General features: G+C 51.4%; 92 protein-coding genes and 2 pseudogenes (1 of these 94 cut by a window edge). 16 read left to right on the plus strand and 78 right to left on the minus strand.

Going from position 1 to position 92577, the window contains the following annotated elements; genetic code table 11:
- From ACFPOF_RS26850 to ACFPOF_RS26870, 5 genes are all read right to left on the minus strand, one after another.
- Positions 1–37 carry the beginning of a carbohydrate ABC transporter permease gene (locus ACFPOF_RS26850; protein ID WP_378138555.1) on the minus strand. The gene continues 845 nt to the left of window position 1, outside the view, so 37 of the gene's 882 nt are visible here — the first part of the coding sequence; the start codon lies at positions 35–37; its stop codon lies beyond the left edge, outside the window.
- Positions 38–65: 28 nt separating this feature from the next.
- Entirely contained in the window at positions 66–956 is an 891-nt protein-coding gene (locus ACFPOF_RS26855) for an ABC transporter permease (RefSeq protein ID WP_378138444.1), read from the minus strand.
- Between the two features lie 73 nt (positions 957–1029).
- A complete protein-coding gene (locus tag ACFPOF_RS26860) occupies positions 1030–2691 on the minus strand; it encodes an extracellular solute-binding protein (RefSeq protein ID WP_378138445.1) in 1662 nt (553 codons plus the stop codon).
- A 167-nt stretch (positions 2692–2858) separates the two neighbouring features.
- Complete coding sequence (locus ACFPOF_RS26865) at positions 2859–4277, minus strand: helix-turn-helix domain-containing protein (protein WP_378138446.1); 1419 nt, start codon at positions 4275–4277, stop codon at positions 2859–2861.
- A 4-nt stretch (positions 4278–4281) separates the two neighbouring features.
- Positions 4282–6039: a sensor histidine kinase gene (locus tag ACFPOF_RS26870; protein WP_378138447.1), complete on the minus strand. Its 1758-nt coding sequence runs from the start codon at positions 6037–6039 to the stop codon at positions 4282–4284.
- A 328-nt stretch (positions 6040–6367) separates the two neighbouring features.
- Between ACFPOF_RS26870 and ACFPOF_RS26875 the strand changes: the two are divergent.
- Positions 6368–7311 (plus strand): annotated as a pseudogene (locus ACFPOF_RS26875) (cation diffusion facilitator family transporter).
- Positions 7312–7442: 131 nt separating this feature from the next.
- On the opposite strand, the gene ACFPOF_RS26880 reads toward ACFPOF_RS26875, so the two are convergent.
- From ACFPOF_RS26880 to ACFPOF_RS26945, 14 genes are all read right to left on the minus strand, one after another.
- Positions 7443–8621 carry a M20 metallopeptidase family protein gene (locus ACFPOF_RS26880; protein WP_378138448.1) on the minus strand — a complete coding sequence of 393 codons (1179 nt, stop codon included), beginning with the start codon at positions 8619–8621 and terminating at the stop codon, positions 7443–7445.
- Positions 8618–9511 (minus strand): L-serine ammonia-lyase, iron-sulfur-dependent, subunit alpha, encoded by an 894-nt coding sequence (gene sdaAA, locus ACFPOF_RS26885; RefSeq protein ID WP_378138449.1) that lies wholly within the window; start codon positions 9509–9511, stop codon positions 8618–8620. The genes ACFPOF_RS26880 and sdaAA overlap by 4 nt, the downstream gene beginning before the upstream one ends.
- Positions 9508–10239, minus strand: coding sequence for an L-serine ammonia-lyase, iron-sulfur-dependent subunit beta (sdaAB, locus tag ACFPOF_RS26890; RefSeq protein ID WP_378138450.1), 732 nt, complete (start codon positions 10237–10239; stop codon positions 9508–9510). Before sdaAB ends, sdaAA begins: the two co-directional genes overlap by 4 nt.
- A 1-nt stretch (position 10240) precedes the next feature.
- Positions 10241–11317: a dihydrodipicolinate synthase family protein gene (locus tag ACFPOF_RS26895; protein WP_378138451.1), complete on the minus strand. Its 1077-nt coding sequence runs from the start codon at positions 11315–11317 to the stop codon at positions 10241–10243.
- Positions 11318–12334, minus strand: coding sequence for an NAD-dependent epimerase/dehydratase family protein (locus ACFPOF_RS26900; RefSeq protein WP_378138452.1), 1017 nt, complete (start codon positions 12332–12334; stop codon positions 11318–11320).
- Positions 12335–12432: 98 nt separating this feature from the next.
- Positions 12433–13749 (minus strand): GGDEF domain-containing protein, encoded by a 1317-nt coding sequence (locus ACFPOF_RS26905; protein ID WP_378138453.1) that lies wholly within the window; start codon positions 13747–13749, stop codon positions 12433–12435.
- Positions 13750–13778: 29 nt separating this feature from the next.
- On the minus strand, positions 13779–14096 hold the full coding sequence (locus ACFPOF_RS26910) for an MTH1187 family thiamine-binding protein (protein ID WP_378138454.1): 318 nt from the start codon (positions 14094–14096) through the stop codon (positions 13779–13781).
- A 16-nt stretch (positions 14097–14112) separates the two neighbouring features.
- Complete coding sequence (locus ACFPOF_RS26915) at positions 14113–15225, minus strand: nitric oxide synthase oxygenase (RefSeq protein WP_378138455.1); 1113 nt, start codon at positions 15223–15225, stop codon at positions 14113–14115.
- 188 nt (positions 15226–15413) lie between these two features.
- Positions 15414–16778: a purine/pyrimidine permease gene (locus tag ACFPOF_RS26920; protein WP_378138456.1), complete on the minus strand. Its 1365-nt coding sequence runs from the start codon at positions 16776–16778 to the stop codon at positions 15414–15416.
- An 80-nt stretch (positions 16779–16858) separates the two neighbouring features.
- Entirely contained in the window at positions 16859–17686 is an 828-nt protein-coding gene (locus ACFPOF_RS26925; RefSeq protein WP_378138457.1) for a PIG-L deacetylase family protein, read from the minus strand.
- Between the two features lie 20 nt (positions 17687–17706).
- Complete coding sequence (locus ACFPOF_RS26930; protein WP_378138458.1) at positions 17707–18576, minus strand: carbohydrate ABC transporter permease; 870 nt, start codon at positions 18574–18576, stop codon at positions 17707–17709.
- A gap of 15 nt (positions 18577–18591) precedes the next feature.
- Complete coding sequence (locus tag ACFPOF_RS26935) at positions 18592–19461, minus strand: carbohydrate ABC transporter permease (protein ID WP_378138459.1); 870 nt, start codon at positions 19459–19461, stop codon at positions 18592–18594.
- 97 nt (positions 19462–19558) lie between these two features.
- Positions 19559–20884, minus strand: coding sequence for an ABC transporter substrate-binding protein (locus ACFPOF_RS26940; protein ID WP_378138460.1), 1326 nt, complete (start codon positions 20882–20884; stop codon positions 19559–19561).
- A gap of 533 nt (positions 20885–21417) precedes the next feature.
- On the minus strand, positions 21418–22626 hold the full coding sequence (locus ACFPOF_RS26945) for an ROK family transcriptional regulator (RefSeq protein ID WP_378138461.1): 1209 nt from the start codon (positions 22624–22626) through the stop codon (positions 21418–21420).
- Between the two features lie 224 nt (positions 22627–22850).
- Here ACFPOF_RS26945 and xerS point away from each other — a divergent pair, with 224 nt between their 5' ends.
- Together xerS and fumC are read left to right on the plus strand one after the other, a co-directional pair.
- The gene (xerS, locus tag ACFPOF_RS26950; RefSeq protein ID WP_378138462.1) at positions 22851–23936 is read left to right on the plus strand and encodes a tyrosine recombinase XerS; all 1086 of its coding nucleotides are present in this window, start codon (positions 22851–22853) and stop codon (positions 23934–23936) included.
- A 166-nt stretch (positions 23937–24102) separates the two neighbouring features.
- Positions 24103–25491 carry a class II fumarate hydratase gene (gene fumC, locus ACFPOF_RS26955; protein WP_378138463.1) on the plus strand — a complete coding sequence of 463 codons (1389 nt, stop codon included), beginning with the start codon at positions 24103–24105 and terminating at the stop codon, positions 25489–25491.
- Between the two features lie 34 nt (positions 25492–25525).
- On the opposite strand, the gene ACFPOF_RS26960 is transcribed toward fumC, so the two are convergent.
- Positions 25526–25891, minus strand: a complete 366-nt coding sequence (locus ACFPOF_RS26960) for an ArsR/SmtB family transcription factor (RefSeq protein ID WP_378138464.1) — start codon at positions 25889–25891, stop codon at positions 25526–25528.
- A 106-nt stretch (positions 25892–25997) separates the two neighbouring features.
- Between ACFPOF_RS26960 and ACFPOF_RS26965 the strand changes: the two genes are divergently transcribed.
- Positions 25998–27380 carry an MFS transporter gene (locus tag ACFPOF_RS26965; RefSeq protein ID WP_378138465.1) on the plus strand — a complete coding sequence of 461 codons (1383 nt, stop codon included), beginning with the start codon at positions 25998–26000 and terminating at the stop codon, positions 27378–27380.
- 190 nt (positions 27381–27570) lie between these two features.
- On the opposite strand, the gene ACFPOF_RS26970 is transcribed toward ACFPOF_RS26965, so the two are convergent.
- Positions 27571–28746: an MFS transporter gene (locus tag ACFPOF_RS26970; RefSeq protein WP_378138466.1), complete on the minus strand. Its 1176-nt coding sequence runs from the start codon at positions 28744–28746 to the stop codon at positions 27571–27573.
- Between the two features lie 163 nt (positions 28747–28909).
- On the opposite strand from ACFPOF_RS26970, the gene ACFPOF_RS26975 reads away from it, so the two are divergent.
- Positions 28910–29281 carry a winged helix-turn-helix transcriptional regulator gene (locus tag ACFPOF_RS26975; protein WP_378138467.1) on the plus strand — a complete coding sequence of 124 codons (372 nt, stop codon included), beginning with the start codon at positions 28910–28912 and terminating at the stop codon, positions 29279–29281.
- Positions 29282–29343: 62 nt separating this feature from the next.
- Here ACFPOF_RS26975 and ACFPOF_RS26980 read toward each other — a convergent pair whose 3' ends face one another.
- From ACFPOF_RS26980 to ACFPOF_RS27010, 7 genes are all read right to left on the minus strand, one after another.
- Entirely contained in the window at positions 29344–29775 is a 432-nt protein-coding gene (locus ACFPOF_RS26980) for a GNAT family N-acetyltransferase (protein ID WP_378138468.1), read from the minus strand.
- Between the two features lie 157 nt (positions 29776–29932).
- A complete protein-coding gene (locus ACFPOF_RS26985) occupies positions 29933–31063 on the minus strand; it encodes an NADH:flavin oxidoreductase (protein ID WP_378138469.1) in 1131 nt (376 codons plus the stop codon).
- Between the two features lie 83 nt (positions 31064–31146).
- Positions 31147–31443, minus strand: a complete 297-nt coding sequence (locus tag ACFPOF_RS26990; RefSeq protein WP_378138470.1) for an ArsR/SmtB family transcription factor — start codon at positions 31441–31443, stop codon at positions 31147–31149.
- 74 nt (positions 31444–31517) lie between these two features.
- Positions 31518–32546, minus strand: coding sequence for a phosphotransferase (locus ACFPOF_RS26995; protein WP_378138471.1), 1029 nt, complete (start codon positions 32544–32546; stop codon positions 31518–31520).
- A gap of 4 nt (positions 32547–32550) precedes the next feature.
- The gene (locus ACFPOF_RS27000; protein WP_378138472.1) at positions 32551–33831 is read right to left on the minus strand and encodes a stalk domain-containing protein; all 1281 of its coding nucleotides are present in this window, start codon (positions 33829–33831) and stop codon (positions 32551–32553) included.
- 725 nt (positions 33832–34556) lie between these two features.
- On the minus strand, positions 34557–35108 hold the full coding sequence (locus ACFPOF_RS27005; protein ID WP_378138473.1) for a GNAT family N-acetyltransferase: 552 nt from the start codon (positions 35106–35108) through the stop codon (positions 34557–34559).
- 14 nt (positions 35109–35122) lie between these two features.
- Positions 35123–35767 carry an HD domain-containing protein gene (locus ACFPOF_RS27010; protein ID WP_378138556.1) on the minus strand — a complete coding sequence of 215 codons (645 nt, stop codon included), beginning with the start codon at positions 35765–35767 and terminating at the stop codon, positions 35123–35125.
- Between the two features lie 342 nt (positions 35768–36109).
- Between ACFPOF_RS27010 and ACFPOF_RS27015 the strand changes: the two genes are divergently transcribed.
- Positions 36110–36784 carry a response regulator transcription factor gene (locus ACFPOF_RS27015; RefSeq protein WP_378138474.1) on the plus strand — a complete coding sequence of 225 codons (675 nt, stop codon included), beginning with the start codon at positions 36110–36112 and terminating at the stop codon, positions 36782–36784.
- Entirely contained in the window at positions 36781–37950 is a 1170-nt protein-coding gene (locus ACFPOF_RS27020) for an ATP-binding protein (protein ID WP_378138475.1), read from the plus strand. Before ACFPOF_RS27015 ends, ACFPOF_RS27020 begins: the two co-directional genes overlap by 4 nt.
- Positions 37951–37964: 14 nt before the next feature.
- On the opposite strand, the gene ACFPOF_RS27025 is transcribed toward ACFPOF_RS27020, so the two are convergent.
- Positions 37965–38273 (minus strand): helix-turn-helix transcriptional regulator, encoded by a 309-nt coding sequence (locus ACFPOF_RS27025; RefSeq protein WP_378138476.1) that lies wholly within the window; start codon positions 38271–38273, stop codon positions 37965–37967.
- Positions 38274–38427: 154 nt separating this feature from the next.
- On the opposite strand from ACFPOF_RS27025, the gene ACFPOF_RS27030 reads away from it, so the two are divergent.
- The 3 genes from ACFPOF_RS27030 (at position 38428) to ACFPOF_RS27040 (ending at position 44233) form a co-directional block, all read left to right on the plus strand.
- On the plus strand, positions 38428–42270 hold the full coding sequence (locus ACFPOF_RS27030) for a response regulator (protein WP_378138477.1): 3843 nt from the start codon (positions 38428–38430) through the stop codon (positions 42268–42270).
- Between the two features lie 96 nt (positions 42271–42366).
- Positions 42367–43083 carry a response regulator transcription factor gene (locus tag ACFPOF_RS27035; protein WP_378138478.1) on the plus strand — a complete coding sequence of 239 codons (717 nt, stop codon included), beginning with the start codon at positions 42367–42369 and terminating at the stop codon, positions 43081–43083.
- Positions 43084–43243: 160 nt separating this feature from the next.
- Positions 43244–44233, plus strand: a complete 990-nt coding sequence (locus ACFPOF_RS27040) for an EAL domain-containing protein (protein ID WP_378138479.1) — start codon at positions 43244–43246, stop codon at positions 44231–44233.
- Here ACFPOF_RS27040 and ACFPOF_RS27045 read toward each other — a convergent pair.
- The 3 genes and pseudogenes from ACFPOF_RS27045 to hisC all read right to left on the minus strand — a co-directional run bounded on the left by ACFPOF_RS27045 (position 44222) and on the right by hisC (position 46435).
- Positions 44222–44767: a YfiT family bacillithiol transferase gene (locus tag ACFPOF_RS27045; RefSeq protein WP_378138557.1), complete on the minus strand. Its 546-nt coding sequence runs from the start codon at positions 44765–44767 to the stop codon at positions 44222–44224. The two genes, ACFPOF_RS27040 and ACFPOF_RS27045, sit on opposite strands and share 12 nt — an antisense overlap.
- Before the next feature lie 39 nt (positions 44768–44806).
- Positions 44807–45334: pseudogene (locus tag ACFPOF_RS27050) on the minus strand (GrpB family protein); the annotation flags it as partial.
- A 21-nt stretch (positions 45335–45355) separates the two neighbouring features.
- On the minus strand, positions 45356–46435 hold the full coding sequence (gene hisC, locus ACFPOF_RS27055) for a histidinol-phosphate transaminase (RefSeq protein WP_378138480.1): 1080 nt from the start codon (positions 46433–46435) through the stop codon (positions 45356–45358).
- Positions 46436–46605: 170 nt separating this feature from the next.
- Between hisC and ACFPOF_RS27060 the strand changes: the two genes are divergently transcribed.
- Entirely contained in the window at positions 46606–48162 is a 1557-nt protein-coding gene (locus ACFPOF_RS27060) for an ABC-F family ATP-binding cassette domain-containing protein (RefSeq protein WP_378138481.1), read from the plus strand.
- Positions 48163–48459: 297 nt separating this feature from the next.
- Here the strand turns inward: ACFPOF_RS27060 and ACFPOF_RS27065 are convergent, their stop codons facing one another.
- From ACFPOF_RS27065 to ACFPOF_RS27105, 9 genes are all read right to left on the minus strand, one after another.
- Positions 48460–48957, minus strand: a complete 498-nt coding sequence (locus tag ACFPOF_RS27065) for a GNAT family N-acetyltransferase (RefSeq protein ID WP_378138482.1) — start codon at positions 48955–48957, stop codon at positions 48460–48462.
- A gap of 61 nt (positions 48958–49018) precedes the next feature.
- The gene (locus ACFPOF_RS27070) at positions 49019–50035 is read right to left on the minus strand and encodes an NAD-dependent epimerase/dehydratase family protein (RefSeq protein ID WP_378138483.1); all 1017 of its coding nucleotides are present in this window, start codon (positions 50033–50035) and stop codon (positions 49019–49021) included.
- Positions 50036–50111: 76 nt separating this feature from the next.
- Complete coding sequence (locus ACFPOF_RS27075) at positions 50112–50375, minus strand: hypothetical protein (RefSeq protein ID WP_378138484.1); 264 nt, start codon at positions 50373–50375, stop codon at positions 50112–50114.
- Positions 50376–50385: 10 nt separating this feature from the next.
- Positions 50386–51147: an SDR family NAD(P)-dependent oxidoreductase gene (locus ACFPOF_RS27080; protein ID WP_378138485.1), complete on the minus strand. Its 762-nt coding sequence runs from the start codon at positions 51145–51147 to the stop codon at positions 50386–50388.
- A 142-nt stretch (positions 51148–51289) separates the two neighbouring features.
- Positions 51290–51601 carry a thioredoxin family protein gene (locus tag ACFPOF_RS27085; RefSeq protein WP_378138486.1) on the minus strand — a complete coding sequence of 104 codons (312 nt, stop codon included), beginning with the start codon at positions 51599–51601 and terminating at the stop codon, positions 51290–51292.
- Between the two features lie 22 nt (positions 51602–51623).
- Positions 51624–51974 (minus strand): MerR family transcriptional regulator, encoded by a 351-nt coding sequence (locus tag ACFPOF_RS27090; RefSeq protein WP_378138487.1) that lies wholly within the window; start codon positions 51972–51974, stop codon positions 51624–51626.
- A gap of 104 nt (positions 51975–52078) precedes the next feature.
- The gene (locus ACFPOF_RS27095) at positions 52079–53395 is read right to left on the minus strand and encodes a deoxyguanosinetriphosphate triphosphohydrolase family protein (RefSeq protein ID WP_378138488.1); all 1317 of its coding nucleotides are present in this window, start codon (positions 53393–53395) and stop codon (positions 52079–52081) included.
- Positions 53396–53443: 48 nt separating this feature from the next.
- A complete protein-coding gene (gene secA2 / locus ACFPOF_RS27100; RefSeq protein WP_378138489.1) occupies positions 53444–55675 on the minus strand; it encodes an accessory Sec system translocase SecA2 in 2232 nt (743 codons plus the stop codon).
- A gap of 166 nt (positions 55676–55841) precedes the next feature.
- Entirely contained in the window at positions 55842–56105 is a 264-nt protein-coding gene (locus ACFPOF_RS27105) for a hypothetical protein (RefSeq protein WP_378138490.1), read from the minus strand.
- A 352-nt stretch (positions 56106–56457) separates the two neighbouring features.
- Between ACFPOF_RS27105 and ACFPOF_RS27110 the strand changes: the two genes are divergently transcribed.
- Positions 56458–56616: a helix-turn-helix transcriptional regulator gene (locus ACFPOF_RS27110; protein WP_378138491.1), complete on the plus strand. Its 159-nt coding sequence runs from the start codon at positions 56458–56460 to the stop codon at positions 56614–56616.
- 306 nt (positions 56617–56922) lie between these two features.
- Here ACFPOF_RS27110 and ACFPOF_RS27115 read toward each other — a convergent pair whose 3' ends face one another.
- Positions 56923–57180, minus strand: coding sequence for a CpXC domain-containing protein (locus tag ACFPOF_RS27115; protein ID WP_378138492.1), 258 nt, complete (start codon positions 57178–57180; stop codon positions 56923–56925).
- 296 nt (positions 57181–57476) lie between these two features.
- Complete coding sequence (locus ACFPOF_RS27120) at positions 57477–59309, minus strand: ABC transporter substrate-binding protein (protein WP_378138493.1); 1833 nt, start codon at positions 59307–59309, stop codon at positions 57477–57479.
- A 112-nt stretch (positions 59310–59421) separates the two neighbouring features.
- Here ACFPOF_RS27120 and ACFPOF_RS27125 point away from each other — a divergent pair, with 112 nt between their 5' ends.
- Complete coding sequence (locus ACFPOF_RS27125) at positions 59422–59622, plus strand: hypothetical protein (RefSeq protein WP_378138494.1); 201 nt, start codon at positions 59422–59424, stop codon at positions 59620–59622.
- Positions 59623–59673: 51 nt separating this feature from the next.
- Here the strand turns inward: ACFPOF_RS27125 and ACFPOF_RS27130 are convergent, their stop codons facing one another.
- The 15 genes from ACFPOF_RS27130 to ACFPOF_RS27200 form a co-directional block, all read right to left on the minus strand.
- Positions 59674–60387 (minus strand): FadR/GntR family transcriptional regulator, encoded by a 714-nt coding sequence (locus ACFPOF_RS27130; RefSeq protein WP_378138495.1) that lies wholly within the window; start codon positions 60385–60387, stop codon positions 59674–59676.
- 50 nt (positions 60388–60437) lie between these two features.
- Positions 60438–61175: a LutC/YkgG family protein gene (locus ACFPOF_RS27135; RefSeq protein WP_378138496.1), complete on the minus strand. Its 738-nt coding sequence runs from the start codon at positions 61173–61175 to the stop codon at positions 60438–60440.
- Positions 61165–62700 carry a LutB/LldF family L-lactate oxidation iron-sulfur protein gene (locus ACFPOF_RS27140; protein WP_378138497.1) on the minus strand — a complete coding sequence of 512 codons (1536 nt, stop codon included), beginning with the start codon at positions 62698–62700 and terminating at the stop codon, positions 61165–61167. The genes ACFPOF_RS27135 and ACFPOF_RS27140 overlap by 11 nt, the downstream gene beginning before the upstream one ends.
- Positions 62697–63422, minus strand: coding sequence for a (Fe-S)-binding protein (locus ACFPOF_RS27145; RefSeq protein ID WP_378138498.1), 726 nt, complete (start codon positions 63420–63422; stop codon positions 62697–62699). Before ACFPOF_RS27145 ends, ACFPOF_RS27140 begins: the two co-directional genes overlap by 4 nt.
- A gap of 112 nt (positions 63423–63534) precedes the next feature.
- Positions 63535–64302, minus strand: a complete 768-nt coding sequence (locus tag ACFPOF_RS27150; RefSeq protein ID WP_378138499.1) for a DeoR/GlpR family DNA-binding transcription regulator — start codon at positions 64300–64302, stop codon at positions 63535–63537.
- 35 nt (positions 64303–64337) lie between these two features.
- Positions 64338–65861 (minus strand): rhamnulokinase, encoded by a 1524-nt coding sequence (locus ACFPOF_RS27155; RefSeq protein WP_378138500.1) that lies wholly within the window; start codon positions 65859–65861, stop codon positions 64338–64340.
- A gap of 27 nt (positions 65862–65888) precedes the next feature.
- On the minus strand, positions 65889–67151 hold the full coding sequence (gene rhaA, locus ACFPOF_RS27160) for an L-rhamnose isomerase (RefSeq protein WP_378138501.1): 1263 nt from the start codon (positions 67149–67151) through the stop codon (positions 65889–65891).
- A gap of 24 nt (positions 67152–67175) precedes the next feature.
- Positions 67176–67547: a sensory rhodopsin transducer gene (locus tag ACFPOF_RS27165; RefSeq protein WP_378138502.1), complete on the minus strand. Its 372-nt coding sequence runs from the start codon at positions 67545–67547 to the stop codon at positions 67176–67178.
- A gap of 18 nt (positions 67548–67565) precedes the next feature.
- Positions 67566–69635: a bifunctional aldolase/short-chain dehydrogenase gene (locus tag ACFPOF_RS27170; protein WP_378138503.1), complete on the minus strand. Its 2070-nt coding sequence runs from the start codon at positions 69633–69635 to the stop codon at positions 67566–67568.
- Between the two features lie 303 nt (positions 69636–69938).
- On the minus strand, positions 69939–70898 hold the full coding sequence (glpX, locus tag ACFPOF_RS27175; RefSeq protein ID WP_378138504.1) for a class II fructose-bisphosphatase: 960 nt from the start codon (positions 70896–70898) through the stop codon (positions 69939–69941).
- Positions 70899–71072: 174 nt separating this feature from the next.
- Entirely contained in the window at positions 71073–72230 is a 1158-nt protein-coding gene (locus ACFPOF_RS27180; protein ID WP_378138505.1) for a metallophosphoesterase, read from the minus strand.
- Between the two features lie 97 nt (positions 72231–72327).
- Positions 72328–72894, minus strand: coding sequence for an RNA polymerase sigma factor (locus ACFPOF_RS27185; RefSeq protein WP_378138506.1), 567 nt, complete (start codon positions 72892–72894; stop codon positions 72328–72330).
- A gap of 10 nt (positions 72895–72904) precedes the next feature.
- Entirely contained in the window at positions 72905–74080 is a 1176-nt protein-coding gene (locus ACFPOF_RS27190) for an ABC transporter permease (RefSeq protein WP_378138507.1), read from the minus strand.
- On the minus strand, positions 74058–74774 hold the full coding sequence (locus ACFPOF_RS27195; protein WP_378138508.1) for an ABC transporter ATP-binding protein: 717 nt from the start codon (positions 74772–74774) through the stop codon (positions 74058–74060). Before ACFPOF_RS27195 ends, ACFPOF_RS27190 begins: the two co-directional genes overlap by 23 nt.
- Complete coding sequence (locus ACFPOF_RS27200; protein ID WP_378138509.1) at positions 74774–76297, minus strand: efflux RND transporter periplasmic adaptor subunit; 1524 nt, start codon at positions 76295–76297, stop codon at positions 74774–74776. Before ACFPOF_RS27200 ends, ACFPOF_RS27195 begins: the two co-directional genes overlap by 1 nt.
- A 281-nt stretch (positions 76298–76578) precedes the next feature.
- On the opposite strand from ACFPOF_RS27200, the gene ACFPOF_RS27205 reads away from it, so the two are divergent.
- Positions 76579–77280 carry a response regulator transcription factor gene (locus ACFPOF_RS27205; protein ID WP_378138510.1) on the plus strand — a complete coding sequence of 234 codons (702 nt, stop codon included), beginning with the start codon at positions 76579–76581 and terminating at the stop codon, positions 77278–77280.
- The gene (locus ACFPOF_RS27210; protein WP_378138511.1) at positions 77277–78716 is read left to right on the plus strand and encodes a sensor histidine kinase; all 1440 of its coding nucleotides are present in this window, start codon (positions 77277–77279) and stop codon (positions 78714–78716) included. The genes ACFPOF_RS27205 and ACFPOF_RS27210 overlap by 4 nt, the downstream gene beginning before the upstream one ends.
- Positions 78717–78723: 7 nt before the next feature.
- Here ACFPOF_RS27210 and ACFPOF_RS27215 read toward each other — a convergent pair whose 3' ends face one another.
- The 18 genes from ACFPOF_RS27215 to ACFPOF_RS27300 all read right to left on the minus strand — a co-directional run bounded on the left by ACFPOF_RS27215 (position 78724) and on the right by ACFPOF_RS27300 (position 89705).
- Positions 78724–80736 (minus strand): copper amine oxidase N-terminal domain-containing protein, encoded by a 2013-nt coding sequence (locus ACFPOF_RS27215; RefSeq protein WP_378138512.1) that lies wholly within the window; start codon positions 80734–80736, stop codon positions 78724–78726.
- A gap of 151 nt (positions 80737–80887) precedes the next feature.
- A complete protein-coding gene (locus ACFPOF_RS27220) occupies positions 80888–81325 on the minus strand; it encodes a GNAT family N-acetyltransferase (protein WP_378138513.1) in 438 nt (145 codons plus the stop codon).
- Between the two features lie 57 nt (positions 81326–81382).
- A complete protein-coding gene (locus tag ACFPOF_RS27225; RefSeq protein ID WP_378138514.1) occupies positions 81383–81847 on the minus strand; it encodes a VOC family protein in 465 nt (154 codons plus the stop codon).
- Between the two features lie 78 nt (positions 81848–81925).
- Positions 81926–82411: a RidA family protein gene (locus ACFPOF_RS27230; RefSeq protein ID WP_378138515.1), complete on the minus strand. Its 486-nt coding sequence runs from the start codon at positions 82409–82411 to the stop codon at positions 81926–81928.
- Between the two features lie 33 nt (positions 82412–82444).
- Positions 82445–82894, minus strand: coding sequence for a VOC family protein (locus tag ACFPOF_RS27235; protein ID WP_378138516.1), 450 nt, complete (start codon positions 82892–82894; stop codon positions 82445–82447).
- Positions 82895–82911: 17 nt separating this feature from the next.
- Positions 82912–83367: a GyrI-like domain-containing protein gene (locus ACFPOF_RS27240; RefSeq protein WP_378138517.1), complete on the minus strand. Its 456-nt coding sequence runs from the start codon at positions 83365–83367 to the stop codon at positions 82912–82914.
- A gap of 16 nt (positions 83368–83383) precedes the next feature.
- Positions 83384–83770 (minus strand): VOC family protein, encoded by a 387-nt coding sequence (locus ACFPOF_RS27245; protein ID WP_378138518.1) that lies wholly within the window; start codon positions 83768–83770, stop codon positions 83384–83386.
- A 28-nt stretch (positions 83771–83798) separates the two neighbouring features.
- Positions 83799–84185 carry a Rid family detoxifying hydrolase gene (locus ACFPOF_RS27250; protein WP_378138519.1) on the minus strand — a complete coding sequence of 129 codons (387 nt, stop codon included), beginning with the start codon at positions 84183–84185 and terminating at the stop codon, positions 83799–83801.
- A 13-nt stretch (positions 84186–84198) separates the two neighbouring features.
- Positions 84199–84582, minus strand: a complete 384-nt coding sequence (locus tag ACFPOF_RS27255; RefSeq protein WP_378138520.1) for a VOC family protein — start codon at positions 84580–84582, stop codon at positions 84199–84201.
- A gap of 26 nt (positions 84583–84608) precedes the next feature.
- Entirely contained in the window at positions 84609–85085 is a 477-nt protein-coding gene (locus tag ACFPOF_RS27260) for a GyrI-like domain-containing protein (protein ID WP_378138521.1), read from the minus strand.
- Between the two features lie 78 nt (positions 85086–85163).
- Positions 85164–85514 carry a VOC family protein gene (locus ACFPOF_RS27265; protein ID WP_378138522.1) on the minus strand — a complete coding sequence of 117 codons (351 nt, stop codon included), beginning with the start codon at positions 85512–85514 and terminating at the stop codon, positions 85164–85166.
- Positions 85515–85616: 102 nt separating this feature from the next.
- Positions 85617–86078, minus strand: coding sequence for a GyrI-like domain-containing protein (locus ACFPOF_RS27270; protein WP_378138523.1), 462 nt, complete (start codon positions 86076–86078; stop codon positions 85617–85619).
- Positions 86079–86178: 100 nt separating this feature from the next.
- Positions 86179–86424 carry a hypothetical protein gene (locus ACFPOF_RS27275; RefSeq protein ID WP_378138524.1) on the minus strand — a complete coding sequence of 82 codons (246 nt, stop codon included), beginning with the start codon at positions 86422–86424 and terminating at the stop codon, positions 86179–86181.
- Between the two features lie 54 nt (positions 86425–86478).
- Positions 86479–86751: a hypothetical protein gene (locus tag ACFPOF_RS27280; RefSeq protein WP_378138525.1), complete on the minus strand. Its 273-nt coding sequence runs from the start codon at positions 86749–86751 to the stop codon at positions 86479–86481.
- 17 nt (positions 86752–86768) lie between these two features.
- Complete coding sequence (locus ACFPOF_RS27285; RefSeq protein ID WP_378138558.1) at positions 86769–87161, minus strand: MmcQ/YjbR family DNA-binding protein; 393 nt, start codon at positions 87159–87161, stop codon at positions 86769–86771.
- Between the two features lie 193 nt (positions 87162–87354).
- The gene (locus ACFPOF_RS27290; RefSeq protein WP_378138526.1) at positions 87355–88317 is read right to left on the minus strand and encodes an RNA-guided endonuclease InsQ/TnpB family protein; all 963 of its coding nucleotides are present in this window, start codon (positions 88315–88317) and stop codon (positions 87355–87357) included.
- Positions 88318–88503: 186 nt separating this feature from the next.
- Positions 88504–88965, minus strand: a complete 462-nt coding sequence (locus ACFPOF_RS27295) for a hypothetical protein (protein WP_378138527.1) — start codon at positions 88963–88965, stop codon at positions 88504–88506.
- Positions 88966–88997: 32 nt separating this feature from the next.
- A complete protein-coding gene (locus tag ACFPOF_RS27300) occupies positions 88998–89705 on the minus strand; it encodes an HAD family hydrolase (protein WP_378138528.1) in 708 nt (235 codons plus the stop codon).
- A gap of 716 nt (positions 89706–90421) precedes the next feature.
- Between ACFPOF_RS27300 and ACFPOF_RS27305 the strand changes: the two genes are divergently transcribed.
- The gene (locus tag ACFPOF_RS27305; protein ID WP_378138529.1) at positions 90422–90670 is read left to right on the plus strand and encodes a hypothetical protein; all 249 of its coding nucleotides are present in this window, start codon (positions 90422–90424) and stop codon (positions 90668–90670) included.
- A gap of 241 nt (positions 90671–90911) precedes the next feature.
- Here the strand turns inward: ACFPOF_RS27305 and ACFPOF_RS27310 are convergent, their stop codons facing one another.
- Together ACFPOF_RS27310 and ACFPOF_RS27315 are read right to left on the minus strand one after the other, a co-directional pair.
- The gene (locus ACFPOF_RS27310) at positions 90912–91523 is read right to left on the minus strand and encodes a nucleotidyltransferase domain-containing protein (RefSeq protein ID WP_378138530.1); all 612 of its coding nucleotides are present in this window, start codon (positions 91521–91523) and stop codon (positions 90912–90914) included.
- A 250-nt stretch (positions 91524–91773) separates the two neighbouring features.
- Complete coding sequence (locus ACFPOF_RS27315) at positions 91774–92202, minus strand: hypothetical protein (RefSeq protein ID WP_378138531.1); 429 nt, start codon at positions 92200–92202, stop codon at positions 91774–91776.
- Positions 92203–92577: the final 375 nt, after the last annotated feature.

Below are 92577 nucleotides of genomic sequence, written 5' to 3' on the forward strand. Positions count from 1 at the left end.
AGTCCGTCATCGTCAACTTTCGTGTCTTCTCGCTCATGGCGTGCATTGCTCTTTCTCCCTTCCCGTCAAAAAATCCGATAGTTAGCAAACCGGGAAGCCATCCAGTAAGAAATGACGATCAAGACGAACGATACGACCGATTTCATCAGTCCGACCGCTGTCCCAAGCCCGTATTGAATATTTAGAAGCCCAACGCGGTATACGTAGGTGTCGATAATATCACCGGATTCATACACAAGCGGGTTGTACAGGTTAAAAATTTGATCGAAACCGGCGTTAAGAATGTTGCCGAGACTAAGCGTGGCCAGCAACACAACCGTCGTAACGATGCCGGGGAGTGTCACATGGTAAAGTTTCCGCCACCGGCTTGCGCCGTCGACCTCGGCTGCCTCATACAAATCCGGGTTGATCCCGGTTAGCGCCGCCAAGTAAATAATCGTTTCGAAGCCGAATTCTTTCCAACTGTCGCTGGCTACGATGACATAGGGAAACCAGCGGTTGTCGCCAAGAAACATGATCGATTGGCCGCCCAATGCTTCGACCAGTTGATTAACCGGCCCCTCCGAAGACAGCAATTGCGCGACGATCCCCGACAAAATGACCCAGGACAGAAAATGCGGCAAATAGATGATCGTCTGAATCCACCGCTTCAACCTGCTGAAGACCAGTTCATGGAGCATCAGCGCGAAGATGAGCGGCACAACTAAGTGAGCGATCATTTTCATTACCGCAATAAAGATGGTATTAAAGAAAATCGTCCGGCTGTCGCGAAGCTCCAACAGATAACGAAAGTTGTCGAGGCCGACCCATTCGGAATGAAAAAAACCGCGCCCCGGGTTAAAGTCCTGAAAGGCGATGACGCCGCCAAGCACAGGAATGATGCTGAAGATGCTCAGCACCACAATGCCGGGAAACATCATTATGTGATAGTGTAGTTGAAATCGCCGATTTCTCATGGAGCTGTTCACCTGCTCTTTCCGAAGAACGGGCGTTCGTCGCAATACGCTGTTGACGAACGCCCGAACCCGCTTATTTCTTCAATTGCTCTTCGATTTCCTGAATAATCTGATCGCCGCCGCTCTTCTTCCAGTCGGCAACGAAAGTGTCGAACGAATCGAGCGGTTTTCTGCCCATGATGATTTGGGTAATCATCTCAACTTCCATCTTTTTAAGCGCTGGCCATTTCAGTTCCATTGATTTCGTCTGCGAATAGAACACGCCCGACACTTTGTTCATCGGCGATTGCAACGCTCCGCCGCCGACCATATAAGAAGTGGAGTACATCCAGCTCCCTGGGTCCTTGCCCGGATCCGCATTATTCGCGACGACTTTATCGTAAACATCTTTCTGATCGAGTCTCAGTTGATCTGGCTGGATCTTGCCGTCAAGCGCTTGCTGGACCGCTTGCAGCCGGTTGGTCACGATATGCGGTTCCACGAATGTGGCGCGCAGCGGGAAGTAGGCAGCATTGACACCATTAATCAACTTAGCCATCGCCTCGGCATCGTTCTCGACATTCGAGTACAGGTTCAAATACTTCACAAGCGCTTCCGGATGCGCATAACCTTTCTTCACAACGAAATACTGCGAACTAACCGGTCCTTGAGTCGCATTGTACTGGCCTGAACCGTCAAGCGGAAGCGCGTAGGCTTTCCATACCGATTTCGGGTTGTTCTTGAACGAATCGTACAGCGCCCACCCTGACGACCATCCCGCGAACAGAAACATCCCGGCCCGCCCGCCATTGATGAGTTCCCACGTGTCTTTGCGAATCGCATACTCCTTGTCCAGCAAACCTTGCGCATACATGTCTCTCAGCTTGGCAAGCGCTTCTTTCATCTGCGGAGCCGTCGTCCCGTAGATCACCTTGCCCTCGGCGTCTTTCATCCACATACCGGGATAAGCCTGATACGCAGAGTATATCGGTCCGAATGTATTGTCCGAATCTCCCAGCAAGCCGAACGTATCCGGCTTACCATTGCCATCCGGATCCTTCTCGATGAATGCCTTGGCAATCGCCGCCAGTTCGTCAACCGTTTGCGGAGGTTTCAAGCCGAGCTTATCGAGCCAATCTTGGCGTATCCACAACAATCTGATCGGATCTTCATCGACATTGAGATTCGGCAGTGCCATCAGTTTGCCGTCGAAAGTTGCAGTGTCGAACGCTTTGCCGTTCGTCGCTTCGTACGCCTTCTTCAGTTCCGGAGACGCATATTGCTCATATACCGTCGACAGATCTTCAAGCTGTCCGGCTTTCACCATCGTTTTCAGTTCGCGCTCGGACACGACCATCGCATCGGGCAGATCGTCGCTGGAGATGGACAGCGCCATCTTCTGATCGTAAGCGTCTCCCAGAGCCGCCACCCATGCCGCTTTGAATTTCAAATTCAGCTTTTCCTCGAAATAACGCGTGAATTGATTGTTGTCCACCGTGTCGCCTTCAGGCAGCGTTTTGTCGTCCGCCGGCACGCCTTTCCCGATCGTCATCGTGATCGGGTCGGCGTATTTTCCGAACGGGTCGAACGTTTCCGCCGCTTCCGAAGCGGAGCTTGATGGCTGCGCTGTCGACGAATTGTCGGCCGACGGGCTGCCCGATGAACCTTTGTTGTCGCTGTTGCTGTTGCAAGCGGATACAAATGCGAGCGAACATGCCAACATCAGCAATCCGATCTTCTTGTTCTTGCTTTTCATGCTTCCATCCCCTTCTGCTCGTATGTTTGTTGTTTACAGTTGTTATCGTAAAATAAAAAAGGCAGCGCCCGGGAGACGCTGCGTTCATGCGATTGGGACATAAATACACGCATTTATTGCCGTCGGCGCATTGGAGTGTGAAAAAGTGTACCTTCTTGCGAAACAAATTATACCTTGATCTTATTTTGCCGGTATTCGCTCGGGAGCATGCCCATTCGTTCGCGAAACACGCGGCTGAAATATTTTTCGTTCGGATACCCGCACTGCTCCGCCACTCGGTAAATCGGTTGTTCGGTTTCTGCAAGCAGCAGTCTGGCGTTGGCGATTCTCGCATCGCGAATGTAGTCTTGGAACGTTTGTCCGATAATGTCCTTAAAGCATTGGCTGAAGTAGCCTTTGCTCATATTCGCTTCCATCGCCAGTTCGCTATGCCGAATGTCCGCGTCCAAATTTCGGTTAATCAAGTCGACGGCCGACATAATGCTGGTCGTAATTTCCTTCGAATAGGCGGACTTTAGCACGATGTCCCGCAGCTTCTCGCGCATGGCGTTCAGCCAGTCGGCCCATTCCGTCCAGTACGAGTCGATGCCCGGCATCCCTTGCTCGGCCCATACTTCCGACCGTGCGATGCGTTGCCAGTTCATTCTTGCCGTATAGAACAAACTTTCGAGCTGCGCTACGGATGGTCGCGCTCTGCCGATTTCCTGCAACAGTTCCTCGAATAGGTCGATGCGAACGATCCATTGCAGCGAAGACCAGTCATTGCGATAGGCCCGTAACTCTTCGTCGCTCCAACCCGGATACTCGGCAGGCAGTTGATCGGCGGCGTAAGTATAATAGAAAATCCCGGCTTTATGCTCGTAAAACAACGCTCGCTCTTTATATTGCATCAATCGCTTGCGCAACTGATCGCGGTTTGCACCTCGAACGCCGTAAAGGTGAAGAACCATTACTTGGCGATCCAAACCTCTCTCGACCAGTTCTCTTGTCATCGCCTCCACAGCCCCATTCATCATCTCCCGTTCCATCGGGACGGCCCACATACCGAGGCTGATTTCCTGCGGCGCTTTCCCTTGCATGAACACACACTGCCACAGCGGAGCGAGATCGGCCCGCCCATTAGTTGCGATAAATACGATCATCGCATCTACTGTATCGCCTTGCTCGAGCGACCCAGAAACGGCAGCCGGACGGACAACGTCCTGGATGCGCAGAATGCGCTCACTGATTCTTCCCAACACTTCCTCCATCTGCGCATCCTCAATTTGTGTCTTGGCGATATAATCGATCGCCCCGAGACGAAGCGCTTCCTGAATGAGTTCGAAATCCTGATGGAACGTCAGCACAACGAACCACATTTTCGGATAGAGCCGCTGCGCCTGTCGCATTAAATCGAGCCCGGACATAACCGGCATCGCCAAGTCCGTCATCAGTAAATCAACTTCCGTATGTTGAAGAAATTCCAGGGCCCGTTCGCCGTTGCTTGCCTCGCCGACAACCGTCATGCCGAATGCCCCCCACGGCATTTCGGCGATTATACCGCGTCGCGCCAACGTATCGTCATCGACAACCAGCACTTTGATCATCGTGTCATTCCTCCATTTTACCCTTGTGCTCAAGCGGGATTTTGATGAACATCGTTGTACCTTCCCCTGGCTGGCTGCGAATATCGAAGCTCGCGTCATCGCCGTACTGCGTACGGATCATCCGGTTCACATAATACAGTCCAATCCCCATCCCGACTTTGCGTCGCTCACGGGACTGGTTTTCCAGCAATTGTTTGATCTCCTCTTCCTTCATCCCCGCCCCGTTATCCTGCACCCGAATGATGGCGTAACGACCGTCCAACGTGTCGATATGCACTTCAATCCGACCCTCGTCCTTCAACCCATGATACAAGCAATTTTCCACGAGCGGCTGCAAAATAAACCTGGGGATCGGCAAGCTAAGCACTTCATCGCTTGCATGAATGTTAACCGTAAACGCGAATGCGTAGCGGATACGCTGCAGTTCGACGTAATCTTTCAAAGCTGCGATCTCTTCCCGGATCGTCGATGATCCGCCTTTGCCCATATTGTAATAGAGCACCCGGTTCAAGGCGGAGATGAGGCTGTCGATCTCTTTCATTCCTTTGGAGCGCGCAAGCCAGCGAATCGTATCGAGTGTGTTATGAATGAAATGCGGGTTAATCTGAAACAGAAGCTTCTCGACTTCCATCTCGGTTTTCCGTTTCTCTTTCTCCTTTACTTGCTGCAGCAATTCCCAGATTTGCTGTCTCATCAGTTGGAACTTACGCAGCAAGAAATCAAACTCGATAATTTTCGTCATTTTGAGCGGAGAGTGAAAATTGCTGTCATGCACTTGCCTGATCTCGTTGTTAAAGCGGACAAGCGGCCTGCGCACCGTTCGCCAGATCGCCCATGCGAACACAAGCGCGATAACGATGGATAGGCAAGTGAACATGGCGAACTGGCGAATCCACAAGTTTTTCTCGCTGTTGTAGTTTTTCTTCGGGATAACGGCGACGATTTTCCACCTCTGGTCATGGTTCTGCTCGAAGAGCAAATTGCCTTGACTTTCATAGATCCCTTCACGGTAACGTGTAGGGGCATACTTGCTTCCGATCGGAAATTGCTTGGTATCTTCGCTGTAAGCAACCCGACTGTGTTCGTCGACCAGCAGGTGTGTCGTATTCATCGCAGATTTATCCGCTTCCAGTACATTCTCTGTTAGTTGGAATCCCGTTTCGATATAAACGTACAGATTTCCGTACCCGGGGACATCCACCTTGCGAGTTACAGACAACACTGTACGATCGATGAAACGAGACAAAACGGACTTGTGCGGGCCGTAATAGGTCAGTTCGCCCCGATGCAGCAGCTTCGGATTATTGTCCGGAAGAAACTTGTCGGCCACCATCGGCTCCGGGAACACATATTTCCCTGTATCCGCGAAGTAGTAGAACATATAACCGAGCTCGGGATTAGTAAACCGAATCAGGTTAACGTTATTCTGGACATCTTTGCCGAGCTGGTTTCTGACGAGTATGTCGTCGGACTCGAGAAACTTGGCCAGATCGCGGCCGACCGTGCCGTTAAAGGCAAGCTGCTGGGACACGTGATCCAGATTGGAAAGCGTATTCGTCAATGAAATTTGCACTTGCTTTAAGTTGCTGTGTACCCCGCTTTGAATTTTATTTTCCAGAATCGATGTAATGGAGAAATAAGAAATGCCGCCGCTTAACATAAGCGGAATCAGAGCGCTGAGCAGCAGAACGGCAATCATCCTGTTCTTAAGCGAATGCAGCGAGAAGTTTACTCTGCTTGGAAACGACAATGGCCATTCCATCGCTTCAACCACCTTGTTCATTTTTTATGTGCCATTATAGCAAGCTGCTCGGCCGATTGTCGACATTTTGGCCAGATGTGAAATCAACCGATTTAAGAAAATTACATAATTATAGTTATGTAATCTCTATTATTTAACCACATTAAACGAGTGTCGCCCATTTTCGAGTGCGACGGTCGTCGATGACACAGTGATGAAATCGACATCGATGCCTGACATGCGGATTCATTTACAAGAAAACGCGGATTGGCGTATAATGTTAACAAAAGGTTGTAAATTATAATAATTATAATTTAATAATCAATATCAACAGAAAGAGTGATTCCACATGTACGACTATCATCATCTTCACCACGTCAAAGAACAAACAACATCGCGAAAAACGTTGTGGATTACTCTCGTCTTGACGTTGTTTTTCACCGTTGTCGAAATCATCGGCGGCATCACGTCCAACTCGTTGGCGCTGCTGTCGGACTCGGCCCATATGATTTCCGACGTTCTCGCGCTCGGCCTCAGCATGACAGCTATTTATTTAGCCTCCCGGCAACCGAATGCCCGTTTTACGTTCGGGTACTTGCGGTTCGAGATCATCGCATCGCTTCTGAACGGTCTTGCCTTGGCAGTTATCTCAATCGGCATCTTCATCGAGGGGATCAAGCGAATCGTACAGCCGGAGAACATTCATTTTCAGACCATGATCGTCATCTCAAGCATTGGCCTTGTCGTCAACATCGTTCTAACCGTCATTCTCAGCCGCAGCATGAAAGCAGAGAACAACTTGAACGTGCAAAGCGCACTCTGGCATTTTATCGGCGATTTGCTCAGTTCGATCGGGGTTATCGTCTCCGCGACGCTCATTTACTTTACCGGACTACGCCTGTTCGACCCGCTTATCAGCATGGTGATCGGCGCCATCATTTTTATCGGGGGGGCCAAATCATTCGCGAGTCGTACCTCATCCTGATGGAATCGGTGCCGGCTCAATTCAATCTCGACGAAATCCGCAGCGCTATCGCCGCAGTAGCTGGGGTCGAGGATGTTCACGAAATGCATCTATGGGCCGTATCCACGGATCATTATTCACTGACTGCCCACGTGTTCATCAAGGCCGACATTCAGCCGTTTTGCGTCATTCTGGCCATTAATGAGACGCTCCAGACGCAATACGGCATCACGCATTCGACCATCCAGACGGAGCATGCCACGATCCACCCGCACGGGGAATACGGCAAGCAATTCCTGTTGCATCATAAAGATGTCCCGGTGCATTGACGGGGCTCGAGTACCCGAAGCAATAAAAAAAGCCGGCACCCGGAGGTGTCGGCTTTCAGCTGTCTTTAGAATTGCTGTCTATTCGAGTGAGGGAAGACCGCTCAGGCAACTCAGACCCGGATCGGGCTCCATTATTGTAATCTTCTCAGCGCAATTTCCGCCAACAGCGCCGAACCAAGAGGAATGCAGTCCTCGTTCAGCGTAAACTTCGGATGATGCAACCCGTAAGCATGTTCCGCCTCGGCTGCAGGTCCGGAGCCAAGCCAGAAGAAGCAACCCGGCACCGTCTCGAGATACATCGAGAAATCTTCACCCGCGAGCGTCGGCGGCGCGACGATCCGATGGTCGCTCCCGATTAGCGCGTCAATGGCGTCATCGACATACCGAACGTTTACTTCGGGGTTCGACAACACGGGAACTTGTCGGGTATAGTTGATCGTCGCTCGGCAGCGGTGTGCTTCCGCGATTGCGTTCACGATACGTTCAACTGCCTCCGGAAGTTTCGCGTGTACATCAGGCGAAAAAGAACGTATCGTTCCAGTCATCTCGCAAGTTTGTGGAATGACATTGTTCGCTTCGCCTGCATGAATGCTCCCGATCGTGACGACAACGGGTGCGAACGGCGACACTTCGCGGCTGACGATGCTTTGGAGCGACTGAATGATCGCCGCCGCACAAACGATCGGATCAATGCCTTGGTCGGGAATGGCTCCGTGCGCTCCCCTTCCTTCAAGCGAAATGTCAATCCGATCAACTGATCCCATCATTGGACCGACGCGGGTCGCGACCCTACCTGCCGCAAGTGTGGGTAAATTGTGCAGCCCGTAAATTTCATCGACGCCTTCGAGCGCCCCTTCCGCGATCAACGCCTTCGCGCCTGCATTCACTTCTTCCGCCGCCTGGAACAAAAGCCTGATCGTCCCGCGATACCGACGGCCAGCCAACAATTCGGCCGCGCCGAGCAGTATCGTCGTGTGCGCGTCATGCCCGCAGGCATGCATAACGCCGGGTCGCTCCGAAGCGAACGGCAAATCCGTATCTTCCTGAATCGGCAGCGCGTCCATGTCCGCGCGTAATGCAATCATCGGCCCCGGAGCATAACCGGGCATATCCGCGACAATGCCATATCCGCCAACATTCGAACGATAAGTCACACCTAGCTCGTTCAGTCGCCCCTTCACGCGAGTCGCTGTTTCGCTTTCCGCGAAGCTCAGCTCAGGATAGCGATGCAGTTCCCTTCGAAAATCGATCCACTGCGTAGACCGCGCCTGAGCAAGCATTAGCAAATCCGCATGATCGTGGTCGGTCACTTGTCTCTCTCCTTTCCGTACAGTTCCTTCATGATTTTGCGCCCCGTCGGTGTTTGTGCCAAACCGCCCTTCGCCGTTTCACGATGTTTCTCCGGCATGGCCGACCCTACTTCCAACATGACGCCGATCACTTCGTCTGACGGAATTGCGCTGCGAACGCCTGCAAGTGCCATATCCGCTGCAGCCAGCGCCGTTACCGCACCAAAACCGTTACGCACTATACACGGAATTTCGACGAGACCGGCGACGGGGTCGCAGATCAGGCCGAGGGAGTTTTTCAGCGCAAGACCGACGGCGTGCATCGCCTGTTCAGGCGTTCCGCCTCGCATTTCGGTTAGCGCGCCAGCCGCCATGCCGATCGCTGACCCGACTTCCGCCTGGCAGCCGCCTTCGGCGCCGGACACGAACGAATTGTTGGCAATGACGTAACCGATCGCGCCGGCCGCGAACAAACCTTCGATCATTAGCGAATCGTCCCAGCCGAACCGCTCTTGCGAACTGACGAACACGCCGGGGATAATGCCACACGAACCTGCAGTCGGCGTGGCAATGACCCGCCCCATTGAAGCGTTCACTTCGGAGACGGCAAGCGCATAAGCAAGCGCCGCGCTTGCTTCGTTGCCGAGAGAAGGCGGTCGAACGCCGGATAACGCGCTCTCTCGAACGAGCCTCGCATCGCCGCCGGTCAGTCCGCTGCGAGACTTCGTGTCGCCGCTTAGCCCTTTGCGAACCGCTTCTTTCATGACCTCGTAGTAGGAAGCCATCTGCGCGACGATCTGATCCTCGCTTTGACCGGTTTCGTTCGCTTGTTCGGCAACCATCACCCGGCCGATTGTCATGCCTTCTTGCTCGCACAAGAGAGCCAATTGCTTCAAGCTGGAAAATCTCATCGTCTACCCTCCCCTCCAGGGCAGGTTTCGCAATTTGCTTCCACACCCACCGTACTTAACGTTCCCGATAAGTCAATTACGCGGACTTTAGCCACGTCGGGCAGCGTGCTGATGCGGTCAAGCTCTTTCAGGGGAACACGCTGATCGCACTCAATAACCGTCAAAGCATCGCCATTGCGCGATTCGCGGTCGACCTCCATATGGCTAATATTCACGCCAGCTCGCATAAGCACGTCCGTCACTTCCGCGATCATTCCTGCCCTGTCGCCGTGAAATATAAGAAGCGTCGGATAGTTCGCAGTAAATTTTACATCAAAACGATCGACACCGATGATTTCAATGTTGCCCCCTCCGATCGAACGGCCTGTCACGCGAACGCCCTCCGTTTCCCGACTCAAAACGATCGACACTGTGTTCGGATGGGCGACCGGCAGCCTTTCAGGATAGAACCGGACTTTAACGTCGGCTGAATCCGCTGACTGAATGGCATCGCGGATCCTGACGTCGTCCGTGTCGAAATCAAGCAGCCCCGCGACGAGTGCCAGATCGGTTCCGTGCCCCTTGTACGTATCGGCGAACGAGCCGTACAGATGAATATTCGCTTCGAACGGCGCGACACCGAGTACCTGTCTGGCTGTACGTCCGAGACGGACGGCTCCCGCTGTATGCGAGCTCGACGGGCCGATCATGCTTGGACCGATGATCGAGAACACATCTTTGAATCGCATGTCACTTCGCCGCCAGCCATTCGGACAATCCTGCCGCCACAAAATCGTCGTCGTTCAGATGTGGATATTGCGCATAGACGCGGTCAATTTCCTCAGCCTGGCCGGGAGATAATTTTTCGTCCGGATTCAGGCACCAAGTCCCCTTCATCAATCCTTGACGTCTTAACACCTCGTGAATGCCCGGAATGCAGCCTTCGAAGTGATGCGCCGGATCAAAGAAAGTTGCGTTCGTATCTGTCACTTGAATTGCACGCGTCATCCATTCCCGCGCAATCGTCTCGCTATCGCGGACGGATTTAATTTCTTCCATCAGTTCGACCGCTTTACGTGTCCAGACCGCCCAATGACCGAGCAATCCGCCGACGATTTTTTTCTCCACGCGTGTTCCGTCTGCGTCAAAACGGAACGTCGTCAGCAGATCGGAGACGATGTTGTCGTCGTTGCCTGTATACAGCGCGATTTCATCGCGGCGGGACGAATAACAGACCGCGCGGGCGACGTCCAGCGTCTGATAACGGTTAAACGGTGCCATCTTGATCGCGACGACGTTCGGGATCTCAGCGAATTCCTGCCAGAACTCATAGGTGAAAATACGTCCGCCTACAGACGGCTGCAAATAAAATCCGATGACCGGCATACGCGCCGCCACTTGCCGCGTGCGCTCCAGCAAATCCGCCTCCGTCCAATCTTTCAGACCGCCCATACTGAGCAGCGCCACATCGTAGCCGTGTTTAATCGCAACGTCCACTTCACGGAGTGCTTGTTCTGTCGGCCCGCAAATGCCGGCGACTTGAATAAACGGCCGGTCAATTTGTGCGCGAGCGACTTCTTCGGCCGCCATTGCGAGCACCGTCTCAAACAGATTGTGCTGTGGATCGCGGATCTCGAACTGGGTCGAATGGACGCCGACCGCGATGCCGCCGGCACCGGAGGCAATATAATACCGAGTGAGCGCCCTCTGGCTGATCGGATCTAGTTTGCGGTTCTCGTTCAAGGCGAGTGGATGCGCAGGGATGACCAAGCCGTCTTGAAGCGCCTCCATGAGCGAAGGGGATAACGTCTTCCGGGTTGCGGTCATTTAGAACTTCCCCTTTCTCTCTTGAAAGTGAGTCGGCTTATTCCAAGTCGCGCCGCCTGCGAGAACCCATTCCGCCGTCCAGTCGATCATTTGCAGCAGCGACACTTGCGGATACCCGAACAGTTGATGCGACTTTGACGCATTATTCAGCAATGCCGTCTCGGACTCTGCACCGACGAACAGTGCTTCCTTGCCGATCCTCGCGGCCATTTCGCTTCCAGCCCAGCGGATCGACAACGTCTCGGGGCCGGTAATGTTGACGATGTTCGGAGGCGAGCTCGCATGTCTCAGGCAGCGCAGCGCCATTGCATTTGCATCGCCTTGCCAGATGACGTTCGCGAATCCCATCGCCAGATTGATCTCGCGGCCTTCGTTAATCGCTCTCGCCAACTCGAGCAGCACGCCGTACCGCATGTCGATTGCATAGTTCAGACGATACATGACCATCGGCGTTCCGTTTTTGTGCGAATGATATTCGAATATCCGTTCGCGACCCAGCGTCGACTGCGCGTATTCCCCGAGCGGTTCCGGCGCAACTTTCTCCGTCGCGCCGCCGCTAGCCACAGGCATAAATGGATAAATGTTACCCGAAGAGAATACGACGATGCGCGAGTCCTTGTACTTTTCCGCTACGCGGCCCGGCAAGTATGCGTTCATCGCCCACGTAAAATGTTCGCGCCCCGTCGTACCGAATTTGTTGCCCGCCATATAAATGACGTTCTCGGCATTAGGCAGGGCACGAAGCGCCTCGTCATCAAGCAATTCGCACGAAATCGTCTGCACGCCCGCCTCTTCGAGCTCCTGCCGCGCTTCCGCGTTAGAAAATCGGGAGACGCCGATCACCTTCTTGTTTAATCCCCCTTCGCGAATCGCGTTCATCGCGAGTCTCGCTAAGCTCGGACCCATTTTACCCCCAACGCCCAGAAGGACGATATCGCCGTCTACCTTCGCCAAATCTTGAATTAAAGCCTCGTTCGGCTGCGCCAGCTTCGCTTCCAATTGTTCGACCGTTTTCATAAATCTGCTCCCTTCATCGTCATGCTCAGACTAAGCATACGACCGAGAGAGATTAAAAGACAGGTCTTTATGTCGTCTTTATATCAAGGAATAAAAAGCTAAAGTGACTTATCCATCAAAAACGTAAAACGATAAATTTGACGCGGCCGCCCTTTGGGCACCTTCTCGTACCCCGCGATATCCACGAGCCCGCCGTCGATCCACATGAGCAACAGCCGGTGCGCACTCCGGACAGTGATGTTCAGCATCGCCGCGAGTTCATGCACTTTGTACTCGTACTTGTGGAACCGCGCCATATGGTGCAGCAGCTTGCTTAAATACGCGCTAGTCATGCCGGCATCTTCCGCTTTCTTGATCAGCGCAGCATCCGTCGGCGACAAAATCGCTTGCACAGGGTCGGCCATCTCAAGCGGTCCGATCAACGTCGCATCCTCGCGCACGATGTAACACGCGTTGCCGCCGGCTTCCTTCGCTTTGCGCAACGCGCTTCTCGCGTTCGTCCCAGCGTCGTTAGCAGATGTACCGAAGCCGATGCCTACGCTCAGCGATAAACCATATGACTTATTCGCGTCTTTCGCCAGCGGTATCGTCTTGTATCCGCCGGTCTCCCGCTCGAAAATCCCCCGCGTCGTAAAAAACAAATATTCGTCCCCGCCCAGCGACGTCAAATATCCGTCCAGCGACTCGACGTAATCGAGCACCATGCGGTGAATATCCAGCTTCAGCTTCTGCACTTCGTGCTCGTTCGTCCTCCGCATCGCGAGCTTGCCGAAGTCGTCTACGTTGATCATCCCAACGACAATCTGCGATTCCTTGCCCCGGCGGGACTCCGTCGACAGCAGCGCCCGCTCGAGCGTAACGATGATGTCCTGGTCCGATGGAACGATCCATTCGTTCGGAATCGCCAACCGTTCGAGCTGTTCCGCCGCCTGTTCCACGCCAGTCAGCGCGATCGAGCAATGGCCTGATTCGGCCAGTTGCCGATGAAAAGTGACTAGCTTGTCCGCTGCGGCGTAAGCCGGGCCGTCGTAAACGACAACTCTTGTATGTTCAAGTCCGAGGTCGGTCAATGTTCTTGCGACCATCGCTTTCGTTAAGGAATCGACCGAGATCCCGGCGTTAAGACGCCCAGAGCGGAATACGCTGAACAACGCCTTGTATAAGCCGGCACCCGTCAGAGGCACGTAATGCACGGGAACCGTCAGCGTCGCACCGTGCTTGACTGCCCGATGGGAGTGCGGACCTGACAAGAGCAGCACTTCAGCTTCGGCGCCAAGCTCTTCAGCTGCGCGAAGCACATCGCTCTCCCGATCGGCGATGCGCGGCACTGGCAAGAACGTAGGGAAAGACTTGAGCACTCTCAACACACGGCCCACGACCGCTTCCGTGCCGATAACTCCGATTTTGATTTGCATGGTCATCTCCCTCTCGCGGCGATTGACGATTAATTCCCCTCGTGCTTCAGCTTGCTTTCGACAGAAAGCATTTTCTGCTCCATCGTTCCGACTTTATCCCTTCTATCATCGATCGTCAACGTCGTTGATACGCGCAGCGCGCCGTGCTCGAACGGCACTTCGTGCATACGGCGTACAAGGGCGAGCAATTCGTCGAGCTCCCCTTCGATAATCGTGCTCATCGGCGTCAACTGAAACTTCACGCGATCTGACGCTTGTTCCAGCACACGGTGAACGGAAGCAACATATTCGCCGACGCTTGGCGTACCCGTGCCGAGCGGAACGATAGTAAGTTGAACGATTGCCATGAGTCATCTCCTCTCTTTAATAAGGCCGTTGTTGCGCGACAAAATCCGGTCGGACGCGCCCTTCCCGCAAATTCTCCTGATGCCAGACCGGCGTCGCCGCCGGAGACATCGGCGGGATGAGCCAGGACCAGCGGGCGTTCACTTCCCTTCCGTTATCCTGTTCGCGTTTCGCGAACCGCATAAATTGCTCTGCCGCCGTATGATGATCGACAATGCTGACGCCGTTTGCCTTGAACGAATGAATGACGGCCGCATTCAATTCGACAAGCGACCGATCTTTCCACAAGCTTGCGTTCGTGGAACGATCGAATCCAAATGCGTCCGCAACCCGGGGAAGTTCATCGTAACGATTGACGTCAGACAAGTTGCGGGCCCCGATTTCTGTGCCCATGTACCATCCGTTAAACGGCGCGGCCGTATAACGAAGGCCACCGATCTCAAGTGCCATGTCGGACAGGATCGGAACGGCATACCAGCGCAGACCCAGTTCGTCGAACGCGGAGTTGTCCGGGTGAACGAGCGATACTTCTTTTACAAGATGCGACGGTAATTCGTAAAGGCGAGGTTGTCTGTTCCCGATCTGGATAACAAGCGGTAATACATCATACTTCGTGCCTTTGCCTTCCCAGCCAAGGCGAAGACACTGTTCCGTGAAATCAACCGACGCAGGATCGCCAAGGATTTCGCCCTCGGCCGTCCGATAACCTGCATAACGTACGAGCTGATGATTCCAGATCCGAATCATGCCCTCTTCGTCTTCAGCCGAATCAGGCGCAAACACCGTAATCGTCGGACGTATTCTCCCCTCGTTCGTCGCGAAGGCGATATGGTTGAACAAAGCTTCGGCTATCCTATCTTCCGTTCGAACGGAGCGGCAATCGATCACCTCGAGCGATTCCCAGAACAGCCGTCCGATGCAACGAGCATTGTTACGCCAAGCGACTCGCGCGCCGAAAGCAAGCTCATCGACCGTATGCGAATACGTCCCCGTTTCTCTGAGCGAAGCTTCAACGGCGGCTAACCGAGATTGCATCTCATTCGACGGTCGTCCGGTCTCCTCGTAGAATTGGCGAACAAACTCAAACGCCTCGTTTTCAATGATCGCTATTTCATTAATGGCATTAATCATTATGCATTCTCCAATTGGTTTACATAACTATTGTTATGTAAACTTCGATTTTGCTTTCTCTTTGACTTCACCATTATACCAAATCCACCCCCTCCAACATTTGAACGATTTGGGGACAGATTCAGTCTCTCAGGAGATCGAAAGAAAAAACGACGCCATCCCCTCGGACGGCGTCGCATTCGCAAATATTAAGCCTCTCTCTCCCCTTGCCGGCGACCCGACAAGCCAACCTTCGGCATCGCCCCTGCTAGCTCCGATCGCCACAGTCTCTCCAGCGCCATCACGACAAGCGTCGTCGCAAGCAAGCCATTGCCAAGCAAATATTGCATCGCGACGGGGACGCCCGCCGGCATCGATGCCGAAGCCAATGTAAATCCGACGCCGATAAGTAATCCGATACCGAGTATTGTCGCTTTACGTTGGTCGTTCGCTGCAAGGGTTAACGATTGGAACGAATTCGTTGTCATTTGAACGAAGGTTGCGAGCGATACGGCGCTGGCGACGGATGTCGGCAGCATAGCAAGCTCATGAACGATCGCAGGGGCCAGCGATAAACCGGTAAGTACCAGGCACGCAATAAATAAAGGCTTACGACGCTTCTGTCCGGTCATACGGATGAACGCTGCCGTGACGGGAAGCGGCACGACGCCGATCGCGGAGAAAACAGAGGCAAGACCGTGCGAAATCCCCCCGATCATGCTGCCCAAATTGTAGTCGTTCGGTTTCTCTCCGTCCGGCCTTGGAACCGTCATCTGCGCCGAGGTTATCGCCGCGATGAGATTGGAGACGAGAATAAGCGTGAACAGCGTCGCCGTAATGGCCATTCCCGCATTTATGCGAGGCGCCCCCCACGCAAACAGGTCGGGCAAACTGATCCAGTCGCCGATCACACTTGAGGCGCTTGAACCCTCGTCACTCCCTCCGCCCACGAGTGCGTGCAGCGTCCAGCCGACAACGATGCCGAACAGCACCGCATAATTGCGCATCCACCCTTTGCCTTTAAGCGTAAGCGCTACGACGCCGACGAAGACACCGACGGCAATAAGGGAACCGACATAATTAACACCCGCCGCCTCTTTACCGCCGAGACCAAGCATTCCTTTCAGGAAAACGCCGCTTAATTGCAAGCTCAGTACGAACAAGAATGTATGCGTAACCAGCGGCGTAAACAGCTTCAACAACTTGAAAAATAGCCCTGTCGCACCAAGCACAAACAACAACGCTCCGGCAAGAAGCATACCGCCTTGCAGCAATTGCAGCGCCTCTCTTGCATCCTGCCCAGTCTGCGCTGCCATCGTCGCCATCATGACAAACACGCTCACCCACGATCCAGCAGGACCGTCGATCACCGGAAACCGATGTCCGAGCGCCACTTGCAGCATCGTGCTCAGTCCGACGACAAAAAACGTCCTCTGCATGAGCGACGCGATCTCGTCCTGACCAAGATGGAACGCGTGTCCGATCACGATAGGCAGCGCAACCGCACTCGCCGTCATGAATATAAACCATTGCGTGACGCTGAGGCTTGCGCCGAATAATCTTGAATTCCTCATATTCGTACCTCGATTCTATAGCGACCGAAATCCCCCGCCGTCTCGGCAGGGGATTTCTCGTCATTCCTCTTGTAATTGGATTAACGATAGAGCATCGGGAACAGCTTTCTTCTTTCATCTTCGTTCGGCATTCTGCCGTAGTCCGCCACCTCGAATGGCTCAGCGAAACGAATCGACGCTGCGCGTTCCGCGCCGTAATCCGCCGCGAGTGTCGGCAACATCTCTGAAGAAACGTCGATAAAGCGACTCCAATGTTCCAAAATATACGAACGTTTATTATCCCAGCCCTCCGGGACAAGGTCAAGCAACCCGCGTTGCCACGGGGCAAATTCGTAAAATTGCGAAACGTGAGCATCGCAGCCGAGCAGCTTCTTCTCGATTGTCTCATCGATGCCGATGACGACGTCAGGACGATAGGTGTTGCGTTTCGCGTAGTCCGGCATAAGCAAGAATACCGGAGACTTCGTCAAGTGCGGCGCATCCGGCACCGCGTTCGGCACCATCGCGATGAAATCCGCAGCGTCGCGAACGATTTTGCCCGCACCGCGATTGTCGACGTGTCCAGGTCCGTCCGGATGGAACGTAATGACCACATCCGCCTTCCAGTTGCGCACCATACGGATAACCTCCGAACGCAGCTCGTGCGTCGATGCCAACTGACCGTCCGGTACGTCCAGAATCGTATATTCTTTCACGCCGAGTCTGCGAGCCGCTTCGTAAGCTTCCTGCGTTCTGAGCTCGACCAATTCCGTTCCCTGTAAGCGATAATGCCCGCAATCCCCGTTCGTCAGCGAGACGAATTTGACGTTATGGCCGAGTTCGGCATATAGCGCGGCCGTACCTCCGGCGTAAATCTCAGCTTCATCAGGATGTGCGGCAATGACGATAATTTGCAATGCGTTGGACACGATGCTTTCCCCCAAGCGATTTAACCTTTGACCGCACCTGCAGTCAAGCCTTTAATGACAGTTTCTTGCGATAACATATAAAGAACGAGCAACGGAGCGATTGAAATAGCGATTGCAGCCATCATAGCGCCATAGTCCGTGCCGTAAGCATTCGAGACGAGCGAGAGCAACACCGAGATCGGCTGCATGTCGCGAACCGGCAAGTACACGAGCGGCATAAGCAATTCGTTGTACGACCACAGGAAAATCATAATGGACACTGTAGCGAAAATTGGAACGCAAAGCGGAAGAAGTATTCTGTAATAAATCTTCAGAATGCTCGCTCCGTCGACAACTGCAGCTTCTTCAAGCTCTGCCGGCAATGATGCCATGAAGCCCGTTAGCATAATCGTCGCGAAGCTCAAGTTCCCCGCGATGAGCGGCAAAATAACCGATAAGTATGTGCCGTTCAGGTGCAATTCTTTAATGATAATAAAGTTCGGGATAATGACGGCGAACTGCGGCAGCAGCATACAGACGACGAACAATACGTTAAAGACGCCTTTGCCCCGGAACTGGAATCGGGACAGCACGAACGCTGCGAGTCCTGCCACGAATGCTACGCCGATAACGACCGAACCCGAGATGATCAAGCTGTTCGCGAAACCGCGCAAAATATTGATGTTCCCGTATTCGTTCAACTTTACATAATTATCAAACTTGTAACTGTCCGGCAATCCGAAAGCATTCGTCAAAATTTCCTCGGACGACTTGAAGCTGTTCAGCAGCACCCACAGCAGCGGAATAATCGTCGTGCAAGCCCATGCGATGAGCAACACGTACGTCAGCGTCTTGGACGCATAAGTGCCGGCCCCCGCCTTCTGTCCGACTTTTACCGTAGCGGTTGACATCCTTTCACCTCCCGATCAATAGCTGATCGTATCTTTCTTCACGAGTTTGTTGAGCACGATCGTAATGACGACTCCAAGCAGCATCATCGAGATGACGATTGTGCTGGCGTAACCGCCGTTCTGGCCGTTAAACGCCTTGTCGTACATATACGTGCTCAGCAGTTCGCTGGCGTTCATAGGGCCGCCTTTCGTCACGATGTACACGACATCGAACACTTTTAAGGCGCCGGCCGTCGCGAGCGTCAGACATGAAGCGATAACATCGCGAAGGAGCGGGATTGTGATTTTGAACGCTTTTTGAAACCCGGTGATCCCGTCCAGTTGAGCCGATTCGTAGATGTCCTCGGGAATTTTCGACATGCCGGTTAAGAAAATGACGAAGTAGAAGCCGACATATTGCCACAAAATCGGAATGAGCACGAGATAGATCGCGCTATGCTCTGTTAGCCACACTTGCTCCGGCAATCCGAGAGTTCGCATGATCGCGTTCAGCAAGCCATAGTCGTAATTGTAAATAATCGAGAACATGAGACCGATGGCGGTTCCGGAAATGACAATCGGGAAAAAGTAAACGGTTCGGAAAAATTTGAATCCGCGCTTGATGCTATCCGTCAGCAACGCGAGCGCGAGTCCTCCTCCGGCTTGCAGAACGATGGCGCCCAATGTCAAAATCAACGTGTTGCGCAGCGCGATCCGAACGACGGGGTCATGGATCAGCTCATCGTAATTCGCCAGTCCGATAAACGTTTTCTTGTTCGAGAAATTGTACCAGTCGGTAAAGCTGTAGTAGATCGACTGGATTAACGGATAAAGCAGAAATGTAAACAGCAGGATGACCGTAGGGGCCAGGAAAAGCACGATGTAGCGTTTGTCTTTGAAATTCAATTCCGGTTCCTCCTTCGGATAAGCCCCCTCGGCCGAATGGCGCACACCATTCACACTCACCGACACACCAGGCAGCCGAGAAAACTACCCTGCTTGCTTAACCTTTATTGCGATCGCTAAGCTTCTTCGCTTGCGCGAGCACTTCTTCCGCCGTTTTCTTGCCGTTAGCCAAGTACGACAGACCTTTCAGGAAGTCCGTGTACGATTCACGGGACACGTAAGAGTCGATCGGCATAACGAAATCTTTTGCTTGCGCGACCATCGCGTTGCCTGATTTCAGCAGTTCCGCCGTGTCGCCCGAATCCGTCGTTTTCACTGCATACGTACCGCCGATTGCTGCAAACTTGCCAGCCACATCAGGAGACGTCATATATTTGACGAACGCGAGCGCTGCATTGTATTGGGCTTGGTCATCGTTTTTCTTCATGTACCAACCGGATCCGAAGCCGGAGATGATCATGTTCTCGCCTTTGCCGCCTGGAACGAGCGGGAACGGCGTGATTTGGATCGCCGGGTTTTTGGACAAGCCGACAGCGGTCCAGGAACCGTTAAACATCATCGCCGCTTTCTCGCCGGAGAACAGCGCCTGCGCCTTGTCGTCGTCAAGCGTTAGTGCATCGCGAGGGAACGCCTTCTTGTTATTCAATTCTTTAATGATGTTAATTGCTGGTGCCCAAGACGGATCATAAGCGAGTTTCTGGCCTTCCGGACCGACTTGCGAAAGGACAAGTGCCTCTTGCAAATAAGGCGTCGTCAGCGAAGTTGCAAACGGAATAACGTCATTTTTTGCGAACGTGTCTACCGCTTTCATGAACGCATCGTAAGTGGTCGGAGCTTCGAGTTGGAACTTGTCGAACAAGCTTTTGTTCCAGAACAATCCTTCATAGAAGCCGATGTATGGGAGCGAGTATTGTTTGCCTTCGTATTTCACTTTCTCGAGAATGCCTGCGTTAAACGTGCTCGCCCACTCCGGATCTTTAGCAAGCTCGTCTTCCCAAGACACGATTTCATTCGTTTCCTGAAGCATTTTCGTCTCGCTGCCGTTGAAGTAGAACATGACATCCGCGAGGTTGCCCGTCGCAGCGTCTGCTTTAATCTTCGTGCGCAGCGCTTCCGCGTTGACCGGCGTCGACTCGTCGACAACCGTAATATTCGGGTTAGCAGCTTCGAAAGCTTTGACAGAATCCGTAAATGCGTTTACCCAAGGATCCGAACCGGCAAAAGACGTCGCGACGCGCAGCTTCACTTTTTTGCCGTCGGCAGGAGTCGCGGAACCGCTTGCGACCGGGCTGGAACTGGCCTCGGGGCTGCCGGATGCGTTGCTCGAATTGTTATTGTTACTTCCACAGCCTGCGAGCAATCCGCTTGTCAACGCGACAAGCAACAAAGACGATGTCATTCTGCTAGCTTTCTTGTTTCTCATTTCGTGACTCTCCCTTGTATGCCAAATGTATATATTGAACTCGGACACACCGGTTATGTCCAAGGCTCAATCACTCGTTAATTGTTCCATCGGTGTGGAACCAAACCAGGTGCCGTGATACTGTATCGAATGATTAATTAACTTTCTTAATTAATCAGATACGCGATGGTGGCCAATAGGACGCTCATCCTAACTACGTCGAGCGTTTCTTGAGACAACATCGCCCAACCCAAACGATTTAGCGATGTTTTTCATCGCTAGACGATTCATTTTGTGTTTCCGCGGGGCTGTAACGTTGTTTTTCATCGTTAATGGACAGCTGCGGCGTTATTCCCCGCCCCTCCACCGCTTTAACGATGTTTTTCATCGTTATAGGATTCATTTTACGTTTTCGCTGGGCAGTAACGATGTTTTTCGTCGTTACTCGGACTGGAGCAGGCGTTATCGCCCACCCCACCATCGCTGTAGATGTTTTTCATCGTAACAGCTTCCAACAGAAGCAACGCATGCGGGGACAAGTATGACGCCGCCTCTTACTGAGCTTTCTCTTGACGTTCAAGCACTTCCTCGAACGTCGACTCGAGCGCAAGGCTGAGACCGCCCATAAGCACCGCTTTGTTTTTGAGCTTCGTCGTTACGATTCGCGGCGCGTTCGGCACATGCTTGCGCGCTTCCGCTGCAAGCGTTGCCGTATAAGTCTCGCCGAGCGACACGAACCCCCCGCCCAGGATGACACATTCCAGATCGAGAAGCAGCAAAATGTTCGAGACTGCGATCCCCATAATGCGAGCGCATTCCTGAACGATTCTCACACACAGTTCATCACCGGCCAGCGTCGCACGGATAACAGCGTTAAAATCGATCGCATCGATCGAACCTCCCGCCTCCGTCACAGCTTGACTTGCCGCTCCCGATCGAATCTCTCTCTGTACCGCCTGAACTAGCGCCTTCGCAGAGACGAGGTCGACGAGTCGTTCGCCGTCTTCCGTACTTTCGCGATCCATGACGAACTTGCACAGTTCGCCCGCCGCGTGACGGCTCCCTTTGAACAAAGCACCGCCGAGCAGAATGCCGAGACCGACGCCAACATCCGCACTGACGAATACTGCATTGTCGGTTTCTTTGCCTGCGCCGAAGTTCCGTTCGGCGATCACCGCCGCATCGATGTCTTTCTGTACAAGCACCGGAACATCGTATTTGGACATAAACAACGCCCGGAAGTCGACGCGGCCAAGCGGAGTTAAATAAGATCCGCATTCCGCTACGCCTCGCTCGCTGTCAACGATGCCAGGCACCGATACGGAAATCGACAGCAGGCGACCTGGCTGGACTCCGGCCAGTGTCAGCAATTGCTCCACATTGACAAGCAGTAACTCAGATAGTTGCTCGAGCTCAAACAGCTCCAGGTCAAACTTCACTTCGTGAACGACTTTCGGTTCCAGGTCGCTCAGTGCAATGGTGACGCACGGATTGCTCAGGTCGATCGACACGAGATAACCGAACCCGAAATTCATTTTCAACAGCTTCGCCTTGCGGCCGACGCTCGACGTCTCCTCGCCCACTTCCCGGACGATTCCGAACTCGATTAATTGGTCTACGTTCGCGCACACGCTAGGTACGCTAAGCTGCAATGCTTTGGACAAGCTGCTGCGGGTCGCGCTTTCGCTCGCCCTTAGCGTCGATAAGATCAAATTCTGGTTCGTCATGCGAACCAACTTCTGGTCTGCCGATCTTTTTGCCATGCTATTCCCTCGTTCCTACTTGCCGAAAATCGCTTGCCATACATTAATTAGGTTTATTAACTAATACATTATGCGCTTTCATTTCAGCTGTCAATCCATTTCTGCAAAATTGTTCGATTGGGAATGTCGCCCAGCATCCACGCAATTCGATGGTCGAGCCACAGTGAGCCTAATTTGCTATAATCAAATTAATCTCATTTCGGTCAGACAAGGGGAATCGCCGCATGAACATTCAGAAAAAGAAAGACCGCATCGAACTTGATCGGCTCGTCCCGGAAATGCCGTGGTACGTCGAGAAATTTATCAACTACAAGCTGCCGGATTTGTCGCCCTCCTCCCTGCTCGAATACGTTAGAGATTACAAAACCTTCCTGTCCTGGCTTATGGCAGAAGGACTCACCTCCGCCGACAAAATGACCGAAATTCCGCTCGTTGATCTGGAGAAGCTCCACATGGACAGCATCGATAATTTTCGTATGTTTCTCGCTTCCAAGCGGGATAACGCCAATACGCGGACAACGATATCACGCAAGCTAAGCTCCCTTCGTTCGCTGTTCCATTATCTTAGCCAGATTGCGGAAGACGAAGAGTTTTATCCACTCCTTAAGCGAAATGTCATGGCCAAAGTGTCGATAAAACGTACGCATAAACCGAAAGATACAGCCGCCAAGCTAGAGGGTAAGTTGTTGCAAGAGGAAGAAAATCTCGAATTCATTAACTACATTAAACAAGATTATGCCCATGACGTCGCGACCAACAAACAAGCGATATACGCCCACGAACTAAATAGCGTTCGGGACTGTTGCATTGTAAGCCTGATTTTGAATTCCGGTCTGCGGGTGTCCGAGCTTGTTAATTTGAACACGGATGATGTCGATTTCAAGAAAAAACTCGTCTATGTATATCGTAAAGGTAAAAACGATGACACGTTTAAGACGCCCGTCTATTTCCGCCAAGACGCGATCGCAGATCTTGAACTGTACCTCACCCTTCGCGAAACCCGATACAAGGCGCCCAAGCGCGAAAAAGCGCTGTTTCTCGCGATCGCCAACGGCAAGAAAGAAGGATCGCGCATGACGAAGCGCGCTATCCAGGAAATGGTGATCAAGTACGCCAAGCGGTTCGGTAAGCCGTATTTGTCCGTGCACAAACTTCGCCATTCATTCGCGACTGACTACTATATGAGCAACGACTTGTACAAGACACAAGAGCAGCTTGGCCACGCTTCTCCAGAGACGACGCAAATCTACGCCCACCTGACCGACAAAACGATGGCGGAAGCGATCGATCGGCGGAAGGCAGAAGCTTGAGAGTTCCTTCAATAATTTCATGGTCATCCTCCCCTATATTTCATATTTCATTCGAAATTCGAAGTCATTGTGCAGCCATGTTTATTTCTTTGTTTATTTTTACTCGTGATGTAAGAAGCTACAAACATGATACGATCTGTGAAAATATCGCTAGTGAGGTGTTGAGATGGATTATCGCGTAGAGAAGGATTCAATCGGAGAAGTTCGCGTGCCTTCCGATAAACTCTGGGGGGCTCAGACGCAGCGTAGCTTGGACAATTTCCGGATCGGCACGGAGAAAATGCCGCTCGCCCTCATTCGCGTCTTCGCTCTGCTCAAGAAAAGCGCGGCGATCGTTAACCATGAGCTCGGTCTGCTAAGCGACGTCAAGGCCAAAGTAATCATTAAGGCGGCGGACGAAGTCATCTCCGGGCGATGGGACGACAACTTCCCGCTCGCAGTCTGGCAGACAGGCAGCGGCACGCAATCGAACATGAACGTGAACGAAGTCATCGCGTTTCGAGCGAATGCGTTATTGGACGAACAAGGGGTGACCGAAGAACGCATCCATCCGAACGACGACGTCAACAAGTCGCAGAGCTCTAACGACACGTTCCCAACAGCGATGCATGTTGCGGCTTTAATGGCAGTTGAAGACCAGGTTATTCCCGCCATCAAGGCACTGAGAGACACGTTAGCGGGTAAAAGTGATCAATTCTCACGCATCATCAAGATCGGCCGCACTCATCTGCAAGACGCGACACCGCTAACGCTCGGGCAAGAGTTTAGCGGCTGGACCGCCATGCTGGACAAGAGCTCGCGCATGATTAGCGATAGCGCAGAATACTTAAGGGAACTCGCCATCGGCGGAACCGCAGTCGGGACGGGCATTAATGCCCACCCCGAATTCGGCGAACGCGTCTCCGCCAAACTTGGCGAACTGAGCGGCAAGTCATTTGTCTCCGCGGATAATAAGTTTCACGCATTGACGAGCCACGACGAACTCGTTCACGTTCATGGCGCGTTTAAGGCGCTTGCCGCCGATCTCATGAAGATCGCCAACGACGTTCGCTGGCTCGCCAGCGGCCCTCGCAGCGGCATCGGCGAAATCACGATTCCCGCGAACGAGCCGGGCAGCTCGATTATGCCAGGCAAAGTGAACCCCACCCAATCCGAGGCGCTGACGATGGTCGCCGCTCAAGTGATGGGCAACGACGCGACGATCGGGTTCGCGGCCAGCCAAGGTAATTTCGAACTAAACGTGTTCAAACCCGTTATCGCTTACAACTTCCTGCAATCGTCGACACTGCTTGCAGATGCGATTCGTTCGTTTAATGATCATTGCGCCGTCGGCATTGAAGCGAACGAAGCCGTCATTAAGTTGCATCTTGAGCGATCTCTCATGCTCGTCACCGCGCTTAATCCGCATATCGGCTATGAGAATGCCGCCAGCATTGCGAAGCTGGCACATGCGCAAGGGTTAACGCTCAAAGAAGCCGCTTTGCAAAGCGGCTTGATCACGGAAGCGAAATTCGACGAAGTCGTGCGGCCGGAGAACATGGTTTCTCCTCGTTGAATGGAGGATAAACGTTGAAAGGCGAAGCGCCTGATTATTGGCGCTCCGCCTTTTCGACATGTCCGGCGAGATTGTCCGCCGTAATTTTATCTTCCGACTTCTCATAAGCATCGAGGATGGCGTGCAGCAACCCCGGAAACCGAAACTCCAAATCCGCTTCCCTTAATGACAATAACCGAAGCGTGCCTTGAACGCGAGTGTTCACAATGCCGCATTCACGGAGCGTGCGAGCATGATGAGACAGCGTAGACTTCACGACAGGCACGCCGATATCTCCACACGACTTCTCTCCCGCTTTCTTGATTTCCGATACGATAAATAGCCGAATGGGGTCGCTTAACGCGTAAAGCACGGATGATAAATGCAAATCGTCTCTGTCCGGATGATGGAGTACTTTCATGATGTGCCCCCTTTCGATGGCAATGATTGCATTTTACCACATCGCATGTTATATTCCAATTGTTCGATAACAATCGAACTTACAAACATAGAGGAGTGGTTCAAGTATGTCCAGCCCGACTCACCCTGCAGCTTCAATTCCGGATCGATCGCTCTTCCGTAAGGAAGGGTTTCTGATCGCGTTGCTCGGCATTTCGGTCATTCTTGTTATTATGAATACAATGATGTTTAACTTCGCCTTGACCGATGTCGCCAAGGAGTATGGACTGAGCGCAGTCGCTACATCGTGGATCGTTACGGGATACTCGATTATTTTCGCGATCTCGTCCATTACGTATAGCCGGTTGTCTGACTTCGTGCCGATCCACCGCCTGCTTGTCATCGGCAGTTTGTCGCTCAGTCTAGCCGCCATCGTCGGGTATTTCGTCGACAGCTACGTGATGCTGCTCGCCGTCCGGTTCGTTCAAGCGTCCGGTGCAGGCGCGATACCCGCCCTTGCGCTTGTGATCTGCTCCCGTTACGTCCCGTTGGAACGCAGAGGTAAAGCGATGGCGACGATTATGTCCGCTGCAGCTCTTGGGTTAGGCATTGGCCCCGTCGCTGGCGGCGCTATCGTAGAATACTTAGGCTGGCACGAGCTGTTTCTCGTTACTGCGGTAACGTTTGTACTCGTTCCGTTCTTTCTGGCGACGGTTCCGCGGGAGAAGCCTGCCCGTGGTTCGTTCGATGCACTCGGCGCATTGTTGGCCGGTGCAGGAACAACCGGATTGTTGATGTTTCTAACGAATCATTCCTGGATCGCGCTTATCGGCGGTGTCGCCGCCATATTGCTGTTCATTATACGTATCCGCAAAGCGGCCCAGCCGTTTGTGTTGCCTGCCTTGTTCGCCAATAAACCTTATTTATCGCTTAGCGCAGTCGGCATCGCGGCATACTTGTGCAGCTTCTCGACCTTATATTTGATGCCGCAGCTGCTCGTCAAACAATACGGCTTAAGCGCCATCGAAGCCGGGCTTGTTATTTTCCCCGGCTCTCTGTTGTCCATGTTAGTCTCCTCGCGCGTCGGACGGATGATCGATCGCAAAGGCAATCTGCCGATTATCCGATACGTCCCGCTAATTGTGCTTCTATCGGTTGTGCTGTTCGCTCTGTTCGACGGAGCGGGTTACGCGGCAATCTCAGTCATCTACATTTTGCTCAGCATCGGATTTACGTTCATCACTAGCAGCGTCTCGAACGAGATGTCGCGCATCCTGCCGCCGAAACAGATCGGGTCCGGTCTCGGTCTTCAGCAGCTTTTGCAATTTTTCAGTGGGGCGTTCGGTGTAGCGATGTCGGCAACAGCGGTCGGCTGGCAGAAAGACTTTAAGCTCTCCCATGCGTACAGCAACATCTATTGGGGGCTTGCCGTTATCGTCGCGCTGTCGCTCTTATGTGTCGTCCACTATTTGCGTTCGCGTTCACGTGCCGTCCAGTCGTTAGCTGCTTAATATGCTCGTATGCTAGGGCGTGTCTGAAAACTCGCTCAGGGGCATCTTTCACCGCCTTTTCGCCCCCTGCTTCGTCACTTTTGCTCGACGTACCCCCGGTACGCCTTCACAAAAGTTCCTTGCATGGAACGAAAAATTCAGCAAAATCTGCTGCCCTCGGAGTATTCAGACACGCCCTAGAAACGACCGCTCAGGTCGCTTCTTTCACATAGGTCTCGGTTGTTGTGGATCTGCGTACAGCGACAACCGCCATCGTTAAACTAACCAATGCCGCCAACGCAGATACCGAAGGGTGATGCGCAATGGATGAAGTCGACTCCGCAACCGCACCGCCTATGCCAGCGCCGGCTGCAACGCCGAGATGAAGGACTGACGTATTTAAGCCAAGCACAAGATTGGAGAACCCGGGAGATTGGCGTATGAAAAACGTCTGTATAGCCGGAATCGCCACGCTCATCGAGAATAGCCAGAGGCATAACAAGGCGGAGCCGATAATAGCGACATCGGACAGGCTCTGTACGATCGCCAAGGAAATAACGCCGCCGACCAGCCCAGCGTAGATCGTACGCGACGTTCCCCAGCGGTCAGCCCATACGCCGCCCATACGGGAAGCAAGTACGCTGGCAATGCCAAGTGCCGCCATCATCGCTGAAGCTTGCGATACGCTAAAATGATATACCGTTCGAATGAAGGGTGAAATGTAACTGTAAAGCGATGAAAAACTGGTGCTGAAAAAGAACGACGCAATCATTGCAAAGGCGATGACGGGATTACGTAGCACCCGAAATTGCCGTAGGAACGGTACTTCCTCATCACCCTCAATGTCCGGCAAAAACCGCAGAATAAGCAACATCGTCACGATCGCGACGATCGCCAACGCGCCGAATACCGCTTGCCACGACAAAGCATCGGTGACGGCGATTCCGGCAGGCACGCCGACGACCATCGATGTGCTGATGCCGAGCGACACCGTTCCGACTGCCTTCCCGATCCGGTCCGCAGGCACAAGCTTGGAGACCGATCCGAAAGCCACTACTGTAAAGACGCCCGCACTCATGCCGACGATTGCTCTGGCGATCAACATCGCCGTATACGTTGTGCTAAAGAACGAAGCAGCGGAACCTACGGCGAACATCGCCAACGCATAGATTAGAAGCCGCTTCCGGGGCAATCTTGACGTAACTGAAATAATAATCGGCGTGCCGATCGCAAACGCGAGCGAAAAAGCGGATACAAGCTGGCCGGCCAAGCCGATCGTAATGTTCAAATCGTCCGCGATGCGTTGCTGGATGCCGACGACGACCAGCTCCGCCGTTCCCGTAACGAAAGCGCCCAACGTCAATAACAAAATACTGATTCTAGCCATCTTCCCCATCCCTTTCGATGTCGATTGCAAGTTGCGGATGATGATCCGCTACTCTTGATTGACATCTTAATGGATCAACTTACATAATGTAAGAAGGCAAAATGTTTTGACGTAGAACGCCTTAGTTGATTTACTATATAATTTAAAGCATTGGAGGAGAATCATGACGAAACGACAAGCCATTTTGAACCTTGACGCCTTCAACGACGAAACGACGGAACCTTATCCGCATATTTGTAACGCACTGATCATTCTCGGATCGAAGTGGGCGTTTCCCGTTATCGCCGAGTTATGCAAAGGTCCTACCCGTTTCAAGCAATTGCAGCGCAATACGAAACAAATCGCAACCCAATCTCTGACAGACACGTTGCGACTGTTGGAACAGGCCGGCGTTGTGAAACGCGAAGTATTCCCGACCGTCCCCGTCAGCGTCGAATATTCTCTCACCGAGAGCGGCATCGACTTCCAGGATGTGCTCAAGGAAATGGATAAATGGGCGAACAAATGGGGCAATCCTTCCCCTTCGTCCTCTTGAAAAAAAGGCCTCAAGCAAAACGCCCGACTTCGCGAAGAAGCGGGCGTTTATGTTTTATTGTCTTATCCTGCGGACAGCGATTTAACGAACATCACTTCGCCTATGCCATCGTTAATGCCGTTAATGATTCCGCATTCCGTAAAACCGACATGTCGGTGCCATTGTTGCGGTTCAGCTTCGTCTTCTTGAGATGAGCTGTACAGCTTCGTTAATCCGCGACCGGCAAGAAAGCTCTCCGCAAACGCAAGCAGCTTTTTGCCCACTCCTTTGCGACGTTCGCCCGGAACGACACGAATGAGGCTTATATAAGGTTGTTTCGACCATAAATACTCCAATCGGATGAAACCAATCGCCCGCCCCTCCGGCCTCGAGATCGCGATAATGATCTCTTTATGCTGCAGCTTCCATATGAGCCGCGCCGTCGATAAGTCACCATCCATATCCGCAATCGCGGCGATATCCTTCAATTCTGCTAAACGTACTTTGATGTTCATGGGACCTTCCCGCTCCTTTTTCTCTCTGCGGTCATGCAGAAAACCTATAATCCTATCTTACATGGGCTAGCTAGTTCCGGCAATGAATAGAGCAAAAAAAGAACCACCTGCGCGGGCCTGCGCGGGTGGTTCCACTTTCGAGCATTTGAGCTTACCGTCAACTAAGCGTAGACAACGCCGCCGGCGTGAAAGACTTAATCTCATCGTAACGACCATCGTGAATTTTGGCCGCCCATGCCGGATCGACAAGCAGAGCGCGACCAACCGCAACAAGATCGAATTCTTTGTTTTCGAGCCGCACAAGCAGTTGGTCGATATCCGACGTTCCCGCGCCCTGGCCGCTGAACGCACTCGTAAATTCCTGGTCGAGGCCGACGGAGCCGACAGATATGGTCGGTTTGCCCGTCAGTTTTTTTACCCAACCCGCGAAGTTAAGCGAGGAGCCCTCGAACTCCGGTTCCCAGAAACGGCGGGTCGAGCAATGGAAAATATCGACGCCCGCTTCTACTAACGGCTTCAGCAATTGCTCTAACTGCTCAGGGGTAGTCGCCAGTTTTGCATCATAGAAACCGGATTTCCACTGAGAGATACGGAACTGAATCGGGAAGATGGGTCCCACCGCCTCGCGGCAAGCGCGGACGATGTCGGCGGCGAACTTCACGCGGGCGACGAGACTGCCTCCATACTCGTCTTCCCGCTTGTTCGTCTGCTCCCATAGAAATTGGTCGATCAAGTAACCGTGAGCGGCATGCAATTCGATGCCGTCGAAGCCGATTCGTTTGGCATCCGCGGCTGCTTGCGCGAAAGCATCCACGATTGCGCGAATTTCTTCGGGCGTCATCGGTTCATTGACTTGCTCGCCTGCCAGGTCCAAGCCTGAAGGACCGACCGACGGCGCTTCGGGATGCGGCAGTGAACCGTTGGGACGCGTCATGCCGACGTGCCACAATTGCGGGAAAATTTTGCCCCCGACTGCGTGGACTTCCTCGGCGACCTTCTTCCACCCCGCCAACGCTTCATCTCCATGAAAGTTCGGGATGTTCGGGCTTCCCGATGCCGCAGGATGGTTAACGACCGTCCCTTCGGTCACGATCAATCCGACGCCGTTCTCGGCACGGCGTCTATAGTAGGCCGCTACGTCAGCTCCCGGTACGCCGCCCGGCGAGAAGTTGCGTGTCATCGGCGCCATGACGACCCGATTTTGCAATGTCAATGTTCCAAGCGTAAACGGCTCGAACAACGCTGCCACGTTTCGTTTGCCTGTTACCGGCGATGCTTGATTTTCCACTGTACTCCCTCCAATCGATCGATGCATTTCTATTTATCTATAAATACAGATGAATGGAATCAAAAAAGAATCCATCCATCCGGCTATAGCTCCTTTAGAATGGCTTCTTTTAGCGCTTCTATCCCTTTCTCGTGACGCCGGTAATACGTCCATTGACCGTAACGCTTCGACTCGAGCAAACCCGAGCGTTGCATTTTGACCAAATATCCGGAGATGACCGACTGCGCCAGCCCCGACTTCTCCGCAATCGACCCAACGCATACGCCGCCCGCGAAATCGCAAGCAGCAGGCATGACGCTCGAGGAGCCGAAATGTTTCTCCGGTTCCTTCAGCCATTCCAATATGCGAAATCTCGTCTCGTTCGACAGCGCTTTAAGCATCGTTAAAGTATCCATGTGTTTATTATATCTATTTTTATAGATATGTAAATATCCAATCCTCCAAAACACATGAATCAAACGCTTTTTTCGCACAAATATTGCAAACACAAACGAGACAAATCCGCTTCCGTACGGGCAAGCGCAAGCAACCCGCTGTCAACGGATTCAATCTGTTCCGCCAGCGTAATGGCGGCGTCGACGCCGTCCCGGTAGCGGCCAAAGAAATGCAAAAACACGTCGAGCATACGCAGCTTGACAAGCAGCGGAATGGCCGCCGCCTCTCTTCTCTCCAGCTGGATTGCCGATCCTGCGCCATGTAAGAAGGGTTCTACGCACGGTCCTAACTCCGCCGCATCACCCTCTTTATCATTCAAATACCCGGCGACTAGCACGGCGAATTCCATGGCACGAACATCCCAGGTGGCGAATTCGAAGTCGAGAATCGCTGCAAGTCGTCCGCTGCCATTCCTGCCCGCGAGCGCATTAGAACAGTTGATATCCCCGTGAATCAGTTGATGAGGCAGTCCTCTTAACTCCGACAAAAGAGAGCGAAACTGCACCAATTGTTCCGAGATACGTGCCAAAGGCCCCGCCAAATGAGAGAAAAGCTCAGGAGGCTGCAGGCAGAAGTCTTGAACCGCGTTCGAAGCTGACGACGGATGTGCTGCATCCATCTCATAATAAGGCGGGTAGGACGGTTGCAAACCAACGTCCAGCCCGCATAAAGCTCGGCTTAGTTGCCCGGAGGCTCGACCTAGTTGGAACGCGGCTTCCGGATCCCCTTCCTCCGGCCGCTCGCCTTCAACGAACGCGAACAAGCATGCCAGCTTGCCCGATCCATCGGTCAGCCGAATCATCGTTTCGCCATTTGCTGCAAGCACCGGTTTGGGCACACGGTAAGGCAATTCAAGCTCGCTTAACGCCAGCAGCACCTTATGCTCAAACCGGACTTTCTCAATCTCCTTATGCGTATCGTATACGCGAAGCACCCAACGTTGACCGCCCGCCTCCACGTAACGGGTCGTATTGTTCCACCCGGAATCGCCTTCTTCGATCGTCCAATGCCCATCTGGAAAATAGTTCAGCAATATGGTTTCGAACACGCGCCTACTCCCCTGCCTTGACCGCTGAATTGCCAATCGCTTCCACGAAAGCATCGCTGTAGAAAGTGAGTCTCCAGAACGATGCACCCTTTAAACCGTAACGTTTCGCGAGCCCCAGCTTATCGTCAACCGTTGAAGTTGTCTCATTCCATAGGCTGATTCCGAGAATGAGCCGATCGGCAGGTACGCCGGCTTGCAGCGTTTGTTCAATCGAGGCGACGACTTTGGCGTTCGGGTCAGGCGTATGATCCGGAGTAGGCTTCGGGTTGAAGTCGTATGCCATAAGTACGAGATCGTCCGCCAGTGCAGCAAGCGTCTTGTAATCATAGCCTTTGTAGCTGCCGTTCGGCGGCGGCACAGCGAGACTTAGCTTGATGTTCTTCTCTTTCAACCGATCGGATAACAGCTTCGTATAATCGTTCAGCAGCTTCTGCTGGCCCGCAGCATCCAGCTTTAGTCCGAGCCCTTCGTAATCGATCTGGACGCCGGAAAAACCATTGTCGGAGGCAAGCCGCACAATATTGTCGATCGACTTGGCGGCGAGTGACGTATCGCTCAACATCTTCGTCAATTCACCTTTGCCATCGACTGCATAGACCATCAAGTATGGATCGGCTCCTGCTTCCGCCGCTCCTCGAACAATCGCCTCGGGCGTATCTTCGCCGGCCGCTTCCGGCCAGTTATAATCGATTCCTTCCAGAGTTAACTCTCCGTTCGCATCAATCCGGCTCCAGCCGAACGCTACCGAATCCATAAGCGGAATACGCGCGCGCTGCGGGTACGATTTCAGCGCATAGAACGCGCGAAGATGCATGGCTTTCTTCGGCGAAACGATACTGACCGTCTTTGTCGTTCCGTTCCATGCAGCCTTAGCTCCGAATTGAGACCCGAAAAATGAAAGCGGGATATAAGTCGTATTGTCGACGATAACTGGCGCAACCGCTACGGGCACCGATTTCCCGTCGACGAGCGCCTGTTTCTTGCCGAGCGTCAGCACGATTTTACGGACGGTTCCGTTAACCGGCGCTTCGGCCCGCACGGACTTCGTCGCTGTATCCCACACGACGTCCACGCCTAGTGCATTGGCGAATGCGCGAAAAGGCACCATTGTCGTATTGCTGATCATAATCGGCTTGGAACCTAGAGACAAAGGAACATCATCCAAGATGACTTGAATGGCGGGCTGCGCAGACGCTGCGCGAACAGTGCCGCTCGAGGCAACTGGACTGACAACTACAGCGGCGGCGGCAATCGCGGATAACGAAAACTTGATCCAATTGTTCATGAGATTTCTCCTAATTGATCACTAATAGATTCATAGATTAGGAGAATTATAGCATGGTCAGCATAAGAGAAACAAAAAAACGCCGCCCGAAGGCGACGTTCAGACTGTCGAGAAAGTCTCGGCAGTCTGAAACGCTACCTTGGCGTGTATACTTTATTGTATGGTGGACCATAGCGCCCATTATGGCACCAAACCTAACGGTTGCCACACCCGTTAATCATTCAAAAATGGTGTCATTGAATCTCTAACGGTTATGAGCAACGTTATTTGTTGCGGGTTTCCTCTTGTCGCGTCAAAACATTGGAATAGCCGCGAGATCAACCGTTAGAACCACAAATGGCCAAAAATCTGCGATTTAACGGCGTTGACAACCGTTAGAATTCTCTGATTGGATGTAGATCGATATAGATTGTCAAGCTCATAAGCACATGCACACACGCTAAAAACAAAACGAAAGTCATCACCCGGCAAGTGTGGGGAGATAGATAGCAACAGAACATAAAGAATCGCCCTCCGCCTGGCCAAGATGGCCAAGTAGAGGGCGACTATAGTTTGTGTATCATTGATCACGAACAAGTGGCTTTTCTACTAAACAGTCTGAACGCCTCCCGAAGGCGACGTTACGGTTGAGCTTGAAAGCAATTCCCTGCTCGGAGTCCTGCCGGTGGGCGAGTTACTGCGGTTTCGAAAGGTTTTCATCGCTACTAGAGAACCGTCCAGAACCGTTAACTTTGCCGCGCAGCTTTCCAATCAGACTTCAGAACGCCCATCTGCACAACATCGATGTAACGTCCTTTTTTGTAATAACGTTCCCTTAGCCGACCTTCTTCCCTGAACCCGCTGCTGACGTAACTCCGGATCGCGCGTTCGTTAAACTCGTACACTTCGAGCTCAAGACGGTTCAAATTCATCTCGAGGAATGCGAAATCGACGAGCAGTCGCATCGCCTCCGTGCCGTAACCTTTTCCGAAGTCTTCCGTCGAGCCGATGACGATGCCGACTTTGCCAACGCGATTTTTCCAATCGATCGAATCCAGATTGATCTGACCGATATAGGCTTCGGTGTGGAGATCGGCGATGACGAAACCTCTGCTACTCTCATCCCCTGCTAACATGGCTTCCAGGAACGCTTCCGTCGATTGTTCGGCATGGGGGTACAGAAAAATATCGGACAGATGCTCGACGATATTCGGATCGTTCACCCATTTACGAATCCACGGCAAATCCTCTTTCCGGTATTCGCGGAGCATAATGCGTCCGCCCAGCAATCTGGACATCGTGTCGCACCTCCTTAATTCTTATCGTGACTGGCGACCGGATCGTCTTGCAGCAATCCCTGATCGATAGATTTCTGGATGATGATCTGCGCGAACGCCCATAGTTTGTCCGAAGCTTCGCGCACGGGAGCCAGCCGCTTCAGCACTTGGGAACGAACGATGCCGTTAGCGCGCCAACTGACGCCCCCGGTGTAATAATTATGAATGACAGGCTGCAGCCGGTCGAGAGCCGCCGCATAGACTGCCTCCGGGCTCGAACCCTCTTCGAACTCTTGCCATAATGCGATCCATTCGCTCTTCTGATCTTCCGGCAACAAGCCGAACAACCGATTCGCCGCCGCTTTCTCCCGTTCATCTTTATCTGTGTAGCCTTGTACGTCGTAGGCGAAAGTGTCGCCCGCATCAATCTCAACGATGTCGTGCAACAGAAGCATACGAATCGTGCGATTGAGATCGATCGTCCCTTCGTTCGCGTGCTCGAGCAGAAGCATCGCCATGACTGAGACGTGCCAGCTATGCTCGGCCGTATTCTCGTGCCGACTTCGATCGATCAGGAACGTTTTGCGCAACACATTCTTCAATTTGTCAATCTCGACGATGAACGTCAATTGCCCGCTCAGACGCTCGAATTCGTCTCCCAGCTCGAAGTCCATCAACATCGTCAATTCTGCCCATCTCCCCGCGCGTCCAATTGAACGCTTCTTTTTTCTCAATATTGTAGCACGAAATCGCGCGCAGTCGCTTTCCGTTCATATTCCGTTCATATACAACGCGCATGATAAGAATGTAGTCGCTATAATAAGGTAGCACCCTCGCTCGCTTAGGGCGTGTCTGCAAACCCGCTCAGGGGAATCTTTCACCGCCTTTTCGCCCCCTACTTCGTTCCATTTGCTTGACGTACCTCCGGTACGCCTTCACATACGCGCCTTGCATGGAACGAAAAATCGGCAAAATCTGCTCCCATAGAAGTATGCAGACACGCCCTAAAGGAGAGAACGCCAATGACCAAAATTCTTGTTGTCGACGACGATCCGCACATTCGCGAGCTCGTTCGCGTCTTCCTCACGCAAGAAGGTTTCGAAGTGTTGGAAGCAACGAACGGCGTGCACGCGCTGGAAGTGTTGACGGGAACGAACGTCGATCTTGTCGTGCTCGATGTCATGATGCCGCATATGGACGGCTGGGACCTGTGCCGCGAACTCCGCGAGCATTACGAGATGCCGCTGTTGATGTTGACCGCTAAAGGTGAAACTTCGCAGAAGCTGAAAGGGTTTCAGCTTGGCACGGACGATTATATGGTGAAACCGTTCGAACCGGTGGAACTCGTTGCCCGCGTCAAGGCGCTCTTGAAAAGATATCGCATCTCCATTTCTCAACAAGTGTCGATCGGGGAACTGACGCTTGACCGTCAGACCTTTATCGTCCAAGCTTCCGGCGCCTCCCTTACGCTTCCGATGAAAGAGTTCGAGTTGTTGTTTAAATTCGCCAGCTATCCAGGCAAAACATTCTCGCGTGATCAGTTGATCGAGCAAATCTGGGGATTCGACTACGAAGGGGACGAGCGCACGGTAGACGTTCACGTCAAGCGGCTTAGAGAGCGATTCCCCGACGGCGAATACGGCATTCGGATCGCGACCGTACGAGGTCTCGGTTATCGGCTGGAGGTGTGCGAATGAGCAAAGAAAGACGTCGTCGACGGGAATGGTGCGCGACCGACAATGACGACTGGCAAACGCCGGAAGAGCGGGAGAAGTTGAAGGAAATCAGTCGGCAGCTGCGCCCTCCGGCAAAGTTCATCTGGATGGGAATCATCGGCATCCATCTCTCTGTCGTGGGAACATGGGTGATCAGTTACTACACGGTCCGTGCGATATTCAATCGTACCCATCCGGAACTAGGTTGGCCGATCTGGAAACAGATTCTGACGATTGAGTTGTCGTTTTTACTCATGTACGCGATCATAAAGTTCGCACATGTATTCGTCAGGCCGTTGCGCAGGCAAATGGATTGGTTTTTCCATTTGATCGGTGCGATGAAACAATTGTCCAAAGGCAATTTCGACGTGAAGTTCAAAGCGAATCCGAAGTATATGGGACAATTCGGCCCTCTCGTTACGACGTTTAACGAAATGGCGTCGGAACTGAGCCAAATGGAACGGATGCGTCAGGAGTTCATCTCTAACGTCTCCCACGAATTTCAGTCTCCGCTGACCTCAATCGCAGGTTTCGCCAAGGCACTGCAGGCCGGGGACTTGCCGGACGCAACAAAACACCACTATTTGGACATTATCGAGACAGAAAGCAAAAGGTTATCGCGCTTGAGCGACAATTTGTTGAAGCTGACTTCGCTCGAATCGAAACACCATCCTTTCGAACCGAAGAAGTATCGATTGGACAGGCAATTGCGACATCTTATTTTGTTGTGCGAGCCGCTGTGGCAAGAAAAAGACATCGAAATGGATGTTGATCTTCCTGAGGTGACCATCGTCGCCGACGAAGATTTAATAAGTCAAGTGTGGATTAATCTGCTGCACAATAGTATTAAATTCACACCGAAAGGCGGTACCGTTGGCGTTCGGCTAACGACATCCGGCCCCCTCGTTCATGCGCTTGTGTACAACAATGGACCCGATATTTCGTCGGAAGCGCTTCCCCACTTGTTCGAACGCTTTTTCAAGGAAGACAAATCCCGCGAACGCGAGCGCGGAGGCAGCGGATTGGGCTTATCTATCGTACAAAAAATAGTCGACATGCACGATGGCGAAATCGCGGCCAGCAATCGCCCGCAAGGCGGCGCCCAATTCGCCGTATCGCTTCCAGCAAGTTCAACAAGCTCGTCCTAACCAACCGCCACGACTTACGCCGATTGCTGCTGAATGAGGTATCGGACGAACAGCGCCAGCAATTCTCGGGGTGAAGACGTCCTTGATTTGCCTAGCATGCAGTTCATATAGTTGCGGAGATCGTTCGATTTAATACCCATGACGCGAACGATCTCCTCGTCCGAGAGTCCGAACAGCATAAATAACCGCAGCACCTCTTTCTCGCGGTCGTTAAATCCGTAGCGCTCCGCAAACTCTATGTACTGCGGCGTTCCGCGCGATTGCACCTGATCAGCCTGCCCCTTCTCCACTACCGCCCCGCTCCCGTTCCCGTCTTTTGTCACTTCACGATTCCCTTTTACCCGTCATTGCAAGTCCGAATTATTGATTGTCGAACATTGCCGTCTTTCGTTATGATAGAGCTAAAATATTAGCGTAATTCCGTCGCGTATATGAATAAAGCTAATATTTCCCACTCTATCCGAGGGAGCCACCCCGATGCTGCGTTCATTGCGCTTCAAAATCATCGTTATTCTTATCCTCATGAATTCGATCTCGTTCATCGCGATGAACCTCATCAGCTACGAATCTTCCAGCAAACAGATGAATCGGCAGCTTCTTAATAACAGCTTATCCAGCTTAAAGATTACGGTCGACAGCCTTAGCGCGATGCTTCAACTTCGAATGAAAGAAGCTGAAATGATCGCGCATTCAATGCCTCCCGACTTGCAATCGACCAATGATAAATTGGACTATTTGCGCTTCGACATTCCGCTTGCGAGCATGACGACTCGCCACGTCGGCGTCGCGGGTTCCGATGGCATCATGCATCTGCTTGACGGCAGCACGGTAGATATGAGCAGCCTGGACGCTTACCACGCCGCGATAAGCGGCATTTCCTCTTACGCCGATTTGAAGCTTGACGCTCAAGGCGTCCCCGTCCTCTGGCTGATTGTGCCCAACTTCGATTCCATGGGCGGGATCGACAGCGTCATCGGTATGGCATTCGATTCGACGGAACTGTTCGCTCCGCAATTAACGCTGCATTCCAACGAATTTAAAGACAAAACCCTAATTCTCATCGATTGGAAGACAGATTTGCTCTACCATCAGGACAAGTCGCTTGTTTTGAATCGCAATTACTTGCGCGACGAACCGCTTCTCGGTCCGTTCATCGACAAAATGCGTACGACGGACGAAGGTTATGACGAGTCGCAAGCATTCGGACGCAAGATCAAACTTTTTTACGTCCGCGTACCCGACATGAACTGGTTTGTCATATTTGCGGTCAACAAATCGGAGTTCGAAGCCCCGTTGCGGCATTCGATCTGGATGAACATCGGCCTTGTCGCGATCACAGAAGTGCTGCTTGGAACTGTGTTGTTTTTCCTTACGCGAACGTTGATTCTCGACCGGCTGAAGAAAATTATCGAAGTGACCAAAAACGTTGCCGCTGGCAATTTCTATCCGAAACCGCTGCAAATGCGCACGGACGACGAACTCGGCGTGCTCGCTTCTTCCGTCAACGGCATGATCGATAACTTGCAGGAATTGTTCGAACCGTTCGAGGCGTTCATTCGCCACAATCAATATGCTATGATCGTCACGGACGCTTCATTTGCCATCACATCGTTTAACCAGCGGGCTGCAGATATGCTTGGCTATACCGATCGGGAAGTGATCGGTCGCCAAAGCTTGCTGCTGTGGCACGACGCAGTTCAGTTACAGGAGCGGTCGAGTTATTATTCCGAGAAGCTCAAGACGAACATTCCCCCTGACGAATCATTGCTGTTCCTGATGCCGCAACAAGATTTCTTGCCCGACTGGGAATGGAACTGGATTCATCGGGATGGACGCCGCTTGCCCGTATCGATTAACACGAGCATCATTCGTCATCCGGACGGCAGCCCGAAAGGGTACGTGCTGATCGCTCGCGACGTTAGTGCGATCAACAAAGCCGTGGAAACGAATACGCGGCTGTTCGAAATATTGGAAAGCGCGCACGATACGATCGCTTCGTTCGATATGAAAGGCACGATCTTCTACTTGAATCGGGCGGGTCATGCGTTTCTCGGCATCGACAGCCTGAACAGCGAGAACAACCGCGTGAGCCAATTCATGCCGATTCCGATGACGGTCGCTTTCGCGGACGGTCTCATGATCGCCCAGCAGCAAGGCTTCTGGCAAAGCGAAGTCGAATTTTATGCGTCCGGGGGGCATAACGGTTCGAGCCAGATCGTCTCGATCATCGTTGTCGCCCATCAGCCCGGGGATAACAGAGACGCCTATTTCTCCGCGATCATTCGAGATATTTCCATCCACAAAGAGACCGAACGCCAGCTTCTCCTTGCAAAAGAAGAAGCGGATGACGCAAACGTGGCGAAGAGCTCGTTCCTCGCAAGAATGAGCCATGAGATCCGCACGCCGCTCGGCGGCATTATCGGCTTGACTCACTTGCTGCGCAGGACGGAACTGTCCGGCATCCAGCTCGATTATATTCGGCAAATTTCCGATTCGTCACAGACTCTGCTGCACATTCTTAACGACGTACTCGATTTCTCCAAAATCGAAGCGAACAAGCTTGTGCTGGAACAAGAGGTGTTCTCCATCGACGAATCGCTGCAGCGGCTCAGTGGCATTTTCTCCGTGCTGCTCGGACCGAAACCGGTCGATTTCATGATCGGCTCCGATCCGCGCATCCCTAATTTGATCGGCGATGCCCCGCGCATCGAACAAATTTTGTTGAACCTGGGCAGCAATGCGATCAAGTTCACGAACGTCGGGACGATCGAAATAAACGTGGAATGGATTGGCTCCCGCGACGGCAATGCCCGAATCGGATTCCGCGTTGAAGATACGGGCATCGGCTTGACGGACGAGCAATTGGAGCGCCTATTCAAGCCGTTCGTTCAGGCTGACGAGAAAACAAGCCGCAAATACGGAGGTACGGGCTTAGGCCTCGTCATCTCGCGCACGCTTGTCGAGCGGATGGGCGGCCATTTGATCGTCGAAAGTCGTTATAACGTTGGCAGCTCTTTCCGATTCGAACTGGAATTCCCGATCGCTAGCAGCGCGTCGGATTCGGCGGATGAATCGCTTCAGCTCCCGCTCGAACGAACCGTCGTCGTGTTGGAAGACGAATTCGTCGTCGCGGAGCATTGGCGCACCCTCCTGACTTCATTCGGATGTGATGTCGCCGCTGTCGGAAGTTGGCCACAAGCGGCCGAACGGCTCGATCGCGAGCCTCCGGACTTGTTCATCGTCGATATGGAATGCGGTGACATGCACGGCGAGGAAACATGGGCGGATTGGAAAATGGCGTTGGACGCCAAAGGGGTCAAAACGGTTTGTTCGACGACACTCCTTGGCCGAGATGCCCTGCAGCACTTGCCTGAGAATCTGAAACCGGCGGCTGTGCTCGTCAAACCTTCTTCCCCGCTGCAGATTCGTCAAACGCTGCAAGCCATCTGCCAGCGAACGGGATCGCCGGATGAAACGCAGGATGATCGCTTATGTGCGGTCCAGCCAAGCGCAAGCGCCGCGCACATTCCGATCCAAAGCGGGAAACTTCGCGTGGTAGCCGTAGATGACCAGGCGATCAATCGGATCGTCGTCCAACAATTGCTGCAGCAGCAAGGCATCGACGTCGTATTGATGGAAAGCGGCGCCGAAGCGCTCGAAGCGCTACTGACTGAACCAGCTGACTTGGTACTGATGGATTTGCATATGCCGGGCATGGATGGCCTCGAGACGACGATCGAACTACGCAAGACGTACGACGCTCGGCAACTGCCGATTATCGCACTGACGGCGGACGTTACGCCAGAGCAGCATGAGAGATGCCTGGAGGCCGGCATGAACGATATTCTGACGAAACCGGTTGATCCCGACAAGTTGTTCGCCGTGATGCGGAATTGGGTCGGTCAACATAAGGGAGACGGGCCGGCCGAGGCCGAGGTCGCATCCGCTTCCGACAAGGAATGGCCGGAATTACGCGACATGCCAGGCATCGACACCTCGACTGCCTTGTCGCGGCTCGACGGCAAAACCAAACTGTACCTTCAATTGCTTGAGAAGTTCCGGGAGCAGCACGAGAACAGTGCGCAGCGCTTATCCGACATGCTGGCCGAAGATGAGCTGAACGAAGCGATCCGTCTCGCCCATTCGCTCGCGGGAGCGGCCGGTCATCTCGGAATGGCCGACGTACAGGCGCGTGCGTCCGCGCTGCAGCAATCTCTTCAACGCGGCGATGAAGGCAGCGAACAAAAATTAAAGCTCGAGGAATCGCTTGACATTGCTCTCGAGTCTATTTTTAAACTACTAAACTACAAAAGCAGTTAGACGAAAATGGTTGGCGCATATTATAATATAATAGCCTCTACAATTGTTAGCAAAGTATGAGCATCCCTAACAAACTCTTAAAGGGTGTGATAAAGTTTGACGAGAGTTCTTGTTATTGAAGATGATGCGATCATCGGAGAAATGCTCACACTTTACTTGACGGAAGAAATGTTCGAAGTTCAACGCGTCGAAACGTCCCGCGAAGGGAAGTTTGCTCTCGGTTCATTTAATCCCGACATTCTGCTTCTGGATCTCATGCTTCCGGATGCGAGCGGCACGGAGCTGTGCGCGGAATTTCGACAGCTCACGGCCATCCCGATCATCGTTATCTCCACGAAACCGTCCGTTACGGTCAGAATTCAAGCGATCAGCTCGGGCGCAGATGATTTTCTCGTCAAACCTTTCAGTATGCAGGAACTGAAGGTCAGAATGGACGCCGTCTTACGGCGTACGAACGCCCTGAGCCCTGCCGCTGCCCAGCCCGCAAGCGCGGGAACGGGCACTTCAGCCGTCGCGTCCGGACCGCAGCAAGGGCTCACGCTGGATCTGGAAAGGCGCACGATCGTGCTTCATGGAGAACATATCGAAACGACGTTTTCCGAATACGAAATTATGAAACTATTTTACCAGCATCCGAACCGCGTCTTCAGTCGCGAAGAATTGATCAACGCCGTGCGCGGCATCGACTCTTTCATCAATGACAGAGCAATTGACGTACACGTGACGAACTTGAGGCGCAAGCTGGAGAAAAATCCGAAGGAACCGCAATACATAAAAACCGTATGGGGTGTCGGTTACAAGTTCATGAACTGAACGAAAGCGGCACCGCAACGTAAAAAAAGAAGGCTTCTCTCAGGAGGCCTTCTTTTTTTGTCGAACCCGCAACTTTTCAAATGATTTCCCTTCATACTTGTACTAATCTATTCGACAGATCAGATCGGCTACTGGAGGGATTCCCCTGTTTGACCCCAGCATGAGCAGTCTCATCTATGTCGTCGCGGCAATTGCGGTTTTGGTTTTATTGCTTGCGCTCGTCTATATCTTCTACCCTTCCCTCATCCGACGAATGTCTAGTACGGCACATCGCCAGCCGGAGACCGACGAGCTGACGAGGATTCGCCATGCGGAAAAGGCTGAAGACGCTGACAAGAAAGAAAAAGCGCTCTACAATGCATGGTTAGCCACCCAACGGCTAAGACGGTTACAGATCGAGGCGTGTTTGCCGACCGCAATTCGGGATGGACAGTTGACGCTCCTATACGAACCGCAATACGAGCTTGCCGGAGGCGTTCTAAGAGGCGTGGAAGCTCAGCTAATATTTAATCATCCGGAGCTCGGCGAGATGCCGTTGCGCGATTTTCTGCGTGTCGCAGAATCCACCAACATGACCGCGCAAATCAGCGAATGGACAATCCGTCAAGCATGTGAAGCGTTCACAAGAATCAAAGCACGTTTCCCGGAACGTGTATTAAAGCTGACGATCAATGTCACGGGGTCGCAACTTGAAAGCAACGGCTTCGAGGCACTAGTGAAGGATACCTTGCTCGCAACCGACATATCGCCAAATCAGTTGGAACTGGCTTTAACGGAAGGGAGTTCCTTATCGTCCGTGGAAGCTGCCGCCTTGCAAGTGGAAGCTTTAAAAGCAATCGGCGTCCGTCTGGCGCTGGACAAATTTGGCTCCACTCGCCATTCTACGCATTTCCTGCGGACCCTTCCGTTCGACACGATTAAGCTTGTTCCGAAACACGTGCACGATATCGGCAGCGTCAAAGAACGAGACATGACCGGGGCGATGATCGGATTCTTCAAACATCTCGGTTACACGGTTGTCGCCGAGGGGCTGGAAACATACGAACAGCTTACTTACTTGAAAAAGTACAAATGCGATTATGCGCAAGGTCGACTGTTCGGCAAGCTGCTTCAGGAAGACGAGCTCTCCGTCTTGTTTCTAGTCAGCTAGTACGGTCCACCCCATTCGCTCGCGAAGCGTAGTCACTTGAGCGACATGATGACGTCCATGCCAGGCGTACATCCCGAGTGCAACGTCCAACCGGTTCGTCTGTTGGGAAGCGGGATGGACAAACGTTCTTGCGTATTGTTCGTCGCTCATCGACCGAAGCAGAACCGCCCACCTTTCGTGTAACGCTATAAGCAGTGCAACGGACACGTCCGCAGGCAAATCGATCGAATCCGGCAACTCAGCCCACAACTGCTCCTCGTACGGCTTGATCGTCGGATTGTTTTCGGTTAATGCCAGCTTAAATCGAATAAAACTGTTCATATGGCTGTCCGCCAAATGGTGCGCCACTTGTTTGACCGTCCAGCCTCCCGGACGATAAGGCTCTTGTAACTGCCTGTCGGTTAATCCGTTTAGCGCAGCTTTTAACCGTTCCGGCAACGCTTCGATATCGGCAAGCCATTGATCTTTCTGCTGTGCAGTCACCGCTCCGTCCTGATGGAAGCGGCCGATCGGGTATCGCAAATCCGTATTCACGGCGGTAGTCACCTTCACTTTGGATTGTCGGAGTATTTTGTCTACGAAACGCGACTTCGCTTCGGAGTAGCTTTCCCGGTCATGGCGGTAACGTTCCGCCAATTCGATCTTAAGCTCCCCGTAAGCCATCGCCCAGTCTCTTCTGTTCAGTAAGGCATCACGGAAAGCAAGCTGCTCCCGGTAACGCGGTTCCCCATCCAGGAATAAATGCAAATGGGCATGGCGCTTATCTTCCGGGGCAAGCACGAAAAAACGACGATAGGGCCGCAAATCGAGTTCCGGTGGCACGTAATGCCAGCCGTCTGGCGCGAGCGCTTCCGCAATCCCGCTTAACCTGCTGTAGTCGGGGATGAACGCCATCAGATCGATAATCGGCTTCGCGGGCAAACCCGGGATCGCCGTGCTTCCGATGTGCTCAATATCCGTCACCCCAAAGCTGCCAAGCTGCTCGCCGAGACGATCGATTAACTCCTCGCCCTCTGCCATCCATCGTGGGTTCGCATCCGCCAACACGACTTCCTCGTACGCCCATTTCGGCCTCTCTTCCCTCTTGCCCCAGTTTGCCATCTCGCCATCCCCTTCGTTAGGTTACTGGTCGATCCTTCCGGCTTCTTCCGCGATGTCGGCAAGTGCTTTTGCAAATTGATCCATCTCTTCGTCAGTACCGATGCTGACGCGCAAATAACGGTCGATTCTCGGCTTATTGAAATACCGCACGAGAATGCCTTTGCTCTTCAATCTGCCAAAGAGCAGCTCGGCAGAAATCTCAGGGTGGGTCACAAACAGAAAATTGGCCGACGACGGGATCGAGACGAACCCCAGTTCAGCGATCGCCTTCGCCGTCCTTTCCCTTGTCGCCATCACTTTGCGTGTCGTTTCTTCGAAATACGCCTCATCTTCGATAGCGGCCATTGCGCCGGCCAAAGCTAGACGATCCAGCGTATACGAGTTGAACGAATCTTTCACCCGGTTCAAGCCTTCGATCAAATCTGGATGACCGAATGCCATGCCGACGCGAAGCCCCGCGAGCGAACGCGATTTCGACAACGTCTGAACGACGAGCAAGTTCGGATAATCGTTGATGAACGATACGGCGGATCGTCCGCCGAAATCGATGTACGCCTCGTCGACGATAACGACGGTGTCTTCGTTCGCTCTTAAAATACGTTCGAGTTCGTCGACGATTAAGTAACGTGCCGTCGGTGCGTTCGGGTTCGGAATGACAATACCGCCGTTTGGATTCATGTAGTCGTCGGGGTTAATAAGGAATTCGTTGTCCGTCTGCACCGTTTCGTACGGGATACCATAAAACTTCGCGTACACCGGATAGAACGTATACGTCACATCCGGGAACAGAATCGGTCTCTCCGGCGAGAAAAACGCCGGGAAAGCGAAAGCGAGAATTTCATCCGAACCATTGCCGACGAAAATTTGCTCTTTCGTCAACCCGTGCCGCTTGGCGATTGCGGTGCGCAAGTCGTCGCAAGTCGGGTCCGGGTACAGTCTCAGTTCGTCGTTTGCGGCTTTGCGAATCGCTTCGATTGCTTTCGGTGACGGCGGGTATGGATTTTCGTTTGTATTCAGCTTAATGTAACGCTGATCTTTCGGCTGTTCTCCCGGCACGTACGGGGTCAGCGATGCAGCCAACTTGCTCCAATATTTGCTCAATGACAGTCCTCCTCTTTCCGATTCCTTGATTATACAGCTTAGTTCAGCGGGCGGTCTACCGAACGTTATCGCGACGAAACCGTTGAGTTTTGCCCCTCGCGCGATTTATAATGGATTTTGGTGCGTTTGCGCACATCTCTTCGAAAATAACGGAAAATAGGTGTCTATAGATGAGTATTTTGACAGTCAAAAATTTAACGCATGGTTTCGGCGATCGCGCCATTTTTAACGATGTCAGCTTCCGCTTGCTCAAGGGCGAGCACGTCGGACTTGTCGGCGCGAATGGCGAAGGCAAATCGACGTTCATGAACATTATCACCGGCAAGCTTGAACCGGATGCGGGTAAAGTCGAGTGGTCGCGTAAAGTGCGCGTCGGCTACCTTGATCAGCACTCCGTTCTGGAGAAAGGCATGACGATCCGGGACGTGCTGCGCAGCGCTTTCCAATACTTGATGGATCTCGAGACGGAAATGAACGGTATGTACGAACGGATGGGAGACGTAACGCCAGAGGAACTCGAGGAATTGCTGGAGGAAGTCGGCACGATTCAGGACACGCTCACGAACAACGACTTCTATATGATCGACGCCAAAGTCGAAGAAATCGCTCGGGGGCTCGGACTGACCGACATCGGACTCGATCGCGATGTCCATGATTTAAGCGGCGGCCAACGGACGAAAATTTTGCTCGCCAAGCTGCTGCTCGAGAAGCCCGACATTCTGCTGCTCGACGAACCGACCAACTACTTGGACGAGCAGCATATCGAATGGCTGAAACGGTACTTGCAAGAATACGAGAACGCGTTTATTCTCGTCTCTCACGACATTCCGTTTCTGAACAGCGTCATTAATCTGATCTACCATATGGGCAATCAGGAGCTGAACCGCTACGTCGGCGACTACGACAACTTCGTGCAGCTACACGAAGCGAAGAAGCAGCAGCTTGAATCTGCCTTTAAGCGGCAACAGCAAGAGATCGAAGAACTGAAAGATTTCGTTCAGCGCAACAAAGCGCGCGTCTCGACGCGGAACATGGCCATGAGCCGCCAGAAGAAGCTGGACAACATGGAGATTATCGAGCTCGCGCGCGAGAAACCAAAACCGGAGTTCCGCTTTAAGGAAGCGCGCACATCTGGACGGCTGATTTTCGAAGCGCAAAATCTCGTGATCGGCTACGAAGAACCGCTCTGCCGTCCGATCGATCTATTGATGGAACGCGGCCAAAAGATCGCCATCGTCGGCGCGAACGGCATCGGAAAGACGACGCTGCTGCGCAGCTTACTAGGCGAGATCCCCGCTTTGTCGGGCGAAACGAAAAAAGGGGATAATTTGTTCGTCGGTTACTTCGAACAAGAGGTTAAAAGCGGCGCAGACGAAACTTGTATCGAAGCCGTATGGAAAAACTTCCCGTCCATGAGCCAATTCGAAGTGCGCGCAGCGCTGGCGAAATGCGGCCTGACGACGAAACATATCGAGAGTAAAGTCAGCGTCCTGAGCGGCGGCGAGAAAGCGAAAGTGCGCCTGTGCAACCTGATTAACAAAGAGACGAACGTACTCGTGTTTGACGAACCAACGAACCACTTGGATGTCGATGCGAAAGACGAGTTGAAGCGTGCGCTCAAAGCATACAAAGGCAGCATTCTTCTCATTAGTCACGAACCGGAATTTTACCGTGATGTCGCTACCGAAGTGTGGAACTGCGAGTCGTGGACGACGAAGGTGTTTTAAGAGGTTGTTCACAAAGTATTTTGCGGTATAGTGGAAAGTTTTTCCGTTATACCCCCGATTTCTCGCTCGATGCCACGCGCATGACGAATGAATAATGATCTGCGTGAGCATTATTCCGGAGGAAGCCGGGGACGCGAGCGAAATAATGATCTGCAGGAACATTATTTCGGCAGAAGCCCGGCTGACGAGCGAATTAGTGGTCTGCGGGAACATTATTTTTGGCGGATAAACCGGTTTGGAGTCCCAAAACAAATAAGTGCAGAGAAACCGTCAGGGGCCCTGACGGTTTTCTTCATTTCACACTTTTCGCCCCATAATAACGAGATCGCGATCGATGGCATCAAGCGTAGCCACGCCGGGCAACAATCCCCATTGCTCGAAGCCGAATTTTCTGAGCAGGCCCAGGCTTGGCGCGTTGTGGCCGAATACAAGTGCGACGATGTTGCGAATGCCGAGACTAGGGCAAGCCGCGATCGCCGCTGTGAAGAATCGGCTGCCGATGCCGCCCTCCCGGTTGTCCGGCGCAATATAGATGCTGATTTCTGCCGTCGCGTCGTACGCGGCCCGGGCATTAAACTTGGAGAAGCTAAGCCACGCGATGATTCTCCCCTCATGTCTCATCACCCACAGTGGCATTTGCTCCTCGTTGTGCTCTTCGAACCAACGTAAACGGCTCTCGACAGTGACGGGTTCCAAATCTGCCGTCACCATTCGGCTTGTAATCGTGGAATTGTAGATGTCCACGATTGCTTCCAAGTCTTCTCTCTTCGCATGTGCGATTACGTAAGATTCCATGTTGTTCCCTCCGAGTCGTTCTCCCCTGCTGCCGTTACGAATGATGCCAAGTTGTATCTGATTACGTTGACGTTCGCGCACCGCTTTTCCACTGAGTTAGAAGTGTCTTTTCTTTCGCAGCGTCCATGCCCGCTTTCCTTGATTTGCTCTCTGTTCGGGTATCATGCCAAGCGAGCGTGTCCTTTATCGTCGCTTCCAGTGGTCGGAATGTCAGGCCTGCTTCGAGCGCTTTGCCAATAGCGATGTCGAGCATATATCGCATCTCGGCCGTCTCTCCCGTTCCGGGAATCCATAACGGCAGCTCCATCCATGGTCCAACGTCGTTCTCAAGCAAAAATTCATTGTCGATCCACACCAGCTTCGCTCTATCTCCTGTTGCTTGGGAGGCTTGCTCGAGAAACTGTTGCATCGTCATCCGCCAAGCTGGCCCTGTTGCATTGTACGTGCCGGATCGCCCATCGTCCGCCATTCGAACGATCCACTCCGCCAAGTCTCGAACGTCGATGAACTGTACGGGCGCAGCTGGCGATCCCGGAGCGATCGTCTCACCACCATCGCGCAATCGCACCGGCCAATATGTTAAACGGTCCGTCGGATCGTTCGGTCCGACGATTAGGCCGGGACGCACGATGAGCGAACGTCCCGGAAAGCCAGCTTCAACAACTTCTTCGCACGCCGCTTTTAGCTGGCCGTAGGCTTTCGCGACCTCTTCCGTTGCAGGATCGTCCAGCGATGCGACAGCATACGATTCATCGGTGCCAGGCTCGTGAAAACCGTCATAAACCGATACGCTCGATACGAAAACGTACAGATCTACTGCGCCCGCCAACCGTTCAACCGACTGTCGTACAACTCTCGGCACATAACCGGACGTATCGATGACAACGTCCCACTTGCCCCCATCCAATGCGGCGAGGTTGCCGTCTCGATCCCCCGTGAGCCGCTCGACTTCCGGCAACGGCCCGGCAAGCTTCGTCTGCCCCCGACTGAAAATGGTCACTTCATGCCCTGCTTGTACGGCGCTGAGCATAATGTGATACCCTAGAAACACCGTACCGCCAAGTATCAGAATTTTCATCGCCAACTCGCCTCTTTTTCGCGTTAATCGAGACCATGACAGTCCATCCTCTGTCATTTCAGCTCCCTATAATGCCTCAAGGCGCAGGGTTAGCCGATTTCACACGCCAACCGAGCGCGCCGTGTTTCAATTCAAAAAACGGACTGTCGCTGTCTACGACAACGTACGTCTCTCCCTCGCGTCGCACCGTGATAGATGCGCTGAACGCCAATATGGGATGGAATGTGAATAGCAAATGCTTGCGAATCGCAAATTGCGGTGTAGGGGATGGCAGAAAAACGATATAGAATACGAGCAAAGCGACAACGGTCACCCAGACGTACCGATATTTGCCCTTCACCGGCCTCACCTCATATCGTCGGCATGACGTTGCCACCACTCACGGGGACATAGGCCCCAGTAATGAAGCTGGCGAGATCCGACGCGAGGAAAGCGACGACATTGGCGATCTCTTGGTCGGTACCACGCCGCTTAAGAGGCACGTTCGACTGATACGATTCGCTGACCTCCGTATGGTTCTCGCGATCCCGATCGCTGATCGTCCAACCCGGCGCCACTTGATTTACCGTAATGCCATGCTCTCCGATCTCCTTCGCGAGCACGCGATAAACGCCGTCCATGCCTCTTTTGCCTGCCACGTACGCGGATTGAGTTGGGAAATTCTGCATAGAGCATTCGGTGTTGATGCCGACGAACCTCCCCCACTTTCTCTCGATCATATTCGGAGCAAACGCCTTGGCTAAATAGACGCTTTGCATGACACACGTGTCAAATTGACTGGCATAATCTTCGGGTGATTGCTCCAAAATCGTCGTCCATTCGTATTGCGCGACAGCGTTCGCGATGACAATATCGACCGAGCCAAGCTCATCATTGATTTGATTCCTCATCGCGACGATTTCTTCAAAGCTTGCAACATCGGCGCGGAAAATCGCAGCCCGAACGCCGTAACGATGAATCTCGTCCCTTAATTCCGCCGCCTTTGCCGCACTGCTGTTGAAATGGATCGCGACATTCGCCCCGCAACTCGCCAGCGTTCTTGTCATTACACGTCCCAATTGCCCTGTCGCCCCTGTGATGAGCACCGTTCTATTCGTCAAATCGATCTGCATCTTCGAACGCCCCTCTCCCCGATATGATTGTAATCATAGGCAATTTCAATTAAAAACACAATGCCAACCAAGGGTCGCGCACGCACAGCGAAAAACCCGCGTGATCGCGGGTTTCGTTAGTTACATCTCAATATCCAACCGCTCAGCTATGCTTCGCGATCAAACCTTCGTAGACTGCTTTCGGCCGCAAGCCGACGATTTTCTCGACGGCTTCTCCGTCGCGGAAAACAATTACGGTCGGCATCGACATCACGCCATAAGTCGAAGCTGCGCCCGGAGAATCGTCGCAGTCAATCTCGATAAACATCGCCGCTTCTCCTTTTTCTTCCGCCAACTCGTCCAAAATCGGCTTTAACACTTTGCACGGCGGGCACCATTTCGCACCGAAATCGACCAATGTAACGCCTTGCTGCCGAATGCTTCCTTGCAAGCTTTCATCGTTCGCAACTAACATATCGTAACGCCTCCTGCCCTGTTTATCTTCGTTCCCGTATCGATCGGATGCGGTCGAGCAAGTTCGAACGGATCTCGGACAGTTGATAGATGCGATCGTCGATTTCCTTCAATTTGCTCTCATATACCGGAAGCACTTGCTCACAGAACGCTTCCTCGTTCATGAGTACGCAGTTCAGGAAACTTGCGATCTGTTCCGTGGAGATGCCCAGCGCCAAATACAACTGAATCGTCTTCACCTGCTCCTCCGCAAGCGGTGAATATTCACGATATCCGTTCGAGGCCCGAACGGAAGTGAGCAGCTTCATCTCCTCGTAATAGCGCAGCGAACGAACGCTCACACCCGTCTTCGCAGACAATTCTCCGATTCTCATGCCGTTATCCCCTTCCCGCCGATCGATACGACAACAGTATAAACCCTGACATTACTGTCAGGGTCAAGAGATTTTTATGCTGAAACGCCGATGGGTTTAAAGCGTTAGTCGCGCTCGTAAATCGAACCCGACCTGCTGGCGAAAAATTCTCCGTACACTTTCTCTGCATATGCATCGGTCATGCCAGAGATATAATCTGCCGCAAGACGTTCCCAGCTCCAATGTTCTTTGTTCGCCTCATAGCTTTCCAGCCAGTCCGGCGGAATGATGAGATGCCCCGTTTCGTAATTCCGGAAGCTGTCCCATAAGCGCTCGATCATCACTTCGCTGCGTTTGTGCAGCCGCTGCACGCGGAAATCTTTAATTAGCGTCACCCATGCGAGCTTCTTCAAAATTTCAATCGTACGAAGCAGCTCCACGTTTTCCTTGCCATCCTTGACAAGGGTCACCTTCTTCCAGCTTTTAGCCGGATCGTCGATGACACCGACTTCGCTGGCGAATTTGCGCACCCATCTAGCCTTCATCTCTCTACGCGTGCGCGACGGCTCACGGTCACACTCGGCATAGATGATCTCCCATTGCTCGAGATAGTTGATGAGAACCCGCTTGACCATCGCAGCCTGATCGATACCCGCCCAGTTGGCCGGCGAATAGCTTGGATCGCTCGTAATTTCATGCAAAACATGCGCAACAACGCGGTCGTCTTCGAAGAAACGACGGTCCATCTCGATTTTGCCTGCGCGGATGCCGTCTTCCAGATCGTGCGTTGAATATGCGATATCGTCGCACAAATCCATCAATTGGGCTTCAAGCGTCGCGCATCCGACGGGCATGCCCCATGCGTGCCTGAGAGACTCGATCCCTTCCCATTCTTTGCGGTAGACGCCCTTCTGCCTGCCGGGCTCGTCGATGCAGAACGGATACTTGTTAATCCCGAGCAGGACAGCCGCCGTCAAGTCCAGCCCGCTGTCGCTTCCTGCACGTTTCTCAAGGAACATGAGAATGCGGAAGTTTTGCGCGTTGCCTTCGTACTCCAACCCGTGATCTTTCCTGAGAAGGCAATCGAGTACTTCTTCGCCTTTATGTCCAAACGGCGGGTGTCCGAGATCGTGGGCGAGCGATGCGCATTCGACGACTTCGGGATCGATCGTGAGCCCCGGATGCTCTTTCAGCGACAGAAAAGGATCCGTCTTGAGCAGCCTGCGCGCCACTTCACGGGCGATCTGCGACACTTCGAGCGAGTGCGTCAGCCGTGTTCTGTAGTAGTCTCCGGAGCCCGCGCCGAACACTTGAGATTTCCCCTGGAGCCTGCGGAAAGCGGGAGATTGGATCAGTCTCGCGTAATCTTTCTCATATTCGTCGCGGTCCTCGCCGGAGTGGATGTTTTCCGTGTCATACAGCCTCATTTTGCGTACATTCATGCAATAGCCTCTTTCTTCTCGCGCAAGTCTGATGTTTCTGTTTCAAGCCTACAAGCCGAAAATATTTTGCTTCTTCTCCATAAACTGATCCTGAATCAAATACGTCCACGTCCGGGACGGCGACTTCAAGCCAAGCTTATCCCAATCGATCGGATCGCCGTACGCGCCAGACTTCAGCTTGCTCATCGTGGCTGCCGTATCTTTCTCGATCTTGTCCGGCAACTGCTCGAACGCATGAATGATCCGGTGGTGGAATTCATCGGCGGGATTGCGGTTCGCCAAGCTCTCCAGATGGATCGATTCGCGAATATAGGACACATAAGCCAGATGGTCTGCCCATGCTTTATCCATATGGAACAACATCGCACGCCGTTCTGCGGAACTGATCGAATCTTCGTTGTACAGCACTTCATTGCGCCGCTCTTGGTGAATACGCCGTTGTTCCTCGACCATGTCCGAATATTTATTGAGCGTTTTGCGTATTTCAAAATTTTGTCCCATGACGACACGTTGGATATGATCCATCTTTTTGCTGAAAATTCCCTCTTCGAGAGGCTCGTCCTGCTTCCGATTCCGGTAAGCTGCAGGTAGTGCCTTCTCAATGCCGAAACGCTCGATCAGTTCGTCCTCCAGACAGACATAGAAACGCGAAGAACCGGGGTCGCCTTGACGGCCCGCGCGTCCGCGCAACTGGTTATCGATGCGTGCGCTCTCGTTCATATGCGTGCCGATGACGTACAGCCCGCCAAGTTCGGCGACTTTCCCCGCTTGATCCGGGTCTCCACCGCCGAGGCGGATGTCGACGCCCCGTCCTGCCATATTCGTCGATACGGTAACCGCGCCAAGTTCTCCCGCCCTGGAGACGATCTCGGCTTCTTTCTCGTCGTTCTTCGCATTCAGCACATGGCAGGCTACGCCGGCTTTGCCAAGCGCTTCGGCGAGTTGGTCGGACTCCTCTACACTGCTCGTGCCGATGAGAATCGGACGCTTCGTCGCATGCACTTCGGCAATCTCGCAGACAAGCGCCTTAAGCCGCGCTTCCTTGTGCGTGAATATCCGGCTCGGGTAGTCGAGGCGAATGTTCGGACGATTCGGCGGGATTTCAACCACTTGCAAGTTATACGTCTCTTCGAACTCGTCGGCGGAATCTTGAGCCGTTGCTGTCATTCCGCTAATTTTCGGATAAAGACTGAGCAGATGTTGCAGCGTAATCGTACCGAGAATTTTACCGGCGGTGTTCGAGATCATACCTTCCTTCGCTTCGACGGCAGCCTGGAGTCCGTCCGGCCAATGCCGGTTCTCGGCAACACGTCCCGTGAACGGATCGATTAATTCGAGCTTGCCGTCGCGGATCACATAATCAACGTCTCGTTTCAGCAGCGATTCCGCGTGAATGGCACAATTTAACGTCGTTAACAAATGAGCGTTGTGCGACTCGTACAGGTTACCGCTTTGCAGCACCTTCTCGGCTTTCTCCACGCCGGATTCCGTCAGGAACACATTACGTTTGTTGTCATCGAAGTCATAATCCTCACCTTGAGTCAGTTCCCTCGCGAGTTGCGCCATTTTCCCGCCGTCGCCGCTCGATGATGCAACTTCCCCTGCAATGACGAGCGGAACGCGCGCCTCGTCGATCAGCAAGGAGTCGGCTTCGTCCACAATTGCGTAATGGAAAGGACGGTGTACAATATCCGATACTTCTATCGCAATCGTATCGCGCAAGTAATCGAAGCCTGCTTGCTTTGCCGTTACGTATGTGACGTCGGCTGCGTAAGCCTGCTGCCGCTCCTCGGTCGTCATTCCTTCTTTAACAGACGCAACCGTCAGGCCGAGATAACGATAGACCGGTCCCATCCATTCAGCGTCGCGTCCGGCCAAATAATCGTTAAAAGTAAGCACATGAACGCCCTTGCCTTGCAAAGCGTTCAAATAGGCCGGCATGACGGCGGCAAGCGTCTTGCCTTCTCCCGTCCTCATCTCGACGAGATAACCTTCGTGAAGCGCAGCGCCTGCAAGTACCTGAACTTCAAACGGCTTTAAGCCAAGCGTTCGGCGGGCAGCCTCGCCAACGATTGCAAATGCAAGCGGCAGCATGTCACTCAATGGCGTTCCTGCTTGCGCTTTCTTCTTCAACGAACGTGACTCTTCTTGCAATCGCTCGTCATCCCATGATTCAACTTGTTCGCTGTGAACGGCTTGCGCGATATCCTGGAATGGTTTTAATTTATGCTGGACGAAACGGCTCTTCACTTTCTGCATGAGCTTGGCGGCAAAATTCATCGGCAATGTCCTTTCTTTCTGACAACGTATTGTTCTTATTATAGAGATTACACGGCGTTTTTCATAGAGCAGCCGCTGCGTCAGGTCGCCTCACACGAAAAGACGCAACTTTCTGCGCGTAGCAGATCGTTGCGTCCAGTGTGAACCACTTGTTGTCGACTCAAAGTTATGCTGCCGAGTCACCCACTTTGTGCGGCAGTTCAGGAGCTGTGTCAAGAGTCACGTCGACGATTGGCTCGTCATCCGCAACTTTGTAATACTTCTCGTAAAGATGGACAGGAACCATCAAACAGATGCCCACGAGCAACAGGCAGAAGGCAAAAAAGCCGTAAATGCTCATTTTGTCCGCGATCAATTGACCGCCCTCCGCAGCCATCTTGGCAACGCTGTGACCGATATTCGGCAAGTTCGACAAAAACTCCATATTCATTGTTGTTTCCTCCGATTCAAGTTGGATTTGACGAGGTCCTCTTCTGGTTTTTATTCTAAACCGTTTGCCTATCGATGAATGTGATTAAAATCACAATTGAGCACATTTACTTTAGAGTTGGCGGAATTTAGCTCGGTATGTAAAATATAATTTACAGGTTCTTACAGAGCCTTTACGTACGCGCAGTACCCGGAGGATGGTCTTGTGTCGACTGAGCTGTTCCACTTCTGGGGTTCCTTCGTCCTCGTGCTCATGCTTGTCTCCATCGTTGCGCACAATGGATAAACTCATCGAACTGAAAGCACACAGCAACAGTTTCATCGTGTTTATCATCACCGGAGAGGAGTCTGAAATGGGAAAAAATCTTGTCGGCAATCACATCCGCAAACAAACGATTGTCGCGTTGGAGAAAGGCAACTACTCCCCTTCGCTCAAGCTGGCTTTCCGTATTGCGCATGCTTTCGGCGTACCATTGGAGGAAGTTTTCTTTTACGGAGAAGAGCAGGAGTAATAGTAATGGGGGCTGTACGATGGAATCGGACAAACTAGCTGCGAAAGTGGTCGGCGTGTTGTTCGTTACAACACGCCCGCCACGCCATGAGACGCCGCAACACAACAACTATTCTTTAATTCTCAGGTCGGGTCGTGCGCTGAACTCCCGCAATAGAGAATGCGAATCTTCAAGCTCTTCATATTGCAGAATCGCCTCATGCCTCCGGCCGAGACTCACGAGTGGTCGGATTGTCGACCACGACAACGTCATCCTGTGTCCCAAAACGTCGCAGTGATTCTGCCTGTTCACCATGTAACGGAGTCGTTAATCTTTTACCATGGGCATGCTGCCCCTGTAACCACAAGCAGGACAGGTTACAATCCGCTCGTTCAACAATCCGCTTTTTATGGCAAAGGCAATTTGAAACTTTGAGAGCTTGAAGGCACTACGGCAAGCCGGACATACAAAATGAGTCGTCTTTGTACGAATATCGGCAATCTTGTAAACAAGCAGAAAACCTAAGCCGACCGGGACAACAATCTGTACCAATATGAAAATCGGGTTGGTTTGATCCTGATTCATCTACATAACCCCATTCTTTACACAGTGAACATTTGGATTGAATCGTCCAATCGTTGGGCGATAACGGACAAGTTCTGAGAAGTCGCGGCAGTTTGCTCAGCGGACATTTCCATCTGAGCCTCCAAACAGCTTTCCTCTAATCGATAGTTTCATAATCTGTTCCTCCTGGTTGTCGTTGCTTCCCTCTTGGGAGATGACGTGTGAATAGGCAACATATTACACAGGAGGTGTTAGCACTTTGTACCTATAATCATTAGAACGAGAGGGAAAATCTTAACACCATTCTAATATTTTCCTCACAATTTAGTCGTGATCTGGGTACCGGTTGGCGCGCTTGGGTCAAGCCAAATGTCTTTGAAATCCATCCATCCCAAATAGTTCAGTCCAACCCCTTTTACAGTCGGGTGCGATAGCGTGCCAAGCTTTTTGTGCAAAATGAACAGAACCTCGTGATCTTCCCGTATTTTTTCTTCGATACGACGGAAGATAGCAGCACGATCCTCCGCGCTTTTACAGCCGAGCGCCTCTTCTGTTTGCCCTTGCACCCATGCGAGAGCGTCAACACCAAGACTCTCCCTAATAAAATTTCCTTCCTGGAGATAATTTTCCACTTCGCACACTTCGTCCCGTGCTATGACAACCTCGTAAATGATGCAGTCCGCACTCGCGATCAACGCCGGGTTGCCGATTTTTGACTTCGAATCCTTTCTTACAGTCATGTTGATCCCGAATTCGCCAAGTCTCCGGCATAGCCACTCTGCATCGACTTCGTGTGAGCCGTATAAGCTAAGCGTGATCGTCTCCCCGGTATAGCCGGATTCCAGCAGCAATCTCTTCGCCTCCTGTTCGTCGAGTACGTCGTCGAGCAGCGGCGTCATCTCCGTTGGTGTGTACCCTCGTGCGGGATAGACGCGGTTCCCTCCGATGTCCTCGATCATCTTACGACGGTTTAACAGCAGATGGACCGCTTTGCGGAATGTCGGTGATTGATGGGGGCCAATTTTTCGCAAGTTCCAGCTGAGCATCAGACAGCCTTTGTTCAGCTCTTCCATAACCGTCCATTCCGGGCTCGGCTCATCGAAGCTCGCCTTGTCATCGTACAGAAGCCGCATGCAGTTCGCGAACGAATGAGGTGAAGTAAACCCTTCCGGCATGAAGGCGATAACAACCCGATCCAAGTGTGCCCGCCCCATATAGTAGTCTTTATTCGAAGTCAGCTCCACTCGATCTTCTGACCATTCTTTCAAACGGAAAGGCCCTGTGCCGACGGGACGGTCGCAGAAAAATCTCTCGTCCTTGCCGACGAGGTCCCGGGGGACGATCGACATGCCTGCCGAACTCAAATACCGATGAAAAACATGGTTCGGCCGTTCAAGATGAATCCGCAACGATCTGGGGCCAAGTAGTTCGATTTCGCTTATGTCTTTGACCATCCAGCTCATTGCGCGGCTGATCTTTAGCCTCTCGAAGGAGAACTTAACGTCCTCCGTTGAAATCTCTCGTCCATGGTGAAACCGCACGCCTTTGCGCAAATACAGCGTGAATTGTGTCCAATCTTCATTAATGTCCCACGCATGTGCTAGGCCTGGTTTCACCTGATTGGTTGCGTAGTCGTAGTTAATCAAGGAATCATATAGCTGTCGGATCATATGAGCGTCGAACGCGCAGTAGATTTCAGCCGGATCCAGGTTTAAGATCGGATGGTAAACCGGGAATCGCAAGGTATCGATCTCATCGTGCCCCTCCGTCGAATCGACGGAGTAGCCGAAATGCCCATTCAACCATTGTACATACTTCTCCTGAGCGTCTCCGCGCGCATCGTGCGCGTGCAGCAATTCAAATGCTTGTTTATATTCCCCTTTCGAAGAGAGGCGCTGCGCGGATTGGAGCAGAAGATCGTCCTTCTCCGCCAGGAAAGCAATCCGAGACGCATTCCCCCTGCCCCTTCCGGCTTGCCAACGAATCAAGCCTTCGTCCGCTAGTTTCCGAATGACGAGCTTCGCATTTCGCGTCGTGCAATAGAGCGCTCCTGCCACTTCCTCTGTCGTCGCTTCGATCTCTTCGCCCGCTTCACCGTCAGGACTTATTTTATTGAAAATCATTAAATATTTATCGATCAAACCGTTCATTTTCATGCCTCCCATCGAAAAGGGGAAATGAGAAGATTAAACTATACCCTTTTTTTCCTCTTTTAACACCAGCATAATGAAGCTCAGAACGAAACACAAGGAGGAAAATAGGATGATCTTCCACGAACACGAATTAAAAGTCATTTCGGCCGATCGTTATGAACAATGGGAACGACGCATCAGGGAAGTTGCGGACCGCAAAGCAGCGAAACGAGAAAACAAGGCCGCAAAGCGGCGCACGTCGGAATCAAAAAACGATAAAGAAGGGTGCACGAATGCCCCTTCTTTATCGCTCCTTGTCAAAGCGGATTAAGTTCACGAATTCACTCCGCGCTCAAAATCAAGCTTCTTTCTACTCATCAACTCAAATGTACTTCATGAGGATGTATTCCACATGCTGCAGATGCTCACGCATTGCATAAGCGGCCCGTTCCGCATCCCGCTCCCGTATGGCCTCGTAGATGGCGGAATGCTCGCGGAATAGCCGTTCCGCGACCGGTTTGTTCGCATAAAGCTCGACTCTGCGAACATCCCGAATTGCTTGTTCCAACTGGTTCGCGATCGACTCGAACAACATGGCCAATATCGAATTGCGGGTCGCCTTCGCGACGGCTTGATGAAAAATGATGTCCGTCCGCTCCCCTTCGATATCTTGCCCGATTGCGCTTTCCATCTCCTTCACGATCGCCGCCAGTTCTGCGACATCTTCATCCGTTCTTTTGAGCGCTGCGACGGATGCATTGGACACTTCCAGCGATAGGCGAGCCTCAAGCAACTCGAGCAACGTCTCCCGATTCATGCGCAAGGAATGCAGTTCCGGCATCGCGACTTCAAGTTCGATGGGCGTATGACGAATAACGCGGCAACCGCCGCCTTGGCGAATCTCGATCAACCCCATCGCCTTCAGTGCGCTTAGCGCTTCCCGAGTCGTCGAACGTCCGACGCCGAAGCTTTCGGACATCTCTCTTGTGGAAGGCAGTTTATCTCCTACTTTCAATTTGCCGTCCATAATCATCTGCGCAAGCTGGTCTTTGATTTCTTCATAATGGTTGCGCTTCGTCAGTCTCGTCATCTCCACGCGCCGGACCTCCTCCCTTCCCTATGCCCACTCTCGATGCAATGTTCGCGTTAACCAACAATAAGAGCGTATACGACGCCTGGACCGTGAACGCCGATCGTCAAGTCGTTCTCGATATCCGATGACCGGCTTGGCCCAGAGATAAAGTGAATGCCCGCGGGCAAGCTCTCTCTGCCTTCTTCGTCGAAGCGATTCAATATTTCTCCAAGTCTTGTCTTCAAGCGCTCAAGCGGAATAATGACGACAAGCACGGTCGGCAGCAAACTGACGGACCGGCCTTTGCCTGCAGCGGAGCGCACCATAATCGAGCTTGTGTAAGCAGCGGCTGCATCTGCCATTACGACGCCGACGTCCGCTTCCGCCGAACGCGCCATCCATGTTTGCTCTGCGTCCGAGTTCCAGGTCGACACTTTCGTGTCCGGCAGCGCCTGTTCCAGCTCAAGCGACGCCAGCTCCGCTTCGTCCTGGCGGACAACGTAACGCGCGCCGAGCGCTTTTGCCTTGTCCGCGATAAAGTTGGCCGCTTCTTCCATGGATGCGAGCCGTTCGACGTGTCCTCCGTTATTACGGAAATTGTCGGTAAAACGCTCAATCCGCTGCTCTTCCGTCCATTCGAACGCATTCCAGAAATCCGGCGCTCCGCGGTAAGGATGAACCGGGGCCGAGGTCACCATCGGACGGCGAAGCTTGGAAGAGATGCCCGAAATAAACGACAGCTGTTTCTCCCTGGAACGCACTTCCATCTCCTTTAACCACTCGTCATGCGTTTTGCCTGCGTCAATGCCCATGCCCGTGTCCGCCTCCGTTTCCTTTCGCCCGATCGGCGACAAGTTTCTCCATTCGCGCTTTCGCTTCCGGCGCCAACTGCCCAAGCTCGCCGCGCAGCTCTTCCTCGAGCGTACGCCAGCCGTCTCGGAACGATTTCTTCGGCAAGCTTGGCGTCACGCGGTAACTGTTCCAGCCTTTTAACGGGCCAAGCTTCACGCGAATTTCTCCGCCGCGGGCGACCAGTTTCTGACCGAATTTGCCCATCTTCAACGCGGATCGATACAATGCGGGTTTCGACATCACTGTTGCAAAGCCTTTCATACCCGCGCCTTCCATCTTGTTGCCGTGTCCCGCCTCAACTTTGCGCCTACGCAAGTAGACGAGCATATCGTGGAGAGGAATTTTGACCGGACAAGCTTCATAACAGGCGCCGCACAAGCTGGAGGCGTTCGCGATGTCGTCCCACTCGGCGACGTTCTTCTGCAGAGAAGGCGTCAGCACCGCCCCGATCGGACCGCTGTATGTGCCGCCATAAGCGTGACCGCCGATATGACGATATACCGGGCAAGCGTTCAGACAGGCGCCGCACCGGATACAGTTCAGCAATTCCTGAAACTCGGGATCTCCGAGCTGCAGCGACCTGCCGTTGTCGACGATGATGATGTGCATCTCTTCCGGTCCGTCTGCATCTTCCGTCCGCTTCGGCCCCGTAATGCCGGACATGTACATCGTTATTTTTTGCCCGGTCGCCGATCTCGGCAACAATGTCGCCATCACTTCAAGATCAGACCATGAAGGAATGATCCGTTCCATCCCCATCAGCGTAATTTGCGTCTTCGGCACTGTCGTAACCATACGGGCATTGCCCTCGTTCTCGAACAGCACCATCGAGCCCGTCTCTGCGATGGCGAAGTTGCAGCCGGTCATGCCGATATCTGCGTCAAGAAATTTCTGCCGCAGCTTTCGGCGAACAAAGCCGGCAAGCACCGTCGTATCGGGCTCCAGCGTTTCGCCGGCTTCTTTCGAAAGCAGTTCCGCGATCTGATAGCGGTTCTTGTGAATGGCCGGAATAATAATATGGGAAGGTGCTTCTCCCGCCAACTGAATAATGTATTCGCCGAGATCGGTTTCCACCGCTTCGATGCCCTGCGATTCGAGCGCATGGTTCAAGTGCAGCTCTTCCGTGACCATCGATTTCGATTTGACGACGGATTTCGCCTGCTTGCGCTCCGCGATCTCCATGGCGATCTCCACCGCTTCCGCCGATGTCTCCGCAAAATGAACGTGAACGCCGTTCGCCCGCGCGTTTTCCGTGAATTGAGTTAAATAATAATCGAGATGCGCGATCGTATGCAACCGAATCTGGCGCCCTCTTTCCCGCCATTCTTCCCAGTTGCCGTGCTCTGCCGTCGCTTTCAGTTTGCCGTTCTTCAGCCGTTCCGTCGTGAACTTAACCGCTTTGCGAAGGAAGTCGTTATTGAGCGCGATTTCCGCGCGTTCCTTCACTGTCGCGCCGTCTGCATGTCCGTGCGCATGAACGCTCATGCCTTCACCCCTTCGTACAGAAGTTCCGCCAGATGCATGACGCGCACCGGTTCGTCGCGGTAACGGAGATTGCCCGCAATGTTCATTAGGCAAGCCATGTCGAGGCCGACAAGCACTTCCGCTTCCGTCTCTTTGACATGATCGACTTTCTCGCTAACCATCGCGCCGGAAATGTCCGACATTTTGACCGCAAACGTGCCTCCGAAGCCGCAGCAGTCTTCCGCGTGCGGAAGCGGCACGAACTCCAACCCTTTTACGCGTTTCAACAACTCCATCGGCTCGTCCTTGACTCCGAGAATCCGGCTGCCGTGGCAAGAAGGGTGATACGTCACTTTATGCGCGAACGTAGCCCCGACGTCAGTGACGCCGAGTACCTGGACGAGGAACTGCGTGAATTCGTACGCCTTGCTCTGCAGAGCGAGTGCCTTGTTCAGCATGACGGGGTCGTTCTCGAACAGCTTCGGATAGTGATGGATCATGCCCGTACAGGAGCCGGAAGGAGAAATGACGAAGTCGCAGTCCTCGAACGATTCGATAATCGTCTTGGCCGCCGCGCGCGCCTCGTCCCAATACCCGCTATTAAATGCCGGTTGTCCGCAGCAGGTCTGCATAACTGGAAACTCGAGCTTAACTCCGTACTTCGCGAGCAACCTTACCATCGCTTCCCCGACGCGGGGATAGATGGCATCGCTCAAACAAGTGATGAACAACGATACTTTCATGTCGCACCTCTCATGAAGAAGAGCCGCTGCTCCTCCGATTATCGTATCTATTTATCAGGTTATCAGACAAGTTGAAAATCGTAAAGCGGCTATTGCTAGCCGCTTTAAATTATTATACCGCAATGACGCGAATGCCCATCTCCTCGAGCCGGCGGATCGTATCGGCAGGCATACGTTTGTCGGTGATGATCATGTTCACCTGTGACAAATCGCCAACGTGCGTAAATGCTTGAACGCCGAATTTACTGGAATCCGCGAGCAAGATCACTTGGTCGGCCATGCCGATCATTCGCGTTTTGATACGCGCCTGTAATTCGTTGGATTCACTGATGCCGCGATCGAGATGGACGCCTTTGCAAGACAGAAACACTTTGTCGACGTAGTACGCATCCAGAGAACGCTCCGCAAGCGGACCGACGAATGACAACGAACGTTGCGCGAGAATGCCGCCGGTCGCGATTACTTCGATTTTCTCTTTGCCGCTAAGTTCAGTCGCCACTTTGATTGAGTTCGTAAGCACGGTTAGCGAGAGATCCGGCACGTCCGAGGCCATATACCAAGCAGTTGAGCTGGCGTCCAGCAAAATCCGATCCTTCGGCTGGATGAGCTTGATCGCTTCGCGGGCAATCCGCCTCTTCTCGTCCGCGTTCGTAATCTCGCGTACGGCGTACGGAATTTCCGGTTGGGTGATCTTGTCATCTTTGACGCTGACAGCTCCTCCGTGCGAACGACGTAGACGTCCGGCTTGCTCCAGACGGTCGAGATCGCGTCGAATCGTTTCTTCCGTCACCTGGCACAGCTCGCTCAGCTCGGATACCCGGATGCTCCCCCTCTCGTTCACAAGCCCGACGATGATCTCGTAGCGTTCCGCAACTAACATAACAGCGTCCTCTCTCTCTTTGCGAATCCTGAACGTCAGACTGAGACGATTCCCGTCACCTTCACGAAAGCGACGTACGCTTCATGCCAACGTTGTCCGTCCTCGGGGTCGTACGTCTTGACCGGGAACGATTCGCGAATGACGCGCCGCGCTTCCCAGATGTCCGCGAAATCGCCTTGAGCAATCCATTGAACAGCGAGGTTGCCGATGGCGCTGCCTTCCGCAGGTCCGGCCCATACTTGTTTGCCAATTGCATTCGCCGTCCATTGGCAGAGGAGCTCGTTCTGGATGCCCCCTCCGACCATGTGCAATCCGCCAAACCGTTGGCCCGAAAGTCTCTCCGTTAACTCTAGCACGTAACGGTATTTCAGCGCCAGACTTTCGAATATCGTTCTCGCGATCGCCCCAACTGTCTCAGGTGTTTGCTGTCCCGTCCGGAGGCAATATTCCGCAATGCGGGACGGCATGTCTCCCGGAGGGAGGAACAATTCATCATCTGGGTCGATGAATGCCGCGAACGGACTCGCCTCATTCGCCATACGCACGAGTTCGGGAAATGAAAGCGACTTCCCTTCTCTTTCCCACTCCCGGCGGCACTCTTGGATAATCCATAAGCCCATAATGTTTTTGAGCAGCCTGAACGTATCCGCGACGCCGCCCTCGTTCGTGAAATTCAGCTTCTGCGCCAGTTCGTTCATAACCGGCTTATCCACTTCGGTCCCCATGAGCGACCATGTTCCGCAGCTCAAGTAGGCAAACGATTTCTCCGTCGCTGGCACAGCGGCGACCGCAGAGCCAGTGTCGTGCTCGGCAACCGCGTATACCGGTATCGAAGGGACACCTAGTTCCTCGCAGACGCTAGGCTGCAAACGGCCAGCCAATTGTCCCGGTTTCAGCACGTCTCCGAACCAGCTGCGTTCAAGGTCGAGCAGGCGAAGCAGTTCCACATCCCAGTCTCCGGTGAGCGGGTTGAACAATTGCGTTGTCGTCGCATTCGTGAATTCGTTATGCGCTTTACCGGTCAAGAAATAACGCAGCAAATCGGGAATCATGAGCAGCCGCACGCCATTGCTTAACAACGGGGAATTCGCTTGTTTTAAGGCATCTAGCTGGTAAATCGTATTGAAGGGCAGGAATTGAATGCCGGTACGGGCGAAAATGACGGTAGCAGGAATACGCTCCAGTACACTTTCCATCGCACCTTCCGTATGGCGATCCCGGTAATGGTACGGATTCCCGATTAGTTCACCGTCTTTGCCCAGGAAACCGAAGTCGACCGCCCACGAATCGATCGCCATGCTTTTGAGCGCAATGCCGCGGTGTTTCGCTTTCAGCAGCCCTTGCTTGATCTCATGATAAAGCCGGAGAATGTCCCAGTGCAGCCTTCCTCCGACCTGTACGGGATCGTTCGGAAAACGATGAAGTTCTTCGACTTCGATTTTGCCGTCCACTAGGCGGCCGAGCAAAGCCCTTCCACTGCTCGCACCGAGGTCGAACGCGAGAACGTCAGACGCTCCCGATCCGGATTCGCGACTTTCCTGTACGCCATTGTTCGGCATCGTCTCTCTCACCTTTGCCCGATGATATTAATTGCCGCGTTGCGACAGCACTTCCCGTTCGTAAGCTTTCACTTCGGAGAGCCAATCTTCGCGTACTGGAACTCCCATTTTCTCGCAATAATAATCCCATACCGCTCCGAACGGATAAGATTTGAACTCTTCCGTAAGCGCAAGACGGGTCGTGTAGTCGCCTTCCAGTTCGGCTTGTTTAAGCGCTTCGATCGGATCGAGCATGCCGCGAAGCAGCGCCTTGATCGTATTGCGCGTACCAATGACCCAAGCGGCAACCCGGTTAATGCTGGCGTCGAAGAAGTCGAGGCCGATATGCGTTTTGCCGAGCAGATCGCCACGAACAAGCTCGCGGCCGATGTCGATCAGTTCGTCGTCGAGCGTGACGACGTGGTCGCTGTCCCATCTCATCGGGCGGCTGACGTGAAGCAAGATGCCGTCCGCGAACAAGGAAAGCGAGCTAAGTTTATTGGAAATCACTTCCGTTGGATGGAAGTGTCCAGCGTCGAGGCAGATCAGCTTGTTGTTGGAAAGGCCGTAACCCATGTAGAACTCGTGGGAACCGACGACGTACGCTTCGGAACCGAGGCCGAACAATTTGCTCTCGACCGCATCCAGGTTGTGCGCAGGGTTCAGCTCTTCGGCGAACACTTCGTCCAGCGACGCTTTCAAGCGCTGGCGCGGGGCAAGCCGGTCGGCCGGTACATCTTTGAAGCCGTCCGGCACCCAGACGTTCGTCACGCAAGTTTGACCGAGTTGCTCGCCGATGTAAGCGCCGATACGGCGGGATGCTTTGCAATGGTCGATCCAAAAACGGCGAATTTCCGCGTCCGGATGGCTAAGCGTGAACCCGTCTTTCGAATTTTCATGAGAGAAGCAGGTCGGATTAAAGTCCATGCCGAGCCCTTGTTCTTTCGCCCAGTCAACCCACCGTTGAAAATGTTTCGGCTCGAGACGGTCGAGTTCGACTTTCTCCTCCGTGTCCGCGTAGATCGCGTGCAGGTTCACTTTATGTTTGCCCGGAATGAGCGAGAACGCTTTCTCCATATCGGCACGAAGCTCTACAGGCGTCGTAGCCGCGCCCGGATAATTGCCGGTAACGGAAATGCCGCCTGTCAAATCTTGATCGCGGTTCAAGAAACCGCGCACGTCGTCGCCTTGCCAGCAGTGCATCGAAATTTTAATAGTCTGCAACTTCTCCAACACCTGGTCGACGTCAATCCCGTGTTTCGCGTATTGCTGCTTCGCAGCCTCATAGTTGCTTAATATGTTTTGTTGCATGTTTTCCCTCCTCGATCTTGTTCGTTATTTAATCGGAAAAGCCATGACGGACATCAGCGTGTTCTCTGCTTGCGTACTGTCTAGTCGGCTGTATTGCACGATGACTGAGACGTCGCTGGCAACCTCGATCGCGTAAGGAACGCCGACCGGAATCGGCGTCCCTTCCTTGTGCAGCGAGCTCGTTCTGATGTGTTTCGTCCGGCGACCCCCGACGACGACCATCAAATCCTCCATCGGATCGCGATCTTCGAAGAAGATGGTAAGCCGCAGCAGCGCGTCTTCGGACGAAGTGTTGAGCACGCAGATCGATTCGTGGCTAATCAGTCCGCCGGAACTCGTCTCCGGAATGTATCCGTCCGGAATAAACCATAATTTCTCGCCGCGCGGCTTATACATATCGCTTTTCCCTCCGAATTAACGTGTGAATGCGGCAGGCACGCCGCCGTCGATCGTCAGCATACAGCCCGTCGTTTTGGCGGATTTCGAGGATGCGAAGAAAGCAATGCCTTCCGCGATATCCCGTGGATAAATATTGACGAGCAACGTCGTACGCTTGCGGTAGTACTCTTCCAATTGATCCGGCTCGATGCCGTAAGCTGCGGCGCGCTCATTGCGCCAGCTGCCGTTCCAGATCGCGGAACCTTGCAGAATGGCATCCGGAAGAATCGTATTGACGCGGATGCCGAACTCTCCGCCTTCCGCCGCGATGCAGCGTGCCAGATGCGCTTCGAGCGCTTTGACAGAGCTGTATGCCGTCGCATTCTTGCCGGCGTATACCGAGTTTTTGGAACCGATGAAGACCATGTTGCCGCCGATCGCTTGCTCTTTCATCAACTTGAATGCTTCGCGGGCGACGAGGAAATAACCTGTGCCAAGCACGTTCATGTTCAAGTTCCATTCCTTAAGCGACGTTTCCGTAAACGGGCTCGAAGTTGCGAGGCCGGCGTTATTCACGATAATATCGACGCCGCCGTATGCGAGTGCAGTTGCCGCGTAGGCCGCTTGCACCATCTCTTCATTCGTAACGTCCATCTTCACCGCAATTGCGCGATTTTCGCCCCACTTGGCGTTAATGTCGCCAGCGACTTTCTCAGCGCCTTCCAGGTTCAAGTCGGCCAGCACAACATGCGCGCCTTCTTCGACGAATCGACGAGCCGTCTCGGAGCCGATGCCGCCTGCTCCGCCCGTAATGAATGCGACTTTGCGGGAAAACTCCGCTTCAGCCGGAGCCAAAGACAATTTGTACAGCTCAAGCGGCCAGTACTCCACGTTGTAGGACTCGTTCTCGGACAACGAAACGAAGTTGCCGAGCGCAGTTGCGCCTCTCATAACAGCGATTGCGCGGTGGTACAGCGCACCGCTTACTTGGGACATCGCCCAGCTCTTGCCTGTATTGATCATGCCGACGCCTGGAATCAGTATGACGCGAGGAGCGGCTTCGAACATCACATCGCCGATAAGTTTGTTATGCTCGAAGTAAGCCGCGTATTCTTTCTTGTAAGCTGCGACGCCTTCTTTCAGCTTCGCTTTTAATCCTTCGATATCCTCCACGTTCGGCTCCCAATCGATGAAGAGCGGAACGACTTTCGTATGAACGAGGTGGTCCGGGCAAGCGGCACCGACTTGGGACAGCTTCGCGGAATCGCTGCCTGCGACGAATTGCAGCACATCGTCCGCATCGTCGAAGCTGAGAATCATTTTTTTCGCGTCGCTGACTGCTCCGCGGATCGTAGGCATAACTGCAGCTGCGACCGTTTTGCGCGCTTCAGGCTCAAGCGTCGCGTATTTTGCGCCGCCGAACACTTTCGCTTCGTTGATGCGGGCTTCGATGAACGCTTCCGCTTCGGAGATAATCTTAATCGTCTGCGCGTAACACGCTTCGGACGTGTCGCCCCAAGTGACAAGTCCATGTTTCTCCATCAATACAAGTTCGGCGTTCGGGTTGTTGCGTACGCCTTCGGCGATCATCTTGGATAGCTTGAAGCCTGGGCGGATGTACGGAACCCATACGAACCGATTGCCGAAAATCTGTTCGGCGAGCTGCTTGCCGTTATCCGCGCAGCAAAGGCTGATAATGGAATCGGGGTGTGTATGATCAACATGCGGGTACGGTAGGAATGCATGCAGCAGCGTCTCGATCGAAGCGCGCGGGTGTTTGGCGTCAATCATGCAGTTCGCCAAGTAAGCGACCATATCTTCGTCGGACATGTCGTCGCGCTCGTAGAGCGGACGAATGTCATCCAGACGCAACCCGGTAAAGTTGCCCGCCTTCATCGTCGCGAGATCGGAGCCGCTGCCCTTTACGAACATCACTTCCGTGTCGCGTCCGCGGAAATCCTGTACCGTCGTCTTGGATGAAGTGTTGCCGCCGCCATAGTTACATACGCGACGATCCGAGCCGATGATGTTGGAACGATAGACGAGTTGATCCAGCCCCGATTGTAAACCTGCTGCTTTCGAAGAATCCCACAAACTTTGTACCATGATCATACCTCCGAATGTTTTGTATCATTTCTGTTTGTTTGTATTCTAGCATATCCGTTTATGTTTGAATATCTTTATTTCGGGCATAAACAAAAATATTAAAATGCAAACACATGCTCGAAAACGCTTTTAGTAGTTTTGAACAGCAGCTCAAAGTAACTCCTAGCAAGCAGCAAATTGTCTCTCAAGCAACTACAGCACTCCGAAGAAGCTCCGAGCGGGGAGTTAGTTGTCATGCAATAAAGGCGAAGATTGCCTGGTCGCAATCTTCGCCTTTTCTATTTCGTATAATCAAACTATTGATTACAAGTGCGACTTGTTCGGTAAATAGTGCAACGCGCGAATGAAACGGATCGTACGTGTCTTCGCCCGCATGACGATCGAGTGCGTCTCCGCCCTGTCGTCTGGCAAATAACGCACGCCGCCCAGGAATTCGCCAGGCGTAACGCCCGTCGCCGCGAAAATGACGTCGTCGTCCCCAACCATGTCTGTCATTGTTAGCACTTTATATGGATCGTCGATGCCCATCTCCAGACAACGCGCATACTCTTTCGCGTCGGACGGCATCAACCGGCCTTGAAGCTCTCCGCCTAAACATCTTAATGCAGCAGCCGCGAGCACGCCTTCCGGCGCCCCCCCCGAACCGACGTACAGATCGATGCCCGCCTCTGGAAAAGCAGGGGCCATCGCGCCCGCGACGTCTCCATCGGAGAGAAACTTGATGCGGACGCCGACTTTGCGCAGCGTCTTTACAAGCGACTCATGGCGGACGCGGTCGAGAATCATGACCGTCAACTCAGACGCGTTCTTACCGAGCGCCTCAGCCGCTTTACGCAGCGTCGTCTCCATCGGATCGGTCAAGCTGAGCTTGCCAACAAGCCCAGGACCGACCGCAAGCTTCTCCATATACATATCTGGTGCATGCAGCAGGTTTCCCTTACTTGCAACTGCGAGCACGGACATGGCGTTGTTCAGCCCTTTGGCGACAATTTCCGTCCCTTCGAGCGGGTCAACGGCCACGTCGACTTCCGGTCCGTTCATACTCCCGACTTCCTCGCCGATGTAGAGCATCGGAGCCTCATCCATTTCTCCTTCTCCGATCACAACAGTGCCCCTGATCGATACGGAGTCGAACATCGCGCGCATCGCCGATGTCGCGGCACCGTCCGCGTTGATTTTGTCTCCCCTGCCCATCCATGGCGCAGACGCCAATGCAGCCAGTTCTGTAACCCGAGCAAGCTCTAATGCCAGTTCTCTCTCCATTTAGTACCCTCCATTGGCTAATATGAATTTATATATTGTATCATATTTATTTTTATGTGACATATTTAATTGGAAATTTTCTTTAATTGTGCGCATGTCATTGCCATAACGTAAACACAAAGAAGCCTCTGTCTTCGCGTGAGCGATGCTACAAAGGCTTCTTTGGGCACTCAATTATTCTATTAATCGAATGTTCAATCGTATAATTTCACTGCGACTGCCGATCCGAATCGGCGGCCCCCATGAGCCGAAGCCCGAGGAGACAACGACATGCATCGCTTCCTTGCGCATGTAGCCCCAGTCCAGTTCAAAAAGTCTACGAGTAAACAAGTGGTTCGGTGCAAACTGCCCCCGGTGCGTATGACCGCTCAACAAGACGTCAGCCCCCGCTGCAGCCGCTTCCGCGAACTGTGTCGGTTGATGATCCAGCAGTATGATCGGTTTGCTCTTGTCTAGATCGGCGAGCAGCGAGGCCGTCGGATTCCTGCCTTCCGGATCTGCAGACTCAGCCGTCTTGTCTTTCCTCCCTGCGACATACAGAGCGTCTGCGACGAGAGCCGTCTCGTCCCTCATGACACGAATGCCGATGCGATTCATTTCCTCGATGTACTGTTCAACGTGACCGCCGTAATACTCATGGTTGCCAAGCACGGCATAGACACCATATGTCGATTTCAACTCGTCGAGTAATTCAGCCATCCGATTGCGAAGAAAAGGCTCTATAGAATCGTCGATGACGTCGCCCGGCAGCAAAATCAATTCCGGCCTCATCGCGTTCACGCGATCTACGAGACGGCGAAGATGCTTGCGTCCGACAACGTTGCCGAGATGGATATCCGATGCGACGGCGATGGTCCACTCGCGAGGCGCCCCCTCTTGGGGTTTCTTGGCGATATCCAAATCGAACGTTCGCACGATTGGGCTCCAGGCATTGCGTGTCCCAAGCGCAAGCAACGCCACGACAACCGCCCAGACAACGTAACCGGCGACTTCCGCGTACTCACGCACCGAATGGCCCATAAGTCCAACGACAAAGCCGACGACATCCGCAACTAGCGCGAGCAGCAATCCGATTTCCATCAGAAAGATGTAGTAGGCTCCGATAATCTTCAATAGACGGCTGGCAGACTTCAGCGGACCGGGCAACGGCGTTCTTCCGAGCAAATAACCATAGGCGACAATGACGTAAGGAATCCAGAAGGCGGCGGGATGTACGTTAATGCCGGCCGCATCCATCCAGAATGTGATGTTCCATCCCAAATAATAGGACGAACTCGCAATGATCGTAAAAATGACAGCGAACATAATGGCAAACCGCGTTTTCATTTTCATGCCGCGTTTCTCCCCCTGATTAATCCGATAAACTAGGAGAATTATAGCATAGATAACGCCCCGAACCGAAACGGTACGGGGCGCTGCATCTTGACGATTATCTTTCCGAAAGCATCCCTTGCGGGCGGTCTTGCAAAATCGCCCGCGACCACCTCTCGACGTCGAGTCTGACGACGTTACGTCTTTCCTTCAGGGTATGGCGATTGCGCAGCAAATCCCGTGTGCGGAACAGCACCGATTTTACGGCGGATATCGAACAATCCATCGCTCCCGCAATCTCTTGCATCGTATAGCCGAAGTAATGGAACAGAAGCCACGTCTCGATACTCCGACGCGGGAACCGTTCTGCAAGCCATTCAATTGCGCTCCTAACTTCAACGTAATCGTTGTCCGTCGTGTACGCTCGCGATTCGTCCGCGACATGCAGCCGCCTCCTTGCGCGCTTGCGGCACTCGTCGACCCACAAATTGCGCGCCACCCTAACCAGAAACGGCTTCACGTCTACGCGTGGTGTTGTATGAAGGAAAAACACAAGCGATTTCGTCAACGTTTCCTGACACAGATCTTCCGCATCCCATCTCGATTTGGTCAAATAATAGCAATACTTTCGCAAATCTCCGAGATGAGGAACGATCAGCGCCTCGTAATCGATCATCGCATCCATACAGCACCTCCTATTCGAACCGCAGTGCTTCGATCGGTTTAAGCTTGGCTGCTTTGTTGGCCGGGAACATTCCGAACAGAACGCCGATCGCAACCGAGAAGACGAACGCGATAATCATAATATTGAGCGAGTAGACGATCTCCATTTTTAACGCCCGTGAAGCGCCTTGCGCCGCCCCTATGCCGACTGCAATGCCAAGTATGCCGCCGAGCCCGCTCAACACCATCGCCTCGATAAGGAATTGCATCAGAATATCTCGCCTCTTCGCGCCAATTGCTTTGCGAATACCGATCTCCCGCGTTCGTTCCGTGACGGACACGAGCATAATGTTCATAATGCCGATACCGCCTACGAGAAGCGATATGCCTGCAATACCGGCTAGCGCCAGCGTCAGCGTGTCCGACACGGAGGACAATGTACTGAGCGCATCGCTTTGGTTAAATACGCGATAACTGTTTGTGTTGCCCCGGAAGTGGGAAGCTAGCTCTTTTTCAAGCCCTGCAGCTACGGCGTCGATCTGTTCGGGTGTGTCAACTTGCACATAGATCGTCCGGACGCCTTTTGTCTTAAACAATCGCTCTGCAGATGTCTCCGGAATCATGACCACTTCGTCGTTGGAGCCGGTTGTCGAGCTTCCTTTGGAAGCAAGCACGCCGACGACTTTATACCGCGTTCCCTGAATGAGGATGTATTCTCCGAGTGGGTCCGCGAAGCCGAACAGGTCGGTCGCCGTTGTCGAGCCGATCACCGCCACCTTCTGGTAGACGTCAAGATCAATCTGGGCAAGGAACCGGCCGGAAGCCACCTCGTATTCCCGTACCGGCGCATAATCGGCGTTCGTGCCGATCACGCTCACGTCGACACTTTTCGTTCCGTATTTCACCGATGTGCTGGACGACGTAGTCGGCGCAAGGTATTTGATGCCTGACACTTTGTCCATCATCGCGACCGCGTCTGTTGCCTTAAGCGCGTTAGTCGAGCCCCGTCCCACGATATTCACCGTCAGTAAGTTCGTGCCCAAGCTTTGCACTTGTTCAGTGACCGATTTGGTCGCGCCTTGCCCGAGGGCGACAAGCGCGATAACCGCAGTCACCCCGATAATGATGCCGAGCATGGTGAGTAGCGAACGGAGCTTGTTGGACAAAATACTCTTGAGCGCCATCTTAATCGCCTGCAAGAAGTTCAAGTCGCCCCGCCCCCTCTTCATTCAGCCTTCCATCGCGTATCGTAACGACCCTACTCGCCTGCTGCGAGATGCTTGAATCATGGGTGATGAGCACTACCGTATGTCCCATCCCATTCAGCTCACGCATAAACCCCATGACTTCGGCACCGGTTTTCGTATCGAGCGCCCCGGTCGGTTCGTCGGCGAGCAGAATCGGAGGATTGCCGGCGAGCGCCCTTGCGATTGCAACGCGTTGCTGCTGTCCGCCGGAAAGCTCGGTCGGTCGATGGTGCAACCGTTCCTCGAGACCGACTTTCTTCAGCGCTTCTGCTGCGAACTCCCGTCTTTGCTTGGACGGAATTCCCCGATATATAAGCGGCAACTCTACATTCTCGATCGCTGTCATCTTTGCGAGCAAGTTAAATCCTTGGAAAATAAAGCCGATCTTCCGATTGCGAATATCCGCGAGTTTGTTCTCCCTTAGCTTGCTGACCTCTTCGCCGTCCAGCCAATATTCGCCGGACGACGGAGAATCTAAGCAACCGATGACATTCATTAGCGTCGACTTGCCGGAACCGGAAGGGCCGACGATGGCAAGAAAATCTCCTTTGTACACCGTCAAGCTCACTGCATCAAGCGCGTTGAGCATCTCGCCTCCCATCCGGTACGTCTTGCTTAAGTTTTCGATGCGGATCAACGTTTCGACAGCAGCCATTAACGACCACCACCCGACGTGCCGCTCCTATTCGCGGATTGCTGGCGGTTGCTTCCTTGACCTTGACCGCTGAATCCTCCCGCGCCTCCTGGGAATGCGCCAGCTCCGCCGAAGCCCCCGCCTATACCCGGGAATCCGCCCATTTGGTTGTTGGAGGAACTCGTGCTGGCAACTGTAGGCAGCACGACCAAGTCGCCCTCCTTTAATCCGGATACGATCTCAATATAGTCCTCGTTGTTAATTCCAACTTTAACCTCGACGCGCGATGTCGTTGTCGCCCCTGTCGTAGCTCCGCCACCTGGTATATTGCCCGGAGAGAAACCGCCGGCTCCACCGTTAGCCATAAATTGCTCGCGCATCGCCGCGCGTTCTTCTTCCGTCATGTTCTGGAATCGACTGGCGTTGCCTCCATTGCCTCCAAACCCTTGTCCACGCCGACCTTGGCTTGTCGTTCCTTGACCAGTCTCGCCGCCTTGTCCTTCGGGTACTTGTTGTCCGGATTGACCTGCTTGACCTGCCGCCCCTTGGTTCGGCTGGCCACTTTGAGCCGCCTGCTCGTTCTGACCTTGCGACGCATTCCCGTTCGCCGGCACCGCGCCAGTGCCTGTCCCCGTGCTTGCCCCAGGTACCATGACGTAATATTTTCCTCTCGCCGACTGCACGGCAGACACCGGCACATACAACGCATCCGCTTTCTGCGCGGTCATAATACTCGCTTCAGCGGACATGCCGACTTTCAAATCCTTCGCTGTGTCCAATTCAATCGTCACGTCGAACGATGCGACGCCGTTGCTGGAAGTGCCTTCGTCCGCGATTTCTACTACTTTGCCTGTGTATGAATTGTCTGGGAGCGCTTCGACGAGAACCGTCGACGCTTGGCCGACCTTGACTTTGGGTATGTCAAGTTCATCGATGCCGACGACCATCCTCAATTTCGAGTAATCGACGATTTCTCCAAGCTCCCCGTTCGGGTTCAGGCTGTCTCCTACTGCAACGCTGAACGTTGACAACATGCCTCCGATCGGCGCAACAAGAGGCGCGATGCCTTCATCGTCCTGCAACGAGCGAAGATCTTCTTCTGCCTGCTCGATATCGAGCTGCTGCTTCTGAATATTTAAAGCGATTGTCGCTCTCGAATCCTCATCCGCTTGTTTGTATTTCGATTGCATGTCGCTGAGATCCAGCTTCTTTTTCTTAATATCGATTTGTTTGCTTTTCACTTGGTTCGATCGATCTTCTTCCTTAAAAGTGACCAGTACGTCGCCTTTTTTTACGGTGTCCCCTGCTTTAAAGTTCACTTTGGCTACCGTTCCCGATGTACCCGCCTTTAGCGTCTCGCGTGCAGCCGGCTGAATTGCCCCCGTTCCGCTCACCTTCACTTCAAGCGTACCTTTGCGAACCATCGTTGTGTTCAGAGTTGCCGCGAGCGGCTTGTCCTTTTTTCCGTAAACTTCATATCCGCCCCAGGCGCCAGCTGCCAGAACGACCACTAAGGCAGAGATCCATATGCTCTTGCGATTCATTGCGACAATCCTCCTTTCCGCTCTGCCCTTTCGGAACGATGGTGCATGAAATCCGCCACGACATTGCCTCCCCCAAACTGAATATGGGCTCATTATGAAAGCGAAACCTTAGTCGAACATGAGACTCCGCTGAATGTTATCTGAAAGCGAGGTTAGGCGACACAAATGCGCCCCGCACATCTTTCAGCTTATTTTCAGCTTCCGTTCAGACAATGTTAAGCGCGTTCGACGATAATGGTGGAAGAGTCATCATCAATACGCAACCCGGAGGAAAGCCCGTTATGATACAACCGCAAGCAAAGCCATCCGGCCAAGGCATTAAAGTGCTTATCGTCGACGACGAACCGAACATCGTGCAATTTCTCGAACTGGGTTTGCTCAGCGAAGGTTTTCAAGTCGCCGCCGCGCTTGACGGCGCCGAAGCGCTTACCATCGCCGATTCGTTCGCTCCGCACGTCGTCATCCTCGACGTCATGATGCCGGGAATGGACGGCTACGAAGTGTGCCGCAGGCTGAAAAGCGGCAAGCCGGTCTCTGTTATTATGTTGACCGCCAAGGAACACGTCGACGACCGTGTGAGGGGGCTATCGATAGGGGCCGACGACTACATGCCGAAGCCTTTCAGCTTCGAAGAGTTGCTCGCCCGCATTCAGGCACGCGTTCGCAACCAGTTTCCGCAATTGCTTGACGAAATCGCGATTGGACCATTCACCGTTAACGCTACGCTCAAGGAACTTCATTACCATGGCCGCTTGCTCGAACTATCGCCGACGGAGTTCGAACTGCTGAAACACCTGCTTTTCCATCACGGGCATGTGCTGAGTAAAAGCGTTATTTTGGATCAAGTGTGGGGATACGATTTCGGAGGGGAAGAAAATATAGTAGAAGTATACATTCGATCGCTTCGGGACAAGCTTAACGACCGTGAGCACAGGGTTATCCGAACGATCAGGGGCGCGGGTTACCGCATCGACCTCATATGAGATCGCTACGTTCGCAACTGCTCGCCCGTCTGCTGCTTATTCTCGCGTGTTTGTTTATCATCGTCGGCCTCGTCCAATTCGCGTTTATGGAACGTTTTCTATACCAGAACCGCGCCGCTGCCGTCCAAAGACAAATCCAATCCGTGCCCGGCGAGCTATGGGAACGTTTTCGCTTATCTATTCGAAGAGGTCCGCAAGATTCGTTTCTCTTCTTCCCTTCTGCATCCGTCTCTTTTATTAATTTGCAAGGAGAACTTAACGTGCTGTCTCCGCAAGGCGATGCGACGACTTCCAATCAAGTCCCGCATTTAGACCCTCAGCGGTATGAAGAAGCGATGAAAGCCCCCCGTCAAGCCAAGGCCTCCTATCGGATCGTGAACGAACCCGGCATCGGAGAGCAGCTTGTCGTCCTTCAGGCTGTCAGAACATTTAACGGCATTAAAGGCGTCGTTCAAGTCAACATGAGCACAAAACCCTTGAAAGCCGAACTTTACCCGCAGTTGCTGCTGTTTGCAGGGCTTGCGCTTGCGGCGATTGTCGGCGGGCTGCTCACCTTCTTGCCGGCCATCCGCAGAACGTTGACCCCGCTATCCCGAATGATCGACACCGTGGAGCGAATCGACTCCGGCAAATTGAACGAGCGATTGCCCGAGCCCGGCACGCCATTGGAGATCGACCGGCTATCGCATTCGTTCAATCGAATGCTCGAGCGGCTGGAGCACTCTTTCGAGGCGGAACAGGAAGCGAAGGAGCAGATGCGTCGGTTCGTTGCGGATGCTTCTCATGAGCTTCGGACGCCGCTCACATCGATTCACGGTTTCCTTGAAGTGCTGCTTAGAGGCGCGGCGACGGAGCCGGAGCAGTTAAATCGCGCACTCTACAGCATGCTCGGCGAATCGGAACGGATTATCAAGCTTGTGAACGATCTACTCCAACTGGCGAAGCTCGATCAGGGGCCAGCATTGCAAGCGGAACTGGGCGACCTAGCCGAACTTGTCCGGCATACGGAAGCACAGTTGCGTATTCTTGGCGGGCAGCGACAAATAGAGCTCGACTTGACTGAACAGGCGTTCGTTCCTATAGACAAAGACAAGGTAAAGCAGGTGCTCCTGAATTTGTTTCAAAATGCCGTGCAGCACACCGATCCCAAAGAAGGCCGAATTCGGGTGTCCGTCCGAAGAACGACGACGGGCGCGACGCTCTCGATCGAAGATAACGGATGCGGCATCGCGGCAGAGCATCTTCCCCATCTATTCGAACGGTTCTACCGCGTCGACGCGTCCCGAACGCGCAAACATGGCGGAGCAGGCCTCGGGCTGTCGATTTCTCGTTCTATCGTAACGCTTCACGGCGGCTCCATAACGGCAACAAGCCGCCCCGAGGAGGGCAGCTTGTTGGTCGTTGAGTTTTCATTCGGAGATCCGTCTTTGCGTTGATTCGCGATTATGGCTCGATGTTCTCGAGCGGCGGCTCCGTCGCTGGTTCCGGATCCGGAATCGCCCCTGGCGGTTCTGGATAGAACAGCAAGTTGATCGGCAAGTTGCTTCCCGGGGCGGGAGTGAACTGAATCGTGACCGATTCGATCGAATCTCCCGTCCTGTACAGCATCGCGCCTTCGTTATTGTTCTGTAAATAGCCGGTATTCGTCGCATAGACGAGTTTGCCATTCACTAGGAACGCTCCCGCGTAGTAACCGCCCCTGCCGTTCACGACAATCGCCGTGTGCGGCTGCACCATGTTCATTCGAATCGTATACACCGCTCCATAGTTCCCTGAATTGAGCACAGGTGTGTCGGTCGTTTTGTCGATGCCAGACAAACGAGTGTCGATCGAATTGTCGGCCAGAACCATCCGGCCTTTCACATCCCCAATCGTACGATTGACGATCATCATTCGATTCGCATCATCGAACGTGCCTCTGACATGCGCCACAACAGGCAGCACGCTTAAGCTCGGCAATGTTGCGAACACGTTGCGGTCAGCATTCACGACGACGACTTTAATGTCCAGAGGCTGGTCAAGGAACACGTCCGCCAAACTTGCGTACACGTCCCCAGGATCTAACGTCTTATCGCTGACCGCAGGAACAAGAATGCGGGTTTGGCCAGCTGGGATTGACACCGTCGACGACTTCGGATTTAATCGAGCGTCTAAGTATTTGGCGGAGACGGACCTTGCGACGTTAGGCACGTACAAATTCGGACCGCCGATGCCGACCGGACCAATCTTAGCTGTCGCATCGGTGGCGTTGTTGTTCGTTGCGACGATATATATTTTCACCGGGACGTCCCGGCCGTTAGCGTTATGGGTCATAAACCGCACGTTGCCTGCAACTTGATCCGCGTAATAGATACCCTCATCGACAATCGTCTCCGGACTGTTCGAACGGACAAGCGTTACTCCCTGATTCATAATATCGTATGGAATGAGCGAGTAATTAAGCACGTCTTTTCCGGGCAACGGGAATTTGTCACCGATGTCGGTATATAGCAAATGGAACGACTCTTCGGGGTACAGAGTAGCGTCAGAAATCGTAATCGTCTTCGAAATTTCGCTTGTTTCTCCGTGCGCGTCAGTTACGACCAGTGTAATCGTCTGCGGTCCGGGCGTGAAAAAACCTTTCTGCTTGTTCGTCCACTTCCGATTCGTAATCCAGTTCTCATCATCGGTGCTGACGTCTTCGTAATGGATCAGTTCGCCCATCTTATAGACGTCTTTGTCCGTAGAGAAATCGGCGACAGGCGGCTGATTCGGTGGCTTGACATTGATTGTTACCGTGTAAGGTTCGCTCCACAGCCCCGCTTCGTCCTGAACCCAATGCGTAACTTTAACGGCACCTGCCTGTTCGAACATGGAATAATTGTTCTCCCAACGTTCAGCGACAATCTTGTAACCTCTCGGATGATAAGATAAATCCTTGTAAGATACTTCGCTTTGTTCCGCGTAAGGCTTTAAGTTCGATACTTCGAACTTCGCGATCGGCTTCATCGACCAACTTAACGTCAGTTGCTTACCGCCCTGTGCCGTAATAAGCGATAAGCCAAAACCATTTGCAACCGTACGAATTGGCACCATCAACGTGCCGTTTAATACGTATGGCGCTCCTTGCGCGCCGCTCTTCGCTTTCCCATCCAGCGTATATGTCGTCTTGCCAACGGTGAAGGTCATCGTCTGCTTGCTAAAATTCAGCTTGTAAACTTTGGTCTTCGCGTCAAACGAGATCGAACCGGACAGTTCCTTCATGAGCGCCTTCGCGGCGACATACGTGACGCCGTTCTTCATCGTTAGCGGCTGGGGCGAGGTCGAGGCCACACCGTTATGTACCACTTTCTTGGATTGCTGGACGAGAACAATTTCCTCAATTCCCGGTGCGGCCGCAGCGCTTGGGCGTGCGGGCAAAGACAAGGAAACAAACAACGATAATGCGGTCACTGCCGAAATCCAGTTTTTCTTCATTTCCTTCTCCATTCTGCCGATTCTGTCGAACGATGCCGAATCGTTCTAAGTAAATAACGCAAGAAGATAGAGAAGGTTGCTCCTTTGTTTGAATTTAAGGCAATCTTAATAAAAGCCGAAGGCATTTTCGCCCCCGGTTCTTCTTGATCGCTTATAAAAGCTTCTTCATTCGCACGTGCTGGATGCCTGCATCCAGGAACGGCTCGTCTGATATCGTGGTATAACCGAGCTTTGTGTAAAATCCTTCAGCCGAGCACTGCGAGTCAAGCACCGTGGCCACGTAACCCGATCTCTTCGCGTCTTCCTCCATGGCAAGCAGTAACTCTTTACCAACTCCCAGGCCCCGACATTGCTTCAGCACCGCGATTCGTTGCATTTTGGCAATACCCTGCTCCAACGTCTTGTACCTCCCGGTCGCCACCGGCACTTCATCATTAAGAGCCAGAAAGTGGCTGCATGCTTCCAGTGAAACGTCGTATTCGTCCATTTCCAGTTCCCGTGGAACCCCTTGTTCCTCCACGAACACTTGCAGACGGATGTCGAACGCTTGCTTTAACTGTTGTTCCGATTCAATTTTGACGATTTGCATCTTTCAAATTCCTTTCCTTTCAGTGCATCTGTATGTTTTCCTTGAGTGATTTCTCAATTATGGTTGCCAAACTTCCCATATGTTACCGTCGGGGTCAGCGAACGTTATGTTTGGACCGCTTGTTATACGCTCTCCTAAAATATTTACTCCGTTTTCCTTGAGCCGCTTAGACAATTCTTCAATCCGCGGGGTGATGAAACATGCGATTGCATGAGGTCTATCATTCTCCAACGACCATGAAAAACGTAATCGCCCGCCTGCTTCGTCCGATTGGTGGAGGAACAGAGCAGGTACAACTTGCCTTAAACCAGGCGTAGGCAGATTCCCATTGCGATCGGGAACGTTCAATACAGCCGTCGCCATTCCGGGCTCAACGCGGTCACTGCTCGCAGGTTGGTAACCTAAATTCTTCTGATACCATTTAATCGACTCGTAAACATCATCAACCGGTACATAAATACAAGTGATACCCGTAATATCTTCCAAGGTTTCTACCGCATTGATTTCCTCATTTCCCTTCATTTTCGTTTCCTCCCTACTTGATTGAATATGCTTCTCTCATAGCCTTAGACTAACCCGAGCAATTTTACGATTCTCGCATTATTCAACTTCAAATATGGAGTCTACAATGATCGGGAGATTATCTCGGACGGAGACGGCCCCAAAGACAGATCTTGCATGTACCCCTTTACCTTCAAATACTTCAAACATCAAATCTGAAAATCCATTAAGCACTTTGTGGTGCTCTTCGAAATAAGGTTCCGCATTTACAAACCCCTGAACTTTGACTACTCTCTTTATCCTGTCCAACGATCCCAGTCCATCTTTAAGTACCGCGAGAACTTCGATCCCGGTTTGTCTTGCAAATTCATACCCTTCTTCAGTCGTATAATTACTTCCAAGTTTCCCCTTCGGACTTCCTCCAGGTCCTTTACCTGAAACGAACATCAAACCGTTTACAATCACAAAGTTCGTATAGCTAGCTGCTGGATTACTTGCTGCCGGCAATACAATGCCAAGCTCCTCTAAGCGTCTGTCAATTGAATTCAAAAGGGTCCCTTCTTTCCATTCAAATATTCTTCTCATGATTAAACTCTACACCATCTAGTTTGCAAAATATTATCCCTTTCGCTTTACAAAGTCTTCTTTATATTCATATTTCGAATCCCATATTGACCAAGCGGCTTCTAATAAATTCCCTTCATTATCTCTGAAATAAAAATACTTAGCCTCACCGGTCCCTAGAGTATGTAAATCTTCTACTATTAATCCTTTGTCCTTAAGTAATTTATGTGTGAACTCGATATCAGGACAATTAATCGCCATAATCGGAAAAGGGTTCCCATTCCTTGTGATTTCCAATTCTTGTTTATCTTTTGTTTCGATGAGAAGTAAAGCAATAGAGTTTTTATGAGGATGATGCAACACTGCAATATAAGAGCCTCTGTCTTGAAACTTATTCATCAGTTTGAATTCCAGATTCTCTGTGTACCATGCAATTGATTCATCTATTTGCGTTGTTGGCACATATACGTAGCCAATTCGTGAAAATGCGAATTCTTGACTCATTGGTAACACTCCTTAAGTTATGGATTGCTAGTTACGATTGGTATATAAATGACCGCATTATTAAAGTGTTGATCTTCTCCAAATTTAAATACTTCTAGCGCTAATGATTTTGGATTATTTTCAAGACCATTTTCTTTTAAGTACTCATGGCCTATTGCATATGGATCCTGATCAGATGATCTTACTTTAATGTATCTTTGACGTGGGACATGGAATCCAATCATGCCTTTGGGAACATCGATATTGCTTTCTACTTCCATGGAATAAATGTATGTAAACAAAATATCATTAGCAAAGTGCGGACAAACGTATTCCTCCTTATTAAGGATTCCTTTTATCTCTTTTCTTCCTTCCAGAAAAAGTCGGTTCGCTTCTTTCATTCTTGCTGAATCAAAGTTTTGGAATACATTAGTCACTGGAACTCCGATAAAATACTTATCTTCTAGCGTAACGATTTCGATATGTGTCTCCATTAGGTCACTCCCAATTTTAATCAATCAACGACTCGCCAAATCCAATTGAATATCCGTCTGGGTCTTGAATCGCGAATTCTTTCATTCCATATTCCGAGATTCTTAGCTCAAATCTAATCGATGCCCCTCTGGACGTAAATCTATCATATAACTCCTCAACTCCTTGAACCATACAGAACAAATCAAGTGCTTCCGGCCCATGAGTTGGATAGTTAGGTCTGATATTATCTAAATTCCCGGTTTCATGGACAATGAATTCAAGCCCATCAAGTTGTACAAATCCAAAGGACTCATTGCATGAGAATCCAAGCTTAGAGTAGTAATTCAATGTGTTCTGACGGTTTGTTGCAAAAAAGATTGCAGCAGCATTTAGGATTGAAGGTCTATTGTTCTGAATATCCAATATTTTTGCCTCCATTGTTAATAATCACTTACTGAGCCTGACTAATAATTGCTATTGCATCTATTTGAACCATGAATCCTCCCAATTCCACTCCATATATCGTACGAGCTGGATAGGGCTCCTGAAAATACTCTTTATATATCTTATTAAAGTCGTCAAACCCTGCGCCTTTCCCCAGTAGAACGGTTACCTTTACGACATCGTTTAGATTAGAATTGGCAGCTTCTAATATTGCCTTTAGGTTATCTAACGCCCTTCTTGCTTGTTCATCTAATGTTTGGCCAACTAATTGACCTGACTCAGGATCGAATGGACCTTGTCCCGCTACAAATATTGTATTCCCGTTCTTTATTGCTTGAGAGTATGGCATTCCACCTGGATGCTGGGCCTTATTAGTAAAAATAACTTCTTTCACTTGCCCACCTCGTTTACTTATTTAACTGAATGACTCCCCACATGTTTCCGTTTATATCGAAGAATTTTAGTACCCATCCAAATCCTTCATCTTGATACAATGTAATTTCAACATCCTTTGATTTCAAATGATCATGTAATTGGTGTATTTGCATTGTGTTATAAAGTAGTACTGGCATTGTTTGTCCATGAAATGAAAAGTTCGCATTTGTATCTTCTTTTGTTTCCCATATCATGAGCATGGGACCTTCTCCCAAAGTTAAAAAAGCATGATGATTTTCTGACGACTTCCCTGTTAATTTGAAGCCTAGATTAGAAACATACCAATCAATCGATTCATCTAAGTCTTTCACAGGAATTTGCATGTGTTCTAGCTTGGTTAGAAAGGCCTCATTCATTATAGGCAACTCCTTTGGCTTCTTAGTTATTTTAAAGCCACGTACATATCGATCTCATTATCTGGGCTTTCCGGTTTGTATCTCTCATCCCAAACCTCAAAATCATACCCTTTCGGTTCCTGTCCATGTTCGCGTATCCATTGTCCGTACAGATAATCATATGATCGTCCCAGTTCTGACTCGAGACCCTTGTGTGTGTATGTTGCGTATTTACTTTCAGGGACTTGATGGCTCACCATATCAGATGGGACCGCATCATCTTCACTGATTTCGTAGCAAAATATTTGGGTGAATCGGTCGACCCTTGGATTAAACTCTGGCTTCATCGGGTAAATTTGCATTAAAATCACATTCTCATTCATCTTAAAAGGAATCTCATCCTTCCTCGATATCAAAGAATCATAAGCATTCTTCCCAATACCCGATTCTAATTCATCCAAGTTTGCCTCAATTCTAAGACCAACAACTGTGAACGCCGGTAATTTTACTTCCTTCGCTTCCAAGATCATCATCACCCGTCAATTTGATTTTTTGCCGCAATTCACCAAAAAAGGACCCGCGGCGCAGATCCAATTTTCACATCATTTGTTCTGAATTAATCCAATACCATTACCTACGGGATCAACTAAATAAGCTAAATAGAAATGGTCAAACTCCATCTTATCTCTGACAACCTGAGCACCTAATTCAACTGACTTTTTTATTGATTCTTCAATATCGTCCACTTCAATTTGGATTCTTGTGCCATGGGGAAAGTCACTTGGCCCTTTCGAAATTCCACCGTGTATTCCTGGTTTTTTATCGTCACCTGTTGTTACGGGGTAGTAACCCCAGTTGGGCTCTGCAATCTCCCACCCAAACACTGATGAATAAAATGCTGCTGCTCGTTCTGGATCTTGACTGCTTAAATCAAATAGAACTACTCTCCCCATTATGAGCGCCTCCAAAAATGGAATTAAGTTCAAGTAGATATTAGCAAACATACGTTCTCGTGTAAACAGAAAATTGAAATAGACTCTTCTTTTCTCGCCAGTTTACTCTTCAACAGGCAACAACACTTCCACTTCTTCCTCTAACGTTAATTTCTCGGGGATTGGAAATTCATACCTTTCTACAAACAATGTATCTGGCCAGACTTGTTTATGACCATTTTCTTCAATCCAACTTCCTAAAAAATCATAAATCGATGCCATGTTTTTAATCTGACCAAACGCACTGGCGTACCTTCCCTCGATGGAAAGAAGCTCGCTTCCCTCAGGCAAATCTTCAGGCATTTCGTTAACAATAACCCCAACATAAAAAAATCCTTCCACATGTTCTGGACCACGTTGGGGCTCATACAAAGCTACTGTAGTGTCAGTTCGTGAAGGGATTTGATTCATTTTTGTCTTTAAATCTTGAAATGCATTTGCAACAAGAACATGATACTGATCAAATCTTCCTGAATGCTTATATCCAATTGCATAAAAAGAGAGATTAGTAATCTTTCCTTCCATGAACTCACCTCTTCGATTAATTGTTTGTGTTCAGATGTTGCCGAAGCGCTTACATTTTACAAACAATTCAACTTGATTATCCGTCATCACTGGGATCTCCTTAAATGACTACTTCCCTAATTCCCGTTACGATGTTAGGGTTCATATTGTTTGGATTTAAGAACTCATCTTTATCCCGTTCCATGCCATCATAAGAGAGCCACTGATACTTCCTTATTCCGATTAATTCGGCCACTTGGTAGGCTGGTGTTAATTCAAATATCTCTGTGAAATCATCGATATTTAATAGTTTTGCAATCTCAAATATAGTTATTTCGTTTTGTTTTTCCGGGTTCTTGTTTATCAATTCTAGTAGTTTATCTTTGTTTGCAGTTCTAAAATTGTGATCGACCTCCTCGTCCTAACTACATTCATATTGAAACACTCTATTTGCTCCTTCAAAAATATCAATAGACCAACAATGATCTTCTGCAAATATGTAGTGGACTAATGTTCCTTCATTACTTGTTATCAATTTCTTATTTTCCTGAAATGTATCTCCCTCGGGCAAAATTGTTACCCAATTATTTTCCTGAGGATACACAAAGCCTTTAACTCCAGCCCTCTTCAATAAACTAACCCCCTCTTCCTGGTCATTCGAATGCAAATGATAACTTTCGCTAAATTCACTCATTTTTGCGCCTCGCTTTGTTATTTTTTCCTAATCATTTCCCTATATTTCTTAGGTGCTCTGTTAAGATAAGCATCTTCGATCACTCCAGACACATCTGACCAATCCACATTTCTATCCAGCCTCATCCCTACCCAACCCAAATGTCCAACGTATGGCGGTCTGAAGTATATTTCTGGAGTTGTCTCCATTAATAAGGTTTGAACGCCATCAGGCGCTGAACACCAAAGAGCAATTCTTTCATCACCATGATGGTTAACACGATATTGTACAAATGATAGTTTGTCATTTATAAAAAAAGTCGGAGCACCATGACTTGTTCGTTCACTTGTACCGGGAAATGAAAGACATAAACTTCTGATCACTTCAAAAAGAGCCTTATGGTCTGGCGATTGTTTAAATAATTCTTCCATGTCCAACTTTCAAAACACCTCCTGAAAATTAATCTTGCAAAACACCCGTCATTAACCACTCATTTTGACACTCCACACGGCTAAAGCCGTGGGATTCTTGGGTAGTTAGCGCACTCCGTTCATTTCTGCTTCGTGCAACTCCCAAGTTCAAGGCTGTGCCATCAGCCCATCCTAGAACAGTGCATATAGCATCCTAGGCTGACAGACTGTTACCATCTGCCACAGGTTGTCGCATGATATTGATCGCTCCAACCCGATCACGGTGCGCATGAAACCCGCATGAACACCTGTACATTCGGTCAATCGCTTTGTTTCGCTTCCCGCATATCGGGCACGTTTGCGAAGTATAGGCAGGATTTACTTCTATCACCCGAATACCTGCTAATGCCGCTTTGTATGCGATAAATCGTTGCAATTGATAGAACGACCAGTTGTGCAAGTTTTTGGCGTTTTTACGACTTGTTCTTGTCGTCTGGCGAATGTTCGTCAGTTTCTCGACCTTGATGACCGATACTTGTTGTTCTTTCGCCATGTTCACGATCTGCCGGCTGATTTTGTGGTTTTGGTCTTTCATGTAGCGCTGTTCCTTGTTTCGTTGCTTGCGGATGGCTGACAGTTTCTTCAGTTTCCCCAGCTTCCTTCGATGCGAACTGTATTTACGGCGGATAGTTGCATCGCCGACCGCTTGTTCGTTTTGCATTTCGACGGAAACCTGAACGTACCATTTTCCCGATTTCTCGACGACCTTTAAAAGCCCACGTTTTCCGCTTGCCAGAAGGTGATTCTCACGTTCAGTCATACGGGATGCGACCCTGAGCCGCTGTACTTTCCCATCCATCATGACCGGGAATGCGACTGTGCTGCCGTCAATCGAATAATTTTGATTGTTCACGTAGTAGGCTCTACGCCTTAAGATCGGACGTTTCCCTTGCTTTTTCGTTTTCTTATGGATGCTACTTGCATCGCGAATGACTTGATTCCGTATCGCTGAAGGCAGGTTAGCTCGAATGTCTTTTGATGTTAGTTTTGGGAATGTCCCGGCACATTCTGCTTGCATGGTGAGTACATTTACGGTGTCGATATAAGCTGTCCCATGTTCGCGCAACAATGCGGGCTCGACGGGAAATATGCGAATCTGAACCGTTACGGTTTGCATCTATTCACCTCCCTCAGGAACATTATACCAAACAAATGTTCGCATCGAAAGGATTGTGATAAAATGATGTCGTTGGCTGCTGCATAAAACGAGAACAGCAAAAAATGTAGGACAATTAAGCTGGTCTGCGGACAGCCCTTGTCCTACGTCGATTCATCCCAAGCCTAAAGGCAAGGGCTTTCTCGACTAAAGTTCGGAAATTTCATCTTTTGAAATGAACCAAACACTTTTATACCCAGTCGGTTTATAAATCAAATCCTTAGCCCGCAAAACATCACTCATGCCGAATAGAGGAGAAGTATTTCTAATTACTAATGATGTTGGATACGAACTTTCGTAAATCGACTTTTTTGTTTCCTTATGCCTTAATAAATTATTTAAATTATCTAAAAATTTATCGAAAGTTTCTATCCCATGTGTTCTATTATTGGACCTGCCTAATAACATTTTAGCTTCCTCAGAATCGTAAAATAAGTGGGCAATCTCAAGGCCAAGTAAATCACCATTTTTGTTCTTTAGGACAAAATCTGGACTCTCACGTCTTTCTACGATTTCAAATTGATCAAGATGATTGATATTGTAGAGCTTTAGAAATATTTCGGCGGCTGCATTTTCCAAGGCGTATTTCTCTTCATTATGATTATTCATCGTGTCTCCTTTTTTTGATTAATTTGAGTAAATTACTTCTCCGAATCCACATCTGACTCCTGCCGAGCCGAGGGGTGAATCCCTGAAATGGTTGCAAGAATTCCTCTAATTTCAATCAGGTTCTTTATAATAAAACAATCCTTTGAAGGTTTGTCAAAATAATTACCTTCTACCCAAATCCCTTTCATTCCCGCGTTTATGCTTGCCTCAACATCATGAATTGGATGATCCCCAACAAAAATTGCTTCCTTCGCTTCTATTCCTAGACGGACTAATGCCCTTTGAAAAATCCCTATATTGGGTTTCCTTATACCCTCAATCTCCGATATTAATATCTCATCAAAATATTGAATAATCTTTAAACCTCTAATGTTATTCATCTGAAATCTTTCAAAGCCATTTGATATTATTCCTAGCTTTATATTCATGCCCTTTAAGTAATCTAGAATTTCGAATAGTCCCGGGAAACCTATACAATGGTTTTGAAAAGACTCTACATAGTCATCTAATAAGTCTTGCCAATATAAGTCTATATTTAGTTCTTCTAAAAGCTTTTGATAGACTTTATCCTTCCAAACATATCCCTTTTGATCCAGTTCAATGAATCTTTGAATAAAAACTTTCTTATCAATCCGATGAAGCTCTTGTATACGATTATATTGATCTTCAAGAAACGCGACCAAGGATTGATCTCGGTCTAATAATGTTCCATCTAAATCAAAAATAACGCCTTTTATCATGGTTTTCGTCCTTTGGTGTATGTCATATAACTTTTTTTGTATTCACGATGTCCCACTGACGTTTACCAAAACCCTGATAATAGAATTCAGAAAATCGGCGTCTCACTTTACTCGAATTTCATAATCACTAATGCTTGGGATTGTGGAGGTTTGTAATTTCTACTGACCCGAAACAAAATAAGCCCCGTGAGCCGAAGCTTCGGGCAATTCTGTGCTCTAGCGGAAAAAGCACATGTCTGTGTGAATGCACTGACCGTACAGTTATCTCCCCCATAAACTAACCGGGTGATGAAACATCACAATAAAAAATTGGTGGTGATATCCGTGGGTTATGGTGTTGGTGGTGTAGGTACTGGATCTTGTAGCGGCTATGGCGGTATGCAGGCCGCAGCATTCGTACTTGTACTTTTCATTCTGTTGGTCATTATCTTACGTGCTGGAACTGGGATCTACTAAGAAGGTATTACCTCTCTGTTTTCTCCACGTCCCTCTGCCCTGCTCCGTGTGAACGTGTCGGAGAATACAGTCATCAATTTCCCGCCAGCCAATCGGCCGAGCGGGGATTTGTTTTTTATACACGAAAAAAAACACCAGCCGAAGCCAACGGGCTTCTCTAATTTTCATTGTATAGATGCGGATTAATGATAGACCTGTGTGAAAGCACTGGCGGTATGCTTAACCATTCATATTATAGGAGTGGGAATAATCACTTTATAATGACAGGTGGTGATGGTGAACATATGGCAGCTCCGAAAAAACTTCTGAAAACAAAATCTGCTCAAACAAAACCAAACAAAAATAAAAAGAATGTCCATACTAGCACGAGAAAGCTTAAAACCAAAAAATCTGTGAGTACAAAAGCCTTTTTCCCGTTTGGATTTGAACGTTTTGAGCCATTCGAACGATTCGAGCGTTTTGAGCCATTTGAACGTTTTGAGTTTTTTGAACCATTCTTTTTCTTTTAACGAGGTTTCCGGGATTTCTTCTAAACAAACTCACATTAATAAAATCCCCGCTCAGTCCCGTGACTGGGCGGTTTTGTTTTAGGTAAACAAAAAGCCCGAGAGCCGAAGCCATGGACATTCCTATGTTTTAGCGAAAAATGCACATGTCTGTGTGATTGCACTGACCATATATTTAACCCCCATAATCTGACAGGGTGACTGCCGGACCGAGGGGCGAATGCCCCGAAGCGTGAACATGGTGTTATAAGATATCCCCGCCTTCTTCGAATACACGAGCAAGTTCCTTTATCCAGTCCTTATTTCCATTGCTTATTATCATGCTTTCTAATAACCATTTCTTTAATTGATCATCATTCATTCGTTCTATATAGATCTTAAAATCATGTTCGTCTTCGATTCTTGTACTTAGGCTCTTAAATAATAATTGCCATGCTGGATTTACAAACGGTCTTTCAATACTGCCTTTAATAAAATTACTGATGTGCATTGTTATATTTCTATTCTTTCTAAAGATAACTTCATCACCGATTAGTTCTGTTGCAAGTATTTCAAGGAAATCATTACCCTTAAATAAATGCAAACAATATCTTGGCAATTCCAAGTCGCTTATCTTCTTATATGGTTCTAATCGACTTTCTCCAGGTACTGCTACATGAATATCCCAGTCTTGAAAATAAGAAATTGCATATTCAATATCACTTCTAAAAATACAGATATCCATATCTTTATGTGCCCGTGTAACTTCATCTAGAGCTAGATCAATTGTCCAGCCTCCTGCTATAAACCAAGGTCTTTCAAATGATTTCATCAATAATTCAATTTTATCGAGTTCAGAAGAGATTATAACTGTCACCACTTTATTTGCACTTTAAGCTCTTGCGGGGATTTCTTATAACGTTCATGTGTTCACGACGTCCCACCGACTTAAGGCGACGAAGTCGCCGGGCGCAATGCGCTTAGTCGGTGCGGATGTGTCCGGCTGATTCCACTTCCCCGCTATTGCCAATTACTTCTTCGAACCATCATCTAACTCCTGCCGGACCGAGGGGCGAATGCCCCGATGCGTGAACATGGTGTTATCTGATGCCACAGACTTCTCTGAGTTACTTTCTAATCCATTCACTTTGAATATTCTTATTTTTGTAGTCGAGATTGTATCTAAGTTTATTCCCATTCTCTAGAAGTTCTAGTTTATTTCTATATTCGTCTTTAACATGATCATCATTTTCTTCTGATATTTCTTCAATAAAAATATGTATCACAATATACTGTTTTGGAACATTAATTTCTTCAATGGTGAATTCGCCTTCCGAGTACATGTCTGATTCTTCTACCCCTACGATCTCTATGTTATCCTTTAGCTCTATGAATGTTTGTGTATCATCAATACTAAACCATTTTCCCATAAATTTATCTACTAGACCTTTTTCTTCTTTAGAAACTTGATTTTTTGAAAAGGAAGATGTATCACTGCTACAAGACATTAATAGTATTGTGAATTGAGTTATTATCAAACACTTTAAAAGTTTCATATTTTTTTCTCCGATCTTGTGCACTTGTGTGGTTCCAGATAACGTTCATGTGTTCACGACGTCCCACCACCTTAAGCCCAAAGGGCGGCCGCGATGCGGTTAGGTGGTGCGGATGTGTCCGGCTGAATTCACTTCTCTGCTACTGCCAATTGCATCCTTGAATCCACATCTGACTCCTGCCGGACCGAGGGCCGAATGGCCCGAAGCGTGAACATGGTGTTAACTGATGTCGCCCTCTTCCTGTAAAACCTACAAGCTTACTTCTTCTTTTCCTACTTTATTAATGTAAGATTCTTTAGACCATTCTTTTCAAACTCTATTTCATATTGTTCTTCTATTTCATACATTCGTTCTTTATGTTCTGCCTTCAAATTA

It is taken from the genome of Cohnella soli (genome assembly GCF_042655525.1).
GTDB classification, from domain to species: domain Bacteria; phylum Bacillota; class Bacilli; order Paenibacillales; family Paenibacillaceae; genus Cohnella; species Cohnella soli.

Excerpts from the sequence above, each read along its gene's own strand:
- ACFPOF_RS26895 (WP_378138451.1), bottom strand. The coding sequence starts at position 11,317 with ATGACCGCAACCCGGAAGACGTTATCCCCTTCGCTCATGGAGGCGCTT.
- ACFPOF_RS26905 (WP_378138453.1), bottom strand. The coding sequence starts at position 13,749 with ATGCAAATCAAAATCGGAGTTATCGGCACGGAAGCGGTCGTGGGCCGT.
- ACFPOF_RS26940 (WP_378138460.1), bottom strand. The coding sequence starts at position 20,884 with ATGAGAAACAAGAAAGCTAGCAGAATGACATCGTCTTTGTTGCTTGTC.
- ACFPOF_RS26920 (WP_378138456.1), bottom strand. The coding sequence starts at position 16,778 with ATGAGGAATTCAAGATTATTCGGCGCAAGCCTCAGCGTCACGCAATGG.
- ACFPOF_RS27230 (WP_378138515.1), bottom strand. The coding sequence starts at position 82,411 with ATGAGAAGAATATTTGAATGGAAAGAAGGGACCCTTTTGAATTCAATT.
- ACFPOF_RS27010 (WP_378138556.1), bottom strand. The coding sequence starts at position 35,767 with ATGTTGATGGACTTCGAGCTGGGAGACGAATTCGAGCGTCTGAGCGGG.
- fumC (WP_378138463.1), top strand. The coding sequence starts at position 24,103 with ATGGATTATCGCGTAGAGAAGGATTCAATCGGAGAAGTTCGCGTGCCT.
- ACFPOF_RS27060 (WP_378138481.1), top strand. The coding sequence starts at position 46,606 with ATGAGTATTTTGACAGTCAAAAATTTAACGCATGGTTTCGGCGATCGC.
- ACFPOF_RS26915 (WP_378138455.1), bottom strand. The coding sequence starts at position 15,225 with ATGATTAATGCCATTAATGAAATAGCGATCATTGAAAACGAGGCGTTT.
- ACFPOF_RS26975 (WP_378138467.1), top strand. The coding sequence starts at position 28,910 with ATGACGAAACGACAAGCCATTTTGAACCTTGACGCCTTCAACGACGAA.
- ACFPOF_RS26960 (WP_378138464.1), bottom strand. The coding sequence starts at position 25,891 with ATGAAAGTACTCCATCATCCGGACAGAGACGATTTGCATTTATCATCC.
- ACFPOF_RS27095 (WP_378138488.1), bottom strand. The coding sequence starts at position 53,395 with ATGAATGTACGCAAAATGAGGCTGTATGACACGGAAAACATCCACTCC.
- ACFPOF_RS27125 (WP_378138494.1), top strand. The coding sequence starts at position 59,422 with ATGATCTTCCACGAACACGAATTAAAAGTCATTTCGGCCGATCGTTAT.
- ACFPOF_RS27085 (WP_378138486.1), bottom strand. The coding sequence starts at position 51,601 with ATGTTAGTTGCGAACGATGAAAGCTTGCAAGGAAGCATTCGGCAGCAA.
- ACFPOF_RS27210 (WP_378138511.1), top strand. The coding sequence starts at position 77,277 with ATGAGATCGCTACGTTCGCAACTGCTCGCCCGTCTGCTGCTTATTCTC.
- ACFPOF_RS26870 (WP_378138447.1), bottom strand. The coding sequence starts at position 6,039 with ATGGAATGGCCATTGTCGTTTCCAAGCAGAGTAAACTTCTCGCTGCAT.
- ACFPOF_RS27255 (WP_378138520.1), bottom strand. The coding sequence starts at position 84,582 with ATGAATGAGGCCTTTCTAACCAAGCTAGAACACATGCAAATTCCTGTG.
- ACFPOF_RS26930 (WP_378138458.1), bottom strand. The coding sequence starts at position 18,576 with ATGTCAACCGCTACGGTAAAAGTCGGACAGAAGGCGGGGGCCGGCACT.
- ACFPOF_RS27285 (WP_378138558.1), bottom strand. The coding sequence starts at position 87,161 with ATGGAAGAATTATTTAAACAATCGCCAGACCATAAGGCTCTTTTTGAA.
- sdaAA (WP_378138449.1), bottom strand. The coding sequence starts at position 9,511 with ATGAGATTTTCCAGCTTGAAGCAATTGGCTCTCTTGTGCGAGCAAGAA.
- ACFPOF_RS27150 (WP_378138499.1), bottom strand. The coding sequence starts at position 64,302 with ATGTTAGTTGCGGAACGCTACGAGATCATCGTCGGGCTTGTGAACGAG.
- ACFPOF_RS27225 (WP_378138514.1), bottom strand. The coding sequence starts at position 81,847 with ATGAAGGGAAATGAGGAAATCAATGCGGTAGAAACCTTGGAAGATATT.
- ACFPOF_RS27000 (WP_378138472.1), bottom strand. The coding sequence starts at position 33,831 with ATGAACAATTGGATCAAGTTTTCGTTATCCGCGATTGCCGCCGCCGCT.
- ACFPOF_RS27070 (WP_378138483.1), bottom strand. The coding sequence starts at position 50,035 with ATGAAAATTCTGATACTTGGCGGTACGGTGTTTCTAGGGTATCACATT.
- ACFPOF_RS27270 (WP_378138523.1), bottom strand. The coding sequence starts at position 86,078 with ATGGAAGGAAAGATTACTAATCTCTCTTTTTATGCAATTGGATATAAG.
- ACFPOF_RS27165 (WP_378138502.1), bottom strand. The coding sequence starts at position 67,547 with ATGTATAAGCCGCGCGGCGAGAAATTATGGTTTATTCCGGACGGATAC.
- ACFPOF_RS26855 (WP_378138444.1), bottom strand. The coding sequence starts at position 956 with ATGAGAAATCGGCGATTTCAACTACACTATCACATAATGATGTTTCCC.
- ACFPOF_RS27140 (WP_378138497.1), bottom strand. The coding sequence starts at position 62,700 with ATGAGCGTTCATGCGCACGGACATGCAGACGGCGCGACAGTGAAGGAA.
- ACFPOF_RS27170 (WP_378138503.1), bottom strand. The coding sequence starts at position 69,635 with ATGGTACAAAGTTTGTGGGATTCTTCGAAAGCAGCAGGTTTACAATCG.
- ACFPOF_RS27305 (WP_378138529.1), top strand. The coding sequence starts at position 90,422 with ATGACAGGTGGTGATGGTGAACATATGGCAGCTCCGAAAAAACTTCTG.
- ACFPOF_RS27300 (WP_378138528.1), bottom strand. The coding sequence starts at position 89,705 with ATGATAAAAGGCGTTATTTTTGATTTAGATGGAACATTATTAGACCGA.
- ACFPOF_RS27155 (WP_378138500.1), bottom strand. The coding sequence starts at position 65,861 with ATGCCGAACAATGGCGTACAGGAAAGTCGCGAATCCGGATCGGGAGCG.
- ACFPOF_RS27195 (WP_378138508.1), bottom strand. The coding sequence starts at position 74,774 with ATGGCTGCTGTCGAAACGTTGATCCGCATCGAAAACTTAAGCAAGACG.
- ACFPOF_RS26980 (WP_378138468.1), bottom strand. The coding sequence starts at position 29,775 with ATGAACATCAAAGTACGTTTAGCAGAATTGAAGGATATCGCCGCGATT.
- ACFPOF_RS26860 (WP_378138445.1), bottom strand. The coding sequence starts at position 2,691 with ATGAAAAGCAAGAACAAGAAGATCGGATTGCTGATGTTGGCATGTTCG.
- ACFPOF_RS27240 (WP_378138517.1), bottom strand. The coding sequence starts at position 83,367 with ATGGAGACACATATCGAAATCGTTACGCTAGAAGATAAGTATTTTATC.
- ACFPOF_RS27185 (WP_378138506.1), bottom strand. The coding sequence starts at position 72,894 with ATGGATGCGATGATCGATTACGAGGCGCTGATCGTTCCTCATCTCGGA.
- ACFPOF_RS27135 (WP_378138496.1), bottom strand. The coding sequence starts at position 61,175 with ATGGGCATTGACGCAGGCAAAACGCATGACGAGTGGTTAAAGGAGATG.
- ACFPOF_RS26945 (WP_378138461.1), bottom strand. The coding sequence starts at position 22,626 with ATGGCAAAAAGATCGGCAGACCAGAAGTTGGTTCGCATGACGAACCAG.
- ACFPOF_RS27180 (WP_378138505.1), bottom strand. The coding sequence starts at position 72,230 with ATGAAAATGAAAACGCGGTTTGCCATTATGTTCGCTGTCATTTTTACG.
- ACFPOF_RS27205 (WP_378138510.1), top strand. The coding sequence starts at position 76,579 with ATGATACAACCGCAAGCAAAGCCATCCGGCCAAGGCATTAAAGTGCTT.
- ACFPOF_RS27295 (WP_378138527.1), bottom strand. The coding sequence starts at position 88,965 with ATGAATAATCATAATGAAGAGAAATACGCCTTGGAAAATGCAGCCGCC.
- ACFPOF_RS26970 (WP_378138466.1), bottom strand. The coding sequence starts at position 28,746 with ATGGCTAGAATCAGTATTTTGTTATTGACGTTGGGCGCTTTCGTTACG.
- ACFPOF_RS27020 (WP_378138475.1), top strand. The coding sequence starts at position 36,781 with ATGAGCAAAGAAAGACGTCGTCGACGGGAATGGTGCGCGACCGACAAT.
- ACFPOF_RS27265 (WP_378138522.1), bottom strand. The coding sequence starts at position 85,514 with ATGGGGAGAGTAGTTCTATTTGATTTAAGCAGTCAAGATCCAGAACGA.
- ACFPOF_RS26965 (WP_378138465.1), top strand. The coding sequence starts at position 25,998 with ATGTCCAGCCCGACTCACCCTGCAGCTTCAATTCCGGATCGATCGCTC.
- ACFPOF_RS27200 (WP_378138509.1), bottom strand. The coding sequence starts at position 76,297 with ATGAATCGCAAGAGCATATGGATCTCTGCCTTAGTGGTCGTTCTGGCA.
- sdaAB (WP_378138450.1), bottom strand. The coding sequence starts at position 10,239 with ATGCGATTCAAAGATGTGTTCTCGATCATCGGTCCAAGCATGATCGGC.
- ACFPOF_RS26990 (WP_378138470.1), bottom strand. The coding sequence starts at position 31,443 with ATGCTTAAAGCGCTGTCGAACGAGACGAGATTTCGCATATTGGAATGG.
- secA2 (WP_378138489.1), bottom strand. The coding sequence starts at position 55,675 with ATGAATTTTGCCGCCAAGCTCATGCAGAAAGTGAAGAGCCGTTTCGTC.
- ACFPOF_RS27015 (WP_378138474.1), top strand. The coding sequence starts at position 36,110 with ATGACCAAAATTCTTGTTGTCGACGACGATCCGCACATTCGCGAGCTC.
- ACFPOF_RS26900 (WP_378138452.1), bottom strand. The coding sequence starts at position 12,334 with ATGAAAACGGTCGAACAATTGGAAGCGAAGCTGGCGCAGCCGAACGAG.
- ACFPOF_RS27040 (WP_378138479.1), top strand. The coding sequence starts at position 43,244 with ATGAGCAGTCTCATCTATGTCGTCGCGGCAATTGCGGTTTTGGTTTTA.
- ACFPOF_RS27110 (WP_378138491.1), top strand. The coding sequence starts at position 56,458 with ATGGGAAAAAATCTTGTCGGCAATCACATCCGCAAACAAACGATTGTC.
- ACFPOF_RS27090 (WP_378138487.1), bottom strand. The coding sequence starts at position 51,974 with ATGAGAATCGGAGAATTGTCTGCGAAGACGGGTGTGAGCGTTCGTTCG.
- ACFPOF_RS27120 (WP_378138493.1), bottom strand. The coding sequence starts at position 59,309 with ATGAACGGTTTGATCGATAAATATTTAATGATTTTCAATAAAATAAGT.
- ACFPOF_RS27290 (WP_378138526.1), bottom strand. The coding sequence starts at position 88,317 with ATGCAAACCGTAACGGTTCAGATTCGCATATTTCCCGTCGAGCCCGCA.
- ACFPOF_RS27030 (WP_378138477.1), top strand. The coding sequence starts at position 38,428 with ATGCTGCGTTCATTGCGCTTCAAAATCATCGTTATTCTTATCCTCATG.
- ACFPOF_RS27115 (WP_378138492.1), bottom strand. The coding sequence starts at position 57,180 with ATGAATCAGGATCAAACCAACCCGATTTTCATATTGGTACAGATTGTT.
- glpX (WP_378138504.1), bottom strand. The coding sequence starts at position 70,898 with ATGGAGAGAGAACTGGCATTAGAGCTTGCTCGGGTTACAGAACTGGCT.
- ACFPOF_RS27080 (WP_378138485.1), bottom strand. The coding sequence starts at position 51,147 with ATGCAGATCGATTTGACGAATAGAACGGTGCTCATCACAGGGGCGACA.
- ACFPOF_RS27145 (WP_378138498.1), bottom strand. The coding sequence starts at position 63,422 with ATGAAAGTATCGTTGTTCATCACTTGTTTGAGCGATGCCATCTATCCC.
- ACFPOF_RS27005 (WP_378138473.1), bottom strand. The coding sequence starts at position 35,108 with ATGTCCAGATTGCTGGGCGGACGCATTATGCTCCGCGAATACCGGAAA.
- ACFPOF_RS27215 (WP_378138512.1), bottom strand. The coding sequence starts at position 80,736 with ATGAAGAAAAACTGGATTTCGGCAGTGACCGCATTATCGTTGTTTGTT.
- ACFPOF_RS27280 (WP_378138525.1), bottom strand. The coding sequence starts at position 86,751 with ATGAGTGAATTTAGCGAAAGTTATCATTTGCATTCGAATGACCAGGAA.
- ACFPOF_RS27105 (WP_378138490.1), bottom strand. The coding sequence starts at position 56,105 with ATGAATATGGAGTTTTTGTCGAACTTGCCGAATATCGGTCACAGCGTT.
- xerS (WP_378138462.1), top strand. The coding sequence starts at position 22,851 with ATGAACATTCAGAAAAAGAAAGACCGCATCGAACTTGATCGGCTCGTC.
- ACFPOF_RS27065 (WP_378138482.1), bottom strand. The coding sequence starts at position 48,957 with ATGGAATCTTACGTAATCGCACATGCGAAGAGAGAAGACTTGGAAGCA.
- rhaA (WP_378138501.1), bottom strand. The coding sequence starts at position 67,151 with ATGCAACAAAACATATTAAGCAACTATGAGGCTGCGAAGCAGCAATAC.
- ACFPOF_RS26865 (WP_378138446.1), bottom strand. The coding sequence starts at position 4,277 with ATGATCAAAGTGCTGGTTGTCGATGACGATACGTTGGCGCGACGCGGT.
- ACFPOF_RS27315 (WP_378138531.1), bottom strand. The coding sequence starts at position 92,202 with ATGAAACTTTTAAAGTGTTTGATAATAACTCAATTCACAATACTATTA.
- ACFPOF_RS26910 (WP_378138454.1), bottom strand. The coding sequence starts at position 14,096 with ATGGCAATCGTTCAACTTACTATCGTTCCGCTCGGCACGGGTACGCCA.
- ACFPOF_RS27235 (WP_378138516.1), bottom strand. The coding sequence starts at position 82,894 with ATGAGTCAAGAATTCGCATTTTCACGAATTGGCTACGTATATGTGCCA.
- ACFPOF_RS27220 (WP_378138513.1), bottom strand. The coding sequence starts at position 81,325 with ATGCAAATCGTCAAAATTGAATCGGAACAACAGTTAAAGCAAGCGTTC.